Genomic DNA, 115,343 nt, shown 5'->3' on the forward strand with positions numbered 1-115,343 from the left:
CTCGGCGTGCTGGAAGGCGCGCGCGGGCTCGCGTACCAGCTGACGAATTCGCGTACCGCGTATATTGGCGACGCGTTCGATTTCCTGTCGAACCCGATCGCGCTCGGCATTTCGCCGGCGTTCCTGATCGCGGTCGCGGTGATGATCGCCGCGCAGTTCGTGCTGACGCGCACCGTGTTCGGACGCTATCTGGTCGGAATCGGCACGAACGAAGAAGCCGTGCGGCTGGCAGGGGTTAACCCGCGGCCGTATAAAATCCTCGTATTCGCATTGATGGGCGCGCTTGCCGGGCTCGCGTCGCTGTTCCAGATTTCGCGGCTCGAAGCGGCGGACCCGAACGCGGGCGTGGGCCTCGAGCTGCAGGTGATCGCGGCCGTCGTGATCGGCGGCACGAGCCTGATGGGCGGGCGCGGCTCGGTGATCAGCACGTTCTTCGGCGTTTTGATCATCTCCGTGCTGGCGGCGGGGCTTGCGCAGATCGGCGCGAACGAGCCCACCAAACGGATCATCACGGGGGCGGTGATCGTGGTGGCCGTCGTGCTCGACACGTATCGCAGCCGGCGCTCGCGCGCACGGTAGAACAACATGGAACGCAGACCAAAGAGAAACGGGATATGGCGACGATCAAGGATGTAGCGGCCATGGCGGGCGTGTCGTTTACGACCGTCTCGCACGTAGTGAACAATTCGCGGCCGGTGTCCGCGGATGTGCGCGCGAAGGTCGAAGGCGCGATTCGCGAGCTGAACTACGTGCCGTCGGCCGTAGCGCGCTCGCTGAAGGCGCGCGCGACGGCGACCATCGGCCTCGTCGTGCCGAACAGCACGAATCCGTATTTCGCGGAGCTTGCACGCGGCATCGAGGATCAATGCGCGGCGAACGGCTATTGCGTGTTCTTCTGCAACTCGGACGACGACCCGGTGAAGCAGCGCAACTACCTGCGCGTGCTGCAGGAAAAGCGTATCGACGGGCTGATCGTCGCATCGGCCGGCGAGGACGCCGTGCTCGCGCAGACGCTCGCCGATTCGCAAGCGCCGCTCGTCGTCGTCGATCGCAACATCGAGGGGCTGCCGGCCGACCTCGTGCAGATCGACCACGAGCGCGGCGCGTATCTGGCCACGCGGCATCTGCTCGAGCTCGGCCACGCGAAGATCGGCTGCATCACCGGCCCGACCGACACGGCCGTCAGCGCGATGCGCGTGCACGGCTTCATCCGCGCGATGGCCGAGCGCGGCATCGACATCGTGCCGGGCGCGATCGCCGAAAGCGATTTTTCGTGCCTCGGCGGCTATCACGCGGCGGCGCGGCTGTTCGAGACGGTGCAGCCGAGCGCGATTTTCGCCGGCAACGACCTGATGGGCGTCGGCGCGCTGCGCGCGGCGGCCGAGCGCGGCATCCGCGTGCCGGACGAATGCTCGATCATCGGCTTCGACGACATCGAGTTTTCCCGCTACACCTATCCGGCGCTGTCGACGGTCGGGCAGTCGGTGCGGGCGCTCGGCGAAATGGCCGCGCAGACGCTGATCGAGCGGATCGGCGGCGGCTCGACGGCCGCGCCGAGCCGCCGCCGCGTCGTGTCGCCGCGGCTCGTGCTGCGCGAATCGACGTCGGTCTATCGGGAGCCGGCCATGCCCGGTGCGCGCGCATGACGGCGCCCAACGCCGGTGCAGGCCGCGTGACGGTGGTCGGTAGCCTCAACATGGATCTCGTCGTACGTGCGCCGCGGCTGCCGTTGCCGGGCGAAACGCTGGCCGGCCGCGCGTATGCGCAGGCAGCGGGCGGCAAGGGCGGCAACCAGGCCGTCGCCGCCGCGCGCCTGGGCGCGCAGGTCGCGATGATCGGCTGTGTCGGCGCGGACGCGCACGGCGCAGCGCTGCGCGCGGGCCTCGAGGCGGAAGGCATCGATTGCTCGCGGGTCGCGACGAGCGCGTCCGCATCGACGGGCGTCGCGCTGATCGTCGTCGACGATGCGAGCCAGAACACGATCGTGATCGTCGCGGGCGGCAACGGCGAAGTCACGCCGGCAACGGTCGCGCAGCACGAGGCCGCGATCGCCGCGGCCGACGTGCTGATCTGCCAGCTCGAGACGCCGCCGGACGCGGTATTCGCGGCGCTGTCGGCCGGGCGGCGCCTCGGGCGCACGGTGGTGCTGAACCCGGCGCCGGCCGTCGCGCCGCTGCCCGACGGCTGGCTGCCGCTGGTCGACTATCTGATTCCGAACGAGGTCGAGGCCGCCGCGCTGACCGGCCTGCCGGTGCGCGATCCGGCCGACGCGGAAGCTGCCGCGCGCGCGCTGCAGGCGGCCGGCGCACGCAACGTGCTGGTCACGCTCGGCGCGCGCGGCGTGCTGGCGCTCAGCGCCGACGGCGCGGCGCGCCACTATCCGGCGCCCGTCGTGCAGGCGCTCGACACGACCGCCGCCGGCGACACCTTCATCGGCGGCTTCGCGGTCCGGCTCGCGGCCGGCGACGGCGTCGACGCCTCGATCCGTTTTGCGCAGCGCGCCGCGGCCGTCTCGGTCACGCGCGCGGGCGCGCAGCCTTCGATTCCCACCCTCGCCGAACTGGCCTGATAACGCCGGATCGCGCGTCTTCCGCCGCCGGCACGAGCCGGCGGCCGGTCATCCTCCAACACCCGTCGCCGTCGATTGCAGCGCGCGCGCGTCGCGCGACACGCTGCCGTGTTGCGTCCCCTTCATTCATTCATACGTAATGAATGACAGGATTGCTGAGAAAATTGATAGCAATACCATCAAGTTGTGCGTCGAATGGTCGTAAATGTATCGGAGCGAAACAGTGTTTCGAAACGGGCCAGGCCCGTCCATGACGACGCAATACAGGAACAATGATGGTGATCGCAAACCTGACGATACGGGCGCGCATCGGCTTGACGATGGCGTTTCTCGCGGTGCTGCTGGCGGTGATCGGGGTGCTCGGCCTCTACGGGATGAGCACGGCGAACGACTCGATGCGCGAGCTGTTCACGAACCAGATGCCGAGCGCGGTCGACGTGGCCGTCGCGGACACCTACGCGGCGCGCGAGCGGCTGGCGCTCGATCGCGCCGCGCTGCTGGTGGGCACGCCCGATTCGGCCACGGCGGTCGAGCGCAGCCGCGAGATGCGCGCGCAGTCCGACGCGTGGTGGAAGAAGTACCTCGATCTGCCGCGCGGCCCGGAGGAAGACCGCATCGCGCAGGACGTCGCCGCAAAGCGACAGGCGCTGCAGCGCAACTGCGACGCGTTCGGCGCGCTCGTCACGGCCGGCGACCGTGACCGGCTCGGCGAAGGCGCCAAGCAACTCCAGGTGAAGTACAACGACCTCACGACCGCGAGCGAGGCGTTGCGCAATTTTCAGTTCTCCGACGCTCAGCGCGGCTTCGATCACGCGGAATCGGTGTACGAAACGTTGCGCGTAGTGTCCGTCGTCACGCTGCTCGCCGGCTTCGTCGCCGCGGTGCTGTCGTGGCTGACGCTGACCCGCGCGATCGGCCGCCCGCTCGCTGAGGCGCTCGGTCATTTCGACGCGATCGCGGCAGGCGACCTGCGCCGTGCGATCGTCGTGCAGCGGCGTGACGAAATGGGGCAACTGCTGAACGGTCTCGCGAAGATGCAGCGCGGGCTCGTCGACACCGTGCGCACGGTGCGCGGCGGCAGCGAGTCGATCGCGACGGCCGCGCGGGAAATTGCCGCCGGCAACATCGACCTGTCGTCGCGTACGGAGGAGCAGGCGTCCGCGCTGCAGGAAACTGCATCGAGCATGGAGCAGCTGACCGGCACCGTGAAACAGAACGCGGACAATGCACGGCAGGCGAGCGCGCTGGCTGCGAACGCATCGGAGATCGCCAACAAGGGCAATACGGTGGTCGGCCAGGTGGTCGGCACGATGGGCGAAATCAACGACAGCTCGGCGAAGATCGCGGACATCATCGCGATCATCGAAGGCATCGCGTTTCAAACCAACATCCTGGCGCTGAACGCGGCCGTCGAAGCGGCGCGCGCCGGCGAGGAAGGGCGCGGCTTTGCGGTCGTCGCGGGCGAGGTGCGCAGCCTCGCGCAGCGCTCGTCGAGCGCGGCCAAGGAGATCAAGGCGCTGATCGACGCGTCGGTGGGGCGTATCCACACGGGCTCGCAACTGGTCGACGAAGCCGGCCGCACGATGCACGACGTGATCGCCGCGGTGCAGCGCGTGACGGACATCATGGGCGAGATCGCCGCGGCGTCCGAAGAGCAGAGCAGCGGCATCGATCAAGTTGCTCGCGCGGTCGCGCAGATGGACGAAGTCACGCAACAGAACGCGGCGCTCGTCGAGGAAGCGGCGGCCGCCGCGCAATCGCTCGACGAACAGGCGGCGCGCCTGCGCGAAACGGCAGCGGTGTTCCGGCTCGACGACGACGCGGCGCGACCGTCGGTCGCAGCCGGCGCCACGCGTCAGGCGCCGCGCGCGAAGCCTGCGCCCGCTGCGCAGCCGGCCGCGGCAGCCGCACCTTCCGTGCCCGCTGGGCCGACCGCCGCGCCTGCCACGCGCAACGAGCGTGACGCCGCACCGAAGCGCACGGCACCGGCGCGCAAGCCGGCGGCCGCAGCGAGCGCGCCGTCACCGGCTGCGACAACGGCCGGCGCCGACGATTGGGAGACGTTCTGATACGCGCGTGCGCGCGCCTGCCGTCTGCATCAATCCCCATTTGACGAAGTCACACGGACGCCCGCGCATGCGGGCGTCGTCGTTCGTGCGGCCGGTCGAATGTGACACCGTCCGTGAACATTCATGCGTCGACGCGCGATGTGCATCCGCGCTACGGGTATCTCCTGACGATGCGAAAAAAATTTGTAACGGTGGGCGCGACGTGTCGTCGCAAACGTCTGCTCGAACGTCTATGAAGAAGGGGGCGTGAAGGGGAGTGTGAACGGCGCGGCGACGACGGCGAAGCCATCCGACGCACGAGACGTTCCGCTGCTCGGCGAGACGCGGCGGATGCAGTTTATGCGGCTCGGGAGATCGATTGTAAAGCGACGAAATGCATTGTCCAACCGGTGTTGTCGAGAATGACGAACTTCATACGAAGATGTCGTGAAAAAAAATAAGAAAGGGTTTAGGATGAATTCGAACGCGCTTGCTTCTGCGCAGTCATAGGAAGGCAGGCACGTCTTACGACTCACGCGAGGGAGGTAGCATGGATATTTACAGCAGCTTCGCGAACCGCTTCGAAAAAACGCGAGAGGAAGAATTCTCGCTGGAGGAGTACCTCGCGCTCTGCAAGAACGATCCGTCAGCGTACGCCACGGCAGGCGAACGCATGCTGGCTGCAATCGGGGAACCCGAGCAAATCGATACCCGCAACGACCCGCGCCTGTCGCGGATCTTCGCGAACAAGGTTATCAAGGTCTATCCCGCCTTCCGTGAGTTTTACGGAATGGAGGAAGTGATCGAGCAGGTGGTTGCGTACTTCCGCCACGCTGCGCAAGGGCTTGAAGAGAAGAAGCAGATCCTCTACCTGCTCGGGCCGGTCGGCGGCGGCAAGTCGTCGATCGCCGAGCGTCTCAAGCAGCTGATGGAACGCGTGCCGTTCTATTCGCTGAAGGGCTCGCCCGTCAACGAATCGCCGCTCGGGCTGTTCGACTACGACGAAGACGGCCCGATCCTCGAAGAGCAATACGGCATTCCGCGCCGCTATCTGAAGAGCATCCTCAGCCCGTGGGCCGTGAAGCGCCTGCACGAATACAACGGCGACATCCGTCAGTTCCGCGTGGTGCGTCGCTACCCGTCGATCCTGCGGCAGATCGGCATCGCGAAGACGGAGCCCGGTGACGAGAACAATCAGGACATCTCGTCGCTCGTCGGCAAGGTCGACATCCGCAAGCTCGAGCAGTACGCGCAGGACGACGCCGATGCGTACAGCTACTCGGGTGGCCTGTGCCTGGCGAACCAGGGGCTGCTCGAATTCGTCGAAATGTTCAAGGCGCCGATCAAGGTGCTGCACCCGCTGCTCACCGCGACGCAGGAAGGCAACTTCAAGGGCACGGAAGGCTTCGGCGCGATCCCGTTCGACGGCGTGATTCTCGCGCACTCGAACGAGTCGGAGTGGAAGGCGTTCCGCAACAACCGCAACAACGAGGCGCTGCTCGACCGGATCTTCGTCGTGAAGGTGCCGTATTGCCTGCGCGTGTCGGAAGAGATCAAGATCTACGAGAAGCTGATCCGCAATTCGTCGCTCGCCGAAGCGGTGTGCGCGCCCGGCACGCTGAAGATGATGTCGCAGTTCGCGGTGCTGTCGCGGCTGCACGAGCCGGAGAATTCGAGCCTCTTTTCGAAGATGCAGGTGTACGACGGCGAGAACCTGAAGGACACCGATCCCAAGGCGAAGTCGTACCAGGAGTATCGCGACTACGCGGGCGTGGACGAAGGGATGACGGGCGTATCGACGCGCTTCGCGTTCAAGATCCTGTCGCGCGTGTTCAACTTCGACACGAGCGAAGTCGCCGCGAACCCGGTGCATCTGATGTACGTGCTCGAACAGCAGATCGAACGCGAGCAGTTCCCGCCGGAAACGGAGCAGAAGTATCTGTCGTTCGTGAAGGACGTGCTGGCGTCGCGTTATGCGGAGTTCATCGGCAAGGAAATCCAGACGGCGTACCTCGAATCGTATTCGGAATACGGGCAGAACATCTTCGACCGCTACGTCACGTATGCGGATTTCTGGATCCAGGATCAGGAGTTCCGCGATCACGACACGGGCGAGAGCTTCGACCGCGCCGCGCTGAATGCCGAACTGGAGAAGATCGAGAAGCCGGCCGGCATCAGCAACCCGAAGGATTTCCGCAACGAGATCGTGAACTTCGTGTTGCGCGCGCGGGCCGCGAACGCCGGCAAGAATCCGGTGTGGACGAGCTACGAGAAGTTGCGGGTCGTGATCGAGAAGAAGATGTTCTCGAATACCGAGGAACTGTTGCCGGTCATTTCGTTCAACGCGAAGGGCTCGGCCGAGGAGCAACGCAAGCATGAGGACTTTGTGAACCGGATGGTCGCGAAGGGCTATACGCCGAAGCAGGTGAGGCTGCTTTGCGACTGGTACCTGCGCGTGCGCAAGTCGTCATGACGCGCGCGGTACCGTGCCCGTGCGGAGGGTCCGCGCGGGCACCTTCAGAGGCGCCGCCCGCATGACGGCAGACGGCATGTGCGGCGAGCGTCCCGGCATATCGACTTTCGAGCGGGAGACCGGGAGTGCTTCATCAAATCATCGACCGCAGGCTGGCCGGCAAGAACAAGAGCATCGCCAACCGCGAACGCTTTCTGCGTCGCGTCAAGAACTACATTCGTCGTGCCGTGTCGGACGCGGTGCGCGATCGTAGCATCAAGGATATCCAGAGCACGCAAAGCATCACGATTCCGCGCAAGGACATCGCGGAGCCGACCTTCCGGCACGGGCCGGGTGGCCGTCGTGAATACGTGCACCCCGGCAACGAGGACTACGTGCGCGGCGACAAGATTCCGCGCCCGCAGGGCGGCTCGGGCGGCGGCGGCAGTCAGGCGAGCAACGACGGCGAAGGGCAGGACGACTTCGTGTTCGAGTTGTCGCGCGACGAATTCATGCAGTACTTCTTCGACGATCTCGAACTGCCGCGCCTCGTGAAGACGCACCTGCTCACGGTGCCGAGCTGGAAGAACGTGCGCGCGGGCTGGGCGGCGGAAGGCACGCCGAACAACATCGACGTCGTGCGCTCGCTCAGAAGCGCGCTCGGCCGGCGCATCGCGCTCGGTTCGCCGCTCGTGAACGAGCTGCGCGAGCTCGAAGCGCAACTCGAGGAGCTGAAGAACGATCCGGAAGACCGTCGTGCGGAAATCGCGACGCTCGAAGCCGAGATCCATCATCTGAAAGGGCGCATCTGGCGGATTCCGTTCATCGATCCGTTCGATCTGCGCTACGTGAATCGCGTCAAGCAGCCGCAGCCGTCGAGCCAGGCCGTGATGTTCTGCCTGATGGACGTGTCGGGCTCGATGGACGAACAGCGCAAGGATCTCGCGAAGCGCTTCTTCATCCTGTTGTACCTGTTCCTGAAGCGCAACTACGAACGCATCGAGGTCGTGTTCATTCGTCACCACACGCGCGCCGAGGAAGTCGACGAGGACACCTTCTTCCATTCGACGGAAAGCGGCGGCACCGTGGTGTCGAGCGCGCTCGAGCTGATGCGCAAGGTGATGGACGAGCGCTACTCGCCGACCGAGTGGAACATCTACGGCGCACAGGCGTCGGACGGCGACAACTGGACCGACGATTCGCCGAAGTGTCGCAAAATCCTCGAAGAGGATATCCTCACCAAGACGCGTTATTTCGCCTACATCCAGGTCGCGCCGGAAGAGCAGAATCTGTGGCTGGAGTATGCGCAACTGGCGCTGTCGCAACCGCATCTCGCGATGAAGAAAGTCGAATCGGCTGCCGACATCTACCCGGTATTTCGCGAGTTGTTCGAAAAGCAGGTGGAAATGTCATGACAACGCGCCATCTGCACAACGAATCGCGCGGCTATGCGCCGCGCCCTTCCGGCGACGACACGGCCGGCCCCGCCGCATCGCAGCAAAGCGGCCAGGCCGAGCCCGCCGCGCCGGCCGCCGACTTGCCCGCTGCCGGGCAGAAGGAAGCGCGTATGAACGTTGCCGAACGCAAGCCGCTGCCGTGCCCGTCCGACTGGACGTTCGAGCTGCTCGAGGAATACGACACGCACATCGCGCAGGTCGCCGAGCAGTACGAGCTCGACATCTATCCGATCCAGCTCGAACTGATCAGCGCCGAGCAGATGATGGACGCGTATGCGTCGGTCGGGATGCCCGTCAACTACCGACACTGGTCGTTCGGCAAGCACTTCCTCGCCACCGAGAAGAGCTATCGGCGCGGCCAGATGGGCCTCGCCTACGAGATCGTCATCAACTCGAACCCTTGCATCGCGTATCTGATGGAAGAGAACACGATGACGATGCAGGCGCTGGTGATCGCGCATGCGGCCTACGGCCACAACTCGTTCTTCAAGGGCAACTACCTGTTCCGGCTGTGGACCGACGCGCACGCGATCATCGACTATCTCGTGTACGCGAAGAACTACGTCGCCGAATGCGAGGAGCGCTATGGCCTCGATCGCGTCGAGGAGCTGCTCGATTCGTGTCACGCGCTGATGAACTACGGCGTCGACCGCTACAAGCGGCCGCAGAAGCCGTCGCTGTCGAAGGAAGCGGCGCTGCGGCGCGAGCGCGAGGCGTATCTGCAGTCGCAGGTCAACGAGCTGTGGCGCACGCTGCCGGGCAAGAAGCCCGAACTGGCCGAGGAGCAGGAAGGCCGCTATCCGCCGGAGCCGCAGGAGAACCTGCTGTATTTCGCGGAAAAGAACGCGCCGCTGCTCGAGCCGTGGGAGCGTGAGGTGATCCGCATCGTGCGCAAGATCGGCCAGTACTTCTACCCGCAGCGGCAGACGCAGGTGATGAACGAAGGCTGGGCCACGTTCTGGCATTACACGCTGCTGAACACGCTGTACAACCAGGGCAAGCTCGAAGACGGCTTCATGATGGAGTTCCTGCATTCGCACAGCAACGTCGTCTATCAGCCGCCGGTCACGAAGCCGTACTACAGCGGGATCAACCCGTATGCGCTCGGCTTCTCGATGATGAGCGACATCCGCCGCATCTGCGAAGCGCCGACGGAAGAAGACTACAAGTGGTTTCCGGAAATCGCAGGCACGCCGTGGTTGCCGGCGATGCACTACGCGATGCGCAATTTCAAGGACGAGAGCTTCATCGCGCAGTATCTGTCGCCGAACCTGATCCGCGAGATGCGACTGTTCTCGGTGCTCGACGACGACATGCGCGATTCGCTCGAAGTGTCGGCGATCCACGACGAATCCGGCTACCAGTACGTGCGCCAGGCGCTGTCGCGGCAGTACGACATCCATCACCGCGAACCGAACATCCAGGTGTGGGCCGTCAACACGCGCGGCGACCGCAGCCTCACGCTGCGCCACTTCATGACCGACAACCGGCATCTGTCGAACGACAGCGACGAGGTGCTCAAGCACATGGCGCGCCTCTGGCAGTTCGACGTGTACCTGGAAAGCGTCGACGAGGCAGGCACCGTGCGCAAGCGCTACGAATGCCGATACGTGCCGCCTGAGGTGCGTGTTTGACGCGTATCTGACCGGTCGAGCGAATGGTTTGCATCCGACGCCAGCCTTGCGGCTGGCGTTTTCATATGACGAACGCCCGGCAGGAGAAGATTTTTCTACATCGGGATGAACCCGGAGAGACTGCTACTTTACATTTGGCTAAACTCCCGTAGCGCCGTGCGCCGGAACCGGTGCCACGTGCGCCCCCCCACGCGGCGGTTGCGGCCGTCTCGCCCCAGCAAAGCACTAAAAGGAAACAGACCAACCCATGGACGTCCAGAGCGACCAAGCTGCGCTGTCCGCGCAAGACACCCGGCGGCGCGTGTTCGCCATCGTCGGCGCCTCGTCGGGCAACCTCGTCGAGTGGTTCGACTTCTACATCTACTCGTTCTGCGCGCTGTATTTCGCGCCGGCGTTCTTCCCCAGCGGCAACACGACCACGCAGCTGCTGAACACGGCAGGCGTGTTCGCGGCCGGCTTCCTGATGCGTCCGATCGGCGGCTGGCTGTTCGGCCGCATCGCCGACCGTCACGGCCGCCGCGCGGCGATGATGATCTCGGTGCTGATGATGTGCGGCGGCTCGCTGGTGATCGCGGTGCTGCCGACCTACGCGCAGATCGGCGCGCTCGCGCCCGCGCTGCTGCTGGTCGCGCGGCTGTTTCAGGGGTTGTCGGTCGGCGGCGAGTACGGCACGAGCGCGACCTACATGAGCGAGGTCGCGCTGCAAGGGCGGCGCGGTTTCTTCGCGTCGTTCCAGTACGTGACGCTGATCGGCGGCCAGCTGTGCGCGCTGCTGGTGCTCGTGATCCTGCAGCAGGCGCTGTCGGGCGACGAGCTGAAGGCGTGGGGCTGGCGCATTCCGTTCGTGTGCGGCGCGGCGGCGGCGCTGATCTCGCTGTATCTGCGCAAGTCGCTCGACGAGACGTCGACCAGCGCGTCGCGCGACAAGAAGGACGCGGGCACGATTCGCGGCGTGTGGCAGCACAAGGGCGCGTTCTTCACGGTGGTCGGCTTCACGGCCGGCGGCTCGCTGATCTTCTACACGTTCACCACGTACATGCAGAAGTATCTGGTGAACACGGCCGGCATGCACGCGAAGACGGCCAGCAACGTGATGACCGTCGCGCTGCTCGTCTACATGCTGATGCAGCCGGTGTTCGGCGCGCTGTCCGACCGGATCGGCCGGCGCACGTCGATGATCCTGTTCGGCACGCTGTCGGTGCTCGGCACGGTGCCGCTGATGCACGCGCTCAAGACGGTGTCGAGCCCGACGGCCGCGTTCGTGCTGATCACGGTCGCGCTCGCGATCGTCAGCTTCTACACGTCGATCAGCGGCCTGATCAAGGCCGAGATGTTCCCGCCGGAAGTGCGCGCGATGGGCGTCGGCCTGTCGTATGCGGTCGCGAACGCGATCTTCGGCGGCTCGGCCGAATACGTCGCGCTGTGGTTCAAGTCGATCGGCAGCGAGGAGACCTTCTACTGGTACGTGACCGCGCTGTGCGCGATCTCGCTGATCGTGTCGTGGCGCATGCGCGACCCGAGCAAGGAGGGCTATCTGCGTCACGAGCCGTGATCGGTGCAACGGCGCGGCCGCCGGTGCGGCCGGCATGACGCCACGGAACGGCGCGCCGCGATGTACGTGGCGCGCCGTTTTTTGTTCATGGCCGGTTCGCGTCGCTGGTCGCCGCGCGTAAGCGCATCGCGCATCGCGCGATATCGTTATCGAAATCGCTTCGTTGTCCGCGGTCGGCGCCAGCGCTTATGCTGGGCGCGTAGTTCGTGTGACACCTCCTTGACTGGGATTCGCGCCCGCTGCCTGCAGCGGGCGTCTTTTTGTTCCCGCTCCGTCACGCGGCCAGCAGTGTCAGGGACACCAAATATAATGGCGCGCGCGCGGCTCACGCGCGACAACCCATACCAAGATCCCATGAGAGAACAACCAACATCCAGGCCGTGGCTGACGATCGTGCTGGCCGTCGTCAATATCGCGATATTCGTGCTGATGTGGCGCGCCGCATCGTACGGCGACCTGTCGAACCCGCTGCTGCTCGACTGGGGCGCGAACTTCGCGCCGTACACGCTCACCGGGCAGCCGTGGCGGCTGCTGACCAGCGCATTCCTGCACGGCAGCTGGATGCACGTCGCACTCAACATGTACATGCTGATCGTGCTCGGCACGGTGCTCGAACGCGTGGGCGGGACGCTGCGGTTCGGCGTCGCGTATCTGTTGTCCGCGCTCGGCGGCTCGCTGCTCAGCGCGCTGTGGCACGGCTATCACGAAGTCGGCGGCAGCAGTTTCGCCTTCGGCGTCGTGCTGCAGACGAGCGGCATCCAGCCGGTGGTGAGCGTCGGCGCGTCGGGCGCGCTGATGGGGCTGGCGGGCGCCGCCGCGGCGCTGGTGCTGCGACGCCGGCGCGAGGCCGGAGCCGACGCGCAGGTGCCGATCAATCTCGCCGCGGTCGCGCAGGTCATCGTGCTCAACCTCGGGTCGGGCTTCGTGATTTCCGGCATCGACCAGGCCGCGCATCTCGGCGGCGTGATCGTCGGCTTCGTCGCCGGCTGGCTGATGTATGGCGGCACGCGTGCGTCGCGCGTCGCCGTGCCGCTCGTGATCGCGGTGCTCGGCAGCGCCGCGATGGTGTCGGCGGCGCAGCGCGCGGGCAGCGACGAGTTGCAGAGCTGGCGCGTCGCGACCGATCGCGCGCTCGCGCACGACGCCGCGAAGCGGCAGGCGCAACAGCAGGCGGCCGCGATCGCCGCGCAGATCCGCGACGACGAGCAGCATCGGCCCGCGCCCGTGTCGGCCGAGCGCGCCGCAGGCACCGTCGTGCCGGTCGGCAAGTGGCCGTATGCGATGGTGCTGGGCGCGTCGGGCAAGCGGCTGTACGTGACCGACATCGACCGCAACACGCTCGTCGTGGTCGATGCGCAGCGCCAGGCGGTCGTGCGGACGATCGCGGGTGAACCGTTCGCGACCGGGCTCGACGGCTGCCCCGGCAACATGTGCCGCGGCCGCGGCGCGAGCGGCCTCTATGTGAGCCCCGACGAACGCTATGCGTACGTCGCGTCGATGCGCGAGAACGGGCTCGTGCGCATCGACCTGAACAGCGGCGCGATCGTCGACGGCGTGACGCTCGGCCGGTTCCCGCGCGCGATCGTGGCGTCCGCATCGAACGACAGGCTGTACGTGCTGAACAGCGTCGACGACACGATTTCCGTCGTCAGCCTCGCGCACTGGCCGCAGGTCGTGGCGACGCTGCGGCTCGGCGATCACGATGCGTCGGGCGTCGAGTTCGGCCGCGCGCTGTCGATGTGGCTGTCGCCCGACGGCAAGCGGCTGTATGCGTATGCGTTCGAGAAGAGTGCCATCGTCGCGTTCGACACGGCGACGAATGCGCCGGTGCAAACCTATCCGGTCGATGCGGATTTCATCGAAGCGAAGCCGGGCGCGAACGGTGCCGGCGTGTGGTTCTACAACGCGTCGTCGGTGCAATGGCGGGACGCGTCGACGCTTGCCGTACGCAGCGCTTATCCGGTGTGCGACACGTCGATGCACAGCTTCGACGGCAGCGGCGACGGCTCGCTGATCGCCGTCGCCGGCTTCGACGGCAAGCCGCTGCGCGTGATCAAGACGGCGACGCGTCGCACGGTGGGCGAGTTTCCGGTGGCGGGCGGCGCCGGGCAGGTGATCTTCGCGCCTGACCGCCGCACGCTGTTCGCGCTCGGGGCAGCGGGTACGCTGTCGTTCCTCTCCATGGACCGCTCGCTCGATTATCTGCAGGACGGCGGCGACGGCGAGTTCCTGTGCGCGGCGTCGGCCGACGGCAGCGGGGATGGCGGGGATGCCGGCGACGAATGACCGCGCTCGCGCGTCATCACGAAACCCGCAGAGCAAAGCATCATTTGTTGGTTCGAATCCGCCGCATGCGCTGATACGTTAGCGGCTTCGCGACGATACACCGCGTTGCGATGTTCCTCGAACCGGGCCGCCGCGCGATCCGCGGCGGCCCTCATAACAATGCAGGCTGCGCTCATGAAATTCCACACTCTCGCTACCTGGCTCGTCGGAGCTGCGCTCGTTACGGCGGGCACGCTCGCGCATGCAGACCGCCTCGACGACATCAAAAAAGCCGGCGTGCTGCGCGTCGCGACGTTCGACAGCAACCCGCCGTTCGGCTTCGTCGATGCGAAAAGCCACCACATCGTCGGCCTCGACGTCGACTACGCGAAGGCGCTCGCCGACAAGCTCGGCGTGAAGCTGCAACTGCAGCCGACCAATCCGGCCAACCGCATTCCGTTCCTGACCTCGGGCAAGGTCGACCTGGTGCTCGCGAACTTCACGATCACCGACGAGCGCGCGAAGCAGGTCGACTTCAGCATTCCGTACTTCTCGTCGGGCCAGCAGTTTCTCGCGAAGAAGGGCGTGCTGAAATCGGCCGACCAGCTGAACGGCTTGCGCGTCGGCGCGGACAAGGGCACGACCAACGAAATCACGCTGCGCGACAAGTTCCCCGGCGCGACGATCGTCGCGTACGACGACACGCCGTTCGCATTCGCGGCGCTGCGCGCGGGCAACGTGCAGGCGATCACGCAGGACGGCCCGAAGCTGATCGGCCTGCTCGCGAACGTGCCCGACAAGCAGAACTACGAGATCCCCGCGTTCACGATCTCGAACGACTACATGGGCGTCGGTGTGCCGAAGGGCGAAGCGCGCCTGCTCGGTTTCGTGAACGACACGCTGAAGGGGCTCGAGGCGAACGGTCGCGCCGCGCAGATCTACGACGCGTGGTTTGGCCCGACGACCAGGACGCCGCTCACGCGCATCTTCCGCATCGGCGATCGCACCTGAGTCGTTCGCGCCGCGCGTCGAGATCGCCCGCCGCACGTTGCCCGGCGCCCGGCGCCCGTCGCGGTGCGACGGATCGCGGCGTTTCCCGTGTCACTTACCCGATCGCGCCCGCCGCGATCGCACCATCTCATGTTCGGGTTGGCTCCCAAATATCTGTCCTGGCTGTGGCAGGGCTTTCTGGTCACGCTCGGCCTGGCGGCTGCGTCGGCGCTCGCGGCGAGCGTCGGCGGCTTGCTGCTCGCCGTGATGCGTCACGCGCGCGGGGCGGCGCCGCGCATGCTCGCGGCCGGCTATGTCGTGGCGTTGCGCAATACGCCGCTGCTCGTGCAGCTGCTGTTCTGGTATTTCGGCGTCGCGTCGCTGCTGCCCGATACGTGGATCGCGTGGCTGAATGCGCGCCACCGGCTCGACATCGGCCCGCTCACGCTCGCGTGGCCGTCGTTCGAATTCGTCGCGGGCTGGGTCGGGCTGAGCGCCTACACGGCCGCGTTCGTCGCCGAGGAATGCGAAGCCGGCCTGCGCGGCGTGCGGCGTGCGCAGCACGATGCCGCTGCGGCGCTCGGCCTCACGCCGATGCAGTCGCTGCGCTACGTGGTGCTGCCGCAAGCCGTGCGTATTGCGCTGCCGCCGCTGTTCGGCCAGTACATGAATCTCGTCAAGAATTCGTCGCTCGCGATGGCGATCGGGGTCGCCGAGCTGTCCTATGCGTCGCGGCAGGTCGAGACGGAGACGTTCAAAACCTTCGCCGCATTCGGCATCGCGACCGTGCTGTATGTCGCCGCGGTGGCCGCGATCGAGGCCGCCGCGTACGCGGCCACGCAATGGCGCGACCGGCTCGGCGCAGGGCGGTGACGATGGACCTTTCGCTGTTGCTCGACAACCTGCCGTATCTGCTCGTCGGCGCCTTCCCGGACGGCCCGCTCGGCGGCGCCGCGTTGTCGCTCGTGCTGGCGATGGCATCGGCCGTCGCGTCCGCGCTGCTCGGCGTCGCGCTCGGTGTGGGGATGGCGCTCGCGCGCGGGCCGCTGCGCGTCCTGCTGCTCGCGTTCATCGGTTTTTTCCGCGCGATTCCGGTGCTGATGCTGATCTTCTGGACGTACTTCCTGATGCCGATGCTGCTGCACATGGACGTGCCGGGGCTCGCCACCGTCGTCTGCGCGCTCGCGCTGATCGGCGGCGCCTATCTCGCGCACGCGGTGCACGCGGGCATCGTCGCGGCGGGCGAGGGGCAGCGTCAGGCGGGCTTGTCGCTCGGGCTCACGCGCTGGCAGACGGTGCGCCACGTGCTGCTGCCACAGGCGATCCGGATCATGACGCCGTCGTTCGTGAACCAGTGGGTTGCGCTCGTGAAGGACACGTCGCTCGCGTACATCGTCGGCGTGCCGGAACTGTCGTTCGTCGCGACGCAGGTGAACAACCGGTTGATGGTGTATCCGGCGCCGATCTTCCTGTTCGTCGCGGTGCTGTACCTCGTGCTGTGCACGTCGCTCGACGGCGCAGCGCGCTGGCTGCTGTCGCGCCGCGAGCGTGCGCAGCAGATCGCACGCACGACGCCCGACCGGACCGAACCCGCGCGATGACGGGTGTGCCGCGTGCGGTGCGTGATGCGCGCTTGCTTGCGGTATGAGGTTCGATGACGCCACGCGGCGGCGCGCGTCGGTGCTGCGCAGCGCGGGCACCGGCTACGTTCCGCCGCAGCGGATCAACCAAACGCCGGGAGTGGCGCGGCGTCGACCGATATCGCGATCCTGCGGTTACCCACGCACGTCACCGCCCCGGCCACACACCCGACCGAACGTTACGACGCGCCGTAATGCGTATCGAACACCGAACGCAGCGTCGACGGCCCGACCGCGAAGTCGCCCCACAGCGGGCCGTCGCCTTGCGCGAACGCAAACGGCGTCGTGCCGATCGACGCGAGGCGGAACCGCCACTGCGCGGCTTCCTGACGGAACGCGGTGCGTTGCATGTCGGACAGCTCGGTCTGCGCGCTGGCGAGCGTGACGAGCGGATCGACCGGGTCGTTCGCGATGCGCACCTCGAAGTGCAGGTGCGGGCCGGTCGCCGCGCCGGTCATCCCGACCGAGCCGATGCGCTGACCCTGCTTCACCGTCTCGCCGACCTTCAGCCCGCGCGCGTACGCAGACAAATGCGCGTAGTAGGTCGAATAGCCGTCGGCGTGATCGACGATCACGTAATGGCCGTAGCCGCCCGGATCGGTGCCCACGAACGACACGACGCCATCGGCCGCCGCATCGACCGGCGTGCCGGTCGGCGCCGCGAGATCGACGCCGGTGTGGAACGCCATCGCCTGCGACAGCGGATGCACGCGTTCGCCGAAGAACGAACTGATGCGCGTCCACTTGACCGGCATCGTGAACGCGGCGGCTTCGAGCGGCGCGCCGTCGAGCGTGTAGTACGCGCCATGCTCGGCGCCCGGCGCGTGGAACCAGATCGCGCCGAACTTGCGGCCCGCGACGCGCAGCTCGACCGCGGTGAGGTGCGGCGTGCCGTTGTTGGTGTCGTACGCGATCCGGTAGTAGTCGCCGCGCTGCGCACTCGCACGCATCGCCACCTTGCCGGTGACGAGATCGCCGAGCTGGATGCGCACCTCGGGCGGCACGTCGAGCCGATCGAGCGTGTCGGACAGCGTGAGCTCGATGTCGCCCGCGCGCATCCCGTGGCTCCGGTCGGGCTCGGCGTACTGGAACAGGTTCGGATAGCCGAGCATGTCGTTGCGGTGCGCGCTGAGCGACGCGAACAGGCCGGGCTGCGCGCTGCGATCGGCGAACGCGTGGCGCTCGCCGATCGTGTGTGCCAGCTCGCTCGTCACGAAATGCTGGGCGGTGGGAAACGGCGTGTCGGACAGCACGCGCTGCGGCAGCACGGCCGTGCCCGAATCGACGGCGCCGGGCAGTTGCGAAACCGCCGGCAATGCGGCGGCGAGACCGAACGCGGCGAGGGCGCCGAGCACGGCGGCCGGCACCAGCGCGCGCACGAGGCGCTGCGCACGGCCGGGCGCGAAGGCATCAGGGGTTGCAGCAGGCTTGACCAAAGGTGTCCACATCCAGGAAAGCGGTTCAAAGAGGTGTGGGCAGGAGCCGTCGCGCGAAAGGCGCCGCGCAGGCGCGGGGCGGGCGACGGGCGTGCAACAAAACAGGCCCCGCGTGGGGCCCGTGTCGTTGCCGTTCGACCCAACTTGCGGGCGCGCCCGCTTCGAACGGCGGCGTGAACGGCCGGGTCGAACCCGATCATCACGAAGACGCTAAGCAATGATGACCGCGTCAGTCTACCGATGTTCCGCGAAACGTTGAAAATTTTAAAGAGGGTCGGCCCATTCGTTTCGCAGTGCGGAAATTGGGGTTAATTCAGCATTTATTGCGCGGCTTTCCGCGCGGCAGGCAATTTTTGCGTGCGCACGCGCAGCGCCCCGGATGACTCGACGGCGTCGAAACCGGCGTCGAGCATGGCTTCGGCGTCGTTCCAGCGGGTGCCGCGCAGGCGGTCGGTCCAGATCATCGACGCGAACACGCCTTCGAGCAACGACACCAGATAGACGGCCGCCAGATGCACGTCGAGATCGGCGGCCAGCTCGCCGCCCGCGATCGCGCGGCGCAGCAGCGCTTTCGTGATCCGCAGGATCTGCAGCTCGAGCAGCGTGCGCCGGCGCAGCAGCGCGCCGTTTTCTTCGCTCTGTTCGCACTTCGTATAGAGAATCACCAGCACGCGCTGCATCGAGCCCGGCTCGCCGCATTGCCGCAGATAGTGCGACGCGGCGCGCCGCAGCGTCGCGAACGCGGGCAGGCCGTCCGCGGCCTCGAAGCCTTCCGACGTGCGCGCGAACGCGCGGTCGCACAGCGCCAGACAGACTTCCATCTTGTTGCGGTAATGCCCGTATACGGCGCCGCGCGACATCCCGGCCGCTTCGGCGAGGTCGGCCATCGCGGTCTGCGCGACGCCCTGTTCGAGCAGCACGAGCTCGGCGGCGTCGAGAATCCGGTGCTTGATGGCGAGCGATTCTTCCCGGGTCTTGCGGGCCATGGCGTGAATTTCCTTACAGTTCGCTGTCGTTTTATTGAGACAGTAGGCCAATCGTTCGACAACGTGCATATTTAATCAGTCGTGACTGATTATAATCGGCCACCCTGAGCTGCCGCATTTTCTATCGGCGGCGAACGATCCGAGGTCACAGATGAACAACACGGGTTTCGGCACGCGGCGCGGCGCGCTCGCGATGCTCGCGCTTGCGGCCATGCTGGTCGCGGGCGGATGTGGCAAGGGCGGGCCGGATACCGCGCCGCCGGCCGTGCGAAGCGCGACCGTCGTGACGGTGCGCCCGACCGCGGTGCCGATGACGGTCGAATTGCCCGGGCGGCTCGACGCGTATCGGCAGGCGGAAGTGCGCGCGCGGGTCGCGGGGATCGTGACCGCGCGCACGTACGACGAAGGGCAGGAAGTGAAGCAGGGCGCGGTGCTGTTCCGCATCGATTCCGCGCCGCTGATGGCGGCGCGCGATGCCGCGCAGGGCGCGCTCGCGAAGGCGCAGGCCGCCGCGCTCGCCGCCACCGACAAACGCCGCCGCTACGACGACCTGGTGCGCGACCGCGCGGTCAGCGAGCGCGACCTCACCGAGGCCGTCGCCGCCGATACGCAGGCGAGGGCCGAGGTCGTGTCCGCGAAGGCCGAGCTCGCCCGCGCACAGCTTCAGCTCGACTACGCGACGGTCACTGCGCCGATCGCCGGCCGCGCGCGGCGCGCGCTCGTGACCGAAGGCGCGCTCGTCGGCCAGGATCAGGCGACGCCGCTCACGACCGTCGAGCAGCTCGACCCGATCTACGTGAATTTCTCGCAGCCGGCGGCCGACGTCGAGGCGCTGCGCCGCGCGGTGAAGAGCGGGCGGGCGACCGGCATCGCGCAGCACGACGTCACGGTCACGCTGGTGCGCGCCGACGGCAGCGCGTATCCGCTCAAGGGCAGGCTGCTGTTCAGCGATCTCGCGGTCGATCCGACCACCGACACGGTCGCGATGCGCGCGCTGTTTCCGAACCCGGAGCGCGAGCTGCTGCCGGGCGCGTACGTGCGGATCTCGCTCGACGCGGCCGTCGATCAGCGCGCGATCCTGGTGCCGCGCGATGCGTTGCTGCGCACGGCCGAGCGCACGTCGGTGCGCGTGGTCGGGCCGAACGGCAAGGTGCGCGACGTCGAAGTCGTCGCCGACCGGATGAGCGGCCGCGACTGGCGCATCACGCGCGGCCTCGCGGGCGGCGAGCGCGTGATCGTCGACGACGCCGCGCAGTTCGCGCCCGACACCGTCGTGAAGCCCGTCGAGCAGGCACCGCCGGCGAAGGCCGCAGCGGCCGGGCCCGCCCGCCAAACCTGACCGGTTCATACACCATGGCACGTTTCTTCATCGATCGCCCCGTGTTCGCATGGGTGATCGCGCTGTTCATCCTGCTCGGCGGCGGCTTCGCGATTCGTGCGCTGCCGGTCGCGCAGTATCCCGACATCGCGCCGCCCGTCGTCAGCATCTATGCGTCTTACCCGGGCGCGTCCGCGCAGGTCGTCGAGGAATCGGTGACCGCGCTGATCGAGCGCGAGATGAACGGCGCGCCGGGGCTGTTGTACACGTCGGCGAGCAGCAGCGCCGGGAGCGCATCGCTCTATCTGACCTTCAAGCAGGGCGTGAACGCCGATCTCGCGGCCGTCGAAGTGCAGAACCGGCTGAAGACGGTCGACGCGCGGCTGCCCGAACCGGTGCGGCGCGCCGGCATCCAGGTCGAGAAGGCAGCGGACAACATCCAGCTGGTCGTGTCGCTGACGTCGGACGACGGCCGCATGACCGACGTGCAGCTCGGCGAATACGCGTCGGCGAACGTCGTGCAGGCGCTGCGCCGCGTCGACGGCGTCGGCCGCGTGCAGTTCTGGGGCGCCGAATACGCGATGCGGATCTGGCCGGACCCGGACAAGCTGGCCGGACATGGCGTCACCGCGTCGGACATCGCGTCGGCCGTGCGTGCGCACAACGCGCGCGTGACGATCGGCGACATCGGCCGCAGCGCGGTGCCGGACAGCGCGCCGATCGCCGCGACGGTGTTCGCCGACGCGCCGCTGAAGACGCCAGCCGATTTCGGCGCGATCGCGCTGCGCACGCAGCCGGACGGCTCCGCGCTCTATCTGCGCGACGTCGCGCGCGTCGAGTTCGGCGGCAACGACTACAACTATCCGTCGTACGTGAACGGCAAGGTCGCGACCGGCATGGGGATCAAGCTCGCGCCCGGCTCGAACGCGGTCGCGACCGAGCGGCGCGTGCGCGCGGCGATGGACGAGCTGTCCGCGTACTTCCCGCCGGGCGTGAAGTACCAGATCCCGTACGAGACGTCGTCGTTCGTGCGCGTGTCGATGAACAAGGTCGTCACGACGCTGATCGAGGCCGGCGTGCTGGTGTTCCTCGTGATGTTCCTGTTCATGCAGAACCTGCGCGCGACGCTGATCCCGACGCTCGTCGTGCCGGTCGCGCTCGCGGGCACGTTCGGCGTGATGCAGGCGCTCGGCTTCTCGATCAACGTGCTGACGATGTTCGGCATGGTGCTCGCGATCGGCATCCTCGTCGACGATGCGATCGTCGTCGTCGAGAACGTCGAGCGGCTGATGGTCGAGGAGCGGCTCGAGCCGTACGAAGCGACCGTCAAGGCGATGCAGCAGATCAGCGGCGCGATCGTCGGCATCACGGTGGTGCTGACCTCGGTGTTCGTGCCGATGGCGTTCTTCGGCGGCGCGGTGGGCAACATCTACAGGCAGTTCGCGCTCGCGCTCGCGGTGTCGATCGCCTTCTCGGCGTTTCTCGCGCTGTCGCTGACGCCCGCGCTGTGCGCGACGCTGCTCAAGCCGGTGGACGGCGGCCATCACGACAAGCGCGGCTTCTTCGGCGCGTTCAACCGCTTCGTCGCGCGCGCGACGCAGCGCTATGCGACGCGCGTCGGCACGATGCTCGCCAGGCCGCTGCGCTGGCTCGTCGTGTACGGCGCGCTGACCGCGGCCGCGGTGCTGATGCTCACGCAACTGCCGAGCGCGTTCCTGCCCGACGAGGATCAGGGCAACTTCATGGTGATGGTGATCCGGCCGCAGGGCACGCCGCTCGCCGAGACGATGCGCAGCGTGCGCGAGGTCGACGCGTACCTGCGCCGCGAGGAGCCGGCCGCGTACACGTTCGCGCTCGGCGGCTTCAACCTGTACGGCGAAGGGCCGAACGGCGGGATGATCTTCGTCTCGCTGAAGGACTGGCGTGCGCGCAAGGCCGCGCGCGATCACGTGCAGGCGATCGTCGCGCGCATCAACGCGCGCTTCGCGGGCACGCCGAACACGACGGTGTTCGCGATGAACGCGCCGGCCTTGCCCGATCTCGGCTCGACGAGCGGCTTCGACTTCCGGCTGCAGAACCGCGGCGGGCTCGACTACGCGGCGTTCAGCGCCGCGCGCGAACAGTTGCTCGCGGCGGCCGGCCGCGACCCTGCGCTGACCGACGTGATGTTCGCCGGCATGCAGGACGCGCCGCAACTGAAGCTCGACGTCGATCGCGCGAAGGCGTCGGCGCTCGGCGTGTCGATGGACGAGATCAACACGACGCTCGCGGTGATGTTCGGCTCCGACTACATCGGCGACTTCATGCACGGCACGCAGGTGCGCCGCGTGATCGTGCAGGCCGACGGCCAGCATCGCGTCGATCCCGACGACGTGAAGAAGCTGCGCGTGCGCAACGCGCGCGGCGAGATGGTGCCGCTCGCGGCGTTCACGACGCTGCGCTGGACGCTCGGGCCGCCGCAGCTCACGCGCTACAACGGCTTCCCGTCGTTCACGATCAACGGCTCGGCCGCGCCGGGACACAGCAGCGGCGAAGCGATGGCCGCGCTCGAGCGGCTTGCCGCGACGCTGCCGGCGGGAATCGGCCACGCGTGGTCGGGACAGTCGTTCGAGGAGCGGCTGTCGGGCGCGCAGGCGCCGATGCTGTTCGCGCTGTCGGTGCTGGTGGTGTTCCTCGCGCTCGCGGCGCTGTACGAGAGCTGGTCGATTCCGTTCGCGGTGATGCTGGTCGTTCCGCTCGGCGTGATCGGCGCGGTGCTCGGCGTCACGTTGCGCGCGATGCCGAACGACATCTACTTCAAGGTCGGGCTGATCGCGACGATCGGCTTGTCGGCGAAGAACGCGATCCTGATCGTCGAAGTCGCGAAGGATCTGGTCGCGCAGCGCATGCCGCTGATCGACGCCGCGCGCGAGGCCGCCCGCCTGCGGCTGCGGCCGATCGTGATGACGTCGCTCGCGTTCGGCGTCGGCGTGCTGCCGCTCGCGTTCGCGTCGGGCGCGGCGTCCGGCGCGCAAATGGCGATCGGCACCGGCGTGCTCGGCGGCGTGATCACGGCGACGGTGCTCGCGGTGTTTCTCGTGCCGCTGTTTTTCGTGATGGTCGGCCGCGTGTTCGACGTCGGCCCGCGCCGGCGCGGCGCGTCGCAGCCGACGACGATGGAGGGTTCGCATTGATGGTCGCGCTCAATCGCCGCATGGCGGGCCGCGTTCCGCTCGCGCTGGCCGCGGCGCTCGCGCTCGCGGGCTGCTCGCTCGCGCCGCACTACGAACGGCCGGCCGCGCCCGTGCCGGCCAGCTACGCAGCGCCGGACGGCGGGCAGGGCGGGGAGGGTGGCGCGCCCGCTGCATCGGCATCGGCATCGGTCGATGCCGCGCTGCTCGACGACTGGCGCGCGTACTTCACCGACCCCACGCTGCAGGCGTGGATCGACGCCGCGCTCGCGAACAATCGCGACTTGCGGATCGCGGCCGGCCGGCTCGACGAAGCGCGCGCGCTGTACGGTGTGCAGCGCGCGGACCAGCTGCCGTCGCTCGATGCGAACCTCGCCTACGACCGCACCCGCCAGTACGACCCGGTGGTGCGCCAGAGCGCGGTGAGCGGGCTGTATCGGGCGGGCGTCGGCATCAGCGCCTACGAGCTGGACCTGTTCGGCCGCGTGCGCAGCCTGTCGGATGCCGCACTCGCCGACTATTTCGCGACGGCGTATGCGCAGCGCACGGTGCGCATCGGCGTGATCGCCGAAGTCGCCGGCGCGTATGTCGCGCAACGATCGTTGCAGGAGCAACTGGCGCTGGCGCAGCGCACGCTCGACGCGCGCGAACGCATCGCCGCGCTCACGCGGCGCCGCTACGCGGCCGGCACGAGCGATGCGATCGAGCTGCGCTCGGCCGAGATGCTGGTGGCGTCCGCGCGTGCGTCGCAGGCCGCGCTGCAGCGCGAGCATGCGCAAGCGGTGCGCGCGCTGCAGCTGCTCGCCGGCGATTTCGCGCGCGAGGCGCCGGCCGACGGCGCGACGCTCGACGCGCTCACCATCGCGCCGGTCGCGCCCGGCGCGCCGAGCGCGTTGCTCGAGCGGCGGCCCGACGTCCGTCAGGCCGAGTCGCGTCTGCAGGCCGCGAACGCGCAGATCGGCGCGGCCCGCGCGGCGTTCTTCCCGCGCATTGCGCTGACGACCGACTACGGCTCGGTCAGCGACGCGTTCTCGAGCCTGTTCGCGGCGGGCACCAGCGTCTGGTCGTTTGCGCCGCGCATCACGCTGCCGATCTTCGCGGGCGGGCGCAATCGCGCCAATCTCGACGTGGCCGACGCGCGCAAGTACATCGCCGTCGCCGAATACGAGAAGACCGTGCAGACGGCGTTCCGCGAAGTGGCCGACGCGTTCGCCGCACGCGGCTGGATCGATCGCCAGCTCGCGGCGCAGCAGGACGTCTACGCGGCCGACGGCGCCCGGCTGAAACTCGCCGAGCGTCGCTATGCGGCCGGCGTCGCGACCTACCTCGAGCTGCTCGACGCGCAGCGCAGCACCTACGAGTCGGGCCAGGCGCTGATCCGGCTGAAGGAGCTGCGCCTCGCGAACGCGATCGCGCTGTATCGTGCGCTCGGCGGCGGCTGGACGCCCGCCGAAGGCGCCCACGCCGCCGCGTGATCCGCCCGCCGGCCGGCGGCACGACGCAGCACCGGCCGGCCCCCGTCGCACTTTGATCAGACAAATCCCGACAAAATCGAAGGGCTTTCCGTTAATAGGATTGAGAATGATTTGCGTTTACGTTAAATTGCCCCATCTCGAAACTGATGGAGCGGATCGATGGCAATGGCGCAAGTGCTCGAACGGCCGGCGGCGGCAACGGCGAATGCGTTCCTCGGCAGTTGTCCCGATCTTGCACCGCGCGCGGCCGTGCCTGCGGGCCGCGGCGCGCCGCACGCGCACGGCGCGCTGCTCGACGTGCTGGTCGCGCATCGCGCGATGCTGGTGAACGTCGCGCGCGGCTTCGTCGGCTGCGCGAGCCGTGCCGAGGACGTCGTGCACGACGTGTTCGTCAAGCTCGTCGAGTTTCCGAACCAGGACGCGGTGCGCCAGCCGGTCGCGTACGTGACGCGGATGGTGCGCAATGCGTCGATCGATGCGCTGCGCCGGCAGAGTTTCGAGAGCATCCATCACACGGACGAGGATGACGGCTTCGACGTGCCGTCGCCGGAGCCGACGCCCGAGGCCGCGCTGATGACGCGCGACGCGCTGCGCCGCGTGTGCGCCGCGCTCGACGATCTGCCCGCGCGCAGCCGCGCGGCGTTCGAGATGGTGCGGCTGCGCGAGGAGACGCTGCAGACCGCGGCGCGCGCGCTGAACGTGTCGCAGACGCTCGTGCACTTCATGGTGCGCGACGCCGAGCGGCACTGCGCCGAATGTCTCGATGCGTGCCATCGCGGCGTCGAATGCCCGGTGTTTCTCGGCGGCCGCGCGCGGCGCCGGTAAAAAATCGCGCCGGCCAAACGTCTTCAATACAGGAGCGGCTGAATCGACATTCCGCCGCTTCGCATCCCTCAACCGTCTCCCGTTTTTCTCGATCATGACGCAAGCCACGACGCCTTCCGCGGACACCGACGACCTCGTCTACACGGTCGTCATCAACGACGAAGAACAGTATTCGATCTGGCCGACGTTCCGGGCGGTGCCGGCCGGCTGGCGCGAGGTCGGCGTGCGCGGCCCGAAGGCCGACTGCCTCGCGCACATCGACGCCGTGTGGACCGACATGCGCCCGGCGAGCCTGCGCCGCGCGATGGACGGCGAGCCCGCTTCCCGCGCGTCGTGACGCGCCGCGCCGCTGGCGGCGCGCTACCTGAAGAGGACGTTGCATGACCCTGCTTTCGTTGCCGACGCTCGACGATCTGCGTATCGAGCCGGGACTGCCCACCGTCGTGTCGCCGCGCAGCGCCGACGGGATGTCGATCGACGCGCTCGCGCCGCTCGCGCATGCGATCGCGGCCGACACGCTCGAACGGGCGGGCGGTGTGCTGTTCACGGGCTTTCGCGTGCCGTCGATCGACGCGTTCCAGCGCTTCGCGGCATCGTTCGGCGATCCGCTGATCGGTTACGAATATGCGTCGACGCCGCGCAGCCAGGTCGAAGGCGCGGTGTACACGTCGACCGAATACCCGCCGCACCGCGCGATCCCGCTGCACAACGAGCAGTCGTACACGCGCGAGTGGCCGTTGCGGATCTGGTTTCACTGTGCGCTCGCGGCGCAGCAGGGCGGTGCGACGCCGATCGCCGACAGCCGCGCCGTGTATCGCGCGCTCGACCCGGCGCTGGTCGCACGTTTCGAGCAGCGCGAGCTGCTGTACGTGCGCAACTTCGGCCAGGGGCTCGACCTGCCGTGGCAGCAGTCGTTCGGCACCGACGATCCGGCCACGGTCGAGCGCATGTGCGCGGCGCGCGGAATCGAATGCGCCTGGCGCACCGGCGACGACGGCGAACTGCTGCTGCGCACGCGCGAGCGTTGCCAGGCCGTCGCGCGCCATCCGCGCACCGGCGAGCGCGTGTGGTTCAACCAGGCGAACCTGTTTCACCTGTCCGCGCTCGACGACGACATGCAGGACGCGCTCGTCGATGCGGTCGGCCTCGACAACGTGCCGCGCAACGTCTACTACGGCGACGGCGCGCCGCTCGAGGCCGACGCGCTCGCGCAGATCCGCGGCGTGCTCGAGCGCCAGCGCATCGTGTTCCCGTGGCGCACCGGCGACGTGCTGATGCTCGACAACATGCTGAGCGCGCATGCGCGCGACCCGTTCGAGGGGCCGCGCAAGGTGGTGGTCGCGATGGCGCAGAGCTACCGCGCCGCGCCGGCAGCCGCACGGAGGACCGATGACGCGTAGTGCCGCCGCGCTCGCCGCGCGCGGACTGACGGTGGGCTATCGCGACCAGGTCGTGATCGACGGGCTCGACCTGTCGATCGCGGCCGGCCGCGTGACCGCGCTGTGCGGCCCGAACGGCTGCGGCAAGAGCACGCTGCTGCGCACGCTCGCGGGCCTGCAGCCCGCGCGTGCGGGCCACGTCGACGTGAACGGCAGGCCGCTCGCGTCGTTTCGCCGCCGCGCGCTCGCGCGCGAGCTGACGATGCTCGCGCAGTTCAACCAGATCCCGTCGGGGCTGACGGTGCGCGAGCTGGTCGCGTACGGACGCTATGCGTACGGCGGCTTCCTGCGCGGCCTGTCGCGCGCCGATCACGCGGCGATCGACGAGGCGCTCGACACGAGCGGCCTCGCGGGCGACGCCGGGCGCGACGTCGGCGCGTTGTCGGGCGGCGAGCGGCAGCGTGCGTGGATCGCGATGGCGCTCGCGCAACAGGCGCCGATCGTGCTGCTCGACGAGCCGACGACCTATCTCGACATCCATCACCAGCTCGACATCCTCGACGCGCTGCGCGCGCTGAACCGCGCGCGCGGGCTGACGATCGTCTGGGTGCTGCACGACCTGAACCAGGCGGCCGCGTACAGCGACGACATCGTGCTGATGCGCGCCGGCCGCGTCGTCGCGCACGGCTCGCCGGATGCGATGCTGGAGCCCGAGCGGCTGCGCGCGGCATTCGGCGTCGACATGCTGAAGCTCGCGCATCCGCAAACCGGCGCGCCGATGTGCGTGCCGGCGTACGGGCCTTCGGTCTCCGGCGCGACGCACGCGTTCGATCGCGCGGCCGATCCGGACCTCGCCGCATGACCACGCTGGCGATACGCAAGCGGCGCGGTGCGTGCGCGCCTGACGCGGCGTCCGGCGGCCGCGCCGCGGCGCTCGCGCTTGCGCTGCTCGCGCTGATCGGCGCGCTCGCGGTGCTGCGCGTCGCGCCCGACCTGCGCGCATGGTGGAGCGCGGCGCCCGGCAGCGACGACGCGTTGCTCGCGCACGTGTTCCTGTTCGAGCTGAACCTGCCGCGCGTCGCGGCGGCCGTCGTCGCGGGCGGCAGCCTCGGCATCGCCGGCGCGCTGTTCCAGTCGCTCACGCGCAATCCGCTCGCGTCGCCCGATCTGCTCGGCGTGACGGGCGGCGCACAGCTCGGCCTGCTCGCCGCGATGCTGGTGCCGGCGCTGGACGGCGTCGCGTCGGTGCCGCTGCTGTTCGCGTGCGGGCTGCTCGCCGCCGCGTGCGCGATCGCCGCGGCCGGCGGCTGGCGCGCGACGCCGCTGCGGCTGGTGCTCGCGGGCAGCGTCTGCATGCTGCTGTTCGCCGCGCTGTCGACGCTCGTGCTCGCATTCTTCGAGCAGAACATCGCCGGCGCCGCGCTGTGGGCGAACGGCAGCCTGTATCAGCCGGGCGCGAGCGGCCTCGCGTTGGCCGTTCGCTGGCTCGTCGCGCCGCTCGTCGCACTGCCGTTCGTGATCCGGCCGCTGAACCCGCTCGCGCTCGGCGACGACGCCGCGGCCGCGGCCGGCGTGCGCGTCGACGCGACGCGGCTCGCCGCGACGGTCGTCGCCGTCGCGTTCACGAGCGTGGCCGTCAGCATCGCCGGCCCGCTGTCGTACGTCGGGCTCGTCGCGCCGAACCTGCTGCGTCAGGTGCGCGGCGCGCGCGCGGCGCGGCTCGGCGTGCTCGTGCCGCTGTCGGCGCTCGCCGGCGGCGCGCTGGTGCTCGCCACCGACAGCGCGGTGCTCGCCGCCGGGCTCGACGCGACCCTGTCGACTGGCGTCGCGATCGCGCTGGTCGGCACGCCGCTGATGCTCGCGATGATCCGGCGCGGCGCCGCGTGGTCGGGCGTGCTGCATGCGCAGCCCGAGCGCGCGGCCGGCAGCGGCGCGACGCGGCTGGTCGGCCGGCTGGAACGGCTCGAGCGGCTCGGCTGGCCGCTGCGCGGCGCGCTGTTCGCGGCCGCCGCCGCAGTCGTCGTGGCGATCGTGTTCGCCGGCGTGTCGGCCGGCCCCGAATGGGTGACGCCCGCGCGCTGGTGGGCCGCGTTCGCGGGCCACGATCCGGTCGCGCGCATGCTGATCGACCTGCGCATGCCGCGCCTGCTGTGCGCGCTGTTCGCGGGCGCGCTGCTGGCCGCGAGCGGCGTCGCGATGCAGAGCGTCGTGCGCAATCCGCTCGCCGGCCCCGAAGTGCTCGGCGTCACGCAGGGCGCGGGGCTCGTCACGCTGTTCGCGTTGTCGACGTGGCCGCTCGCCGGGCAGCTGACGCTCGCCGCGGCGGCGTTGACGGGCGGGGCGCTGTCGCTCGCGATCACGCTCGCGCTGAATCATCGGCATCGCTATGCACCGCTCGCGGTCGCGCTGACCGGCATCGCGATCGGCGCACTGTGGACCACGCTCGCGCAGTGGCTGATCACGCAGGAAAGCGTGCAGCCCGCGCGCTTCGTCGTGTGGCTGGTCGGCGGCACCTACGGCCGCAGCTGGGGCGAGGTCGCGATGCTGCTGCCGTGGTGTGCGCTCGCGGTGCCGGTGTTCGCGTGGCTCGCGCGGCCGCTCGACATGCTCGCGCTCGGCGACGATCAGGCGGCCGCGCTCGGCCTGCCGGTCGCCGCGCTGCGCCCGCTCGCGCTGACCATCGCGACGCTCGCCGCGTGCGCGGCCGTCGCGGCGGTGGGGCCGGTCGGCTTCGTCGGCCTGATGGCGCCGCACGTCGCGACGATGCTCGGCGCGCGCCGGCATCGCACGCGGCTGTACGTCGCGGCCGCCTGCGGCGCCGTGCTGCTCGGCGCGGCCGATCTCGCGGCGCGCACGCTCGTCGCGCCGCGCGAAGTGCCGGCCGGCGTGCTGACCGCCCTGATCGGCGCGCCGTATCTGCTCGGGCTGCTGATCGTCGAGGGGCGCCGCGCGCGGCGCGCGGCGCGATGACGGCGGCGCCCGGCTGCACCGCCGACACCGGCGCCACGCGGTTTTCCGCGTTCGCGCCCGAAGCGCTCGGCGCGCATCTCGACGTCGTGTGGCTCGGCCGCCCGCACGAGACGCACGCACCGGGCCGGATCGTCGTGCCGGTCGAGGCGCTGGCCGATCATCGCGACGCGCTGCTCGACGCGATGGTCCGTCACTACGGCGGCGACCCCGCGCGGCATGCGCGTGCGCTGATCTCGCAATGGAGCAAGTACTACTTCGGGCGCGCGGCGCCCGCGGCCGTGGCCGCCGCGCTGACGCTCGGCCGGCCGCTCGACATGGCGCCGCGCCGCACCTTCGTCGCGCTCGACGACGGGATGCCGGGCGCGCTGTACTTCGCGCCCGATGCGCTCGGCGCGCCGTGCGACGCGCCCGCGCCGCGTTACGCCGGGCTGCGCGCGCATCTGCACGCGGTGATCGAGCTGCTCGCCGAGATCGGGCGCGTCACGCCGCGCGTGCTGTGGAGCAACGCGGGCAACCTGCTCGATCATCTGTTCGGCATGTACCGGACGCTGCCGTGCGTCGCCGATCCCGTGCGCGATGCGTGCTGGCTGTTCGGCGCGTCGTGCGTGGACGGCGAACCGAATCCGCTGCGCATGCCCGTGCGCGACGCCGTGCCGCGCTCGGCGCTGCTGCCGACGCCGTTTCGCGCGCGCCGCGTGTGCTGTCTGCGCTATGAAATTCCTGGAGAGACCCGACTGTGTGCAAGCTGCCCGCTGCTCTTGACGATGGACGATGCGGCGCTGGCCGAGCAGGACTCGAGCCGCTGATGCACGCCGGCCGCCGCCGTTCGCTCGGGATGTTGGCCGCGCTCGCCGCCGCGTGCGCGGCGCCGCGCGATGCGCTCGCGAGCGATGCACGCGCGGCCGGGCGTGGCGCGGGTATGGCTACGGCCACGGCCTTGCAGGCCGGCCGCTCGCTCGCCGGCAACCCGGTCGTGTCGCAGGCGAGCGCGACGATGCCGCTGCGCGCGCAGCGCGTGGTCGCGCTCGACTTCATGTTCGCGGAAAGCGCGATCGCGCTGGACATCGTGCCGGTCGGCATGGCTGATACGGCGTTCTATCCGGGCTGGCTCGGCTACGCCAGCGACCGGCTCGCCCACGTGACCGACGTCGGCTCGCGGCAGGAGCCCGGGCTCGAAGCGATCGCCGCCGTGCAGCCCGATCTGATCCTCGGCGTCGGCTTTCGGCATGCGCCGATCTTCGACGCGCTCGACCGGATCGCGCCGACGATCCTGTTCCAGTTCAGCCCGAACGTGCCGGAGCGTGGCGCGCCACGCAGTTTACCGATCACGCAGCTCGACTGGATGCGCGAGATCTTCCGCACGATCGGCGCGGTCACGGGCCGCGGCGCGCGCGCGCAAGCGGTCGAAGCGCAGCTCGACGCGGGCATCGCGCGCAATGCGGCGCGGGTTGCCGCGGCCGGGCGCGGTGGCGAGCGCATCGCGCTGCTGCAGGATCTCGGGCTGCCGGACCGTTACTGGGCCTATACGGGCAACAGCACGTCGGCGGGCCTCGCGCGCGCGATGGGGCTTGCGCCGTGGCCGAACACGCCGACGCGCGAGGGCACGCTGTACGTGACGTCCGCCGATCTGCTGAAACAACGCGATCTCGCCGTGCTGTTCGTCACCGCGAGCGGGCCGGACGTGCCGCTTGCGGCGAAGCTAGATTCGCCGGTGTGGTGCTTCGTGCCCGCGCTGCGCGAGCACCGGATCGCGCTCGTCGAACGCAACATATGGGGCTTCGGCGGCCCGATGTCGGCGCTCAAGCTCGCCGACGTGATGACCGACACGATGCTGAAACTGCCGGCCGTGCGCTGACGCGTGCGGCGGGAATTCACGTCGGACAGCCGGGTAGCGCGGTTCAGAAGGGCATGGTGTGCGAGGGTTCGTTGTGCGTTCGTCCCGGCGCGATCACGTGAGTGGGTCGGTAAGCGGGCCGCACGTTTCGCGTTTCGGGGACGGGCGGCACCGGGTCGTCCGTGATGCACGCTACCACCTACGCGCGCTCGTAACAGCGGGGCGAACCCGCGCTGGTTCGGTTGCCGAGCGACACAGCGCCTTCCGCCATGTACGGCATAGCCTGCGCAACGTCTCCGTGCAACGCATGCGCCCAACAGCGAATCGAACCCAACGCCAGTACACAGCAAGCGCGACGCGCATCCGGCGATGTCATGCCCGCGGCAGCAGCCGGCCGCCGCGATCGCGCTGCACAGGCAAGCCCATCGCCGCAATCGCTGCGCGCCTGCCACCGATCATCGAGACCGCCGGCGCGACCAACACGACGATGCAGGCCGGCGTGCCCCGACGATCACGCACTCAGCGCGTTCGCGCCGTCGCACGCCCGCGCGGGCGCCGTATCGCTGACGATCTGCCCGTTGTCGAGCTTCAGCAGCCGGTCGGCGAGATCGAAATAGCGGTCGTCGTGCGTGATGACGATCACGGCCTTGCCGCGCGCGCGCAGCTCGGGCAGCAATTGCTCGTAGAACACGGCCTTGAACGACGGGTCCTGGTCGGCCGCCCATTCGTCGAACAGGTAGAACGGCCGGTCTTCCAGATACGCGACGACGAGCGCGAGCCGCTTGCGCTGCCCGGTCGACAGCGCGCGATTCGAGAACGCGCCGTCGACGACCTTCACCTTGTGATCGAGCGCGAGCTTCGCGATCAGCGCGTTCGCGCGCGCATCGGCCTGCGCGCGCGCCGGGTCGTCCGGATCGACGATGCCGAGCAGCGCGTCGAACAGATGGAAGTCGTTGAACACCGCGCTGAAGCGCTGCCGGTACGCGGCGCGCTCGCGCCAGCCGATCGGCCGGCCGTCGACCTCGATCGTGCCTTCCTCGGGTTCGTAGAGCCCGGTCAGCACCTTCGCGAGCGTGGTCTTGCCGCTGCCGTTGCCGCCGACGATGAACACCAGCTCGCCGGGCCGGATCGTCAGGTCGATCGGGCCGATCCGGAACATCCGCTCGTCGCGTTCGTGGAAATACGCGTGCGTGACGCCGCGCAGCGTGACGGCGCCGGCCGGCGGCACGTCGGGCGCGTCGCTGGCGGGCGGCACCGTGCGCAGCGCGCCGAATTCGGCCATCACGGCTTCGATGCGCGCGAGCGACACGCGCGCGGCATTGACGGTCGGCAGGTTGTTCAACAGCCCGTCGAGCGGCACCAGCATGAACAGGAACACGACGACGTAGCCGGCGGCCGTGGACGCGTCGGCGTGCACGCCGAGTTGCGGCCAGAACGCGGCGGCGCCGAGGAACACGTAGAACAGGAAGATGATCCAGCCGACGCCGACCGCATACGCGCTGAACGCGCGACGGCGATGGTCGCGCACCTCGCCGATCGCCGTGCCGAGCTGGCCGTCGACGAACTGGCGCGCGCGCGCATCGTGCAGCTTCAGCTCCTTCGCGCCGGAGAACAGCGAGCCGAGATGGCCGAACAGCCGGTCCTGCGCGCGGCCGGCCGCCTCGAGCGACGCGATCGCGCGGCGATCGCCGGTGTGATAGCCGAGCGAGCCGGCGACGATCGCGGCGAGCGCGAGCACGCACACGGGCCACGACAGCCACGCCAGATAGCCGAGGCAGCCGAACACGATCGAACCGTGCATCACCAGGTTCGGCAACGCGAAGAACAGCATCGACACGTTGGTCGCGTCGTCGGTGAGCACCGACTGCACGGGCGCCGCGCCGATCCGCTCGATGTCGCGCAGCTCGGCCGCGCCGACGCGCCGCGCGAGATGCACGCGCAGCCGCGCCATCGTGTCCTGCGACAGCCGGGCGAACAGCGTGCCCGACACGATCCGCGTGACGAGCGCGATCACCGCGCACAGCGCGAAGCGCCACGCGAGCGCCGCATCGGCCGCGCCCGGCTGCGCGAGCGCGCGGTTCAATGTCGCGACGAGCAGCACGCTCGCGACGCCGTTGAGCACGCAGGCGGCGAGCGCGAGCGCGAGCGAGGCGCGGCTTTCGCGCAGCAGCGCGAGGATCAGGCGCGCGGCGGGGCGGCCGGGGGAGGCGTCGAGGGACGGCGGGGAAGAGGGCTCGTGGGCGGCTGTCATCGGCAACGTCGGTTAATGAAGGGCAGGCGAGAAAGGCTGGTGAAACGCGCGCAACCGGCAGAGCCGGCGCGAACGGCAGCGCTGCGGCAACCGCGCGGTCGCGGCGTCTCTCCCTGATAGACGAACGGGCGCCGCAAATATTTAGCAGCGCAGGCATTTAGCAGCGCGTGCGAACTCGCCATGCGCGGCCTGCGCGCGGCCGTCATGCGCAAAACGGTAAAAAATCGGCCGCGCCGTTCGTCACACCAGTGAAGCCGCCCGAAGCGGCCCCGAGACTTGGCCGAAGCGGCCGGACCGAAGGACTTCACGCACATGACGAGTTTCCCGACTGCGCTGCACCACCGAATCCGCGACCTGGCGCGCCTCGCGCCCGACGCACCCGCGCTCGCCGCGCCTTTCCAGAACGAGCTGCGCCTGTCGCGGCGCGCGCTCGACGCTCAGGCGTCGCTGCTTGCGCGCCGGCTGCGCGCGGCCGGGGTCGGCGCGGAGGTGCGCGTCGGCGTCTGCGTCGAGCGCTCGTGCGAGCTGTTCGTCGCGCTGCTGGCCGTGCTGAAGGCGGGCGGCGTGTTCGTGCCGCTCGATCCGCGCCATCCGGCCGCGCGGCTGGACTGGATCGTGCGCGATGCGCAACTGCGTCACGGCGTCGTCGATGCGGCCGGGCGCGCGGCGCTCGGCGCGCCGTTCGAACACACGTTCGACGTCGCATCGGCGGCAGGCTCAGCCGCCGACGCATCCGCGTTCGACGAGGAAGATGCGCCCGTGCATCCGCGCGCGGCCGCCTACATGATCTACACGTCGGGCTCGACCGGCACGCCGAAGGCGGTCGTCGTCGAGCACGGGCCGCTCGCCGCGCATTGCGACGCGCTGGCCGGCGCGCTGCCGATCGAAGCCGACGACCGGCTGCTGCATTTCGCGTCGGTGAATTTCGATGCGGCGCACGAATGCTGGCTCGCGCCGCTCGCGGTCGGCGCCAGCGTGACGATCGCACCGGCACAGCCGTTCGCGCCGGACGCCGCGCATGCGCTGATGGTGCGCGAATCGGTCAGCGTGGCCGCGTTTCCGCCCGCGTACCTGCGCGAGTTCGCGAGCGTCGCCGCGCGCGACGGCGTGCCGCCGGCGTTGCGCGTGCTCGCGTTCGGCGGCGAAGCGCTGCCGCAGCAGGCGTTCGACACCGTGCGCCGCACGTTCCCGTCCGTGCGCCTCGTCAACGGCTACGGCCCGACCGAGGCCGTGATCTCGCCGATGCTGTGGCCGGTCGAGCCCGGTGAAACGCCCGCGCTGGACGCCGACGATGCCTACGCGGCGCTGCCGATCGGACGTGCGATCGGCCCGCGCGTCGCGCGCATCGACGACGACGCGGATGGCGACGCCGATGCCTACGCTAATGGCGAGCCCGGCCGCGCCGGCGAGCTGCTGCTCGGCGGCGCATGCATCGCGCGCGGCTATCACGGCCGCGCGGCGCTGACGGCCGAGCGCTTCGTGCCCGACGCGCACGGCGCGCCGGGCGCGCGCGTCTATCGCACCGGCGACCTCGCGCGCCGGCGCGCCGACGGCGCGTTCGACTATCTCGGCCGCGTCGACGATCAGGTGCAGGTGCGCGGCGTGCGCGTGGAGCCGGCGGAGATCGCCGCGTGTCTGCGCACGCACGCGGCAGTCGCCGATGCAGCCGTGATCGCCGAAGCCGTCAACGGGTCGACGCGGCTGATCGCATGCGTCGCGTTGCGCGCTGCCGCGGACGATGCGGACGATGCCGCATTGAAAGCGCACGTCGGCGCCCAGCTGCCGGCCGCGTGGCAGCCGCATCGGTTCGTGCGCTGCGACGCGCTGCCGTACACGCTGAACGGCAAGCTCGATCGCGCCGCGCTGCGCGAACGGATCGCCGCCGCGCAGCGCGCGGACCAGCCCGCCGGCGAGCCGGCGCGCACGGCCACCGAGGCGCATCTCGCCGCGTGCTGGCAGACGCTGCTCGGCCTCGATGCGCCGCCGTCGCGCGACGCGCGCTTTTTCGCGCTCGGCGCGGATTCGCTCGCCGCGATGCAGCTGCAGGCCGCGATCCGCACGCAATGGCGCGTGAACCTGCGGCTCGACGCGCTGTTCGCCGATCCGCTGCTGGCCGAGCTTGCCGCACAGGTCGATCGCGCGGAACGCGAAACCGGCGCGCCGCTCGCCGCGATTCCCGTGCGCGGCGCGCGCGCCGATGCCGATGCCGATGCAGATTCATCGGCTGCGCCGTACGTCGATCGCGCGGCGTCGCTCGCGCAGCAGCGCTTCTGGGTGCTCGCACAGACGCGCGACGCGGGCGCCGCCTATCACATCGCCGCACACTGGACCATCGACGGCGCGCTCGACCGTGAGGCGCTGCAACGCGCGCTCGATCATGTGATCGGCCGGCACGACGCATGGCGCACCACGCTCGTCGACGACGGCGACGGCATCGTGATGCAGCGCATCCACGCCGCGCTGCCGGTGCGGATCGCGACGGTGGACCTGCGCGAGCTGCCGCCCGCCGCCCGCGATGCGCAGGCCGCGCGCGTGGCCGAACGCGATGCGGGCGCGCCGTTCGATCTGTCGCGCGGGCCGCTGCTGCGCGCGACGCTGGTCGTGCTCGACGACGCGCGTCACCGCCTGTTGCTGACCGCGCATCACGCGATCACCGACGGCTGGAGCTCGCGCTGCGCGTTCGACGAGCTGGCGGCCGCGTATTGCGCGTACGCGCAGCGCCGCGAGCCGTCGTTGCCGGCGCTGCCGATCCAGTATGCGGACTACGCGGACTGGCAGCGCGACATGCTGGCCGGCGGCGAAGGCGAGCGCCAGCTCGCGTACTGGCGCGCGGCGCTGCGCGACGTGCCGGGCCCGCTCGCGTTGCCGACCGACCGCCAGCCGCCCGCGACGCGCACGCAGCACGGCGCGCGCGTGTCCGTGCGCCTGCCTGACGCGGTCGCGGCCGACCTGCGCCGGCTCGCGCGCGATGCGCAGGCCACCGTGTTCACCGTGCTGCTGGCCGCGTTCGACGCATGGCTCGCGCGCCTGACGGGCGAGACCGACGTGGTCGTCGCGGTGCCGGTCGCGCATCGTCAGCGCGAGGAAACGCGCCGCTTGCTCGGCCTGTTCCTGAACACCGTCGCGCTGCGCGTGCGGGTCGCGCCGACGCAGCCGTTCCGCGCGCTCGTCGAGGCGACGCGCGCGGCCGCGCTCGACGCGGTCGCGCACCAGGACGTGCCGTTCGAGCGCGTCGTCGATGCGGTGAAGCCGCCGGTGCGGCGCGGCGACGAATGGCTGCGCGTGAAGTTCGCCCAGCAGTTCGACGCGCGGCACGACAGCGTATTGCCGGGCGCGACCGCCGTCGCGACGCCGGGGCCGGATCTCGCCGCGCGCTTCGACTTCGCGCTCGACTTCACCGACGACGCGAGCGGCATCGCGCTCGTCGCCGCCTATGCGACCGACTGCATCGACGCCGACACCGCGCGCGCGTGGCTCGACAGCTATGCCGCGCTCGTCGCGTGCGCCGCGCACGACCCGCAGACCGTCACGGCGGAGCTGCCGTGCGATGCGTCGCCCGCGTCGCGCCAGCCGCGCGACGGCCGTGCGCTGCGCGTCGAGCATGCCGATGTGGTCGCCGCGTTCGCGCGGCAGGCGGCCGCGTATCCGCATCGCGTCGCGCTCGCCGATGCATCGGCGTCGCTGACCTTCGCCGAACTCGACGACGCGTCGAACCGCATCGCCCATGCGCTCGCGCTGCGCGGCGTGCGCGCCGAAGCGCCGGTGATCGTCTGCATCGAACGCTCGGCTCGCTTCGTCGCGGCGCTGCTCGGCGCGCTGAAGGCCGGCGCGCTGGCCGTGCTGCTCGATCCGGCGCAGCCGGCCGCGCGCATCGTCGCCGCGGCCGCCGACTGCGGCGCGCGCTGGGCGCTCGTCGCCGATGCCGCTACTGCCGCGGCCGCCGCCGCATGGCCGCACGACACGGCCGCGCAGCCGCTCGACGTCGATGCGCTCGCCCAGGATGTGCAGCTCGCGCACGCGGGCGGCGTGCGTGTCGCGCCGCACCCGGAACAGGGCGCTTACCTGATCTATACGTCGGGCTCGACCGGCACGCCGAAGGGCGTCGTCGTGTCGCACGGCGCGCTCGCCGACTACGTGCAGGGCATGCTCGACGAGTTCGCATTCGCACCGGACGCGTCGTTCGCGATGGTCTCGACCGTCGCCGCCGACCTCGGCCACACGACGCTGTTCGGCGCGCTGTGCGCGGGCCGCACGCTGCATCTGCTGCCGGCCGCGTGCGCGTTCGACCCGGACCTGTTCGCGCAGGAAATGCGCGGCCGCGACGTCGGCGTGCTGAAGATCGTGCCGAGCCATCTGCAGGCGCTGCTCGATGCGCGCGTGCCGGCCGACGTGCTGCCGCGCCACGCGCTCGTGACCGGCGGCGAAACGCTCACGTGGGCGCTGGTCGCGCGCGTGGCCGCGCTCGCGCCGGCCTGCCGCGTGATCAATCATTACGGGCCGACCGAGGCGACCGTCGGCGCGATCGCGTGCGACACCGTGTCGATCGCCGCCGACGCGCGCGACGCGGCGAGCGGCGTGCCGCTCGGCACACCGCTGCCGAATGCGCGCGCGCTGGTGCTCGATGCGTTCGGCGCATGCGTGCCGCCCGGTGCGACCGGCGAGCTGTATCTGGGTGGCCCCGGCGTCGCGCGCGGCTATCTGAACCGGCCGGCGCAGACGGCCGAGCGCTTCGTGCCCGATCCGTTCACGCCCGGTGCGCGCCTGTATCGCACCGGCGACCGCGTGCGTCTGCGCGCGGACGGCCGGCTCGCGTTCGTCGGCCGGATCGACGATCAGGTGAAGATTCGCGGCTATCGCGTCGAACCGGGCGAGGTGAGCGCCGCGCTGCGCGCGGCCGGCCCGATCGCGCAGGCGGAAACGCTGGCGATCGAGCACGACGGCCGCATGCGACTCGCGAGCTTCGTCGTGCTGCGCGACGGCGCCGCGTTCGACGAGGCCGCGGTGCGCGCGACGCTCGGCGCGACGCTGCCCGATTACATGGTGCCCGCGCAGATCGTCGCGCTCGCGCGTCTGCCCGTCACCGCGAACGGCAAGATCGATCGCGTGGCGCTGCGCGCGCTCGCCGCGGCGCCGGTGGCCGCGGCCGGTGGCGACGCGCCGCAGGGGCCGGTCGAAACGGCGCTCGCGCAGGTGTGGCAAGCGGTGCTGAAGGCGCCGCAGGTCGCGCGCGACGACAACTTCTTCGAACTCGGCGGCGACTCGATCCTCGTGCTGCAGGTCATCGCCCGCGCGCGCAAGCTCGGCGTGCGCTTCACGCCGAAGCAGCTGTTCGATGCGCCGACCATCGCCGGGCTCGCGCGCGTCGCGAAGACCGAGGCGGTCGGCGTCACGCCGGCCGCAACGCCGGTGCCGGTCCAGGCCGCCGCGTCCGCGTCGGCCCCCGGGCTGCTGACGCCCGCGCAGCAACGCTTCTTCGCGCTCGACGTGCCGCATCCGGGCCACTGGAACCAGTCGGTCGCGTTCGACGTGCGCGGCCCATTCGACGCCGATGCGTTCGCGCGCGCGTTTGCCGCGGTGCTCGCCCATCACGCTGCGTTCCGCCAGCGCTTCACGCGCGGCGCCGACGGCAGCTGGCGCGCGCACGACGCCGCGCAGCCGTACGACGCGTTGCCGTTCGCCGAGGTCGCCGCGCGCGACGAAGCCGATGCGCTCGCGCGCTTCGACGCATTGCAGCGCCGGCTCGACCTCGGCCGCGGCCCGCTCGCCTGCGCGTGCGCGGCGCGGCTGCCGGACGGCGCGACGCGGCTGTATCTGGCGATTCACCACGCGATCGTCGACGGCGTGTCGTGGCGCATCCTGATCGACGATCTGGACGCCGCCTATCGCGCCGCCTGCGAACGCATGCCGGCGCGGCTGTCGCCGCCGGGGCTGCGCGCCGATGCATGGGCCGCGCGGCTCGCGCGTGCCGCGCTCGGGCCGGATGCGCCGTTCGCCGCCGAAGTCGCGTACTGGGCCGGCATGGCGCACGGCGACGCGTTCGTGCCCGATCGTCCCGATGCGCCGGCGACCAACGCCGATGCGGCCGTCGTCGTGCAGACGATCGACGCCGCGCTGACGCGCGCCGCGCTCACCGATGCGCACGCGGCCTATCGCACGCAGACGATCGAGCTGCTGGCGGCGGCGCTCACCCGCGCGCTGACCGGCGCGGGCCGCGCCGCGGCGTGCCGCATCGAGCTCGAAGGGCACGGCCGCGAGGCGCTGTTCGACGACGCCGACGCGAGCCGCACGATCGGCTGGCTGACGAGCCACTATCCGGTCACGCTGCCGGTCGAGGCCGACGCGTGCGCGACGCTGTGCGCGGTCAAGGACACGCTGCGCGCGGTGCCGCACAAGGGGCTCGGCTTCGGCGTGCTCGCGCACTACGGCGACGCGGCGACGCGCGCGGCGCTGGCGGCGGTGCCGCGCCCGCGCGTCACGTTCAACTATCTCGGCCAGTTCGACGCGCCGCGCGACGCGCTGCTGGTGCCGCGCTTCGGCGGCGCCGGCATCGAGCGCGACCCGCACGGGCCGCTCGGCAATACGCTGGCGATTCACGCGTACCTCGACACCGACCGCGACGGCGCGCGCACGCTGAAGCTGCACTGGGTGTACGGCGCGCCGCAGTTCGAGCGCGCGACCGTCGATGCGCTCGCCGAACGCTTTGCGCGCGCGCTGCGCGAACTCGTCGACGCGTGCGCGTCGCGGGTCGCGCGGCGCGGCGGCGGTGCGACGCCGGGCGACTTCCCGCTCGCGCAGGCGGCCGGCCTCACGCAGGCCGCGATCGAGCGCGCCGCGCTCGACTGGCGCACGATCGACGACGTGTATCCGCTGTCGCCGATGCAGCAGGGCATGCTGTTCCATGCGCTGTACGCGCCCGGTCATGCGAGCTACGTGAACCAGCTCGTCGCGCGCGCGACCGCGCTCGACGCCGAGCGCTTCGCGGCCGCGTTCGATGCGGCGCTCGCGCGCCACGACATCCTGCGCACCAGCGTGATACCCGACGAGGCCGCGCCGCTGCAATGCGTGCATCGCGATGCGCGGATGCCGGTCGAGCAGCTCGACTGGCGCGCGCGCGGCGCGACGCTCGACGCGGATTTCGACGCATGGCTGGCCGCCGACCGCGCGCGCGGCTTCGACTGGCGCCAGCCGCCGCTGATGCGCGTCACGCTGATCCGCGTGACGGACGACGCGTGGCGCGTGGTGTGGACGCGTCATCACGTGCTGCTCGACGGCTGGAGCACCGCGCGCCTGCTTGCCGAGGTACTGCGCGACTACCGCGATCCCGACGCGGTGTCGCCGTTCGAGGGCCGCCCGGCGCTGCGCTATCGCGACTTCATCGCGTGGCTCGGCACCCGCGAGCGCGGCGCGGACGAGCGCTTCTGGACCGGGCGGCTCGCGCGCCTCGATGCACCGACGCTGATCGCCGCGCGCACGGCCGACCGCGCGGCGGCACGGATGACGACGCGGCGCGCGACGATCGCCGCCGACGCGACGGCGCGCGTCACGCAAGCGGCGCGTGCGCTGCAGCTGACTGTCAACACGCTGGTGCAGGGCGCGTGGGCGCTCGCGCTGCAGCGCATGACGCATCAGCCGGCCGTCGCGTTCGGCGCGACCGTCGCCGGCCGCCCCGATGCGCTGCCGGACGTCGACGCCGTGCTCGGCCTGTTCATCAACACGCTGCCGGTGATCACCGCGCCCGCGCCGCAGCAGCGCGCGGCGGACTGGCTGCGCGCATTGCAGCGCGACAACGCGGCAGCGGCCGGGCATGCACATACGCCGCTCGCGGACATCCAGCGCTGGGCGCGCGGCGCCGGCGGCGCACTGTTCGACACCCTCGTCGTGTTCGAGAACTATCCGGTCGACGCTGCGGCCGACGACGCCGACCCGCGCGCGCTGCGCTTGAGCGACGTGCGCAGCATCGAAGCGACCGATTTCGCGTTGACGCTCGTGATCGAAAGCGGCGCCGAGCTGACGATCGACTACGGCTATGACGCCGCACGCCTCGACGCCGCCGACGTCGACGCCTGGCACCGCGCGTTCGCGTGCGCGCTCGACGCGCTGGCCCGCACGCCGGATGCGCTGCTCGGCACGCTGTCGATCGCCGACGACGCGGCATCCACCGCGCTCGCGCGCGCGCAGCAGACCGCGCGCAGCTGGCCCGACGCACAGCGGCAGCCGCTGCATCTGCAGTTCTCGGCGGCCGCGCGCGCGACGCCCGATGCGATCGCGCTCGAATACGCGCATCCGGTCGACGGCGTGCAGCGCATGAGCTACCGCGAGCTGGACCTGCGCACGTCGCGCGTGGCCGCCGCGCTGCGCCGGCGCGGCGTGCGGCGCGATACGGCGGTCGCGCTGTGCGTCGAGCGCTCGTTCGACATGGTCATGGCGCTGGTCGGCGTGCTGAAGGCCGGCGCCGCCTACCTGCCGGTCGACCCCGACTATCCGGCCGAGCGCATCGCATACCTGCTGCGCGACGCGCGGCCCGCGGTCGTCATCACGCAGCCGCAGCTGCGCGCCCGGGTCGAAGCGGCGCTCGGCAACGGTGCGGCGGCCCAACTGCTCACGGTCGCCGAGCTGCTCGCCGACGGAATGGACGATGCGCACGATGCCGACGCGCCCGCCGTCGTCGACGACGCGCAGCTCGCCTACCTGATCTACACGTCCGGCTCGACCGGCAAGCCGAAGGGCGCCGGCAACACGCACGGCGCGCTGGCGAACCGCATCGCGTGGATGCAGGACGCGTACCGGCTCACGCGCGACGACGTCGTGCTGCACAAGACGCCGTTCGGTTTCGACGTCTCGGTGTGGGAGTTCGTGTGGCCGCTCGCGACCGGCGCGACGCTCGCGATCGCGGCGCCGGGCGAGCACCGCGATCCGGCGCGGCTCGCGGCCGCGATCCACGCGCACGGCGTGACGGTGCTGCATTTCGTGCCGTCGATGCTGGCCGCGTTCGCCGCGTATCTCGACGATTTCGGCGCCGCCGCGCAATGCGACAGCGTGCGCCTGATCGTCGCGAGCGGCGAGGCGCTTGCACCGGAGCTGGTCGCGAAGGTCGCGCGGCTGCTGCCGGACGCGACGCTCGTGAACCTGTACGGGCCGACGGAAGCCGCGATCGACGTGTCGCACTGGACCTGCAGCGCCGACGACGCGCGCGCGCCCGCGGTGCCGATCGGCCATCCGATCGCGAACCTGCAGCTGCACGTGCTCGATGCGGCGTGGCAGCCGCTGCCGGCCGGCGCGACCGGCGAGCTGTATCTGGCCGGCGCGGGCCTCGCGCGCGGCTATCTCGGCCGCCCGGGCCTGACCGCGGAGCGCTTCGTCCCCGATCCGTTCGTGCCGGGCGCGCGCATGTACCGCACCGGCGACCTCGCGCGCCGGCGCCCGGACGGCGCGCTCGATTACCTCGGCCGCGTCGATACGCAGGTGAAGCTGCGTGGCCAGCGCATCGAGCCCGGCGAAATCGAGGTGCTGCTGCGCGCGGCGCCCGGCGTGCACGACGCGGTCGTGATCGTGCGCGACGAGCAGCTGATCGGCTACGTCGCGCGCGGCGACGCGGGGCCGCTCGACTGCGCCGCGCTGCTCGACGCGCTGCGCGCGCAATTGCCGGCGTACATGGTGCCGTCGCAGCTGATCGAGCTCGACGCGCTGCCGGTCACGCCGAACGGCAAGTGCGACCGTCATGCGTTGCCGGCGCCGCAGCGCGAGGCGGCGGTGGCCGTCGCGCTCGCGACCGATACCGAGCGCGCGCTCGCGGCGATCTGGCAGCGCGTGCTGCGCGTCGACGCGATCGGCCGCGACGACGATTTCTTCCAGCTCGGCGGCCATTCGCTGCTCGCGACGCAGGCGCATGCGCAGGCCAACTTGCACTGGGGCCTCGCGCTGCCGCTGCGCACGCTGTTCGACGCACGCACGCTGGCGCGCTGCGCGGCGGCGATCGACGCGGCCTGCGCGGCCCATCGCGACACCGATGCCGCGAGCGCGATCGACGCGCTGCTCGGCGAACTGGAAACCCGCTAAGGACGACGGATGACGAACGCTCAACCCGACTGGCTCGCACTCGCTGCGCGCTTCGCGCAATTGCCCGACGCGCAGCGCGCGGTGTTCATCGACAAGCTCGGCGCCGCGGGGATCGATTTCCGCAGGCTGCCGATCCCGCCGCGCACGCCGCGCGACGATCGCGTCCCGGCATCGTTCGCGCAGACGCGGCTGTGGCTGCACGCGCGGCTGATCGATGCGCCGCACGCGTATCACATCACCGAGCGGCTCGCGCTCGACGGGCCGCTGGATGCGCATGCGCTGCGGCTCGCCTGCGATGCGCTGATCGCGCGCCACGAAGCGCTGCGCACCACCTTCGACGAAACCCGGGACGGCGTCGCGCAGACGATCCACGCGCCGCTGCGCTGCCCGTGGCGCGACACCGATCTCGAGGCGCTGCCGGCCGCGCAGCGGCGCGCGCAGGCCGAGCGCATCGCGACGGCCGACGAAGCCGAGCCGTTCGACCTCGGCACGCCGCCGCTCGTGCGCGTGCATCTGATCCGCTTCGATGCGACGCATCACTGGCTCGCGTTGACGGTTCACCACATCGTGTCCGACGGCTGGTCGTCGGACGTGCTGCTGTTCGAGCTGGCGGCGTTCTACTGTGCCTACGCGTCGGGCGACGCGGTGTCGCTCGCGCCGCTGCCGATCCAGTACGCGGACTATGCGCTGTGGCAGCGCCGCTGGCTCGATGCCGGCGAGCGCGAGCGCCAGCTCGCGTTCTGGCGCGCGCGGCTCGATCCGCAACGCGGCGTGCTCACGCTGCCCGGTGCGGCCGCGCGGCAGGCGCGCCGCAGCGCGCGCGGCGCACGTCACGGGTTCTCGCTCGATGCGCGCCTCGGTGCGCGGCTGCGGGCGTTCGCGGCCGACGCGGGCGCGACGCCGTTCGCGGTGCTGCTCGCGGCGCTCGACGCGCTGCTCGCGCGGGCGACCGGCGACGCGCGGATCTGCGTCGGCGTGCCGGCCGCGAACCGCGAACGCGCGGAGACGGCCGGCCTGATCGGCTTCTTCGTCAACACGCTCGCGATCGACGTCGACGTGCCGGCGCACGGCGATTTCGCGTCGCTGGTCGCGCGCACGCAGCGCGCGCTCGTCGATGCGCAGATGCATCAGGACGTGCCGTTCGAGCAGGTCGTCGACGCGCTCGGCGTGCCGCGCAGCGCGAGCCATCATCCGCTGTTCCAGGTGATGGCCGCCTACGGCGAGCGCCGCGCGCCGCCCGCGCTCGGCGCGGCGTCGGCCGCATGGCTGCCGTCCGGCACGCCGTCCGCGAAATTCGACCTGACGCTCGCCGTCGAAGCGACGCCCGACGGCGCCTTCGACACCGCGTTCATCTATGCGCTGGACCTGTTCGACGCCGCCGCGATCGCGCGGCTCGCCGCGCGCTTCGTCACGCTGCTCGACGCCGCGCTCGCGCAGCCTGCCGCGCCGATCGGCGAGCTCGACTGGCTGCCGGCCGACGAGCTCGCGCAACTGTTCGCATGGAACGCGCGGGCCGGCGCGGCCGACGCCGAGCCGTTCGTGCCGGTGCACGCGCGCATCGCCGCGCATGCGCGCAAGCGGCCCGACGCACGCGGCGTCGCCGATATCGAGCGCGCGCTGACGCGCGGCGAGGTCGACGCGCGTGCCGCGCGCATCGCACGCAACCTGGTCGCGGCCGGTGTGCGGCCCGAGATGCGCGTAGGCGTCGCGCTACAGCGCTCGGTCGATCTGCTGGTCGCGCTGATCGCGGTGCTGAAGTCGGGCGCGGCGTTCGTGCCGCTCGATCCCGCGCACCCGCGCGAACGGCTCGCGCAGATCGTCGGCGACGCGGGCATCGCGCACGTGCTGACCGACCGCGCGAGCGCCGCGTCGCTGCCCGCGCTGTCCGGGTTGCGCATCTGGCATGCGGATGAAGTCGATGCGCTCGACGAAGCCCAGCACGTCGAACTGCCCGACGTGCTGCCCGGTCATGCGGCCTACGTGATCTATACGTCGGGCTCGACCGGCACGCCGAAGGGCGTGATCGTCGATCACGCGGCGTTCGCGCGCCATTGCGTCGCGATCGCCGAACGCTACGGCGTGCGCGAAAGCGACGTGTTCCTGCTGTTCCAGTCGGTCAACTTCGACGGCGCGCACGAAGGCTGGTTTTCGCAATACCTGTCGGGCGCCGCGGTGTCGATCACCGCCGACGTGCTGTGGCCGCCCGCGCAGACCTGCGCGATGATGGCGCGCGACGGCGTGACGATGACCTACGTGCCGCCGGGCTGCGCCGCGCAGCTCGCCGAATGGACGCTCGCGCACGGCGCGCCGCCGACGCTGCGCTCGTTGACCGTCGGCGGCGAGGCGACGTCGCGCGAAGCGTTCGCGATGCTGCGCCGCGCGATGCCGAACGTGCGCGTGGTGAACGGCTACGGCCCGACCGAAACCGTGATCACGCCGACGCTGTGGATGTTCGCGCCCGGCGACGATCTCGCGAAGCTCGGCGATGCGGCCTATCTGCCGATCGGCACGCTGGTCGGCGCGCGCACCGCGCACGTGCTCGACGCGCGGTTGCGGCCGCTGCCGGTCGGCGTGATCGGCGAGCTGTATCTGGGCGGCGAGGGGATCGGCGTCGCGCGCGGCTATCTCGATCGTCCGGCGTTGACGGCCGAGCGCTTCGTGCCCGATCCGTACGGCGCGCCCGGCGCGCGGCTGTATCGCACCGGCGATCTGGTGCGGCGTCGCGCGGACGGCGTGTTCGACTTCATCGGCCGCGTCGATCATCAGGTGAAGCTGCGCGGGCTGCGCATCGAGCTCGGCGAAATCGAGGCGCAACTGGCCGCGCACGATGCGGTGCGCGAAGCGTGCGCGGTCGTGCACGGGCAGGGCGCGCATGCGCAGCTCGTCGCCTACGTCGAGCTGAGCGCCGATGCACGGGCGGATACACAGCCCGTCGACGCGGCGACGCTCGATGCGCATCTGCGCCGCATGCTGCCCGACTACATGGTGCCCGCGCAACTGATCGTGCTGGACGCGCTGCCGCGCAACGCGAACAGCAAGGTCGATCGCGCGCGGTTGCCCGCGCCGGTGCGCGTCGAGCGCGCATACGAGGCGCCGCATGATGGCGACGAAGCCGCGCTCGCGGCGATCTGGCGCGACGTGCTGAACGTCGAGCGCGTCGGCCGCGGCGACCACTTCTTCGAGCTTGGCGGCCATTCGCTCGCCGCGGTGCGCGTGGCGACGCGCGTGGCCGAACGGCTCGGCCGCGACGTGCCGGTGCGCGCGCTGTTCGAGGCGCCGGTGCTCGCGCAATATGCGGCGCAGCTCGCCGATGCGCCGCGTGCGGCGCACGCCCGCAGCGCGTCGCACGCCGCCGCCGCGGTGAAGCCCGACGCCGACGGCGTGTGGCCGCTGTCGCCCGCGCAGCTCGCACTGTGGTTCCTGTGGCGCGCGCAGCCGGACAACGCCGCCTACAACATTCCGCTCGCGCTGCGCGTGCGCGGGCCGCTCGACGTCGACGCGTTGCGCGCGGCGTTTGCGGCGGCTGCCGCCGCGCATCCCGCACTGCGCACGCGGCTCGTTGCGCGCGCCGGCATGCTGCCGGGCCAGCGCGTCGCACCGGTTACGCCGGTCACGTTACCGCTCGTCGACGTCGCTACGCAGCCCGACGCGCTCGAGCGCGCGGCGCAGCTGACGGCCGCCGACGCGCTCACGCCGTTCGACCTCGAAGCCGATGCGCCGCTGTGGCGCGCGCGCGTCGTGCGGCTCGGCACGCACGATCATGTGCTGTCGGTGGTGATCCATCACATCGTGTCGGATGGCGAATCGATCGAGTTGTGGCTCGACGCCGTGCGGGCGCGCTATGTCGAACACGTGCGCGGCGCAACCGCATCGGCATCGGCACCCGCCACGACGCCGCTGCCGCGCACGTCGCTCGTGCTCCCGCCGCCGTGCGCGGCAGCGCGCGTCGCGTACTGGCGCGACGCGCTCGCCGATCTGCCGCCGCGCGTGCTGCCGCAGCGTGCGGATGCGCCGGCCGTTCCGCAATGGCGGGCCGCGCGCATCGCGATCGAATTCGACCCGACGACGATCCGGGCGGCGCGCGACGCCGCAACGGCCGCGCGTGCGACGTTGCCGATGCTGCTGCACGCGGCGCTCAACACCGCGCTGTTCCGCGTGACGGGCGCGGCCGACCAGCCGGTCGGCGTGCTCGCGTCGACGCGCGAGCTGGCGGGCGACGCGGCGCACGATGCGCTCGGCCTGTTCATCAACGCGGTGGTCGTGCGCACGCGGCTCGACGCCACGGCGAGCCGCGCCGACGTGCTCGCGCAGCTGCGCGACACCGCGCTCGCCGCGTATGCGCATGCGGACGTGCCGTTCGCCGACGTCGTCGCCGCGCTGCACGCGCCGCGCGCCGCCGAGGCCAATCCGCTGTTCCAGGTGATGTTCAACTACCTGCGGCCGAGCGGCGCCGCGACGCGCGACTGGGCCGGCCTGACGCTCTCCGAATTCGACGACGTGCGCCACCGCGTGGTGTTCACGCTCGAGCTGGACGTCGTCGAGCATCCGGACGGCCGCGTGAGCGCCGCGTTTTCGTACGCGGACGAACTGCTCGACGCTGCGTTCGTCGCTGCGCTCGTCGACGTCTATCACGACGAGCTCGCGCGTTTCGCGGTCGCGCCCGAAGCGCGGCTCGGCAGGCCGGACGCGCGGTTCGCGGCGTCGACGGCCGTGCGTGCGCGCGTGGCCGACACGGCGCCGCAAGCGCGCCACGCCATCGCCGCACTGGCCGCGCTGTGGTCCGATACGTGTGCGTGCGCTGCGCCGCCGCCCGATGCCGATCTGTTCGCCGCCGGCGCGACCTCGTTCGACGTCGTGCGTTTCGTCGATGCGGCGTGCCGCGCCGGTCACGCACTGACGGTCGCCGACGTGTTCGCCGCGCCGACGCTCGCCGCGCTCGGCGCGCGGCTCGACTCGCCGGCCGAAACGGCGCAGGAGGCGCGCGATGCCGGCTGAAGTGCGTGCGAACCGCTTCGCGCGATTCGATACCCGTCGCGTCGCGTTTCCGCCCGGCCGCCGCGCCGTGCGCGAGACGCGCCGACATCCGCGTCGTGCAGCCGCCGTGCCTGCGCGCGCGGCGCAACACGTTGTTCGCCGGCCGTCATCGTCGACGGGCCGGTTCTACCGACAAGGGAGCTGAGAGACATGCAGAGAGAAACCGTATTCGACCTGATCGGCGTCGGCTTCGGGCCGTCTAACCTCGCGCTGGCGGTGCGTATCGCGGAACGCGGCGACGGCGCGCGCCCGCTCGCGCAGTGCTTCGTCGAGCGCCAGCCCGCGTTCGGCTGGCACCGCGGCATGCTGCTCGACGACTGCCGGATGCAGATCTCGTTTCTGAAGGATCTCGTCACGATGCGCGATCCGACGAGCCGCTACACGTTCATCAACTACCTGTTCGAACGCGGCCGGCTCAACGAATTCGTGAACCTGAAGAACTTCTATCCGACCCGCGTCGAATTCCACGACTACCTGAGCTGGGTCGCCGACGCGTTCGGCCGACACGTGCATTACGGCGAGACCGTCACCGCGATCGAGCCCGTGCACGGCGACGGCGCGCGCATCGACGCGCTGCGCGTGCTGTCGTGCGACGCGGCCGGCCGCGAGCGCCAGCGCGTCACGCGCGCGCTGTCGGTCGGCGTCGGCGGCACGCCGGCGGTGCCCGAGGCGTTCGCCGCGCTCGGCCGCGATCGCGTGATCCATTCGTCGTCGTATCTCGCCGACATCGAGCGCCTCGTCGCGGCGCCGGACGGCGCGCGCCGCCGCGTCGCGGTGATCGGCGCGGGGCAGAGCGCGGCCGAGGTGTTCGTCGATCTCGCGCGCCGTTTCCCGCACGTCGACGCGAGCCTCGTGATGCGCGCGGGCGCATTGAAGCCGGCCGACGACAGCCCGTTCGTCAACGAGATCTTCAGCCCCGAGTTCACCGACGTCGTCTACGCGCAGCCGCACGACGCGCGACGCGCGCTGCTCGAACGCTATCGCGACACCAACTACGCGGTGGTCGACCGGCCGCTGATCGAGCAGATCTACGAAATGCTGTACCTGCAGCGCATCGACGGCACGCCGCGCCATGCGCTGCTGGCGAACCGCGCGATCGAGGGCGTGCAGCGCGGCGCCGACGGCCGCATCGAGCTGACGCTGCGCGACCGGATGAACGGCAGCACGCGCGTCGAGCGCTTCGACGCGCTCGTGCTCGCGACCGGCTACCGGCGCGATACGCATACGACGTTGCTCGACGGGCTCGCGCCGTATCTCGGCGAGGCGCTCGCGCGCGGCGAGGTCGCGCGCGACTACCGGCTCGCGACGCCCGAGCACTTCACGCCGCGCATCTACCTGCAAGGCTGCTGCGAGGACAGCCACGGGCTGTCGGACACGCTGCTGTCGGTGCTGGCGCGCCGCGCGGACGAGATCTGCAGGTCGCTCGAGGAGGCGGCGTCGCTCGCCCGCGACGACGACGCGGGCCTGCCGCGACACGAACAACGACATCAAGACGGGGCGAGCGCGGGCCGGATGGCTTGCGCTCTTTGACAAAGGTGCGGTCGATGACCGCATGAATAAACGGGAGCAGAGCAACATGGAGTGGGCAACAGGCACGCGTTTGCGTGCGATCGCAGCGGCAGCGAGCGTCGCGTTCGGGATGGCGGCGGGGCACGCGTTCGCGCAGACGCCAGCCGCTGCAGGCGCGCAGAACGGCGTGCAGGACGGTGGATCGGCCGCTACGCCGGCCGCTGCGCCGAAGGGCACGGCGGCAGGCACCGCGGTAGGCACCGCGGCCGGAAGCGCCGCCGGCACGCTGCCGGCGATCACCGTCAAAGCGAGCGCGGCCGGCGACGGCACGGTCGGGCTCGTCGCGAAGCGCAGCCGCACCGGCACCAAGACCGACACGGCGCTCGACGAGATCCCGCAGACGATCAACGTCGTCACCGCGCAGCAGATCGAGATGACCGGCGCGACCGACGTGAACGCCGCGCTGCGCTACGTGCCGGGCTTCTCGTCGTACGGCTCGGACAACCGCTCCGACTGGTACGCGGCGCTGCGCGGCTTCACGCCGACCGCGTTCGTGAACGGGCTGCAGGTGCCGAACACGCTGAACCTGTCGAGCTGGCGCGTCGATCCGTACATGATCGACAGCATCACCGTGCTGCGCGGGCCGACGTCGGTGCTGTACGGCGCGGGCGACCCCGGCGCGATCATCGACGTGCAGACCAAGACGGCCGACGGCGAGCGCGTGCGCGAAGCCGGCGTGCAGTTCGGCAACTATGCGCGCAAGCAGTTCATGATCGACGTCGGCGACAAGCTCGATGCGGACGGCAAGTATGCGTACCGCTTCGTCGGCGTCGCGCGCGACGGCAACGCGTTGACGGGGCCGAACAACGACCAGCGCGTCGCGCTCGCGCCGTCGTTCCGCTGGCGCCCGGACGCCGACACGTCGCTGACGCTGTCGGCCACCTACCTGCAGGACTGGGGCGACATCTCGTCGAACTTCCTGCCCGCGCAGGGCACCGTGTTGCCGAACCCGAACGGGCAGCTCGACAAGGACGTCTACGGCGGCGACCCGAACTTCAATTACTACCGCAAGAAGCAGTGGTCGCTCGGCTATCAGTTCGAGCGCAACCTGAATTCGATGTGGACGTTCCGCCAGAACGTGCGCTGGATGCACCTGTCGCTCGACAACGGCTCGGTGTTCGGCGCGGGCTTCGCGGACGGCAGCCTCACCGACATCAACCGCTGGGCCGGCGTGTTCCAGACCAACTACAGCCGCTTCGACATCGACAACAACCTGCAGGGCCGCTTCGGCACCGGGCCGTTCGAGCACACGCTGCTGCTCGGCTTCCAGTACAACCGGCAGACCGCGACCGACAGCGAATGGCTGGCCGCCGCGCCGACGCTGAACCTCTACAATCCGGTCTACACGCCGGTCACGCTGTCGGTGTTTTCGCCGCCGAACACGACGTACCGCACCAACACGTACACGACGATGAACACGTTCGGTCTGTACGCGCAGGACCAGATCAAGTGGAACCGCTGGACGCTGACGCTCGGCGGCCGCGAGGACTGGGTCAATCAGCGGATGGACGACCGCGCGGGCGGCACGCAGTCGAAGGCCGACGTCACCGCATTCACCGGCCGCGTGGGCCTCACGTACCAGGGCGACTACGGGTTGTCGCCGTACGTCAGCTACGCGACCTCGTTCAACCCGCTGATCGGCGTGAACCTGTACGGCGGCGGCCTGCCGCAGCCGACCCGCGGCAAGCAGATCGAGGCCGGGCTGCGCTGGCAGCCGCCCGGCAAGAACCTGATGCTGAGCGCGGCGATCTACCAGATCAACCAGACCAACGTGTTGACGCCGACGCCGACCAACCTCGACCCGGCCGGCACGACGTCGATCCAGACCGGCGAAGTGCGCTCGCGCGGCATCGAGCTGAACGCGACCGGCAAGCTCACGCGCAACCTGTCGCTGATCGCGTCGTACGTCTATCAGGACGTGAAGAACGTGCAGGCCAACGACGCGTCGCTGAACAACTGGCCGGTCGACATCCCGCGGCCGCGCCAGATGGCGTCGCTGTGGGCCGACTGGACCTGGCACACGGGGCCGCTCGCGGGCTTCGGCCTGGGCGGCGGCGTGCGTTACCAGAGCGCGGCGGCCGGCGCGGCCGACAACTCGCTGACCGTCGCGAGCTACACGCTGTACGACGCGGGCGTGCATTACGACACGCGCAACTGGCGCTTCGCCGTGAACGGCACGAACCTGTTCAACCGCCACTACATCAGCGGTTGCCAGTCGACCAGCGTCTGCATCTTCGGCACCGATCGCACCGTGATCGCCACCGCGAAATACAACTGGTGACGGCGCGCGCCGCGGCGTGCAGCCCGGCCTTCGAGCCGGCGCGTGCGCCGCGGCGCCGTCGTCCGCTTTTTCCCGACGCCTCCATGCGAAAGAAGAATCTCGTCTACATCCAGTCGCTGCGCAACGGCGCGGCCGATCGCGCCGGCCAGCCGGTCGCGTACCGCGGCGGCACGCGCTACATGAAGGCGCCGCTCGAATTCCTCGTCGAGCGGCTCAACGCTTCGCCGCTCGGCGAGCGCTATACGCTGCAGGCCGTGATCGTCGACGACGACGCAGGCTCGCCGGCCGACCAAGCGAAGCTCGCCGACTACGGCTTCGCGCGCACGCCGGGCCGCCCGTGGATCCTGCCGGAAGGGCTCACCGTGCAGGGTCGGCCGGTCGACGAACTGTTCTGCACGATCGCGTCGACGTACCGGCGGCTGCCGCGCGATGCGCGCGAACGCGCGGCGGGCAAGCAGGCGTTCGAGCGCCGCCTGCTCGAGCGCCTGCTCGAACTCGACGCCGACGTCGTCGTGCTCGACGGGCTGCTCGTGATACTCGACGAGCTCGTACGTCCCGGCGCGCGCTTTCACCGGCGCATCGCGAACATCCATCCGGGCATCACGGCCGACGGGTCGCCGTACCAGCGGCGCGGCGCGTGGGCGACGCTCGACGCGCTGCACGGCGCGCGCGGCGAGCGGGTCGACTGGGCGAGCGGCGCGACCTCGCGCGTCACGCCCGTGACGATGACGGGCGCGTCGTTCCACTACGTCGACAACGGCATCGATTCCGGCGAGGTGATCTGCGACGTGCTCGACACGCCGATCGCGCCGGACGACACGATCCTCGAACTGCGCTGGAACAACTTCCAGCGCAGCCTGTTTCCGGCACTCGAGCGCGGGCTGCACATCGTCGCCGATCGCCACGACGCGGGAGCACTGTGATGGCACACACGCTGACGAAACCGGCCGACCCGCGCGATAGCGTCGAAGGCGACGTGGCCGCCGCGCTCGACGGCGCGCCGCACGCGACGCCCGTCGCCGAACGCATGCTGCACGCGTGGCGCCCCGACGATGCGCCGGCCGCGCTGCTCGCGGAATTCGTCGCGCTGTTCAACACCGACACGCGGCACGACGCGGCCACCGTCTCGGTGCCGCTCGGCGCGGCTGACCCGGCCGCCGTCGCCGCGTACGTCGCGCGCGCGGTGCGCGAAGGCGTGATCGACGACGCGCAGCGCGCGGGCGAGCGGCTGCGGCTCACCGCGTCGCGCGCGACGTTCTGGCAGAACCCCCAGCCGTGGCTGAAGGCGCCGGCGTCGGGCGGGATGCCGCTGCGCTACGCGATCACCAACGGCCACCGGCATCCGGTGCGGCCGCCGTCGCCGGCCGGCGAGATTTACGCGCGCTACATGCCGCAGGTCGGCATGACGTTCAGCCTGCGCACCGTCGACGTCGCGACGCACGCGCGCCTGTTCAGCGACTGGATGAACCTTGATCGCGTCGCGCATTTCTGGGACCAGCGCGGCACGCTCGACGAGCACGCGGCCTATCTCGCGGAACGGCTCGCCGATCCGCACATGCACCCGATGATCGGCTATTTCGACGACACGCCGTTCGGCTATTTCGAGTTCTACTGGGCGAAGGAGGACCGCCTTGCGCCGTTCTACGACGCGCACGACTACGATCGCGGGCTGCATCTGCTGATCGGCGACTCGCGCTTCCAGAGCGCGGGCAAGCTGCATGCGTGGTGGAGCGGCGTGCTGCACTACATGTTCGTCGACGAGCCGCGCACGCAACGGCTCGTCGGCGAGCCGCGCGTCGATCACGTGCGGCATATCGCATACATGCACCGGCTCGGGTTCCGGACGCTGAAGGAGTTCGACTTTCCGCACAAGCGCGCGGCGTTGACCGTGATGGAGCGCGATACGTTCTTCGATACGTTCCGGTTGCCGTGATCGGGGCGGCGCGACAGCGGCGCGAGCGCACGGGTGTCGCGAGGTTGCCGGCGAATGCGGAGGCTCGCGCGGACATCGCCGGAATAGGGCGTCTGTGCGCACGCGCGTCGGCATGCCGGCAATTCGTTCGATGCCGACTGCGGTGATTCCCGTGTTTCGCCGGAATGCGAAAGTTCTATCTGGAAAATCGCTGATTCAGCCAGCTATGGTTTTGCGAACAAACAATATGAGAAACGCGAAATAATTAATCGCATCTCCATTTTAGATGCCGCGATTTGTATAAATTCGGTCAATGGGACGAGTTCGAATTTACGAATTCGTCGCCTCGATCCAACGGCCTGCCCAGTTATAACCGAACCTTTTCTCTCATCGCGATACGCTCTGGTCGGCGATATGGCTGGCGCCCGGCCGCAACCTGTCGCGATCGAAGCAATATGGATAAATCTGCATTTTCCGGGCAATAAATCCATCGGAGAGAAAACGTGAAAAAGATAATCGTGAGCGCAGGCCTGGCGGCATTGGTGGCGTCTTCGGCGGCGCACGCTTTGCGGATCGACGAAGCGACCTTCAAGTATTACGGCGGCGATAGCGCAGACCTGGCGAACAGCATCAAGACGCACAACGACCAACTGCGCGCGTTCAGTTATGAGACGCCGTGGCTCGCGGTCGGAGAGGTCGGTGGCTGCACCGCGACATGGCTTGGCGACAACGGGGGATGGACCTACGTGCTGACTGCCGCGCATTGCGCCGGCTATCAAGGCACCGAGACAGCCGTAACCAAGCGCTTCACGACGCTCGATCGCCGCGTAGTCGCATCGGGCCGGGGCACGGCGTACGTGCCGCCGCAGCGGATCAACAAGCCGGCGGGAATGGGCGGCGCATCGACCGATATCGCGATCCTGAAGCTGCCCACGCTCCACCCGATAGCGGACGTGCTCGGCAAGCCGGTCGAGCGGCCGATCCTGAACGACGATCCTCACGAGAAAGACCGCGACGTCATTTTCGTCGGCTATGGAAGCTGGGGTGTCGGCGCGAAGGGCAGCGGTTCGTACTGGCCGGCGAACGGCGAGCGACGGCTGTACGGGCGCAGCCGGATCGACAGCATCTTCGAGCTCGGCTACGGAATCGGCGCGAGCTATCGCTCTGCCGGGCCGTCCCCGTTCTGGACGCGCACTGCGTCGGGCGATAGCGGGTCGGCCTGGTGGCAGATTCGCGATGGCAAGCCGGTCATCATCGCGACGACCAATGGCGGCGGCGACAACTATTCGACCGGCGCGCGCGTATCGAAGTACGTGGACTGGATCAAGTCGGTCTATCCGGAAGCGCGCTTCCTGTCGGCCGAGCAGCCGGCGGGCTGCATCGTCAGCCTGCAGACCGCCGCGAGATATTGCCTGCCGGTGGGGCAGCGCTCCGGTTATGCATTGCCGTCGTGGATCTATGCGCACGACGTGTTCGTCGATGCCGCACTGGGCACCGCGGTGATGCTGTCGGATTGGGACAACCTGTCCTACAACCGGATCGCGACGTTCGTCGGCACGGTCGAGAACGGCGGTCTCAAGCAGGTGAAGGCCGTCAACGGACAGGTGCTCGATTTTTCAAGGCCGCATTCGATGCGCGTCGTGCGCGATACGACGCCGCTCGGCTGTATCGTCAGCCTGACGTCGGGCGCGAAGTATTGCCTGCCGGCGGGGCAGCGGTCGGGGCGTGCGCTGCCGTCCTGGATTTATGCAAACGAAGTCCAGGTTGAAGCGGCCGCGGGGATCGCGGTGATGCTGTCGGATACGGACGACCTCGCGTTCAACCGCGTCGCGACCTTCACCGGCTTGACGCAGAACTGGGAGTTGAAGAAGGCGAAAGCCTGGAACGGCGAAGACCTCGATTTTTCGCGACCGAAGTCGATGCGCGTCGTTCAGCAATGATGTCGGGGCGTTGAGGTGCTGCGCGGCATGGGCGCGGAGCCCGTGCCGCGTGTCATGCCGGCGGCGTCGCCGGTTCCGCGAGAAACGCGCCGCGGAAGGCGTCGAGATGTCCATCGGCGTCGCCGCCGAATTCGCCGGGTAGCAGCGTAACCACGCCGGGTCGTGCGTTCACTTGAACCCTGGCGTACACAAAAGATGTACGGCGGTTGAAAAGTGAACAAATGCCCCGGAAGTCCTTGATATCGATAGATATCGAAGCGACGCCCAACCGTGTTCGCCGAGCCGGCACATGCCGGAGACCGACACACAGCCGCAGGCACCGCGCCTCCCGCTCCCGCGCGCCGGTACGGCCTCGCAAGCGCGCTGCCGCCATGCTCGGCACCCCAACTCAACCGGCAACTCCAGGTTGCCGCCGCGACCACTTACTCGCTATTCGGTTGCCGTGAGCCGGACTATCCTTGACTGACCCTTCCGAACCCGACCCAGGAGCCGCCCCCATGACCCACAGCGTGATCCCCGCAGGCCTCGCCGACGAAATGATCGACATTCGACACCGCATCCATGCGCATCCTGAACTCGGCTTCGAGGAATTCGCGACCAGCGATCTCGTCGCCGAGCAGCTGCAAGGGTGGGGCTATACGGTCCGGCGCGGGCTCGGCGGCACGGGCGTCGTCGCGCAGCTGAAGGTGGGCGACGGCACGCAGCGCCTCGGCCTGCGCGCCGACATGGACGCGCTGCCGATCCACGAGTCGACCGGCCTGCCGTATCGGAGCACGATCCCCGGCAAGATGCACGCATGCGGCCACGACGGTCACACGGCGATGCTGCTCGCCGCCGCGAAGCATCTGGCGCGCGAGCGGCGGTTTTCCGGCACGCTGAACCTGATCTTCCAGCCGGCCGAGGAAGGGCTCGGCGGCGCGAAGAAAATGCTCGACGACGGGCTGTTCGAGCAATTCCCGTGCGATGCGATCTTCGCGATGCACAACATGCCGGGCTTCCCGACCGGCAAGCTCGGCTTCCTGGCCGGGCCGTTCATGGCGTCGTCGGACACCGTGATCGTCGACGTCCACGGCCGCGGCGGCCACGGCGCGGTGCCGCACAAGGCGATCGACCCGGTCGTCGTGTGCGCGCAGATCGTGATCGCGCTGCAGACCATCGTGTCACGCAACGTGTCGCCACTCGACATGGCGATCGTCACGGTCGGCGCGATCCACGCGGGCGAGGCGCCGAACGTGATTCCCGAGCATGCGCAGATGCGCCTGTCCGTGCGCGCGCTGAAGCCCGACGTGCGCGATCTGCTGGAGACGCGCATCAAGGAAGTCGTTCATGCGCAGGCGGCCGTGTTCGGCGCGACCGCGACGATCGATTACCAGCGCCGCTACCCGGTGCTCGTCAACGATGCGCGGATGACGGCGTTCGCACGCGACGTCGCGCATGCATGGGCCGGCGCAGCGAACCTGATCGACGGGATGGTGCCGCTCACCGGCAGCGAGGATTTCGCATTCCTGCTCGAGCAGCGGCCGGGCTGCTACCTGATCATCGGCAACGGCGACGGGGAAGGCGGCTGCATGGTGCACAACCCCGGATACGACTTCAACGACGCGGCGCTGCCGATCGGCGCGTCGTACTGGGTCAAGCTGGCCGAGGCGTTTCTGGTGTGACGGGACGCTGGCGGGGAAGGCGAGGTCTCGCGCCGCAGCCCGCTATTCCGGCACGACTTCCGGCGTCTCTCCGCTCGCTCGATCGGCCTGCTCAACCTGATCGAACGCCTCGCCGCGAAACAACGCCGCGGCCGCATCCGGGTTCGACGGCCAGTACATGTGCATGTAGGTCGCGACGACCGGCCCCGCGCGATACACGGCTTCGCCGCTGCCGCTCGCGCCGTCGCAGCGTGCCGCCGTCGCTGCCGCCGCGAGCGGCGTATCGAGCCGCGAGTAATGGAACGTATGGCCGCGCATCGGGCCCCAGCGCGTCGCGAGCGTCTGCATGCCGAGCGCGGCGAAGCGGCGCTGCATCGTCGCATGGCCCGGCAGCAGCCCGACCATCGGCGTCGTCGCGCCCTGCGCGTCGGTCAGCGACTCGCACAGGTACAGCATCCCGCCGCATTCCGCGACGATCGGCCGCCCGGCCGCCGCGTGCGCGCGGATCGTGCGCGCGCTCACCGCATTCGCGGCGAGCGTCGCCGCGTGCAGCTCCGGATAGCCGCCCGGCAGGAACAGCGCGTCGCACGCGTCGGGCACCGGTTCGTCGGCCAGCGGCGAAAAGAACCGCACCTGCGCGCCGAGCGCGTCGAGCAGCGCGAGATTGGCCGGGTAGATGAACGAGAACGCCGCGTCGCGCGCGACCGCGATCCGCGTGCCGGCCAGCGAGCGCGGCAGCGCGGCTGCTTCGGGTGCCACTTCGGGCGCTGCGAACGCGACGGCCGGCGGCAATTCGGCGAGCGCGGTCTGCGCGAGCGCGTCGGCGGCGCGCTCGAGCCGCGCGTCGAGATCGTCGATGTCGGCCGGCTGGTGCAGGCCGAGATGCCGTTCGGGCAACGCGATCGCCGCGTCGGCCGGCACGTGCCCGAGCCAGCGCAGGTCGTCCGGTAGCGCCTGCCGCAGCAGTTGCGCATGCCGCGGCGAGCCGACGCGATTCGCCAGCACGCCGTAAAACGGCACGCCCGGCCGGAACCGCGCGAGCCCGAACGCGATCGCGGCGAACGTCTGCGCCATCGCCTTCGCCGAAATCACCGCGACGACCGGCACGCCGAACGCAGCGGCCAGGTCCGCGCTGCTCGGCGTGCCGTCGAACAGGCCCATCACGCCTTCGATCAGGATCAGGTCCGCGTCGCGCGCCGCGTCGGCGAGCAGCGCGCGACAGCCGGCCTCGCCGACCATCCCGAGATCGAGTGCGTACACGGGCGCGCCGCTCGCACGTTCGAGCAGCATCGGATCGAGAAAATCCGGCCCGGTCTTGAACACGCGCACGCGCCGGCCGAGCCGCCGGTGCAGCCGCGCGAGGCCGGCCGTCACCGACGTCTTGCCCTGGCCGGACGCCGGTGCGCTGACGAACAGCGCGGGACACGCACGCATCGGTCAGAACTCCACGCCGGGCTGCGCCTTCACGCCTTGCTCCTTGTACGGATGCTTGACGAGCCGCATTTCGGTGACGAGGTCGGCCGCGTCGATCAGCGCGTCGGGCGCGTGCCGCCCGGTCACGACGACGTGCACGGCTTCCGGCCGGCCGGTGAGCGTCGCGAGCACTTCGTCGAGCGGCAGGTACTCGTACTTGAGCACGGTGTTCAGCTCGTCGAGGATCACCATCCGGTACTCGCCGCTTTCGATCATCCGGCGCGCCGCGTCCCAGCCCTTGCGTGCGGTCGCGATGTCGGCGTCGCGGTTCTGCGTGTTCCACGTATAGCCGTCGCCCATCGTCACGAAGTCGCACTGCGCGACCGCGCCGAGGAAATCGCGCTCGGACGTATGCAGCGCGCCCTTGATGAACTGCACGACGCCGAGCCGCATGCCATGGCCGAGCACGCGCACGGCCATGCCGAACGCGGCCGTGCTCTTGCCCTTGCCGTTGCCGGTGTTGACGATCAGCAGACCCTTTTCGCGGGTGGCCGCGGCCTGCTTCTTCTCGTGGCCGGCGCGGCGGCGGTCGGTCATCCGCTGATGGGATTCGGCATCGGTCTTCATCGGGAGTCGTCCTGTGGAAAGCGAAACAAACGCTTCAGAGCGGGCCGGCGAGCGCGACCGTCACGCCGTCCCGGATCAATTTGGGGCCGAGCAGCCGGCCGTCGGGCGCGGCGAGGCGCGCGCACGGCTCGGCGACGCCCGCCACGCCGAAGCGCGCGAGCGCGGCGGGCGACGGGGCGCTCAACGGCGGCGCCGTGCAACTCTTGAGCGCGGCCGCGTCGAACCCGACGAGCGGCCAGCCGCGTTGCGCGCACAGCGTGCGCAGCGGCCGCGCGCGCGCCTTGTCGGCGAGCGTCGCGACGACGGCCGGCTCCGCGCCCGGATGGCGCGCGAGCGCCGCGCGGATCGCCGCGTCGAGCTGCGCGGCCGTCACGTGCGCGCGAAAGCCGACGCCGAGCGCGACGCGCATCATGCGCCGCTGCCGAGTGCGGCGCGCACCGCCGGATCGGCGGCGAGCGCGGCCACGCGCCCGATCACGACGATCGCCGGCGAGCCGATGCCGGCCGCGTTCACGCGTTCGACGACCGTCTCGAGCGTCGCGAGCACGTGCCGCTGCGCGTCGCGCGTCGCGTTCTCGATGGCCGCGCACGGCGTGTCGCCGGGCAGCCCGCCCGCGCCAAGCGCGGCGACGATCGCGGCGAGCCGGCGAATCCCCATGTAGATGACGAGCGTCATCCGCGTCGCGGCCAGCGCGCGCCAGTCGGGTTCGTCGGCGCCCGCGCCGTGACCGGTGACGAAGATCACGCCCTGCGCGTCGCCGCGATGCGTGACCGGAATCCCGAGCGCGGCCGGCGCCGCGATGCCGGCCGTGATGCCGTTCACGACCTCGACCGGGAAGCCGGCCGCGCCGAGCGCGAGCAGCTCCTCGCCGCCGCGGCCGAACACGAACGGATCGCCGCCCTTGAGGCGCGCGACGCTGCGGCCCGCGCGCAGATGCGCGAGCATCGCCGCGACGATCTCGTGCTGCGGCGTCGACGCATGGCCGCCGCGCTTGCCGACGTGCTCGATGCGGGCATCCGCGCGCGCATGGCGCAGGACGTCCGGGTTCACGAGATCGTCGACGAGCAGCACGTCGGCCGCGGCGATCGCACGCACGGCCTTCAGCGTCAGCAGATCGGCGTCACCGGGGCCCGCGCCGACGAGCCACGCGCGGCTCATCGGGCGCGCCACGGCACGCACCGCGGCATGGCAGGGGAAACGAAACGGCGAGCGGCACGGGGGCCGGCAGACAGGCAGTGCATGGGCGGATCGGGCGAAGCGCGTGGGCGCGGGCAGACGGCGCTCCGGTCCGTCCCTCGCGGACCGGGCGTTCGGCGAGCAGCGCGCTCGCCCCTTGCGTCGGCCGGTATCCGGGCTGGCCGCTTGCCGGGCCGCAGCCTTCCCGCCCGCTGGGGCAGTGGCATCGAGGGCGGCCTGGGCGCGCGCGGAGCAACCGCGGCGCGCGGGCGGCGTACCGTTGCGGGGACAGCACAGGCCAGGCGAAGCTCCGCCTCCTGTTTCCCGTTTAACTGCATGCGCGCAATGCGCACGCGAGCACCGAACGCGGCGCATACGATAGCACAGCGCCCGGCCCGCGCGAACCGGCCATGCCTGCCCCCGCGGCCGCGCGCGGCGGGCCGCCGTGTGCGGTCGCGGCGCCCGGCGGCGGCCCCGCGATGGCCGGTTTTGCCTTGACGCTGCCGGCACCGCCCCCTACACTCGCACGCGTTTTGGTGCTCGCGCGCGCTGCTCCGGCGCGCGCAGTTAAACGGGAAACAGGGAGCCTGCCTGCACCGCAGACGAGCCAACCTGTGCTGCCCCCGCAACGGTAAGCGAACGCACGCGCCCAGCGCGTTGCAGCGCCGCTTCGCCGCATGCCCAGCGCATGCGGACGACCGCCACTGGATGCCGCGCATCCGGGAAGGCGAAGCGGCGTGTTCGTCAGCCCGGATACCGGCCAGAACGTGGGGTTCAGCGCCGCGGGGAGGCGGCGCATCGTCCACGGCCGCAGCACGCCCGACGCCCGAGCGTTTTCCACTTCCGTCATCGATCGGAGCGTCGCACGCGTGCGCGCGGCCGGGCGCGGCGAGCGGCGGGCCGCGCGGGCAGGGCAGGCGGCAGCCGTGTTGGCATTCATCATGTCGACCGTTCGCAAGGGAGCATCATGCTCGACTCGTTCTTCCGCCTGTTCAACGACAGCCCGTCCGGGTTGCGCGGCAAAATCGCCGCGATCTATTCGCTTCTCGTCGCGTTCAACGTCGGCGCGTGGATCTGGGCGTTCGTCGCGTTTCGCGACCAGCCCGTGCTGCTCGGCACCGCGCTGCTCGCGTACGTATTCGGGCTGCGCCACGCAGTCGACGCCGACCATATCGCCGCGATCGACAACGTCACGCGCAAGCTGATGCAGGAAGGCCGCAGCCCGCTCGGCGCGGGCCTGTTCTTCTCGCTCGGCCATTCGACGGTGGTGATCGTGATGTCGGTGGCCGTCGCGCTCACGGCCGCGTCGCTCGCGCGCTTCGAGAGCATGAAGACCTGGGGCGGCGTGATCAGCACCAGCGTGTCGGCGTTCTTCCTGCTGGTGCTCGCGGCCGCGAACCTGCTGATCCTGATTTCGGTGTACCGGACCTTTCGCGCGGCGCGCCGCGGCGACGCGATCGTCGATGCCGATCTCGACCTGCTGATGAACCAGCGCGGCGTGCTGGCCCGGCTGTTCCGGCCGTTGTTCCGGCTCGTGTCGCGCAGCTGGCATCTGTATCCGGTCGGCTTCCTGTTCGGCTTCGGCTTCGATACGGCGACCGAGATCGCGCTGTTCGGCATTTCGGCCACGCAGGTGCAGGGCGGCCTGTCGTTCTGGTCGGTGATGGCGCTGCCGGTGCTGTTCACCGCCGGCATGACGCTCGTCGACACCACCGACGGCATCCTGATGATGGGCGCGTACCGCTGGGCCTACGTGCGGCCGATCCGCAAGATCTACTACAACATGACGATCACGTTCGTGTCGGTGCTGGTCGCCGCGCTGATCGGCGGCATCGAGGTGCTCGCGCTGCTCGCCGACAAGCTCGCGCTGCAAGGCCCGGTGTGGGACTTCGCGACGCTCGTCGCCTCGCACTTCGGGATGCTCGGCTACGTCGTGATCGGCCTGTTCGTCGCGTGCTGGGTCGTGTCGGCCGCAATCTACCGCCTCAAACGCTACGACGAAATCGACGTGACGCTGTCCGCCTGACTCTCTTTCCGATACAGGACTCACCATGACCCTACGCAAGCTGCCCGTCACGATCGTCACGGGCTTTCTCGGCAGCGGCAAGACCACGCTGATGCGCCACATCCTGCAGCACGCCGCGGGCCGCCGCATCGCGGTGATCGTCAACGAGTTCGGCGAGCTCGGCATCGACGGCGAAATCCTCAAGGGCTGCGGCATCGGCTGCGACGACCCAGCCGGCACGCCCGGCGAAGCGGCCGGCCAGCTGTACGAGCTCGCGAACGGCTGCCTGTGCTGCACCGTGCAGGAGGAGTTCTATCCGGTGATGGAGGCGCTCGTCGAGCGCCGCGCCGACATCGACCACGTGCTGATCGAGACGTCCGGGCTCGCGCTGCCGAAGCCGCTCGTGCAGGCGTTCAACTGGCCGACCATCCGCAACAGCTTCACGGTCGACGCGGTGGTGACCGTCGTCGACGGGCCGGCAGCCGCCGCCGGCCAGTTTGCCGAGAATCCGCAGGCCGTCGACGCGCAGCGCCGCGCCGATCCGAACCTCGACCACGAATCGCCGCTGCACGAGCTGTTCGCCGACCAGCTGTCGTCGGCCGATCTGGTGATCGTGAACAAGGCCGACCTCGTCGCCGACGCGCAGTTCGCCGACATCGAGGCCGCGATCCGCGACGAGATCCCGCCGCAGGTGAAGATCGTGCGCGCGACGCGCGGCGAGCTCGATCTGTCGCTGCTGGTCGGGCTCGAAGCGGCGTCGGAGGACACCATCCATCTGCGCCACGACCATCACGGCTCGGCCGACGACGGCGATCACGATCACCATCACGACGATTTCGATTCGGTGGTGGTGGCGGGCGACGCCGGCACGCGCGAAGCGACGATCGCCGCGCTCCAGCGCGTGGTCGAGGCCCATACGATCTACCGCGCGAAAGGCTTCGCGGCGCTGCCGGACGCGCCGATGCGGCTCGTGATCCAGGGCGTCGGGCGCCGCTTCGACAGCTATTTCGACCGGCGCTGGCAGGACGGCGAGCCGCGCGCGAGCCGCTTCGTGCTGATCGGCGAGTCGCTGGACGCGGCCGCGCTGCAGCGCGCGTTCGATGCCGCCTGCGCGGCCGAACTGCAGCAGGCGTAACGCGATGCATCTGCTGCGCACCACGCCGGGCGGCTTCGTCGACGATACGCAGGGCGTCGTCCGGATCGACCAGCAGCCGGCCGACATCGTGATCCTCAGCTCGGCCGACACGACGTTGTCGCTGCTGGCCGGCGTCGTGCCGACGCTGCCGGCCGGTTTCCCAAGCGTGCGGCTCGCGAACGTCACGTTCCTGCGCCAGCCGGCGTCGGTCGATTTCTACGTCGACGACGTGCTGCGTCATGCGAAAACGGTCGTGATCGATCATCTGGGCGGCGAGGCGTACTGGCCGTACGGGATCGAACAGGCCGTGTCGCTCGCGTCGAAGCGCGGGCAGCAGCTCGCGATGTTATCGGGCGACCTGCAGGAAGATCCGAACCTCGTCGCGAAGAGCACGGTCGCGCCGGTGCTGTGCCGGCTGTGGTGGCGCTATCTGCGCGAAGGCGGCTTGCACAACGCCGACGCGCTGCTGCGCAGCATCGCGTTCCATACGCTCGGCTTCGGTGCGGAGCCGGCGCCGCCGCGTCCGCTGCCGGCCGCCGCGCTGTACCACCCGGCGCGCGACCCAGCGAGCGTCGACGACTGGCGCGCGCGCTGGACGCCCGGCGCGCCGGTGGTCGCGATCCTGTTCTATCGCGCGCACTGGCAGGCCGCGAACACGGCGGTGTTCGACGCGCTGGCCGACGCACTGGTGCGCGAAGGCCTCAACCCGCTGCCGATCGCCGTGACGTCGCTGAAGGACGCGCTGAGCCGCGAGGTCATCACGCGCCTGTGCGACGCGCATCGCGTCGCGCTCGTGCTGAACACCACCGCGTTCGCGGCCGGCGCGATCGACGCGCCCGAGCCCGACGTGCTGGCCGGCGACGCGCCGGTGCTGCAGGTGATCCTGTCGGGCGGCAACCGCGATGCGTGGCTCGCCGACAACCAGGGGCTGCATGCGCGCGACATCGCGATGCACATCGCGCTGCCGGAAGTGGACGGGCGCATCGTCACGCGCGCGGTCAGCTTCAAGGGGCTCGCGTATCGCTGCCCGCACACCCAGGTCGACGTCGTGCGCTACCAGCCGGACGCGGAGCGGATCGCGTTCGTCGCGGCGCTCGCGCGCGGCTGGTGCCGGCTGCGCACGCTCGACAACGCCGACAAGCGCATCGCGCTGATCCTCGCGAACTATCCGCAAAGCGAAGGCCGCATCGGCAACGGCGTCGGGCTCGATACGCCGGCGTCCGCGCTGCGCGTGCTCGCGGCGCTGCGCGACGCCGGCTACACGGTGGCCGACCTGCCGGCCGACGGCGATGCGCTGATCGCGCGGCTCACCGCGGGCGTGACCAACGAGCCGGCCGTGCACGCGCTGCGCCCGGCGTTCCAGAGCTTCGCGCTGGCCGACTACCGGGCGCAGTTCGCGCGGCTGCCGGCGGCGGTGCGCGACGCGCTGAACGCGCGCTGGGGCGAGCCGGAAGCGGACCCGACGCTGCGCCACGGGCGCTTCACGATCGCCGGCTGGCGCGCGGGCAACGTGTTCGTCGGCATCCAGCCGTCGCGCTCGCGCGACGACAACGACTATGCGAGCTACCACGATGCGGAGCTCGTGCCGCCGCATGCGTACCTCGCGTTCTACTTCTGGCTGCGCGATGCGTTCCGCATCGACGCGGTCATCCATCTCGGCAAGCACGGCAACCTCGAATGGCTGCCGGGCAAGAGCGTCGCGCTGTCCGACGCATGCTGGCCCGACCTGACGCTCGGGCCGCTGCCGCACCTGTATCCGTTCATCGTCAACGATCCGGGCGAGGGCAGTCAGGCGAAGCGCCGCGCGCAGGCCGTGATCGTCGATCACCTGATGCCGCCGCTCACGCGCGCGGAAAACTACGGGCCGCTGCAGGACCTCGAACGGCAGGTCGACGAATACTACGAAGCGCTGATGGTCGACGCGCGGCGCGCGAAGCTGCTGCGCAAGACGATCCTCGCGACGATCGCCGAGCATCGGCTGCACGACGAGTTGAGCGTGTCGCCGCCGCGCGATGCGGGCGACGAGGATGCGCTGCTCACGCGCGTCGACGCGTGGCTGTGCGAATTGAAGGAAGCGCAGATCCGCGACGGGCTGCACGTGTTCGGCGTGTCGCCGGCCGCTCGCCAGCGGCGCGACACCTTGCTCGCGCTCGCGCGCTTTCCGGTCGGCGACGGCCGCGGCGAACGCGCCGGGCTGATCGGCGCGCTCGCGCGCGATCTGTCGCTCGGCGACGCTTTCGATCCGCTCGCGGCCGACTGGGCCGCGCCGTGGACCGGCCCGCGCCCGGCCGTGCTGCAGGCGCTCGACGCGGCGCCGTGGCGCCACGCGGGCGATACGCGCGAGCGGCTGGAACGGCTCGCGCAGCAGTGGCTCGACGACGTGTGCGCGGGCGAAGGCGCTGCGCCGGCCGACGGCGGCACAGCGCCGCCCGGCGACTGGCCGCACGCGCGCGCGGTGCTCGAACGCGTGCGCGCGACGCTGCTACCCGCGCTCGACGCGTGCGGCGGCGAGGAGCTGCGCCAGCTGCTGCGCGGGCTCGACGGCCGCTTCGTGCCGCCGGGGCCGAGCGGTTCGCCGTCGCGCGGCCGTCCCGACGTGCTGCCCACCGGCCGCAACTTCTATTCGGTCGACACGCGCGCGGTGCCGACGCAGGCCGCCTGGTCGCTCGGCCTGAAATCCGCGCAGCAGCTGATCGAGCGTCATCTGCAGGATCACGGCGACTATCCGCGCGCGGTCGGGCTGTCGGTATGGGGCACCGCGACGATGCGCACCGGCGGCGACGACATCGCGCAGGCGTTCGCGCTGCTCGGCGTACGGCCGAAGTGGGCGCATGGCAGCCATCGCGTGACCGATTTCGAGATCCTGCCGATCGAGATCTTCGACCGGCCGCGCATCGACGTGACGCTGCGCGTGTCGGGCTTCTTCCGCGACGCGTTCCCGAACCTGATGCATCTGTTCGATGCGGCCGTGCAGGCGGTGGCCGCGCTCGACGAGCCGGAAGCGCTGAACCCCGTGCGGGCGCGCATCGAGCGCGAGCGGGCGAGCTGGATCGCGCGCGGCGTCGCGCCGGACGAAGCGCGGCGCCGCGCCGGCTGGCGCGTGTTCGGCGCGCGGCCGGGCAGCTACGGCGCCGGGCTGCAGGACCTGATCGACCGGCGCGGCTGGCAGAGCGACGCCGATCTCGCCGACGCGTATCGCCGCTGGGGCGGCCATGCGTACGCGCAGAACAGCGCGGGGGACGCCGCGTCCGACGTGTTTGGCGAGCGTCTCGCGACGATCGACGCGGTCGTGCAGAACCAGGACAGCCGCGAGCACGACATCCTCGATTCGAACGACTACTACCAGTTCCAGGGCGGGATGACGGCGGCCGTGCGGCACCTGTCCGGGCAGCAGCCGAGCGTCTACCACGGCGACCACGCGAACCCGGCCGCGCCGAAGATGCGCACGTTGCGCGAGGAAATCGCGCGCGTGATCCGCTCGCGCGTGGTCAATCCGAAGTGGCTCGACGGCGTGAAGCGCCACGGCTACAAGGGCGCGGCCGAGATGGCCGCGACCGTCGACTATCTGTACGGCTATGACGCGACCGCGCGCGTGCTGTCGGACCACCAGTACGCGCTCGTCGCCGACGCGTACCTGTTCGACGACGACACCCGCGCGTTCCTCCAGCGGCACAACCCGCACGCGCTGCACGGGATCTGCGAACGCTTCGTCGAAGCGATGCAGCGCGGGCTGTGGCAGCAGCCGGGCGATTATCGCGAGCGGATCGAAGCGGTCTGGCTCGACAGCGAACAACTTCAGGAAGGCAGGCAACCATGACCGATCCGACCATGCAGCGCACGCGCGCGGTGTTCCCGTTCGCGGCGCTGGTCGCGCAAGAGCCGCTGCAGCAGGCGCTGCTGCTCGCGGCGATCGACCCGGCGCTCGGCGGCGTGCTCGTCAGCGGGCCGCGCGGCACCGCGAAGTCGACCGCCGCACGCGCGCTCGCGGAATTGCTGCCGGAAGGCGAATTCGTCACGCTGCCGCTGTCGGCCAGCGACGAGCAGGTGACCGGCACGCTCGATCTCGCGCACGCGCTCGCCGAGAACGGCGTGCGCTTTCGGCCCGGCCTGCTCGCGCGCGCGCATCGCGGCGTGCTGTACGTCGACGAGGTCAACCTGCTGGCCGACGGGCTCGTCGATACGCTGCTCGACGTCGCCGCGAGCGGCGTGAACGTGGTCGAGCGCGATGGCGTGTCGCACGCGCACGACGCGCGCTTCGTGCTGGTCGGCACGATGAATCCCGAGGAAGGCGAGCTGCGCCCGCAGCTGCTCGATCGCTTCGGGCTGATGGTCGAGCTCGAGAACTGTTTCGACGCCGCGCAGCGCGCGCAGATCGTGAAGGCGCGGCTCGCGTTCGACGGCGACCCCGACGCGTTCCGGGCGCGTCACGCGGATGCGCAGCGCGCGCTCGCCGAGCGCATTCGCGCGGCGCGGCAACGGCTCGCCGCGCTGGATTTCGACGACGCGGTGCACGCGCGCGTGAGCGCGCTGTGCATCGACGCGGCCGTCGACGGGCTGCGCGCGGACCTCGTGATGCTGCGCGCCGCGCGCGCACTCGCGGCGCTCGAACAGGCCGCCGCGGTGACGGTGTCGCACGTCGAACGCGTGGCCGACGCGGTGCTGCGCCACCGGCGTCATGCGGATGCGCCGCGCGCGCCGGATGCATCGCCGTCGCGCGACGACGGCGCACGCGACGGCCGTGCGCCGCCGGACCCGCATTCGCGGCGCGACGAGCGCGGGGGCGCGCACGCGGCGGGCGGCGCTGCGCCGTCGCCCGATGGCGACTGGGGCTATCTGCCGCCCGAGCCGGCCGGATTGCACGACGTGAAGGGCGTGGTGCCGCTGCCGCTAAAAAAACGCTGAGCCATCGAGACGCCGCCGCCGCGAACGTCGTTCGCGGTCCTCGATGGCAGCCGGGCGCCGCCGCGCGCGTGCCCGGCGCGGCCCCTGCCGGCACGGCGCTCGCCTGGCCGGCGACGCTCGCCGCGAAGCGCGGCGAGCCGCTGCACGCCGCGCATCTGCGGTTCCGCAAACGGGCGGGCACACCGCTTGCGCTGCATTGCTTCGTGCTCGACTGCTCGGCGTCGATGCTGTCGCACGAGCGCCTCGCGCTCGCGAAAGGGCTGATCGTCGCGTACTTCGACGACGCGGCGCGCCGCCGCATGGAAACCGCGCTGATCTGCTTCGGCGGCAACGGCGTCGCGCGGCGCTTCGGGCCGGCCGTGCCGCGGTGGTGGAATGCGCGCTGGCTCGACCCAGTGGACGGCGGCGGCGGCACGCCGCTCGCGGACGGCATCGCGGCCGCGTCGCAACTGCTGGCCCGCGACGCGCGCCGCGCCCCCGGCAAGCAACGCTGGCTGTGGGTGCTGTCCGACGGGCGCACGCGCGAAACGCCGCCGCGACCGGCTGCCGCCGATCATGTCGTGTTCGTCGACTTCGATCGCGCGGCGGTCGCGATCGGGCAGGGCAGACGGCTCGCCGACGCGTGGGGCGCGCAGTGGCTGGCCGCGGCGACGCTGCATGGACAGGCGACCGGCTGAGCGCGCCTGCGGTGAGTGCTGCCGAGCGGTGCCGAGCGGCGGCGCTGCGCTATGATCGCCGTTTCAGCTCACCGGAACGCCAGCCATGCAAATCTTCGTCGACGCCGACGCGTGTCCCGCCGTCATCAAGGACATGCTGTTTCGCGTCGCGCGCCGCACCGGGATCTGCGTGACGCTGGTCGCGAACCAGTTCCTGCGCACGCCGCCGTCGCCGCACATCAAGGCGCTGCAGGTGCCGGCCGGTTTCGACGAGGCCGACGCGCGCATCGTCGAGCTCGCGCAGCCGGGCGATCTGGTCGTGACGGCCGACATTCCGCTCGCCGCCGCCTTGCTCGACAAGGGCGCGCATCCGCTCGACCCGCGCGGCAACTGGTTCAGCCGCGACAACATCGACGAGCGCCTGTCGACGCGCGCGATGATGGAACAGCTGCGCAGCGCGGGCATCGATACGGGCGGCCCCGCGCCGTTCAGCGCGCGCGATGCGAACGCCTTCGCGTCGCAGCTCGACCGCTTCGTCGCGCGCCACGGCAAGCCGTGACGTCGCGCGTGCCGAAGCGGCGGCCGCAGCAGGCGACCGATTCGCCGCGACGCCGAGGTCGCGGCATGAACGACCGATAGGAGGACCTGGATGTCACTGACCCAACTGCTCGTTCCCACCTTCACCCAGATGCTGCGCGCGCAATCCGCGTGGCTCGACAAGGCGCTCGCGCAGCGGCAGGCCGCGGGCGACGCGGGCGATGCGCTGCTGACGCTGAAGCTCGCGCCCGACATGTATCCGCTCGCCGCGCAGGTGCGCTTCTCGTGCTTTCAGGCGATGGAGCCGGTGTACCGGCTGCGCGGCGAAGCGCTGCCCGACGCGCTGCTCGCGTTGCGCGAAGCCGGCTGGCAGGCGGACGCGCAACCGGGCACGCTGAGCGATGCGCAGGGCATCGTCGCCGGCACGATCGCGTTTCTCGGCGAGCTCGCGCCCGACGCGCTCGATGGCGGCGCGACACGGCCGATCTCGCTGCAACTGCCGAACGGCACCGCGTTCGACATGACGGGCGAGCAGTACGCGCGCGACTGGGCGCTGCCGCAGTTCTACTTTCATGCAGTTGCGGCGTACGCGATCCTGCGCCATCACGGCGTCGATCTCGGCAAGGCCGACTACGTGCCGCACATGCTCGCGTACGTGCGCCCGGACTCGATTCCGCAGGGCTGAGCGCGCGGGCCGGGGGCCCGCGATGCGCGGCGGGCGCAGCAGTAGCTGCGATCGCCGCAACCTACACCGCGCTCAGCGATACCAGCGCGGCGTATACACCCACTCGCGTCCGTCGCCGATCGCGAATCGCCGGGTCGTCGACGAGCCGACGATCACCATCGTGCGCATGTCCACCTGATCGCTGCGCAGCGCGCCGAGCGTCGTCGTCACGAGCGTCGCGCCGGGCCGGCCGATGTCGCGCCCGAGCACGACGACCGTATCGGCGGCGCGATGCGCGCGCACCGCGTCGAGCGCGCGATCGAGCTGCCACGGCCGCGCACGCGAGATCGGGTTGTAGAACGCCATCACCAGATCGGCTTGCGCCGCGTGCCGCAGGCGCGTCTCGATCACCTCCCACGGCTTCAGGTTGTCCGACAGCGAGATCGCGCAGAAGTCGTGGCCGAGCGGCGCGCCGGCCTGCGCGGCGGTCGCGAGCGACGCCGACACGCCGGGTTCGATGCGCAGCTCGACGGCCGCCCATTGCGGGTCGCGCGCTTCGTCGAGCGCTTCGAGCACGGCCGCGGCCATCGCGAACACGCCGGGGTCGCCCGACGACACGACCGCGACGCGCCGGCCCTCGGCCGCCAGTTCGAACGCATGGCGCGCGCGCTGCATTTCCTCGCGATTGTCGGTGCCGTGCACGCGCTGATCCGCCCGGAACGGCCCGGCCATCGTCACGTAGGTCGTGTAGCCGAGGATGTCGGTGGCGTCCGCCAGCGCCGCGCGCGCGGCCGGCGTGAGCCAGGCGGCGTCGCCCGGCCCGAGCCCGAGCACCGTCAGCCGGCCGCGCGCGCGACCGAGCGTGGCGGAATCGACCGGCTGCGCCGCCACGGCGCACGCGAGGCCGCCGGACGCGCCGCGCAGCGTGTGAGCGACGCGCAAGGTGCGGCCGAGCAGCGCGGCGGCATCGGAGCCGGCATCCACATCGGCGAAACGCAGCGGCACGCCGAGCGTGTGCGCTGCCGCGTCGAGCCGTGTATCGCCGAGCAACGTCGCGGGCGCGACGAGTGCCGCCAGCGCCTGCCGCGCGAGACCGTGCGTATCGAGCAAGGCGCCGATGCGCTGCGCGAGCAACGGATCGGCTTGCTCGCCGAGCGACGCCGCAGCGTCGGCCCGCACGCCCTGTGCGTCGACGCCGACCACCACGCTGCGCGGATGAATCACCAGTTCGTCGCGCGCGCCGCGCCACGCATCCGGCGTCACGCGGATCGCATGCGCGGCGGCGGCGTCGCGCGGCAGCGCGACGTCGTCGAGCCACGGCGCCGCGCCGTCGATGCGCGTGGCGGCCCCGGCGAGCAGGTCGGACACGAAGCGCTTGCCTTGCTGCAGATCGGCGAGCGCGTAGCCGTCGGGCGGATTGAGCACGCACGCGCCGAAGCGCAACTCGCCGCTCGTCGTGATCGCCGGCGCGACGCCGAGCGCGTCCGCGATTTCGCGTGCGATCGCGTTGACGCCGGTCAGCCCGCCGAGCAACGGCACGACGGCCGAACCGTCTTCCGCGACCGCGAGCACCGGCGGCTCGACGCCCTTGTCGGCGAGCGCGGGCGCGATGCAGCGGATCACGATGCCGGCCGCGCACAGCGCGACGATCGGCGCGCCGCGCGCATAGAGTTCGCGCAACTGCGCGCCGAGCTCGTCGAACGGCACGTCGGCGTCGACGCGCGACGCGAGCCCGTGCACGCGCGCGCCCGGATAACGCGCCTGGATGCGCCGCGCGGTGTCGAGCGCGCCCGCGCCGAGGATCACGATCGCGGGCGGAGTCGTCATCCTTGCCATTTTTTCCCCGGCACGACGAGCAGCGAGAAATACGGCGACGCCATCGGATCGACGTCGTCGAGCGGCACGATCCGCTGCGTGGCCATCGTCGCGCGCTCGACGTACAGCGCGCGTTTCGCGAGGCCGAGTTCGTCGAGCACGCGCCGCACCTTGTCGAAGTTGCGGCCGAGCTTCATCACGACGGCCGCGTCGGCCTGCGCGAGCCGCGTGCGCAGTTCGTGCTCGGGCAGCACGCCGGACAGCACCGACAGGCTCTGATTGCGATACACGAGCGGCTGGCCGAGCACGGCCGTGCCGCCGAGCATCGCGCACACGCCGGGAATCACTTCGGTGTCGTAGCGCGGCGCGAGGCGATCGTGCAGGTACATGTACGACCCGTAGAAGAACGGATCGCCTTCGCAGATCACCGCGACGTCGCGCCCTGCATCGAGATGCGACGCGACGATCGCGGCGGCCGTGTCGTAGAAATCGGCGATCACGGTCTCGTAGCAGAGCGGCGGCGGCAACGCCTCGGTCGTCACCGGATAGACGAGGGGCAGCTGCGTCTGCGTGTCGAGCAGGTGGGCTTCGACGATCCCGTACGCGTTGCCTTTCTTGCCCTTCGCGACGAAATACGCGACCACCGGCGCGGCCTGCAGCACCCGCAACGCCTTGATGGTCATCAGTTCCGGGTCGCCGGGGCCGACGCCGACGCCGAACAGCCGTCCGCGCGCGGCCGTCATTCGGCCTCCGTGGCCAGCGCGTTGACCGCGGCCGCGGCCATCGCGCTGCCGCCGCGCCGGCCGAGCAGCGCGACGTACGGCACGCCGCGGCTGTCGGCGTCGAGCAGCGCCTTCGATTCGGCCGCGCCGATGAAGCCGACCGGAAAGCCGAGGATCAGCGCCGGGCGCGGCGCGCCGGCGTCGAGCATGTCGAGCAGATGAAACAGCGCGGTCGGCGCGTTGCCGATCACGACCACGCTGCCGGCCAGATGCGGGCGCCACAGTTCGAGCGCCGCGGCCGAGCGCGTGTTGCCGAGCTCGCGTGCGAGCGCGGGCACTTCCGGCTCGCCGAGCGTGCAGATCACGCGATTGCCGGCCGGCAGCCGCGCGCGCGTGATGCCTTCGGCGACCATTTTCGCGTCGCACAGGATCGGCGCGCCGGCCGCGAGCGCGCTGCGGCCCGCGTGGCCCGCGCCCGCGGAAAAACGCAGGTCGTACACGATGTCGATCATCCCGCACGCGTGGATCACGCGTACCGCGAGTTTCTCGAGATCGGGCGGAATCCGCGTCAGATCGGCCTCGGCGCGGATCGTCGCGAACGACTGGCGGTAGATCTCCTGCCCGTCGCGAATGTAGTCAAGCATCGGTGGTGTCCTGGCTGTGCCGCGCGCCCGTCAGTCGGGCTGCGGCCTGGTCAATCGTCAGATGGCGCGCGAGCGGGGCGCCGGGGCCCACGGTCGTATCGCGCCGGTAAAGGTCGTAGCGTGCGGGCGCCACCGCGATCAGCGTGTAGGCCGCGGGATGCGGCAGCGCGCAATGGCGCTCGCAGCCGCTCAGATGCACGTCGAGCGGCCGGCCGACGCGCGCGGCGAGCGCGAGCGCATCGCCTTTGGTATCCGCGCGCGCCTTCGCGCAGCCCGCGCTGCCGGTGCACGCGACCAGCGTCGCGAGCGGGTCGAGCGGCGTGCAGACGAGGCCCAGCGACGCGAGCGCGGCCAGCACGGCCGGCGCGCGCGCGACGCGCACGCCGTGCACGAAGACGCCTTGCCACGGCGTCATCGACAGCGTGCCGTCGCCGTCGGCGTCGGCCAGTGCGGCGAGCCGCTCCAGCAGCGCGGCATCGAGCCGGCCGAGCACGAACTGCGCGCCGACGCTGCAGCGATCGGCGTCGCGCGTCGGCCGTGCGCCGAAGCGCAGCGCGGCGTCGGCCGGCGGACGCCGCCAGCCGGCGAGCGCCGGATCGGCCCGGCCGGCGGACGCCGCCAGCCGGCGAGCGCCGGATCGGCCGCGAGCGGGAACGGCGCGTAGTGCTGCGCGCGCGCGACGAGCGCGCGTTCACCGCCGTCGGCGAGCAGCGCCCGCATGCGCGTGACGCCGGCCGGTGCCAGATCGAGGAACGCGAGCAGCAACGCGCGCACCAGTTCGACGGCCTGGTGCGGCGCGACGTCGAACGATGCGGGCCGGTCGCCGGGCGCGACCGGCGGACAGCCGGCGAGGCCCGCGGCGATGCGCGGCGCGCCGTCGTCGCGCCGCCATGCGGCGAGCCAGATGTCGTGCGGATGATCGAGCGCCGCGACCGCTTCGCCGCCGTCCAGCTGGATCGAGAATTTCGGCGACAGCTCACCGCGGCGCGGCTCGTGCGTCAGCATGTCGAGCAGCGGGCGCGCGAGCGCGCGGCTGTCGACGAGCGCGGCGCGATCGAGCCCGGCGAGCGGGCTCAGCAGCAGGTTGCGCACGTCGTCGCTCGCGGCGAGCGCGGCGCGGGCGTCGTCGGCGTCGCTTGCACCGACCGCATCCGCGCCGCAGCACGCACCGGAGTACGCGGCCGAGTTGGGGCCGAGGCCCGCGTCGAGCAGGGCGCCGGCGAGCGGCGCGGCCGCGCCGTCGCGAATGCCGCGCAGTTGCAGGTTCGCGCGGTTGGTCGCGTCGATCAGGCCGGAGCCGTACCGGCGCGCGGCGTCGGCGATCGCGCGTGCCTGCGCGGCGGCGAGCCGGCCGCCGGGCAGCTTGATCCGGCACAGGCCGCCGTCTGCGGCCGCGACGACGCGCATGAGCCCCGGGCACGCCGACGGGCGCACGACGGGCAACGCAGGATTCGAATCGGGGGCGGAACTCAACGGGATAGCGGGCAGTGTGGCGCCGCGGCCAACGCATCGGTACACCCCGCCCGACGCCGACTGGCACGCACGCACTTTCTGGCCGGCAGGTCTCCTGGCTGACAGGTCGGCGCCGGCTCCCGGCCTTCCCGGTGAAACCAGTGGCATGTGGCGGAGCGCGGCTCGCTGTCTACAGTTGCGGGGGCAGCCACAGCGGCGCGGCGCGCCCTGTGTTCCCTCTTCGGCCCCGAAGGGCACCGGCGAACGAACGGCCGTAGGATACCCGATTTCACCGCCGCTTCGCGACCGCCGAACGGCGGTGTGAGCCGACGCGAAAACGCTGCGCGGCGCCGCGGCCGGCGGATGGAAACGCGCGGTGGAACACGCTACCATGCCGTCTTTCGCAATGCGGATCGCCGCACCGGCGCGCGCGTGTGCGCCGCGCGCGGCGACTCGATGGAACCGGACGATGGGGAAGGATGGATGACGGCGTGGCTGACGGTAGTGGGCATCGGCGACGACGGCTACGCGGGGCTCGGGCGCAGCGCGCGGCGCGCGCTGCTCGACGCGACGCGGATCGTCGGCGCGCGGCGGCACCTCGACATGCTGCCGGCGCGGCTGACGGCCGCCCGCGAAGCGTGGCCGTCGCCGTTCGATCTGTCGGGCCTGCTCGCGACGCGCGGCGCGCCCGTCTGCGTGCTCGCGAGCGGCGACCCGATGCTGTTCGGCGTCGGCGCGACGCTCGCGCGTGAGCTGGGCGCCGACGAATGGCGCGTGCTGCCCGCGCCGTCGTCGCTGTCGCTTGCGGCCGCGCGCCTCGGCTGGGCGTTGCAGGACGTCGGCGCCGTGTCGCTCGTCGGCCGGCCGCTCGCGACACTCGCGCGCCACCTGCTGCCGGGCCGGCGCCTGTTCGTGTTGAGCGCGGACGGCCGCACACCGGCCACGGTCGCCGCCGAACTGACGGCGCGCGGCTTCGGGCCGACCCGCATCAGCGTGTTCGAGCACCTCGGCGGCCCGCTGGAGCGGCGCATCGACGGCCTCGCGCACGACTGGCGGATCGACGAAACCGCGGCGCTCAATCTCGTCGCGCTCGACTGCGTGGCCGGCGCCGATGCGCCGCGCCGCGCGCTCACACCGGGCCTGCCCGACGACGCATACCGGCACGACGGCCAGCTCACCAAGCGCGACATGCGCGCGCTGACGCTCGGGCGTCTCGCGCCCGCGCCGGGCGAGCTGCTGTGGGACGTGGGCGCGGGCAGCGGCTCGATCGGCATCGAATGGATGCGGGCGCATCCGTCGTGTCACGCCATCGCGATCGAGTCGCACGCGGAACGGCAGCGTTACATCGAACACAACCGCGACGCGCTCGGCGTGCCGGGCCTGCAACTCGTCGCCGGGCGCGCGCCCGCTGCGCTCATGGGGCTGGCGCCGCCCGACGCGATCTTCATCGGCGGCGGCGCGACCGGGGCCGGCGTGCTCGACGCGTGCTGGGCCGCGCTGAAGCCGGGCGGGCGGCTCGTCGCGAACGCGGTCACGCTGCAGGGCGAGCTCGCGCTCGCCGCGTGGCGCGACGCACACGGCGGCACGCTCACGCGCGTGTCGCTCGCGCATGCCGAGCCGCTCGGCCGCTTCGACACGTGGCGGCAGCCGCTGCCGGTCACGCTGTACGACGTGCGCAAGCCCGACGCGGGCGCTGCATGATGCGCGACGAAACGCCCGAACAGCCGGCGCCGCTGCGGTTCGGCTACACGACCGGCAGCTGCGCCACCGCGACGTCGCTCGCGGCCGCGCGCCTGCTGCTCGGCGGCCGTGCCGACGATGCGGTCGAGATCGTGTTGCCGAAGGGCCAGCGCGTGATGATGCGGCTCGAATTCTGCCGGACCACGGCGGCCGGCGCCGAAGCCGGCACGATCAAGGACGCCGGCGACGATCCCGACGTCACGCACGGCGCGCTGGTGTTTGCGCGCGTCGCGCTGTCGGCCGCGCCGGGTGTGCGCTTCCATGCGGGGCCGGGCGTCGGCACGGTGACGCGCGCGGGGCTCACGCTGCCGATCGGCGAGCCGGCGATCAACCCGGTGCCGCGCCAGATGATGACGACGCACCTCGACGCGCTCGCGGCCGAGCACGGCTATACGGGCGGATTCGACGTGACGATCGGCGTCGAGGGCGGCGAGGCGCTCGCACTGAAGACGATGAACCCGCGGCTCGGCATCGTCGGCGGCCTGTCGATCCTCGGCACGACCGGCATCGTGCGGCCGTTCTCCTGTGCGGCGTACATCGCATCGATCCATCAGGGCATCGACGTCGCGCGCGCGAACGGCATCGCGCACATCGCCGCGTGCACCGGCAACGCGAGCGAGGACGCGATGCGCGCGCACTACGGGCTGCCCGACATCGCGCTGATCGAGATGGGCGATTTCGCGGGCGCGGTGCTCAAGCATCTGCGCCGGGCGCCGCTCGCGCGCGTGTCGATGTGCGGCGGCTTCGGCAAGCTCAGCAAGCTCGCGGCCGGCCATCTCGACCTGCACAGCCGCCATTCGAGCATCGACCTGCCGCTGCTCGCGCAGTGGGCGGCCGACGCCGGCGCGAGCGACGCGCTGCAGGCCGCGATGCGCGCGGCCAACACGAGCCAGGAAGCGCTGAAGCTCGCGCTCGCCGACGGCGTGCCGCTCGGCGACATCGTCTGCGCACATGCGCTGCGCGTCGCGCGCGACATCGTGCCGGCCTCGGTCGCGGTCGAAATGTTCGCGATCGACCGGCAAGGGCGCTTCGTCGGGAGTGCGCGATGAGTGCGCGCATCCTGCTGCTCGGCGGCACCGGCGACGCGCTGAAAATCGTGCGCGCCCTCGGCCCGCGACACGTGTACAGCCTCGCGGGCCTCGGCAAGGTGCCCGACGATCTGCGCTGCGCGGTGCGGGTCGGCGGCTTCGGCGGCGCGGCCGGGCTCGCCGCGTATCTGCGCGATGCCGGCATCGGCCTCGTGATCGACGCGACGCATCCGTATGCCGCGCAAATCAGCGCGAACGCGGCCGCCGCCGCGCGCGACGCGCACGTGCCGCTGTGGGCGCTGCGCCGCGCGCCGTGGACGCCCCAGCCGGGCGACGACTGGCGCATGGTCGGCGACTGGGCCGGCATCGAGGCGGCGCTCGCGCCGTTTCGGCGGCCGCTGTTCACGCTCGGCCGCGAGCCGCTCGCGCACCTCGACGCGATCCCGCCGCACCAGTTCTGGCTGGTGCGCTGTCTCGATCCGCATCCGGGCAATGCGCGCGCGCAGATCGTCGCCGCGCGCGGGCCGTACTCGCTCGAAGGTGAACGCTCGCTGTTCGCGCTCGCCGGGATCGACGTCGTCGTCAGCAAGAACAGCGGCGGCGCCGCGACCGAGGCGAAGCTCGACGTCGCCCGCGAGCGCCGGCTGCCCGTCGTGATGCTCGAACGTCCGCCGCTGCCCGCCGCCGATCGCACCTTCGACTCGGCCGCCGCGCTGCTCGACGCACTCGATCCGGCCGCGCGCGGCCACTCAATGAATTGACGGAGAATTTTCGATGACGGTGTATTTCATCGGCGCGGGCCCCGGCGACCCGGAGCTGATCACGGTGAAGGGCCAGCGCCTCGTGCGCACGTGCCCGGTGATCCTGTACGCAGGCTCGCTCGTGCCGCCCGCCGTGCTCGACGGCCATCGCGCGGAGCAGGTCGTCAATACCGCCGACCTCGATCTCGACGCGATCGTCGCATTGCTCGCCGACGCGCATGCGAAAGGGCAGGACGTCGCGCGCGTGCATTCGGGCGATCCGTCGTTGTACGGCGCGATCGGCGAGCAGATCCGCCGGCTCGACGCGCTCGGGATCCCGTATCAAATCGTGCCGGGCGTGACGGCCACGGCCGCGTGCGCGGCGACGCTCGGCGTCGAGCTGACGCTGCCCGGCGTCGCGCAGACGGTGATCCTCACGCGCTTCGCGGGCAAGACGACGATGCCGGAAGGCGAAGCGCTCGGCGCGCTCGCCGCGCATCGCGCGACGCTCGCGATCCATCTGGGCGTGCGTCACCTCGCGCGCATCGTCGACGAAGTGCTGCCGCACTACGGGCCCGATTGCCCGGTCGCGGTGATCTATCGCGCGAGCTGGCCCGACGAGGAGCGCGTGACCGGCACGCTGGCCGACATCGTCGCGAAGGTCGACCGCACGGCCATCGAGCGCACCGCGCTGATCCTGATCGGCCGCGTGCTCGACGCGCACGGATTCGCCGACTCGACGCTCTATGCGAGCACGCGGTGAGCCGCCGCGCGGCAACGCGCGGGGCGGGCGTCGCGACCGGCCGGCCACGGGACAACCTGACATGAGCATCCGAATCCGGCCGCGCGTCGTACGTTTTGCGACCGAGCTTGCAGCCGCGCTCGTCACCGTAATCGCCGCCGCGCCCGTGCTTGCCGCTGCGCCGTCGGACGAAGCCCGTGCGGTGCCGTTCGTCGAAGTCGCGAAAACCGCGGCGCCCGATCGTGACTGGCAGCGCAACCTATGCGCGCTCGTTTCGGCGAAGTGCGACGCCGATGCCGATGCGAAGCCGTCGCTGTATCGCATCAAAGGCGACGTGCCGGCCGACTACTACGCGATCCTGCCGGGCCCGCAATTGCTGAAGCTCGGCTACGCGGCAGGCTGGAAGGTGCTGCAGCGCTGGGATTTCTCCGATTACGCGCCGGCCGAGCGCGAACTCGGCGACGGCACCGCGCCGCCGCTCGATATCTATCCGGCGCTGTATCCGCTCGGCGGCGATCGCGTCGCGGTCGCGGTGCTCGCCGGTTGGTCCGAGATGTATTCGGGCGGCGGCGGTAGCTGGCAAGACGCGGACTTCGTCGAGTTGCTGCCGAACGGCGCGCATGCGAGCCGGCCACGGATCGCGACGCTGCCGTTCAGCTGCAGTAAGACGATTCGTGCGTGTTTCTCGGAGCGCGAGTACAAGCATGCGCCGCATTGCAGCGAGGACTTCGACGGGACGCTGCGGCTGCGCTTCGTGCCCGGTGCGCGGCGCGGCGAGCTCGACTGGATCGCGACCTGGAAGGAGACGCATTGGCCAGGGCTCAAGCCGCGGAGTGCGACCGAGCGCACGTCGGTGTCGGTCACGTTGCCGGCCGGGCAGGACCCGGTGGTCGCCGGCCGCGAATTGCGCGATCGGGTGTCGTTTTGCGAACCGCTCAATTGAGCTTCGCACGCCGCGCTGCATCACAGTGGCGCCGCCGCGGTGCAGGAACGGCGCGGCAAGCGAGCGCCTGACGCGCATCACGCACGCGCGACGCGCCGCGCGACCTGCGGCGCAAAACCGGCCGCGAGCGCGAACAGCACGACGCAAAGGCACGCCATCGCGACCCACGCGGGCGACAGATCGGCCAGATGCTCGCGCACGACGCCGGCCGCGAACGGAAACAGCGCGGCAATCAGATAGCCGATCCCCTGCACGAAGCCGGTCAGCGCTGCCGCGTCGGCCGGCGTCGGCGCATGGTCGACGGTCACGATCAGCGACAGCGGAAACAGCGCGCCGATGCCCGCGCCGAGCAGCAGCGCGGCCGGCAGCGCCAGCGTGAGCGGCGCGGCGAGCATCACGAGCAGCCCCGCGAGCAGCGCCGCGATCGCCGCGTACAGCGCCGGACGCCGATCGGGCAGCCGATCGATCGTCGCCGACACCGCGAGCCCCGCGACGACTTCCGCAAGCGTCACGCCGCCGAGCAGACTGCCGGCCGCCGTCGGCGACCAGCCGAGCCGCATGTAGTACGGCGGCAGCCACGCGAGCACGAGCGTATACGCGCCCGTCGCGATCCCGAAGAACAGCGCGAGCCGCCACGCGCGCGGCGAGCGCGACGGCTGCAGCTGCGCGGCGTGCGGCAAACCCGTGGCGGCGCCGCGAACGTCGCCGCCACGGCTGGCGAGCGGCCAAACGAGCGCGGCAACCGCGGCCGGCAGCGCCCAGCCCGCGAGCGCCATCGGCCAATCCCAGCGCGCGGCGGCGAGCGGCGCCACCACGCTCGCCAGCACCGCGCCTCCCATGATCGACGTCGAATAGATGCCCATCGCGCCGCCGATCCGGGTCGGGAAATGCGTCTTCACGAACGCGGGCAGCAAGGCCTGCACCATCGCGATGCCGAGCCCCGCGCAGCCCGCGCTCGCCAGCAGCAGCCACGCGTGCTGCGCGCCGATGCGCGACGCGCATGCGAGCGCGATCAGCACGACGCCGAGCCACACGCCGGCCGCGCAGCCCACGGCACGCTGCAACGGCCGCGCGCCGAGCGCGCCCGCGCCCATCAGCAGGATCGGGATCGTGGTCAACAGGCTCGCCGCGCCGTCGGCGATGCCGGTCGCCCGCTGGATCATGTCGAGCAGCGGGCCGATCGCGGCCAGCGCCGGGCGCAGGTTCAGCCCGACCAGGACGATGGCGGCCAGCCGCCATCCGGGGGAAGTGAAACGATTCATCGAACGGCCCTCGAGCGTGGTGCACTGCGCAGGCGTCGGCGCGCGGTGCGTTTTCAGGTAAAGTGTCTCGACATCAAGATAAATGGCAATTTATCTCGACGTCAAGATAACTGCCGAGCCGAGGAGGGTTAATGGATCGAGCCGCGCATGCGCTCGCGCAATGGCGCGCCGAGCGTCCGGATCTGGATGCAACGTCGATGCTGGTGATGGGGCGGCTGCAGGAAGCCGCGCTCGTGATCGCGCGCGACGGGCTGAATCCGCTGTTTGCACGCTACGGCCTTCAGCCGGGCGAATTCGACGTGCTGGCGACGCTGCGCCGCAGCGGCGCGCCGTTCGCGCTGACGCCGACGGCGCTGTACGACGCGCTGATGATGTCGTCGGGCGGCATGACCGCGCGCATCGATCGCCTGCAGAAGGCCGGCTGGGTCGAACGCCGGCCGAATCCGGCCGACGGCCGCGGCACGCTCGTCGCGCTGACCGACGCCGGCCGTGCGCTGATCGACGAAGCGGTGGGCGCGCACGTCGACAACCAGCGCGCGATGCTCGCCGCGTTGTCGGACGCGGAGCAGGCGCAGCTGGCGGCGTTGCTGGAAAAGCTGCTGGCGGGACTCGGGGAGGGAAATTCGGGGTCCGACGGGCAATAGCGGTCGGAAAGCGGGGGCCGAATACGACGCGGCGGCAGGTGCTCGGATGCGCAGGTATGCAGGTGTATGACCGACCGCGACCCATGCACGAACCGCCACGCAAACACCCGCCGCACGCGGCAGCAGGCGCAATAGCCGGCAGCCAGCGGTTCCCGCCGGCGCCGGCCCGTGCCGCGCGTCAGTCGCGTGCCGGGATATTGAGCCCGCGCGCGACGGCCGGCCGCGCGACGAATGCGTCGAGCGCGCGCGCGACGTGGCGGAATTCGCCGAAGCCGACCAGGTCGCCCGCCTCGTAGAAACCGACCAGGTTCCGCACCCACGGGAAGATCGCGATGTCGGCGATCGTGTACGTATCGCCCATCATCCACGTGCGGTTCGCGAGATGCGCGTCGAGTACGCCGAGCAGGCGCTTGGACTCGGCGACGTAACGGTCGCGCGGACGCTTGTCGTCGTAGTCGCGGCCGGCGAATTTGTGGAAGAAGCCGACCTGGCCGAACATCGGCCCGATGCCGCCCATCTGGAACATCACCCACTGGATCGTCTCGTAGCGGCCCGCTGCGTCCTTCGGGATCAGCTGGCCGGTCTTGTCGGCGAGATAGAGCAGGATCGCGCCGGACTCGAACAGCGCCAGCGGCCGGCCGTCGGGGCCGTTCGGATCGATGATCGCCGGAATCTTGTTGTTCGGGTTCAGCGACAGGAACTCGGGCGACAACTGGTCGTTCGTGTCGAAGCGCACGAGATGCGGCTCGTACGGCAGGTCGGTTTCCTCGAGCATGATCGACACCTTGACGCCGTTCGGCGTGGGCAGCGAGTACAGCTGGAGGCGGTCCGGGTGCCGGGCCGGCCATTTTTTCGTGATCGGGAAGGCGGACAGATCGGGCATGGCGTTTCGCTCGTCAACGTTGAGAATCGCGCTCCGGCCGGCCGCCGCGCATCCTTGCCGCGGCGACATGGACGCGACGAACGCATCGAGAGGCGGGCGGGGCGCGCCGAAAAGAGGCCCACTGTAGCCGATCGCCGCGATCCGTGCAGACCGTGCCCGCGGCGCGCGCGTTCGTGCGCCCGGGCCCCGAGTCAGAAGTTGTGCCGCAGGCCGACCATCGCGGCCGTCGTGCCAACGCCGGGCGCGACCGCCGTTGTCGTCGACGCCAGTCGGCATCCCGACCGGCGCAATTGGTTACAAATCGACACCGTGCCCGATGCGCGGACGTTGCAGACTACGCGGCGTACCGGCTCGGCGATGCGCTCACGCGCGGCGCCGCATGCCCCCGACGGACCTCGACTCACGGACCCCGATGAAGTTTCCCACGCTCCTGATGCTCGGCTGCGGCGCCACGCTGCTGGCCGCCTGCCACCTGCTCCGCGATGGCCCGAGCGCCGCCGACGTCGACGCCGCGGTGCGCCGCGCGCTCGAAGCGGAAAACCACGGCGGCCTCAATGCGCTGTTCGGCCAGCCGCTGCCGATGTCGGCCGACGTGATCTCGGCGAAGCCCGACGGCGACTGCAGAAAGGCCGGCGAACGCACGTACGCCTGCGACGTCGTGGTCACGTGGCGCAATACCGATTACGCGCCGTCGCGCGCGAACCTGACGTTCGTGCAGGCCGCCGACGGTTCGTGGCAAACCTCGGGCGTCGACGCGGCGATCGCGACGGGCGCCGCCAAGTCGCTGATCGACCGGATCGGCAAGGCGTGGCCGGGGAGTTCCGCGAGCGCGGCGACCGCGCAATGACGGGACGAAGGGCGCAACGGGCACGCGTCCCTTCGTCGCACCCATCATCCGTATTCGGGTCTGGATATAGGGAAAACCCTTAATTCGAGATATAATCGGCGGCCAGAAGAAAGGTCGAACCATGCCCGAACGTTTCCATTCCCTCGAAAAATTCGTGTTCTCGCTCGTCGTGCTGTCCGCAGTCGTCTGCTCGGCATTCCTCGCGTACGAGCGTCATCCTGAAATCAAGATCGCACTGCACGAAGGCGAAGCGCTGATGCGCGAAAGCGCGAAGTATTCGGTCGTCTGCTCGCCGTCGAAGTACGATCCTTGCGCCGAGATGTCGGCTTACTGATCGAAGTTATGGGGTAGATCGCGGAAAATCGAGCGGTCGCCCGCCATCGCGGCCCGGGCCGTCGCTCAGATTTCCCCCGGCGATTCGGCAGCACGCCGCCCGAACCACCGGGCGCGGCGACACCCTGAACAACGTGAACAACGGCCCCGCATCGAGCCATCGAGCGGGGCCGTCGTCATTGCGACGCGCACGAATCGTCGTCGACGGCCGCCGCCGATGCACCGGCAGCGGCTTCGGCCCGTGCCTGCCGCACCGTATCCGACGCCACTGCCTGTAGCCGTTGCGCGAGCTGCGGTGTAATGCCGAGCTGCGCAGCCGCTTGCTCGCGCGCGCCGAGCGTGCGCACATCGACGCCGGCGATCTGCTGGAACAGCACGAGCGCGCTCAGATAGGCGCCGGTCACGCCCGGATGCAGATAGTCGGGCCGCGAGATCGGCGGGTCGTTGTCCGCGCAGATTCCGTACCACAGCAGCGGCGCGCCGGAGCGCGCATACGGGTCGGGATCGGCGACGCCGGTGGCCCAGGCACGCTGCCATGCGCGGCCGACCGGCGCAACCGCGACGATTGCCGGGTCGCTCCGGCGCGCACGCGCGAATGCGTCGCGATATGCGGCGACGAGCTCGGTCAGCCGGGCGAGGTAGCGCCCATGAAAACCAGCGCTGCCCGGCTCGCCGGCTAGCGCTCGCGCGAGCTCGGCACGCGGCCAGGTTTCATATAGATAGACGCGCGCGTGCGGCGCGACCGCCCGGATGCCGCGCGCGAGCTGCGCGACGCTCGCGCAGAACCCGGCCGGATCGCTCGCGGCCGCGTGCGTGAGCGCAAACGGCAACGGCTTCGCGCTCAGCTCCTGCAGCACGACCGCGTCCCAGGTCGGGCGGTCGATCACGTCCGATGCGACACGGTCGTGCTTCGCGAGACTCGTCGCAGACATCGCCTCGAGGTGAACGTCGTAGTCGAGCCCGGCTTCGGCGGCAAAGCGCGCGAAGATGCCCGGAATGCCGCCCCACGGACCGCGCTCGCGTTCCGCTCGCGCGCCGGTCTGCCCGAAGTTCTCGTCGACGACGCGCGCGGTGCCGCCGACTTCCCGGCCGCCCGCGTCCATTGCACCGTACGAACGCACCGGTTCGTAGCGGCCGTGCGTGAGGCTGTCGCCGACGAACAAAATATGCAGCGGCGCTCGCTCGGCCGGCACGGCTGGCGTGCGGGGCGCGTCGCCGCCCGACGCAGCGGCGGCAGGACCGGCGATCAGCCACAGCGCGACGCACGTCAGCGCGCGATGCGCGACGCGGCGACAGGAGCACGGCATGGCGGATCGTTCGGTCATTGCGGCGTTCCGGAAAGACGCGTCGCCGCAGTATTTCACGAAGCGGCGCGACCGCACAGGCCGCGCCGCGCGTGCGGTAGACTGCCCGCTGGCTATCGCACGCACGGCGCCGCCCATCACGCATCCATCACCCACCGCCTCGGCCCACATGGACCGCATCGATGCGATGAAAGCGTTCGTCGTCACGCCGGCGCGGGCCGTCGCCTCCGACGTTCGCCGGCCGCGGATGCGGATAGCCGCGCGACCGTTTCTCGAGGCGCACAGGAGCACCGCGCTGCCGCACCGGACCACGCGGACGATCCGGCCGAGCGCGACCCCGCCGCAGCACTCCGATCCCGGACATCGCAGGAGACAAGGACATGATTCGACCGACCGACAACCGGACGCTGTTGCGCACGCTCGGCGTGCGTATCCCGATCATCCAGGCGCCGATGGCCGGCGTCGGCACGCCGGCGCTGGCGGCCGCCGTGTCGAATGCGGGCGGGCTCGGCTCGCTCGGCGTCGGCGCGACGAACGCCGAAGGCGCGCGCAAGATGATCCGCGACACGCGCGCGCTCACCGAGCGGCCGTTCAACGTCAACCTGTTCTGCCACCAGCCGGCCCGCGCCGATGCCGCCGTCGAACGCGCGTGGCTCGACTGGCTCGCGCCGGCGTTCCGCGAGCAGCGCGCGGCGCCGCCCGCATCGCTCGCCGAAATCTACACGAGCTTCGTCGCCGACGATGCGATGCTCGAGATGCTGCTCGACGAAAAGCCGGCCGTCGTCAGCTTTCATTTCGGCTTGCCGTCCGATGAAGCCATCGCCGTGCTCAAGCGCGCGGGCATCACGCTGTTCGCCACCGCGACCCATCCCGACGAAGCCGCGCAGATCGCCGCGGCCGGCATCGACGCGATCGTCGCGCAGGGCATCGAGGCCGGCGGGCACCGCGGCGTATTCGACTCGACCGAACGCGATGACGGGCTCGGCACGTTCGCGCTCACGCGCCTGCTCGTGCGCGAATGCGCGGTGCCGGTGATCGCGGCGGGCGGCATCATGGACGGCGAAGGCATCGCCGCGGTGCTCGCGCTCGGCGCGCAGGCCGCCCAGCTCGGCACCGCGTTCGTCGCGTGTCCGGAGACGTCGATCGACGACGGCTATCGCCGCGCGATCGTCGGCGACGCGGCGCGCCGCACGACCTTCACGACGGCGATTTCGGGGCGCGTCGCGCGCGGCATCGCGAACCGGCTGACCGCCCTCGGCGACGATCCGCACGCACCGCCGACGCCTGCCTATCCGATCGCGTACGACGCGGGCAAGGCGCTGCATGCGGCCGCGAAGGCCAACGGCGAATTCGGCTACGGCGCGCAGTGGGCCGGGCAGGCCGCGCCGCTGATCCGGCCGTTGCCGGCGGCGGAACTCGTCGCGGTGCTCGAGCGCGAGACGCGCGACGCCGTCGCACGGTTGCAGCACGCGCTGGACTGATCACACCGGCCGCTCGGCGCGGCGCGTGCCATGGGGCACCCGCACCGGGCGCCGAATTGCAACGTCATGTATCGGCGCGCCGCGCGGATACAGTGAGATACAACGCGTCGGCCGCCGCACGCTATAACGCACACGTGATCGAACGAGGAGTGCGACATGAGTGTCACGTGGTTCAACGGATCGTGCCATTGCGGCGCGGTGAAATTCGCGGTGCGGACCGCGCTCGAGCCGGCCGCTCGCTGCAACTGCAGCCTGTGCCGCCGCCGCGGCGCGCTGATGAGCCCGATGTTCGCCGCGGCCGACCTGAAGATCGTCGAAGGCGAGGACGTGCTGACGCTCTACCGCTTCAACACGCACACGGCGCGCCATTATTTCTGCAGCCGTTGCGGCGTCTATCCGTTCCATCAAACGCGCCGGGATCCGGCATGCTGGCGCGTCAATCTCGGTTGCCTCGACGGCGTCGATCCGTATGCGCTGCCCGCGACCGTCGCCAACGGCGCGAGCCTTTCCGTCGTGGAGGACGCATGAAGCGCTGGCTGATGATCCTGTTGTTCGCCGCAGGCGGCGTCGCGACCGAAGTTGCGCATCCGGTGCAATGCTCGCTGCTGCCGGTCAGCCGGCAGCGTAGCGGCAATCGGCGCGTTCGCGGCGACGGCAGTAGCGTGTGAGCGTATCGACCGGTGATGGGTTCTCGACTTCAGCGCCGACCGGATCGATGGATCCGATGAATCGATGGACGCCACTCTAGGCGCGTCGAGCCGGCGTTCGAACACCCACCGTGGACGAACAGTCTTGCGTCGAAGGGCGGAGAAGGGCGGCGGCGCGGTCATGGCAACACTTCGGCGCATGCACCGATTCCATCGACGAGCCGCGCGACGGCCAGCATCGAACCGGCCGCCGGAGAAGGAAAGCGCACGCAACATCGCGCCACCACGAACCTCAACCGCGCTCGCCCGTGCGCTCGCGGTCGTAGAACGTCGCGAACAGCTCGGATTGCGATCCGACGCCGAGCTTCGCGTAGATATGCTTCTTGTGCGCCCGCACGGTCTCGAACGAAATCGACAGCTTCTCCGCGATTGCACGCGACGAAAATCCACTCAACGACAGCATCGCGACTTCGATCTCGCGCGTGGTCAGCGCGCCGCGCCCGTTTTTTCCGGTGAGCATCCCGAAGCGCGCATGCGGATCGGGCGCCGCGTGCGGTGCCGCCCGAGGCGCGGCGGTCGCGACGAACGTTTCGAAGCGCACGCGCTGCTGCATCAGCGACAGCACCCACGGCGTGTACAGCGTCAGCAGCGCGGTCTCGCGCTCGTCGTACCTGCTCGTCTTGCCGAGCGAGAATCCCAGCGTGTGGTCGCGATCGATCACGACGTTGAAATGCACTTCGTCGCCCACGATGTTCTTCTTGAAGTAGCGCTGGTAGTACTCGGTCGTACGGAAGTTGTCAGGCGCGACGTCGGCGAGCGTGTAGAAGCCCGACGCATGCGTTTCGAAGGCGGCCAGATAGAACGGATCGAGCTGATAGAGCGCGGCGAGATAGTCCTGGAACATCAGGTCGATCTTGCCGTCGGGCAGCGCCTGTTCGGCGAGCACCAGCGGCGCCGCATCGCGCGCGAACAGCAGCGCGACCCAGTTGTCGAAAGCGACGTGCCGCTCAAGGACACGCGTGAGGCGCGCCCAGAAATGCGGGCCATCGAGCGCCTCGATGGCCGAGCCGATCTCCCGATGAAAGGCGAGATCTCGCCATTCGAAGTCCATCGTGTGCTCCGGTGGGGGTAACCCTGGCGGGGAATTTGAGGTCAAAAATAATACCCCGATAATCGCTTCCGGTTCGTTGTGCCGCAGCGCATGCGGCCCGTGCGGCGCACCAGACGCGCCAACGAAAGCCAATTGGAAGGAGAAGGTTTGATGCAGGTAGAACTCGCGCAATTGACGCTCGTCGACGCCGACGTCGCGCACAACACGCGCAAGGTGCTCGACACGATCGAGCGCGCCGATACGGCGGCGGGCACCCGGCTGATCGTGTTCCCCGAAACGACGCTGTCGGGTTTCCCGACGCGCGAGAACGTCGCCGACGTCGCTCAGACGCTCGACGGCCCCGCGTTGTCGGCGGTGCGCGACGCGGCGCGGCGCAAGGGCGTTGCGGTCGCGGTCGGCCTTGCCGAGCGTGACGGCGAGCGCTTCTACAACACGACGGTGCTCGTCGACGAGCACGGCGACATCGTGCTGCACTATCGCAAGACGCACCTGTGGGCGTCCGACGTCGGCGTGTTCACACCGGGCGAGCGCTTCGCGACCTGCGTGTGGAACGGGCTGACCGTGGGGCTGCTGATCTGCTACGACATCGAGTTTCCGGAAACGGCACGCGCGATCGGCACGCTCGACGCCGATCTGCTGATCGTGACGAACGGCAACATGGACCCGTTCGGCCCCGTGCATCGCCGCGCGATCGTCGCGCGCGCGATGGAGAACCAGATGTTCGCGCTGATGGTGAACCGCTGCGGCAGCGGCGACGACGACCTCACGTTCGCCGGCCTTTCCGCGCTCGTCGATCCGTTCGGCGACACCGTGCTGGAGCTCGGCCGCGACGAAGCGATCGTGCAGGCGCGCATCGATCCGACGCGCCTCGAAGCGAGCCGCGAGCACTACAACTATCTGCACGACGCGCGCGTGGCGCTCGGCCTGACACGCATCGAACAGGTCGACGGACAACGCACGCGCACCATCGAGCCGCCGCGCCGGCGCGGCGAGTAACCGAAAGCACCGAAAGCCGCAGTTCATTCATCGCATGGGGCAGGGCGCGACGCCCGGCCCATGCGCGCTCGTTCCATTGCGTTGCCGGCCGGACGGCAGACAGATTCGTATTGGCCGCGAAGGCCCGGGAGATAACATGCAAGCCTCGTCAACCCATGAACCGCTGCAGCTGAAGCGCACGCTCGGCCTGCCGTCCGTGCTGCTGTTCGGGCTCGCCTATATGGCGCCGTTGATCGTGTACGGCACGTACGGCGTGCTGGCCAAGGCCAGCGGCGACACGGCCGCGCTCGCCTATCTGCTGGCGCTGGTCGCGATCGCGTTCACCGCGCTCAGCTACGGCAAGCTCGCGCGGCTCTATCCGACCGCCGGCTCGGCCTATACGTACACGCGCAAGACGTTCAATCCGCATCTCGGCTTCATGATCGGATGGGCAACGCTGCTCGATTACTTCTTCCTGCCGATGGTGATCTGGCTGATCGGCGCCGCGTACCTGAATGCGGCATTTCCACACGTGCCGACCTGGATCTGGATCGTCGCGTTCATCGTGTTGACGAGCGGCCTGAACATCGTCGGCATCGAGCTGGCCGCGCGCTTCAACATCGTGCTGATGGTCGTGCAGCTCGCGATCGTCGCGATGTTCGTCGTGCTGTGCTGGCACTATGCGTCGGCAGCGGCGGGCGCGGGCGGCATCGCGATGGCGGAGCCGTTCTTCAAGCCGCACGTACCGTTCGGCGCAACGATGGCCGGCGCGGCGATCGCCGCGTATTCGTATCTCGGCTTCGATGCGGTGTCGACGCTCACCGAAGAAACGATCGATCCGAAACGCAACATGCCGCGCGCGATCCTGCTGATTGCGCTGATCGGCGGCGCAATCTTCGTGATCGCGGCATATGCGATGCAGCTCGCGCATCCGGGCGTGGAATTCAAGGACACGGATTCGGCGGCCTTCGAAGTGGCGAAGATGATCGGCGGCGATCTGTTCGTGACGGTGTTCCTCGCCGGGCTGATCCTCGCGCAGTTCGCGTCCGGCATCTCGGCGCAAGCGAGCGTCGGCCGGTTGCTGTATGCAATGGGCCGCGACGAGATCCTGCCGAAGCGCATCTTCGGGGTCATTCATCCGCGGTTCAAGACGCCGGCCGTGAATATCGCGCTGGCCGGCATCGTCGGGCTGATCGCGTTGAAGCTCGATGTCGCCACCTCGACGTCGTTCATCAACTTCGGCGCGTTCCTTGCATTCACGGCCGTCAATCTGTGCGTGATTCGCCTGTACCTGTCGGGCCGTCATGGCGAGCGCCGGATCGGCGTGTTCGGCGGGCTCGTGTTCCCGGCGATCGGCGCGGTGGCCGACCTCTGGCTGCTGGCGAGCCTCGAGAAAACCGCAATCGTGCTGGGCCTCGTGTGGTTCGGGCTCGGGCTCGTGTATCTGTGCTGGATTACGCGGCTGTTTCGGCAGGCGCCGCCTGAAGTGGCGATTTGAGTTGGGTCGGCGACGCTTGCCGGCGTTGGGCGGCGTCGCGCATGTCAATCATCGCGCCGCCCTGTGGTCGGGCGGTGTCGTCAATGCGGGCGTCAGCGGTTGCGCCGGGCACCACGGCTCGAGTTTGCGATCGGTACGTCGTGGGCCGGGCTAACTGACGATGCTAGTGTCGAGCGCAGCCTTCCCGGCTGACGCGAAGATCGAAGCGCTCGACGTATCGAGTGGCGCACTGCCGGCAGTGCGCCGCTAACCTTTCGGTGGGCATCGTTCCGAGCCCGCCAAACCCACACTGCATTCGGTTCGGCGAAACGAGCAGTCGGCGCGTCGCGGTTCGAGTTGCGTGATGTTGCGGCTCGCCATCCACTGCGGCATATCGAGCGCCCCCGCGGCCATGCTGCTGACTACCCGCGACCAACACCCGCACGAACACGACCGAGCCCGCAGCGACGATCTAGCCGTCGCCAAGACGTGCGCGGTCCATCGCCGCGACGGCCTCTTTCAGCAGCGCGCGCAGCCACATGAGGCCCTGGTCCGACGTGCGATGCTTGTGCCATTGAACGGACTGCTCCATCGTGGGCACGGTGAGCGGCACGTCGCGCAACACGAGCGGCAGGTCGCGCGCAGCCGCTTCGGCGAGCCGCCGGTGCATCGTGGCAATCCGATTCGTGCCGACGAGCAGATGCGCGGGCGAGAGGAAACTGTACGTGCTCGCCTCCACGCGCCTCACGACGCCGAGCCGCTGCATGAACCAGGCTTCGAGCGCGGTCTGCCCTTCGCCGACCTGCACGACGATGTGCCCGGCGCCCATGTAGCGCTCTTTGGTCAGCTCGCCCTTTGCGAGCGGACTGTGCGCCCATAAAACGCAGCAGAACGTTTCCTCCAGCAGCACCTCGGCCGGATGCTCGGTCGAGCAATATTCCTTGGGGATGATGAGCAGGTCCGCTTCGCCGCGCTCCAGCACCCGGTGCGGATAGGCGACCTGCGGGCGCAGATCGAAACCGATGCCGGGCGCCTGCGCGTAGGCGAGCCTGAACAGGTGCGGAATCAGCGTCGTCATCGTGTAGTCGGACACGAACAGCCGGAACAGGCGACACGCCTGCGCGGGCACGAATTCGGGCTGGGCCGTCACCGTGGCATCCACACGGACGAGGATGTCTCGCACGGCGTCCTTCAGAGCCTCGGCACGCGGCGTGGGCTCCATCTTGCGACCAACCTGCACGAGCAGTTCGTCGTCGAAGTATTCGCGTAGCCGCGCAAGCGCGTTGCTCGTCGCTGACTGGCTCAGGTGGATTTTCTCGGCGGCGCGGCTGATGTTCTGTTCGCTCAAGAGCGCGTCGAGCGCGACGAGCAGATTGAGGTCGAGCTTGTTGAACCGCATGCGGGGCGTCTCCGTGCTTCTCATTCTTGTCGCGGTGTGAGCGCGGCATACAGGGTTACACCTGAGTGTATTCACACCATCGATAGCGCGTATGGATTGAATCCATTTCTGCAATACGTCGGCCTATCTTAACCTATGTCACATCCCGCTGCGATCACGCATGCATCGCGTCGGGAGGCCAGCGTCAGCGCACTTTCAGCGTGCACGTACGACTCGTGCGTGCGCCGCGCACGCCACGCTTTCCACTACTAAAGAGACGCCGCGCGGCACGAACGCCGTCCAGGTTGAGGAGACAGCATGTTGAAAAAATCGGCCGCAATGGCCATCGGCTGCGCAGTATCGGTAGCCGTTTCGATGAACCCGGCACAGGCATTCGAAGGCGGGGTTTCGCCGTATCCCGCGGGCGCGGTGGGCACGAATTTCGCCAATCTTCCGCCGATTCCGGGCCTGTTCGCGCTGCAGCAGTTCAACTACAGCTTTTCGAACGGCCTCTATGGCAACGACGGCAAGAAGCTGCCCATCCCGTTTCATTCGTCGGTGTTCTCCGAGACGACGCGTCTGCTGCTGGCCTATCCGTTTCATCTGCTGGGCGCGAACGTCTATACGCAGCTCGTCATTCCGGTGGTGTCGCTGCATACGAGCGTAGCGGGGCAGTCGGGCACGCAGAACGGCCTTGCCAACATCACGCTGACACCCGTGTTGCTGCAATGGCGCCTGTCGCAGAACCTTGCGATCGCGTCGGGCATCGACGTCGCGTTCGAGAACGGTTCCTACAGCCCCGTGAAGGCGAGCGTCGCGGTGGGCTACACGTCGGTGCAGCCGGTGTTCTCGATTCGCTACAACGCGCCCAACGGCCTCGACGTCGGCATCGCCAACCGCCTGCTGCTCAACGCGAAGAACGGCACGACGAACTATCGCTCGGGCAATGGCTATGTCGGCGAGTTCGAGGCCGGCTGGAACTTCGGCCCCTGGAAGCTCGGCGTGGTGGGCGAGTATCTGAACCAGTTCAGCGACGACAAGGCCAACGGCGCGAACGTGGGCAATCGCATGCGGACCTTCGGCATCGGCCCGTCGCTCGTCTACGACGCGAGAAGCTGGAACATCAACCTCAACTATCAGCAGGGCGTGTATGCCGCGAATACATCGAAGAGCAACAACGTGTGGCTGAACATCGCCATTCCGCTGTGGCCCGGCTTCGGGCGCAAGGGCTAGCGCTTACGCGCGCATCGCAAGCAATACGTCATTTCAACGAAGGCAATCAGTATGTTTCGCTACTTTCCTACCAACTACGTCTGGAACCTGTCCGTCGATCTCGCCATTGAAATGGGCGCGCGCATGGGCGAAATCGAGGACATGTGCGCGCCGCTAATGGAGGCGTCGCGCCAGCCCGATGCGGAAGGCACCCGTGCGTTTCGCGAAGCCTGGGTCAAGACGGCCGACCGCCTGTGCGACCTCGCAGGCGAAGATGAAGCGCAAGGACGGCTGCTCTCCGCGGGCGAGAAACACCGGCGTGCCGCCATGTATCTCATCACGGCCGAACGCATGCTTGCGCACGATGCGCCCGGGCGCATCGATCTATACCGCCGTTCGCTCGATACGTTCGACCGGGCCATCGCGCTGACCGGCGAAAACTGCGAGCGCGTGACCATTCCCTACGGCGATGAGCACTTGTCCGGCCTGCTCGTGAAGGCGCAGCAGACCGGCGGCGCGCGCAGCCCGCTGCTCGTGCAGGTGAACGGGCTCGATTCGACCAAGGAAATGAAGTACTTCGTCGGCTTGCCGGCATGGCTCGCACAGCGCGGCGTGTCGTCGCTGATCGTCGATCAGCCCGGCACCGGCGAAGCGCTGCGGCTGCATGGCATGCACGCGGTCTACAACACCGAGGTCTGGGCGAGCCGTATCGTGGACTGGCTCGAAACGCGCGACGACGTGGACGCAAAGCGGATCGGCATGGAGGGCGTCTCGCTCGGCGGCTACTACTGTCCGCGCGCGGTCGCCTTCGAGCCGCGTTTCGCGTGCGGCGTCGTATGGGGCGCGAATCACGACTGGCGCGACGTGCAGAAAAAGCGCCTGCAGCGCGAGGGCAACTTCCCGGTGCCGCATTACTGGAAGCACGTCTGCTGGGTCTGGGGCGCCAAAGACATCGACGACTTCATGCGCATCGCGGAAGACGTGCATCTCGACGGCGTGGTCGAGCGCATCAAGGTGCCGTTCCTCGTCACGCACGGCTCGAAGGACTCGCAGATTCCCGTGGCCTGGGCGCATCGCACCTACGAGCAGCTCGTGAACAGCCCGAAGCGCGAACTGAAGATTTTCACCGAACGCGAAGGCGGCGTGCAGCACTCGAGCTTCGACAACTCCATCAACGCGGGGCACTTCATCGCCGACTGGGTCGCCGAAACCCTCGGCGGACGCACCGCACGCTGATCCACCTTTTCTTGGAACGCAATCTTATGAACATCATCGGACTCGATACGCTGGCCTTCGGCGTGGACGACGTCGCCGCGTGCGGCCAGTATCTGATCGACTATGGCCTGGTGCCGGTGCGCCGCGACGACACCGGCGGGCGCTTCGAAGCGCTCGACGGCACGGGCATCGAAATCGCGCATCGCGACGACGCGCGCCTCGCACCTTCGCTCGGCACGGCGAGCATGCTGCGCAAGACCGTCTACGGCGTGGCCGACGCCGCGGCGCTCGATGCGATTGCCGGCGAACTGCATCGCGACCGCGAAGTGCGCACGCTCGCCGACGGGTCGATCGAATCGGTGGACGACATGGGCTTTGCCATCGGCTTTCAGATCACGAAGCGCCGGCCGCTTTCGCTGCCCGCCGAGCCGGTGAACGCGCCCGGCGCGCCAGCGCAACGCGCACCGAACGTGGTCGGCGCACGAGACGATGCCGCGCTCACGCCGCGCACGCTTTCGCACGTCGTCTACTTCGTGCCGGACGCCGCGCGCGCCGAGGCGTTCTACGTGGAGCGGCTCGGCTTTCGCTGCACGGACCGCTTCACGGGCGTCGGCCCGTTCCTGCAGCCGGCCGGCACGCTCGACCATCACACGCTGTTCATGATCGAGACGCCACCGTTCATGAAGGGCTGCGAACACTTCACGTTCCATATGGGCGGTCCGAGCGAGGTGCTTCAGGCAGGCACGCGGTTCGTCGCGAAGGGCTACCAGTCGTTCTGGGGGCCGGGGCGTCACCGCTTCGGCTCCAACTGGTTCTGGTACTTCAACAGCCCGTTCGGCTGCCACGTGGAGTACGACGCCGACATGGACCTGCACGATACGGACTGGACCGCACGCGAAGCCGCGCTGGGCGCGGACACATCGCAGCTGTTCCTGTTCCAGCATCGCGAGAACTGGGCGCCGGGCGCGGCGCCGCCGGCCGGCGTCAAGGCGGACTGACCGCGCACGACCATGTCCGAGCCATTGCTTCGAGTACGCCTGGCAAGCGTCGCGGATCTGCCCGATCCCGGCGCGCGCGGCTTCGATCCCGACGGAGCGGGGCGCGACACGCTCTTCGTCGTGCGGCGCGGCGAGCAGCTTCATGCCTGGCGCGACGCCTGCCCGCATTTCGGCGACACGCCGATGGCCTGGCGCAAGGACGCCTATCTGAACGGCGACGCCACGCGCATCGTCTGTCACGCGCACGGCGCGCAGTTCGACATGGCGAGCGGCGTGTGCCTGCTCGGGCCGTGCCTCGGCCAGCGGCTGATCGCGGTTCCCATCGAAGTGACGGAAGACGGCTACGTCGTGCTGGTCCGGCACGACACACGATCGATCACATAAAGCACCAGGAGACACCCCTATGACATCCTCCCTTCAGCGCATCCTCGTCATCGGCGGAGGGTTCGCCGGCATGACGACCGCGATCCAGTGCGCGAAGCTCGGCCTGAGCGTCGATCTCGTGGAAATCGACACGGGCTGGCGTTCGTATGGCGCGGGCATCAGCATCGGCGGCCCGACGCTGCGCGCCCTGCGCACCGTGGGCGTGCTCGACGCCTTCTTCGAACACGGCCACGGCGGCGACGGCGTGAACCTCTTCACCGCCGCGGGCCATCCGATCGGCACGTTGCCGACGCCGCGCGTAGCGGGCGACGACGTGCCCGGCGGCGGAGCCATCATGCGCCCCGCGCTGGCCGGAATTCTGGCGGATGCGACGCGTGCGGCCGGCGTGCACGTGCGGCTCGGCTGCACGTTCTCGCAGATCGCGCAGCGCGACGACGGCGTGGACGTGACGTTCACGGACGGCACGCACGGCCGCTACGATCTCGTGGTGGGCGCCGACGGCCTGTACTCGAAAGTGCGCGATGCCGTGTTCCCGGATGCGCCCAAGCCGCGCTACACCGGTCAGGGCGTGTGGCGTGCGGTCGTGCCGCGGCCGGCGGAGATCGCCTGCGCCACGATGTGGTTGGGGCAGAAGGTGAAGGTCGGCGTCAATCCTGTTTCGCAGGAAGAAATGTACGTCTTCGTCACGGAAGACCGGCCGACGAACGAGCGCGTCGATCCCGCGCACTGGCCGCGCATGCTCGCGGATCTGCTGGCGCCGTTCGGCGCGCCGCTGGTGCAATCCATTCGCGCGCAGGTGGGACCGCAGTCGCACTGCATCTATCGTCCGCTGGAAAGCCTGCTGCTGCCGCAGCCCTGGTTCAGCGCGCGCGTGGCGCTGGTGGGCGACGCCGTGCACGCCACCACGCCGCATATGGCCGCGGGCGCGGGCATCGGCATAGAAGACGGCATCGTGCTGGCCGAGGAGCTGGGACGCGGCGCGACGGTGCAGGCGGCGTTGCAGGCTTTCCAGGCGCGGCGCTGGGAGCGCTGCCGCATGGTGGTGGAAAACTCCGGGCGCCTCGGCGAGATCGAGATCAGCGGCGGCGACAAGGCTGAACACACCCGCATCATGCACGAGACGCACCAGCGGCTCGCGCAGCAGATCTGACGACCGGAGCCACGATGGAAACGAACCTTTCTGCGGCACACGCGGCGCATGCCGCGCACGTCGACCTGCCGGGCGGCGCCGATGCGGACGCGGATGCGGGCACCCGCCTGCGCGCATCCGGCATCGCGGTCCTGCTGATCTCGCACTGTGCCGGCATGGTCGATCTGGTCGCCTTGCCGGTATGGGTGGGCACCCTGATCGGCGCATACCGGCTCGACCCACAGCAGGCCGGCCTGCTCGCCACGCTGTTTCTGGCGGGCGCCGTCGTCGGCAGCCTGTTCTTCTCGCCGCGCCTGAACCGTCTGCCGGCACGCGTCATGGCGACGCTCGGTTTCGGCACGGCGACGCTCGCGTTCGTCGGCATCGCGTCGATTGACGGCTATGCGGCGATGGCGGTGCTGCATGCGTTGGCCGGTATCGCCGTGGGCTGCGGGCTGAGCTTCGCACACGGCACGATCGGACGCAGCCGCCATCCGCATCGCCTGTTCGCCGGCGCGGGGCTCGCGCTCGGCATCTTCGCAATCGCGTTTCTGGGCGGCACGCCTGCGTTGATCGCGCAACACGGCGGCGCCATGCTGTTTCGCGTGTTCGCGGGGATCATGGCTACGGCGGCGATTGCCTGCGCCCTGGCATTCCCGTCGATTCGCGCGCAACGCAGCAAGGCGTCGGTCGCCGAGCCGCGCTTCGCGCGCGCGGTCTGGTTCGGCATGGCAGGCGTGGGATGCATGGGGCTCACGCAGTCGATGCTCTTCAGCTTCGTGCAGCGCATCGGGCTCGACCACGGTTTCGGCTTCGGCGCCGTGACGGGCACGCTGATCGCGCTCGGCTTCGTCAACCTGTTTCCCGCACCGGTGGCGGGGCTGCTCGAACGGCGCATCGCGGGGCGCAGGGTGGTGCAGGGCGGTCCCATCTTACAGGCGGCGCTTGCGTTGATCATCACGCACAGCGCGACCGTCGGGCCGTATGCCGCGGCCACCGCCGTCTTTGCCGCCGTGATGATCTTCACCCATACCTTCGCGTTCGGCATGCTCGCCCGCATCGACCGTACCGGACGCGCTGTTGCCGCGACGCCCGCCATGCTGATGACGGGCGCCGCAATCGGGCCGCTCCTCGGCGGCACGCTCGTCAAGCATTCGGGCTACGGCAGCCTGGGCATTGCGGCGGCCATGATCGCGGTGGCGGCGGTGTTCTGCTTTTCGCGGCTCGAGGGCCGTCCTGATACGCAAGGAGTCAACGCATGAAGCCCGTTCGCCGGTTTGTCGATCTCTCCATTTATCTGGAGAACGACGTGCTGTCCGATCCGCCGCCGCTCGCGCCGAAGATCACCTACCAGAAGCACGCAGACACGTTGCCCGAATTCATGGCCATGCTGCCGGGCACGAAAGCCGACGATTATCCCGACGGCGAGGCTGCCGCCGCGGAATGGGTCACGCTCACGACGCACAGCGGCACGCATCTGGACGCGCCCTGGCATTTCCATTCGACCATGGACGCACGGCTCGGCGAGGCGCGGCCGTCCATCACGATCGACGAGGTGCCGCTGGAGTGGTGTTTCCAGCCCGGCGTGAAGCTCGATTTCCGCCATTTCCCCGATGGCTACGTCGCGAGCGCCGCCGATGTCGAGGCCGAACTGGCGCGTATCGGCCACGCGTTGCAGCCGCTCGACATCGTCGTCGTGAACACGCGGGCCGGCTCGCGCTATGGGCACGGCGATTACGTGAACGCGGGCTGCGGCATGGGCTACGAGGCCACCATGTATCTGCTGGAGCGCGGCGTGCGCCTGACGGGCACCGACGCCTGGAGTTGGGACGCGCCGTTCTCCTACACCGCGACGAAGATTGCGCAGACGGGCGATACGTCGCTGATCTGGGAAGGGCACAAGGCCGGCCGCGACATCGGCTACTGCCATCTGGAGAAACTGCACAACCTCGAAGCGTTGCCGCCCGCCGGCTTCACGATCAGTTGCTTCCCGCACAAGATCCGCGGCGCTTCCGCCGGCTGGACGCGCGCCGTCGCGATTCTCGAACAACCCGATGCGGAGCGCGCAGCATGAGCTTTTCCACCATTCGTCGCGTCGTGACCGGCCATGACGCCAACGGCCGGGCGATCGTCATGTCCGATGGTCCGTTGTCCACCGTCGCGGAAATTGCCGCGATTCCCGGCACGGTATTCCACGAAGTCTGGAGCACGTCGGAAAACCCCGCGGTGGTGAACAACGGCTCCGATCCCACCATCGGCGAGCTCATGTTGCCGCCGCCGAGATACGGCACGCGCGTGCGCTTCGTCGACATTCCGCCCGACACGCCGGAGTTTCTCGCGCACGGCGCCGCGGCCATGCATGCGGCGTTCAGCCAGATCGGCGACGCCGATGCATCGACCGTCCAGGCCGACTCGCCGCATCCGCTCATGCATCGCACGGAGTCGATCGACTATGGCGTCGTGATCGAAGGCGAGATGACGTTGATACTCGACGACGCCGAGGTCGTGCTGAAGCAGGGCAACGTGGTGATTCAACGGGGGACCAACCATGCGTGGGCGAATCGCTCGGGACGCATGTGCCGGATGCTGTTCGTGTTGATCGACGGCGTCTACGACCCGGCGATTGCCGCCGCGCTCGCGAGCCGGACGGAGAGGGAGGCACGATGAAATTCAGTTCGTTGCCGGACGGCGCCGATGGCCGCCTGCTGCTCGTGTCGCGCGACCTTCGTTATGCCGTGGACGCCGCACCGATCGCGCCGACGTTGCTCGATGCGCTGCAACGTTGGGACGCGGTCGCGCCGCTACTCGCGGCACGTTACGACGCGCTGAATGCGGGCGCGTTGCCCGACGCACGCCCGTTCGATCCGCAGGCTTGCGCTGCGCCGTTGCCACGCAGTCCGCAGTGGTGCGACGGCTCGGCGTTCCTGAATCACGGTCGCCTCATGGAACAGGCGTTCAATACGCCGCCCATCTCCGAGTTCGACACGGTGCCTGTGATGTACCAGGGCGCAAGCGATGATTTTCTCGGGCCGCACCACGACGTGCCCTTGCCGGACGAACACGACGGCATCGACTTCGAAGGCGAGTTCGGCGTGGTGGTGGCAAACGTGCCGATGGGCGTGTCGCCCGACGATGCGGTTCGGCGCGTGCGCCTCATCGTGCAGCTCAACGACTGGAGCCTGCGCGCGTTCGGGCCGCGCGAGATGAAGACCGGCTTCGGGTTTCTGCAGGCCAAGCCCTCCACGAGCTTTGCGCCCGTCGCGGTCACGCCGGACGAACTGGGCGAGCATTGGCGCGACGGTCGCGTGCATCTGCGTTTGCACGTGGACTGGAATGAGCGCTGGTTCGGGCATCCGCACGGCGGGGAAATGAGCTTCGGGTTCGGCGAGCTCATCGCACATGCGGCGCGTACGCGCAGGCTGTCGGCGGGGACGATCGTCGGTTCCGGCACGGTGTCGAACGTGGACCGCGGCGCCGGGTCCGCGTGCATTGCCGAGCGGCGCGTGATCGAGATGATCGATGAAGGAAAGGCACACACACCGTTCATGCAGTTTGGCGACCGCGTTCGCATGACGGCTCGCGACGACGCGGGCGGCACGCCGTTCGGGTCGATCGACCAGCAGGTCGTGCGCGCGTCTCGCGACGCAGAGCAGGTCAGGGATGAGATCACAAGCGAGGTCACAAGCGAGGCGCTGCGATCATGAGAGTGCTCGTCACAGGAGCGGGAGGATTCGTTGGGAGGGCGCTTGTCGAGCGCTTGCTGCACGATGGCATCACGCAGTCCGGCGATGTGTCGGAACTCGTGCTAATCGATCGACGAGTGGAGCGCGCGCCAGGTGACACGCGCGTCACGGCGGTGGCCGGCGATTTCGGCCGCCCCGAGATTCTCGAGCCGCTACTCGCGAGACCAGTGGACGTCGTCTTTCATCTGGCAAGCATGCCCGGCGCGCAAGCGGAAGCCGAGCCGGCTGCCGGCGACAGCGTCAATCTGTGGGGCATGCTCACGCTGTTCGAACTTCTCGCGAAGCAGGCCGTGCTGCACGACGGGTACGCGGCACGCGTGGTCTACGCGAGCAGCGTTGCGGTGTTGGGCGAACCGTTGCCGAACTTTGTCGATGAGCACACGGCGCCGCACCCGGCCACGAGCTACGGTACGCACAAGCTGGTCGGCGAACTGATCCTTGCGAACTGGACGCGTCGCGGCGAGCTGGACGGCCGCGCGCTGCGGCTGCCCGGCATCGTGGCGCGGCCGGAGTTGTCGTCGGGACATGGGTCGGCGTTCATGAGCCAGATCTTTCGCATGGCACAGCGCGGCGAGGCTTATACGTGCCCCGTGTCGCCCGACGCTACCGCATGGTGGATGTCGCGAAGATGCTGCGTGGACAACCTGCTGCACGCCGCGCGCATGCCGGCGGCGTCGTTGCATACGGGCCGCGTGTGGACGCCGCCCGTCTTGCATCTTTCCGTGGGAGAGATCGTCGATGCGTTGCGCCGGCGCTTCGGCGCGTTCACGATCGACTACGCGCCCGTGGATCAGATCGAGCAACGTTTTGGACGGCAACCGCCGCTCGTGGATAGGCGAGCGCTCGAGGCCGGGTTTCGGCACGATGACACTATTGAAAGGCTGGTGGAGGCGGCGCTCGAGGGCGGCACGGACGCGTGACGTGAAACGCAGGTTGTCTCGATGCGGCAAGTGCGTGATGGCAATCTGCGCTTGAGACGTTTCCTTGCGTCAATCTGGTTCGTGGGATGTCAGGTGTCCGCAGCACGGACGCAAACATCGCAGAAGCAATCCGTGCTCGAGTCGGTCGTGGCCGAGCGGCGAATCTGCCGCGTCGTCAATTCCAGCCGGTTGGCCGTTTGAGCCGACACCCGGCTACAGCCTCGATTATTTAGCGGAAACGCGACATTACTACTTTGCTCTTACAATCGCTTGTCAAAGCCAGATTCAAATGTCCGGGTTCCGGCTAGATAGAAATGTCCGGTTTTGACGTCGTTTTTGCCTTGGTTCTATTTGTGTTTTGTTTGTGTTTTGGGGGTGGGGCGGCGCAGCCGCCCCCCCGTTCCCTCACTTCTTTTGCGCTGATATCGAGAACGGCCTGGTTCAGGTCGGCGACCTCGATGGCACGCTGCTTCTTCAGCCCGACGAGCGCCTTCTTCGCACGGACCGCTTCACCGATATGCGTGCGGGAAGGCGAGCCCGCCGCGCGCCGGTCATCACGTATCGCCTGAACCTGCCGCACCACTTCCAGCGCGCTCGCGAGCCGCTTGTTGTCGATTTCCGCGCCCTGGTCGATCTTCGTGATGCGGTCATATTCGGTGTGCGGCAACACCGTGCGGTCGGCCTGCACCTCGATCACGCCATCGGGATACTCGACGACCTCCACGTACTCATGGATCAGGCGGCGATTGACCGCCGTGTCTTCCAGCAGGTACATCACACGGTCGTACTGCACCGTGAGTGAATTCGTTACCTTGCGCGGCACGCGATAGGCCAGGATCTGCCGCAGGTCCTCGTCATCGCGCAGTGGCCGGTGCGCGTTGTAATCGCTCGCCGGCGGCTTCGCGAAACGCCGGTTGAAGTCCACGATGAAGGAGGGCGCGTACGCATTGGCGGCTTCCCGCGTGCTGATGCCGCGCAGCCGAAGCTCCTTCACGAGCCGGTCCTGCAGCGTACCGTTGGCGCGCTCGACGCGCCCCTTCGCCTGGCTCGAGTTCGCACAGAACGTCTCGATGTTGAGCTCGTACAGCGCCCGCCCGAACTGCGTGACGCCTTTGCCCGCAGTCTCCGAGCGCTTCTTCACGTAAAAAACGCTGGCCTTGTCGCTGTAGAACGCCACCGGCTTGCCGTGCGAATCCAGATACTTGGACAGCGCCTCAAAATAGCTGAAGGTCGATTCGGTGGCCGTGAAGTGCAGCGCCATCAGCCGGCTGGTCGCGTCGTCGACGAACACCAGTAGCGTGCACGCTGGCGCCCGCTTCTCGAACCAGTGATGGTCACTGCCATCGATCTGGATCAGCTCCCCGTAAGCACGCGCGACGGTTGCGCGGCTGGTACACCTTCGGCGGACGCTGCGCGCGCGGCACCCAGAGCCCGGCATCGTACATCCATTGCCGCAACGCTCCTTGGCCAGCAGGATGCCGTGACACTCGTGAAGCTTCTCGCGCGCCAGCGTCGGCCCGAAATCGGCATAGCGCTCGCGGATGATGGCGATCACGCGAGCCCGCACGTCCACTGGCAGTTGTCTGTTGCTCGGCCTGCCACGTTTGGCCGAAACCAGACCCGCAGCCCCCAACGCCTCGAAGCGGCGTCTCAGGCGCGAAACCTGACGCTCGCTCAGTCCCAACTGATCGGCAGCACGCACGCCGCTGAGCCGTCCTTCGAGAACCGCCTCGATGATCTTGACACGCTGCAGTTCGTTCATGCTGATCGTCATCAGTCCGGGTTCGTTCATCACAGGCTCTGTCGTGTGCGCGCGCCACAGCATGCGCCTCGCGGAGTCCCAAACCGGACATTTCTAACTGGCTCAAACCGGACATTACTAAATGGCCGTTACATCGTTCCGACTGATAATAATGATTATGTCAAATCAAGGATTCCACCAACGACCAACAGACCCCGGCCCCGCAGTTCGCCCCGAACGGTAGCCGTCTATCGCCCCCCAGTGGACCGCGTCCAAACTCGCGACCGCAGCCCGCACGGCGCCGTTCCCGATCTTCCCGGCGAGCCACGAACTGCGAATCGCAAGCACCACACACCCGTCAGGACACCCACATCCCGAGCATCTTGTGCGAAAAATGCGCGCGTTCGGCGGTTTCCATCAGCGCGAGAAATTCGTCTTGCGTCATATGGATCAGCGCTTCGTGATCGCCGGCCTCGAAATAAACTTCCGGCTGCTGCGCGAGTTGCTCCTCGAGGAACGTCTTCATCCCATACGCCATGCATATCGGCGGCAACGCGCCCATCTCGCAATCCTTGAACAGTTGGCGCAGTTCGATTTCCTTGGCAAGAACGAGATGGCGGCCGGTCTTGATCCACAGGTCGGAGAACCGGATCGCATGCGACGTCGGCAGCACCACGGCGACGTAGCCCTGATCGTCCTCGAGCAGAACTGTCTTGGCGAGCCGTTCGCCGGGGATATGCGCGGCTGCGGCCGTCTCCATGCTGGTATGGCTATACGGGTGGTACACGACTTCGTACCGGGATGACTTCTCGCGCAGGCAGTCCTGCAGCGTCGCGGAAACAGGCATCGCACACCTCGTCTGGACGAATCGAGCGAACGAAGTTCGCTCCGGATTCGTTCAGCATAGGTCGCATTCCGGTCAATGAAAACGGCCTCGAATCGTCTCGAGACCAGCGGCGATCGTCGCTTTCGGCCCCCTTTCCCGATATGCCGTTCGACCATGTTGACGGCATGAAAAACGAATCTGGAATATGCGAAAAACGAGCGGTGAACCACCGCGCTGAAGACGGTTTTGGAGAAGCACATTCAGGCGCAGCAACGCGCGTCAATAGGATGGAAGCCGGGAAAAAGACCGTTAGTTGCAAATAATGGGGAGACACAATGCCGCTCGATCATATCGTCCGCATCGGCCCGAATCACCCACGCAGCCCGAGCCGCAAACCAGCGCGCCGACCCACGAACCGCACCCTATACTGAGCCAAGACAACCCGCCGACCGTGAGGCAACCGACTTCCCCGGAGCGACCATGCACTACCAGCTGATCTACGAACTCGTCGACGATTACCTGTCCCGGCGCGAGCAATACCGTGCCGAGCATCTCGCGCTGGCGCGCGCGGCCACGGAACGCGGCGAACTCGTGCTCGCCGGCGCATTGCAGGATCCGGCCGATCAGGCCGTGCTCGTGTTCGAAAGCGATTCGCCGGCCGTCGCTGAATCGTTCGCGCGCGCCGATCCGTACGTGCAGAACGGGCTCGTCAAGTCGTGGCGCGTGCGGCCGTGGCGGGTCGTCGTCGGCCGGCACGCACCGGGCTAGGCTACGGCCTACAACCACCCCGCCCGCTTGAAGCGCCACCACAGCGCGAGGTCGGCCACGGCCATCGCGGCGATACAGCCGTAGAAGCCATATTTCAGGTGCAGTTCGGGCATGTTGGCGAAGTTCATCCCGTAGATGCCCGCGATCATTGTCGGGATCGCGAACAGCGCGGCGAACGACCCGAGCCGCTTGGTCACCTCGTTTTCGGCCAGCGAGATCATCCCGAGGTTCACCTGGATCGCGGTCACGACCATTTCGCGCCGCCCTTCGATCGTCTTCACGATGCGTTGCAGGTGGTCGTACACGTCGCGAAAGTAATGTTGCATCCCGCTGCAGACCTGCGGGATACGCCCGCCCGTGAGCTTCGCGAGCGGCTCCATCAGCGGCGCCGTGTGCTGATACAAGGTCACGAGCCGGCGCTTGAGCGAATAGAGATCCTCGATGATCGCGCGCGACGCGGCAGGCGTCGCCTTCGCGAAGATCCGGTCTTCCAGCTCCTCGAGCTCGGCGCCGAGCGTTTCCAGAATCGGAAAATAGCGGTCGACGACCTGATCCATCAGCGCATAGAACACGAACGCCGAACCTTCGCGCAGCAGATGCGGCTCGCGCTCGCAGCGCTTGCGCACGTCGCGAAAGTCCTGTTCGGTATGGTTGCGGATCGACAGCACGTAGTTCGGGCCAACGAACACATTCAGTTCGCCGACCTTGAATTCGCCGTCGTCGTCCAGCTCGACGGTATGCAGCACGGCGAACAACGAGTCGCCGTACTCCTCGATCTTCGGCCGCTGGTGCCCCTTGCGGGCATCCTCGAGCGCAAGCTCGTGCAGCCCGAATTCCTCGCCCATCAGGTCGATTTCGTCGGGCGTCGGCTCCTTCAGCGCGACCCAGACGAAACATTCGGGCTTCGATACGTAGTCGCTGATGGCCTCGATATCGATGTCGGCCAGCTTGCGGCCGTCCTGGTATGCAGCACAGTTGATCAGCATGGTGTCCGTGGCGTTGCAGTTTTCGCACCAGTTTACCGGTTTGACTCGCAATCGGCCCGGCTTGCGCCGCTCGCCGATATTGGTCATGATCGGGCTGCATGCGCCGTTGGCGCATGCGTCGGCATCGCTTCGACACACGCGCGGCAGCCCCGCGCGGCCCAACCTTCAAGGAGACGAACCCATGTGGTATTTCTCGTGGATACTCGGCATCGGCGTGGCGCTCGGTTTCGGCGTCATCAACGCGATGTGGCTCGAGGCCGAAGTGTTTTCGCGCGGCAACAAGGGCTCCGACGCGTCGCCTGCCGATTCGGGGAGCCGGTATTCGTGACGCATCTGGTGTTCTTCTGCGGTCATGCCGGCACCGGCAAGACCACGCTCGCAAAGCGGCTGATCGGGCCGCTGATGCGAGCCACCGGCGAAGCCTTCTGCCTGCTCGACAAGGACACGCTGTACGGCCGCTACAGCTCGGCCGCGATGGGCGCCCTCACCGCCGACCCGAACGATCGCGACAGCCCGCTCTACCTGAAACATCTGCGTGACCCCGAATACCAGGGCCTGCTCGACACGGCCCGCGAGAATCTCGCGCTCGGCATCGGCGTGCTGGTGGTCGCCCCGCTGTCGCGCGAAGTGCGTGACGGGCGCATTCTCGACCGCGACTGGCTCGGCATCGGGCCTGACATCTCGCTGACGGTCGTCTGGGTCCACACCGCCGAAGACGTCGCGCACCAGCGGATCGTCGCGCGCGGCAATCCGAACGATGCGTACAAGCTCGCCCACTGGGACGAATACCGGCAGCGCCGCTTCGTGCCGACCGGTGACGAATGCGACGGCATCGTGATGTTCGACAACACCGCACCGTCCGACGCGGACATCGACGCGCTGCTGCACCGCCTCGCGCAGCCGCACGAGCAACCGGCCGCCGGCGCGTCGCGGTCGGCCTGAACGCTCCCCTGCCCGCCTGACGCCGCGCGACGCGGCGCCTGCGTCGAAACGACAACGCCGGAAGCGCTGTTGCGCTCCCGGCGTCGCCTTTACCCTCGTACCAAAGACGCGTGCGTCACGCCAGTGCGTGCACGCGCTCCATCGTTCCGCCTTCGTACAGCTTGCCGAAGCGGTTCGCGAGGAACGCCTTCAGCGAGACCTTCTCCTGCGGGATGAAACCGCTCTGCGGCAGCTTCTTTTCGCGGAACAGATCCAGCACCGCGCACATCGCGCCAGCCGTCGTGATCTGGATCGCGCTCATGTGCATCCCGCATACGTCCTTCGCGAAAATCTTGCGCGTGAATACGTCCTGCACGAGCTGGCCGTCCTTCACGCCCGTCACCGTGACGAACACGAGCACGACGTCCTGCTTCGTCGACGGCACCGCGCGGCGCATGATCGCCTTCAGCGTGTCGCGGTCGCTCGACAGGCGCAGGTCCTCGAGCAGGAACTGCACCAGCGCGCGGTGGCCCGGATAGCGGACGGACTTGTAGTCCAGCGACTCGACCTTGCCCGACAGCGTTTCGCACAGCGTGCCGAGGCCGCCCGACGTGTTGAACGCCTCGTATTCGGTGCCGTCGAGCGAGAAGTGCTCGAGGCCTTCGAGCGGCTGCACCCACTGCTTGCGGCCGTCGCGGATCGCTTCGCACGGCTGGCAGTATTCGTTGATCAGCCCGTCGACGCTCCAGGTCAGGTTGTACTTCAGCGCGTTCGTCGGATACTCGGGCAGCGCGCCGACGCGCATCTTCACGTCGCGCACTTCGCTGAAACCGTTCACGAGCTCGTGTGCGGCGATGCCGATGAAGCCCGGCGCCAGCCCGCATTGCGGCATGAACGCGTGGTCGGAGCCGTCGGCGAGTTCGCGGATCGCGTGGGTTGCGCGCACGTCCTCGGTCAGGTCGAAATAGTGCACGCCGGCCGCCTTCGCCGCCGCGGCGACGTTCACCGCGAGGTAGTACGGCAGCGCATTGACGAGCGCATCGAAGCCCTTCACGGCTTCGCGAATCGCATTGGCGTCGGCCGAATCGACCCGCTGCGTCGCGATGCCTTCACGTGAGAGCTTGGCAAGCGCATCGGCGTCGCGGTCGAATGCCACGACCTCGTAGTCGCCCGTTTCACGCAGCATGTGAGCAATGGTGTGACCGATCAGACCTGCGCCGACAATGGCGATTTTCATGCGCTTATCTCCTGATGATGGGTTTGGTGTTCGTGTACGGCGTCGAGCCATGAACACAGTTTAGGGACGCGCAAAATCAGTTCCAAGACGAAGAATGACGCGAAACGACCGATAAATTCGACTAATTGACGAATGGTTTCGTCGTTTCGACGAGATCGTATAAAAATCGCAGATATGTCGCCGGGCAAGCGGCTGGCGCGGGCGTATGAAGCGAATGGGGGCGTGCTGAAGCCGCAATGCGGGACAGAGGCGAGACATCATGACGCGCGCCGACACGCGTTCGCCGCACCGATGCATGCGCGAAGAGGCCTGACATGACGCGACGCAATGCGCTCGTTGCGCGGGCGTCACGGAGAGAAACCGAGGAATAGCCGACGCAGCTCGACGTGACGCGTCCGTCCTGGCGTCGGCAGAGAGAATGAAGAAACATCGGGCACGGCCCGACATCACGCGCCGCAGCCGGCGTTACCGGCGAGAAACGAAGATACGGCCAGCACGACGGCGTACCGCGCCGCAGCCAGCGTCACCGGACCAAAGCGAAGAAATAGCCGGCACGAGCCGACGTAACACGCCGCAACCGACGCCGCCGGCGAGAAACGAAGAAACAGCGAGCGCGACCCGACGTTACGCGCCGCGACAGACGCCATCCGAGACAAGCGAAGAAACGGCCAACGCGCCCCGACCTCCCCCCGCCGCGGCCCGCGTCACCAGAGGGAAACGAAGAAACACCCGGCGCAACGACCCACATCGCGCCACGGCGTCACGCATGAAGCACGCATGCGCCTCATCATCCACCGATGGTGCCGCGATCGATCTTGCGCGACAGAATGATCGACGTCGTCGTGCGCTCGACACCTTCGAGCGAGCCGATCTGGTCAAGCAGGTCGTTGAGCCGCTCCGGCGAATCGGCGCGCAGCCACGCGACATAGTCGTATTCGCCGCTCACCGCGCACAGCAGTTGCACTTCGGGCATCCGGTCCAGCTTGCGCAGCACGTCCTTGCCGAACTTCGGCGTGAGGATGATGCCGACGTACGCGTAGATGCTCGCGTCCAGCACGTCCTGCCCGAGCCGCACGCTGTAACCGGCGATCACGTTGGTGCGCTCGAGCCGCGCGATGCGCGCGACGACGGTCGTGCGGGCGACGTCGAGCTGTCGCGCGAGATCGGCGACGCTCGCGCGCGCATCGGCTTGCAGCAGCGCGACGAGTTGCCGGTCGAGATCGTCGAGTTGGTCGAGGCGAGGTGGACGCATGAGGCTGGGCCGGCGTGCAGCGCGCCGGCGAAATGGAACGTGACGCGATGATAGCGCCGAACCCGCGACCCGCCCACACGGCATGGCGCGGGAGCGGCTTCCCGATGTCGCACGCCGGCATGACGCGGCCGGCCCATCGCAGGTGTCGCAGGCAGCGCGATATGGCACGACGCCCCAACCGAACGCCCCCCGCCCCACCGTGCGCCCCACCAACATCGATTTCGACAAGTATCCGATGTAAGCAAGTGTCGCTTTCACTGCCGGGTTGCAGCCGACGTGCTACTAATATCGGGCGATGCGAGATGCGCGCCCGCGCCCGCTCGCACGACACCACCCCGGAGAGCCCATCATGAAGAAAATCTCGCTCACCCTTGCGATGCTCGCCGCGGCCGCCGGCGCCTTCGCGCAAAGCCAGCCGCAACCGGCCTCGATGCCCGCCGCGTCGGCGCCCAGCGCCGAACAGCGCGCCGCGCGCCACGAAGCGCGCGTCGAGCAACGCATCAAGTACCTGCACGACCAGCTGAAGATCACCTCGGCGCAGGAGCCGCAATGGAAAACCTTCGCCGACACGATGCGCGAGAACGGCGACACGATGGGTCGCCTGTATCGCGAACGGATGGAAAGCCGCGACGTATCGGCGGTCGACGACATGAAGCAGTACGCGGCGCTCGCGCAAGCGAACGCGGACGGCGCGAAAAAGCTCGCCGACGCCTTCGCGCCGCTCTACGAGTCGTTCCCGGCCGACCAGAAGGCGCTGGCCGACACCACGTTCCGCAGTTGGCTGCACCACGGCGGCGCGCATCGCGGCAAGGGCAAGGCCGCGCCCCGGGAAGGCAAGGCAGCCGCCGCGCCGGCCGCCAGCGCGCCCGCGCAGCCTTGACACCCATCGCCGCCGCTGCCGCCGGAACCGGCGCGTCACACGGCGCGCCGAATTCGGGATAAGCTCCCGGCTTTTCCCGCACTTCCCCCGCCATGCTCGAACTCAAGCACATCGATCTGCGTACCGACCCGCAGGCCCGTCGCGTCGTCAAGGACGAAACCGTCACGGTCGCATTCGCGCAGGCCGACGGCGAACTGATGAGCCTCGAAGGTCCGAACCGCTATGTCGCGGGCGACGCGCTGGTCATCGGCTCGACCGGCGACCGCTGGGTCGTGTCGCGCGAACGCTTCGACGTGAAGTATCTGCCCGCCGATCCGGCGCTCGCGCACGGCGCGCCCGGTGCATACCGCAACCGCCCGGCCGTCGTGCTGGCCCGCCGCATGGACGAGCCGTTCACGATCGCGCGCTCCGAAAACGGCGACACGCTGCGCGGCACCGCCGGCGACTGGGTCATGCAATACGCGCCCGGCGACTACGGCGTCGTGCAGGCACAGCGCTTCGCCCAGGTCTACCGCGACGCGTAACGCGTAACGCCCGACGCCGCACACCGGCTCCGCGCCGGCACACCCGCGGCGTCCACCTTCACGCGAAGTCTTCGTCGAGTTCGAGTTCCGCGTTGCGCTCGATCGCCTCGCCCGCCGCATGGCGTTCCTCGAGCGAACCGAGCATCGCTTCCGTGTACGCATGCAGCACCGCGTGGCTGCGCGCGCGCTGCATCGGCCTGAGCGCCAGATAGCGCGCCAGCGCGGCCGGCACGATGCGGATGTCGAGCGTCATGCGTTTCGGCGTCGAACCGAAGCGCATCGCGAGCCACTGCACGGACAAAAAGCGCCCGCGCTCGTCGCTGCTTTCGGTAAAGCGCGTCTGCTCGGGAAAAAGCTCGCAGATCACGCGCGCGAGCGCATCGAATTCGGCGCTCTGGCATTCGATCAGATAGTCGTCCATTCGCTCTCCCCCGTCAGGCCGCCGCACGCGGCGGCCGGCACGTTTTCATCAGCACGGTGACCAGCATCGCGGCCAGCACGAAATACACGGCCTCGAGCCAGCCGGCCGGCAGCGCCCGCACCTGGTACAGCAGCGCCAGCGCATGCAGCACGATCGCGAGCGGCAGCACCGTCGCGCGGCCGGCGCGCACGCCGCGCCACACCAGCACCGACAGCGCCAGCTGCACGACGAACGCCGCGCAGCGCTCGAGCAGCAACAGCAGGATCGACTGGGCCGACAGCGTCGCGAGCATCACGTGCAGCCGCACGACGGTATCGCCCGGCAGGTCCGCGAGCTGCGTTTCGAGCTGTCCGCGGCTCGCCAGCCACGCGAGATACGACCACTGGCCCCACACGAGCACGCCGACGAACCACGCTTCGGCGCCGGCATGGCCGAGCCCGTAGCCGATGCCGCGTCCGTCGCCGGCCGACGCCCCATAGCGGCGGCTCAGGAAGCGCATCCCGACGTAGCGGCCGACCTCCTCGAACACGGCGCTCGAGAGCGCACCGTACGCGACGAACGCAAGCGGCTGCGTGAGCCAGCCGCCGTCGGGCGTGCGGCTCAGCACGAGGCCGTGGAAGGCGCGTTCGACGATCATCGCGAACAGCGTGAAGACGGCGACGCCGACGATCGTGTCGCGGCGGTCGAGCGCAAGCGGCTTGCGCAGCATACGAAACAGCACGAACGGCAGCAGCGCGATGATCAGCGTGGCGGCGATCAGTACCGCCAGCGTGACGGGGGCGACAGTCATGTATTTCCTTGTTCGGAGCGGCGCACCCGCTGCGCCGCGTGCCCGAATGATACTCAGCTTGCGGTCGACGCGCGCACGACCAGCTCGCCGCGCAGCAGCGCGACACGCGGGTCGCCGCCCGCGCCGTCGATGCGCTCGTGCACGAATTCGACGGCCTTGTAGCCGATCTCGTAGGTCGGCTGGCGAATCGTCGTGATGCCGATCAGCTCGGCCCACTCCGGGTCGTCGATCGACAGGAGCGCGGCCTTCTCCTGCCATGCCGGGCCGAAGCGGGCGCGCAGATGGCGCGCGATCGCGAGCGCGACCGGGCCGTTCGCCGCGAACAGCGCCGCGCGCGCACCGTGCCGCAATGCGTCGTCGACGCGCGCGTCGAGGTCGGCGAGCGCCGCCGCCGCGGTCGCGGGCTCGTTGAGGTCGAGCACGATCGTCGGCGGCACCGGCAGCCCGCGCGCGTCGAGCGCCGCGCGGAACGCGGCCTCGCGCAGGCGCCGCGAGCTGACGCGCTCGAACGGCTGCACGATGAAATGGATCGCCTCGAAGCCGCGCGCGATCAGGTGCGCGAGCGCCGTCTCGATCGCGTCGGTGTTGTCGAGGCCGATCAGGTCGGCCTCGAAGCCCTCGACCGTCCGGTCGACCAGCACGGCCGGGATGCCGCCGCCGCGCAGCGGGCGCAGCGCGTCTTCCTCGGCGCCCAGCGCGTTGACGATCAGCCCTTCGACGCGGTAGGTCGTGAGCAGCTGCAGGAAGCGCCGCTCCATCTCGACTTCATTCGCGGCGTGGCAGATCAGCGGCATGTAGCCGAGCGCGTGGCACGCGGCCTCGACGCCCTGCAGCACTTCGACGGTATACGGATTGGTGAGGTCGGCCGCGAGCATGCCGAGCAGCCGGTTGCGGCCGCGTTTCAGCCCGCGCGCCATCTGGTTCGGCCGGTAGTTCAGGCGGGCGATCGCCGCCTCGATCCGCTGGCGCAGATCGGCGGACAGCACGTGCGTCTCGCCGTTCAGATAGCGCGAAACGCTGGTCTTGCCCGTGCCGGCCTCGCGGGCGACGTCGCTGATCGTCGCCGGACGCTGCGTGGAAGGTTGCGAATCGCTCAAGTCGTGCCTCGCGACGTACGATCCGCGCCGCTTCGTCTGCGGACGGACCTTTGTTGTTGGATACGAAAGCCGCCCGGCCCGCGTCGCCGCGATCGTGCTGCGCGCTCGCCCGCTGCGGCCACCTGAACCGGATGGCGCCGGCCGCACCGGACCCGGCACGGATGCCCGTCGCACCACGCCGCCGGCCGCGCGGCCGGTTCGTCGATGCGACGAGCGGGCGATCATAACGCAGCCTGCCCTCCCGCACCAAGACCGCCGCCTCTATCCGCCCCCGCCGCCCCCGCCGGTCACGCGCCGGCGCTCACGCATGCGCGAGCGCGTCCGGATTGACGA

General features: G+C 69.7%; 89 protein-coding genes, 1 pseudogene and 3 riboswitches (2 of these 93 cut by a window edge). Of the genes and pseudogenes, 65 read left to right on the plus strand and 25 right to left on the minus strand.

The window, feature by feature from the left end:
• The 12 genes from MYA_RS06990 to MYA_RS07045 form a co-directional block, all read left to right on the plus strand.
• On the plus strand, positions 1 to 579 hold the 3' portion of the coding sequence (locus tag MYA_RS06990) for an ABC transporter permease (protein ID WP_014722992.1). Its footprint begins 441 nt before the window's first position; the window shows 579 of its 1,020 coding nt (coding positions 442-1,020); its start codon lies beyond the left edge, outside the window; the stop codon is at positions 577 to 579.
• Between the two features lie 35 nt (positions 580 to 614).
• Positions 615 to 1,646 (plus strand): LacI family DNA-binding transcriptional regulator, encoded by a 1,032-nt coding sequence (locus MYA_RS06995; RefSeq protein WP_011884753.1) that lies wholly within the window; start codon positions 615 to 617, stop codon positions 1,644 to 1,646.
• Positions 1,643 to 2,569 (plus strand): ribokinase, encoded by a 927-nt coding sequence (gene rbsK / locus MYA_RS07000; RefSeq protein WP_014722994.1) that lies wholly within the window; start codon positions 1,643 to 1,645, stop codon positions 2,567 to 2,569. The genes MYA_RS06995 and rbsK overlap by 4 nt, the downstream gene beginning before the upstream one ends.
• Positions 2,570 to 2,844: 275 nt before the next feature.
• Entirely contained in the window at positions 2,845 to 4,638 is a 1,794-nt protein-coding gene (locus MYA_RS07005; protein ID WP_014722995.1) for a methyl-accepting chemotaxis protein, read from the plus strand.
• A gap of 529 nt (positions 4,639 to 5,167) precedes the next feature.
• Entirely contained in the window at positions 5,168 to 7,090 is a 1,923-nt protein-coding gene (locus MYA_RS07010; RefSeq protein ID WP_011884759.1) for a PrkA family serine protein kinase, read from the plus strand.
• A gap of 125 nt (positions 7,091 to 7,215) precedes the next feature.
• Positions 7,216 to 8,484 carry a YeaH/YhbH family protein gene (locus tag MYA_RS07015; protein ID WP_014722997.1) on the plus strand — a complete coding sequence of 423 codons (1,269 nt, stop codon included), beginning with the start codon at positions 7,216 to 7,218 and terminating at the stop codon, positions 8,482 to 8,484.
• A complete protein-coding gene (locus MYA_RS07020; RefSeq protein ID WP_014722998.1) occupies positions 8,481 to 10,160 on the plus strand; it encodes a SpoVR family protein in 1,680 nt (559 codons plus the stop codon). Before MYA_RS07015 ends, MYA_RS07020 begins: the two co-directional genes overlap by 4 nt.
• Before the next feature lie 247 nt (positions 10,161 to 10,407).
• Positions 10,408 to 11,712, plus strand: a complete 1,305-nt coding sequence (locus MYA_RS07025; protein WP_011884766.1) for an MFS family transporter — start codon at positions 10,408 to 10,410, stop codon at positions 11,710 to 11,712.
• A 354-nt stretch (positions 11,713 to 12,066) separates the two neighbouring features.
• Entirely contained in the window at positions 12,067 to 13,998 is a 1,932-nt protein-coding gene (locus MYA_RS07030) for a rhomboid family intramembrane serine protease (protein ID WP_041493824.1), read from the plus strand.
• Between the two features lie 174 nt (positions 13,999 to 14,172).
• Entirely contained in the window at positions 14,173 to 14,988 is an 816-nt protein-coding gene (locus MYA_RS07035) for an ABC transporter substrate-binding protein (RefSeq protein ID WP_034193107.1), read from the plus strand.
• A gap of 129 nt (positions 14,989 to 15,117) precedes the next feature.
• Positions 15,118 to 15,840 carry an amino acid ABC transporter permease gene (locus MYA_RS07040; protein ID WP_014723001.1) on the plus strand — a complete coding sequence of 241 codons (723 nt, stop codon included), beginning with the start codon at positions 15,118 to 15,120 and terminating at the stop codon, positions 15,838 to 15,840.
• Between the two features lie 2 nt (positions 15,841 to 15,842).
• On the plus strand, positions 15,843 to 16,568 hold the full coding sequence (locus MYA_RS07045) for an amino acid ABC transporter permease (protein WP_011884774.1): 726 nt from the start codon (positions 15,843 to 15,845) through the stop codon (positions 16,566 to 16,568).
• A 218-nt stretch (positions 16,569 to 16,786) separates the two neighbouring features.
• On the opposite strand, the gene MYA_RS07050 is transcribed toward MYA_RS07045, so the two are convergent.
• Both MYA_RS07050 and MYA_RS07055 read right to left on the minus strand, forming a co-directional pair.
• Positions 16,787 to 18,055 (minus strand): M23 family metallopeptidase, encoded by a 1,269-nt coding sequence (locus tag MYA_RS07050; RefSeq protein WP_041493825.1) that lies wholly within the window; start codon positions 18,053 to 18,055, stop codon positions 16,787 to 16,789.
• A gap of 308 nt (positions 18,056 to 18,363) precedes the next feature.
• Positions 18,364 to 19,029 carry a TetR family transcriptional regulator gene (locus MYA_RS07055; protein WP_011884784.1) on the minus strand — a complete coding sequence of 222 codons (666 nt, stop codon included), beginning with the start codon at positions 19,027 to 19,029 and terminating at the stop codon, positions 18,364 to 18,366.
• Between the two features lie 151 nt (positions 19,030 to 19,180).
• Between MYA_RS07055 and MYA_RS07060 the strand changes: the two genes are divergently transcribed.
• From MYA_RS07060 to MYA_RS07105, 10 genes are all read left to right on the plus strand, one after another.
• The gene (locus MYA_RS07060; RefSeq protein ID WP_014723004.1) at positions 19,181 to 20,368 is read left to right on the plus strand and encodes a MexX/AxyX family multidrug efflux RND transporter periplasmic adaptor subunit; all 1,188 of its coding nucleotides are present in this window, start codon (positions 19,181 to 19,183) and stop codon (positions 20,366 to 20,368) included.
• Positions 20,369 to 20,382: 14 nt separating this feature from the next.
• Positions 20,383 to 23,520, plus strand: a complete 3,138-nt coding sequence (locus tag MYA_RS07065; protein WP_014723005.1) for a multidrug efflux RND transporter permease subunit — start codon at positions 20,383 to 20,385, stop codon at positions 23,518 to 23,520.
• A complete protein-coding gene (locus MYA_RS07070) occupies positions 23,520 to 24,992 on the plus strand; it encodes an efflux transporter outer membrane subunit (RefSeq protein WP_014723006.1) in 1,473 nt (490 codons plus the stop codon). The genes MYA_RS07065 and MYA_RS07070 overlap by 1 nt, the downstream gene beginning before the upstream one ends.
• 159 nt (positions 24,993 to 25,151) lie before the next feature.
• Complete coding sequence (locus MYA_RS07075) at positions 25,152 to 25,817, plus strand: RNA polymerase factor sigma-70 (RefSeq protein ID WP_014723007.1); 666 nt, start codon at positions 25,152 to 25,154, stop codon at positions 25,815 to 25,817.
• A 94-nt stretch (positions 25,818 to 25,911) separates the two neighbouring features.
• Positions 25,912 to 26,154, plus strand: coding sequence for an MbtH family protein (locus MYA_RS07080; protein ID WP_011884790.1), 243 nt, complete (start codon positions 25,912 to 25,914; stop codon positions 26,152 to 26,154).
• A 43-nt stretch (positions 26,155 to 26,197) separates the two neighbouring features.
• Entirely contained in the window at positions 26,198 to 27,217 is a 1,020-nt protein-coding gene (locus MYA_RS07085; RefSeq protein ID WP_041493826.1) for a TauD/TfdA family dioxygenase, read from the plus strand.
• A complete protein-coding gene (locus tag MYA_RS07090; RefSeq protein ID WP_014723008.1) occupies positions 27,207 to 28,058 on the plus strand; it encodes an ABC transporter ATP-binding protein in 852 nt (283 codons plus the stop codon). Before MYA_RS07085 ends, MYA_RS07090 begins: the two co-directional genes overlap by 11 nt.
• The gene (fhuB, locus tag MYA_RS07095) at positions 28,055 to 30,166 is read left to right on the plus strand and encodes a Fe(3+)-hydroxamate ABC transporter permease FhuB (RefSeq protein ID WP_014723009.1); all 2,112 of its coding nucleotides are present in this window, start codon (positions 28,055 to 28,057) and stop codon (positions 30,164 to 30,166) included. Before MYA_RS07090 ends, fhuB begins: the two co-directional genes overlap by 4 nt.
• Positions 30,163 to 30,972: a siderophore-iron reductase FhuF gene (fhuF, locus tag MYA_RS07100; RefSeq protein WP_011884798.1), complete on the plus strand. Its 810-nt coding sequence runs from the start codon at positions 30,163 to 30,165 to the stop codon at positions 30,970 to 30,972. Before fhuB ends, fhuF begins: the two co-directional genes overlap by 4 nt.
• The gene (locus MYA_RS07105) at positions 30,972 to 32,021 is read left to right on the plus strand and encodes an ABC transporter substrate-binding protein (RefSeq protein WP_014723010.1); all 1,050 of its coding nucleotides are present in this window, start codon (positions 30,972 to 30,974) and stop codon (positions 32,019 to 32,021) included. Before fhuF ends, MYA_RS07105 begins: the two co-directional genes overlap by 1 nt.
• 490 nt (positions 32,022 to 32,511) lie before the next feature.
• Here the strand turns inward: MYA_RS07105 and MYA_RS07110 are convergent, their stop codons facing one another.
• Positions 32,512 to 34,251: a cyclic peptide export ABC transporter gene (locus tag MYA_RS07110; RefSeq protein WP_014723011.1), complete on the minus strand. Its 1,740-nt coding sequence runs from the start codon at positions 34,249 to 34,251 to the stop codon at positions 32,512 to 32,514.
• 312 nt (positions 34,252 to 34,563) lie between these two features.
• On the opposite strand from MYA_RS07110, the gene MYA_RS07115 reads away from it, so the two are divergent.
• The 8 genes from MYA_RS07115 (at position 34,564) to MYA_RS07150 (ending at position 58,704) form a co-directional block, all read left to right on the plus strand.
• On the plus strand, positions 34,564 to 44,307 hold the full coding sequence (locus MYA_RS07115) for a non-ribosomal peptide synthetase (protein ID WP_041493827.1): 9,744 nt from the start codon (positions 34,564 to 34,566) through the stop codon (positions 44,305 to 44,307).
• A 9-nt stretch (positions 44,308 to 44,316) separates the two neighbouring features.
• Entirely contained in the window at positions 44,317 to 49,302 is a 4,986-nt protein-coding gene (locus tag MYA_RS07120) for a non-ribosomal peptide synthetase (protein WP_014723014.1), read from the plus strand.
• Positions 49,303 to 49,491: 189 nt separating this feature from the next.
• A complete protein-coding gene (locus MYA_RS07125) occupies positions 49,492 to 50,871 on the plus strand; it encodes a lysine N(6)-hydroxylase/L-ornithine N(5)-oxygenase family protein (protein WP_041493828.1) in 1,380 nt (459 codons plus the stop codon).
• Positions 50,872 to 50,917: 46 nt separating this feature from the next.
• A complete protein-coding gene (locus MYA_RS07130; RefSeq protein ID WP_014723016.1) occupies positions 50,918 to 53,191 on the plus strand; it encodes a TonB-dependent siderophore receptor in 2,274 nt (757 codons plus the stop codon).
• An 83-nt stretch (positions 53,192 to 53,274) separates the two neighbouring features.
• Positions 53,275 to 54,114, plus strand: a complete 840-nt coding sequence (locus MYA_RS07135) for a formyltransferase family protein (protein ID WP_014723017.1) — start codon at positions 53,275 to 53,277, stop codon at positions 54,112 to 54,114.
• A complete protein-coding gene (locus tag MYA_RS07140) occupies positions 54,114 to 55,124 on the plus strand; it encodes a GNAT family N-acetyltransferase (RefSeq protein ID WP_014723018.1) in 1,011 nt (336 codons plus the stop codon). The genes MYA_RS07135 and MYA_RS07140 overlap by 1 nt, the downstream gene beginning before the upstream one ends.
• A gap of 482 nt (positions 55,125 to 55,606) precedes the next feature.
• Positions 55,607 to 57,043, plus strand: coding sequence for a trypsin-like serine protease (locus MYA_RS32395; protein ID WP_014723019.1), 1,437 nt, complete (start codon positions 55,607 to 55,609; stop codon positions 57,041 to 57,043).
• A gap of 497 nt (positions 57,044 to 57,540) precedes the next feature.
• The gene (locus MYA_RS07150; RefSeq protein ID WP_014723021.1) at positions 57,541 to 58,704 is read left to right on the plus strand and encodes a M20 aminoacylase family protein; all 1,164 of its coding nucleotides are present in this window, start codon (positions 57,541 to 57,543) and stop codon (positions 58,702 to 58,704) included.
• A gap of 42 nt (positions 58,705 to 58,746) precedes the next feature.
• Here the strand turns inward: MYA_RS07150 and MYA_RS07155 are convergent, their stop codons facing one another.
• The 4 genes from MYA_RS07155 to cobA are packed head-to-tail and all read right to left on the minus strand — an operon-like array spanning position 58,747 to position 61,881.
• On the minus strand, positions 58,747 to 60,117 hold the full coding sequence (locus tag MYA_RS07155) for a cobyrinate a,c-diamide synthase (protein WP_014723022.1): 1,371 nt from the start codon (positions 60,115 to 60,117) through the stop codon (positions 58,747 to 58,749).
• A 3-nt stretch (positions 60,118 to 60,120) separates the two neighbouring features.
• Positions 60,121 to 60,723: a cob(I)yrinic acid a,c-diamide adenosyltransferase gene (gene cobO / locus MYA_RS07160; RefSeq protein ID WP_014723023.1), complete on the minus strand. Its 603-nt coding sequence runs from the start codon at positions 60,721 to 60,723 to the stop codon at positions 60,121 to 60,123.
• Between the two features lie 34 nt (positions 60,724 to 60,757).
• Entirely contained in the window at positions 60,758 to 61,135 is a 378-nt protein-coding gene (locus MYA_RS07165) for a cobalamin biosynthesis protein (protein WP_041493829.1), read from the minus strand.
• The gene (cobA, locus tag MYA_RS07170) at positions 61,132 to 61,881 is read right to left on the minus strand and encodes a uroporphyrinogen-III C-methyltransferase (protein ID WP_011884825.1); all 750 of its coding nucleotides are present in this window, start codon (positions 61,879 to 61,881) and stop codon (positions 61,132 to 61,134) included. The genes MYA_RS07165 and cobA overlap by 4 nt, the downstream gene beginning before the upstream one ends.
• Before the next feature lie 165 nt (positions 61,882 to 62,046).
• Positions 62,047 to 62,280: riboswitch (cobalamin riboswitch) on the minus strand.
• Between the two features lie 136 nt (positions 62,281 to 62,416).
• A riboswitch (cobalamin riboswitch) is annotated at positions 62,417 to 62,678 on the plus strand.
• Between the two features lie 188 nt (positions 62,679 to 62,866).
• On the opposite strand from cobA, the gene MYA_RS07180 reads away from it, so the two are divergent.
• The 7 genes from MYA_RS07180 to MYA_RS07210 all read left to right on the plus strand — a co-directional run bounded on the left by MYA_RS07180 (position 62,867) and on the right by MYA_RS07210 (position 71,819).
• Positions 62,867 to 63,925, plus strand: a complete 1,059-nt coding sequence (locus tag MYA_RS07180) for a HoxN/HupN/NixA family nickel/cobalt transporter (RefSeq protein ID WP_011884826.1) — start codon at positions 62,867 to 62,869, stop codon at positions 63,923 to 63,925.
• A gap of 25 nt (positions 63,926 to 63,950) precedes the next feature.
• On the plus strand, positions 63,951 to 65,039 hold the full coding sequence (gene cobW / locus MYA_RS07185; protein WP_014723026.1) for a cobalamin biosynthesis protein CobW: 1,089 nt from the start codon (positions 63,951 to 63,953) through the stop codon (positions 65,037 to 65,039).
• 4 nt (positions 65,040 to 65,043) lie between these two features.
• Positions 65,044 to 68,856: a cobaltochelatase subunit CobN gene (cobN, locus tag MYA_RS07190; RefSeq protein WP_014723027.1), complete on the plus strand. Its 3,813-nt coding sequence runs from the start codon at positions 65,044 to 65,046 to the stop codon at positions 68,854 to 68,856.
• The gene (locus MYA_RS07195) at positions 68,853 to 69,941 is read left to right on the plus strand and encodes an ATP-binding protein (RefSeq protein ID WP_014723028.1); all 1,089 of its coding nucleotides are present in this window, start codon (positions 68,853 to 68,855) and stop codon (positions 69,939 to 69,941) included. Before cobN ends, MYA_RS07195 begins: the two co-directional genes overlap by 4 nt.
• A 68-nt stretch (positions 69,942 to 70,009) precedes the next feature.
• A complete protein-coding gene (locus MYA_RS07200; protein ID WP_014723029.1) occupies positions 70,010 to 70,618 on the plus strand; it encodes a vWA domain-containing protein in 609 nt (202 codons plus the stop codon).
• Positions 70,619 to 70,703: 85 nt separating this feature from the next.
• Positions 70,704 to 71,156: a YaiI/YqxD family protein gene (locus MYA_RS07205; RefSeq protein ID WP_014723030.1), complete on the plus strand. Its 453-nt coding sequence runs from the start codon at positions 70,704 to 70,706 to the stop codon at positions 71,154 to 71,156.
• Between the two features lie 90 nt (positions 71,157 to 71,246).
• Positions 71,247 to 71,819: a DUF1993 domain-containing protein gene (locus MYA_RS07210; RefSeq protein ID WP_014723031.1), complete on the plus strand. Its 573-nt coding sequence runs from the start codon at positions 71,247 to 71,249 to the stop codon at positions 71,817 to 71,819.
• A 72-nt stretch (positions 71,820 to 71,891) separates the two neighbouring features.
• Here the strand turns inward: MYA_RS07210 and cobJ are convergent, their stop codons facing one another.
• The 4 genes and pseudogenes from cobJ to cobG all read right to left on the minus strand — a co-directional run bounded on the left by cobJ (position 71,892) and on the right by cobG (position 76,386).
• Positions 71,892 to 73,625 (minus strand): precorrin-3B C(17)-methyltransferase, encoded by a 1,734-nt coding sequence (cobJ, locus tag MYA_RS07215; protein ID WP_014723032.1) that lies wholly within the window; start codon positions 73,623 to 73,625, stop codon positions 71,892 to 71,894.
• Positions 73,622 to 74,356, minus strand: a complete 735-nt coding sequence (locus MYA_RS07220) for a precorrin-2 C(20)-methyltransferase (protein WP_014723033.1) — start codon at positions 74,354 to 74,356, stop codon at positions 73,622 to 73,624. Before MYA_RS07220 ends, cobJ begins: the two co-directional genes overlap by 4 nt.
• Positions 74,353 to 74,979 carry a precorrin-8X methylmutase gene (locus MYA_RS07225; protein WP_014723034.1) on the minus strand — a complete coding sequence of 209 codons (627 nt, stop codon included), beginning with the start codon at positions 74,977 to 74,979 and terminating at the stop codon, positions 74,353 to 74,355. The genes MYA_RS07220 and MYA_RS07225 overlap by 4 nt, the downstream gene beginning before the upstream one ends.
• Positions 74,972 to 76,386 (minus strand): annotated as a pseudogene (gene cobG / locus MYA_RS07235) (precorrin-3B synthase). The gene MYA_RS07225 and the pseudogene cobG overlap by 8 nt, the downstream one beginning before the upstream one ends.
• A gap of 133 nt (positions 76,387 to 76,519) precedes the next feature.
• Positions 76,520 to 76,708: riboswitch (cobalamin riboswitch) on the minus strand.
• A 206-nt stretch (positions 76,709 to 76,914) separates the two neighbouring features.
• Here cobG and MYA_RS07240 point away from each other — a divergent pair.
• The 5 genes from MYA_RS07240 (at position 76,915) to MYA_RS07260 (ending at position 81,624) form a co-directional block, all read left to right on the plus strand.
• Positions 76,915 to 78,132, plus strand: a complete 1,218-nt coding sequence (locus MYA_RS07240; RefSeq protein ID WP_011884847.1) for a bifunctional cobalt-precorrin-7 (C(5))-methyltransferase/cobalt-precorrin-6B (C(15))-methyltransferase — start codon at positions 76,915 to 76,917, stop codon at positions 78,130 to 78,132.
• Positions 78,132 to 79,220, plus strand: coding sequence for a cobalt-precorrin-5B (C(1))-methyltransferase (locus MYA_RS07245; protein ID WP_011884849.1), 1,089 nt, complete (start codon positions 78,132 to 78,134; stop codon positions 79,218 to 79,220). The genes MYA_RS07240 and MYA_RS07245 overlap by 1 nt, the downstream gene beginning before the upstream one ends.
• Entirely contained in the window at positions 79,217 to 79,960 is a 744-nt protein-coding gene (locus tag MYA_RS07250; protein ID WP_014723037.1) for a cobalt-precorrin-6A reductase, read from the plus strand. Before MYA_RS07245 ends, MYA_RS07250 begins: the two co-directional genes overlap by 4 nt.
• 13 nt (positions 79,961 to 79,973) lie before the next feature.
• Positions 79,974 to 80,702, plus strand: coding sequence for a precorrin-4 C(11)-methyltransferase (gene cobM, locus MYA_RS07255; RefSeq protein WP_011884853.1), 729 nt, complete (start codon positions 79,974 to 79,976; stop codon positions 80,700 to 80,702).
• A gap of 61 nt (positions 80,703 to 80,763) precedes the next feature.
• Positions 80,764 to 81,624, plus strand: coding sequence for a hypothetical protein (locus MYA_RS07260; protein ID WP_014723038.1), 861 nt, complete (start codon positions 80,764 to 80,766; stop codon positions 81,622 to 81,624).
• Between the two features lie 77 nt (positions 81,625 to 81,701).
• Here MYA_RS07260 and MYA_RS07265 read toward each other — a convergent pair whose 3' ends face one another.
• Positions 81,702 to 82,886, minus strand: coding sequence for an MFS transporter (locus MYA_RS07265; RefSeq protein ID WP_014723039.1), 1,185 nt, complete (start codon positions 82,884 to 82,886; stop codon positions 81,702 to 81,704).
• 131 nt (positions 82,887 to 83,017) lie between these two features.
• On the opposite strand from MYA_RS07265, the gene MYA_RS07270 reads away from it, so the two are divergent.
• A complete protein-coding gene (locus tag MYA_RS07270) occupies positions 83,018 to 83,530 on the plus strand; it encodes a MarR family winged helix-turn-helix transcriptional regulator (RefSeq protein WP_011884863.1) in 513 nt (170 codons plus the stop codon).
• 178 nt (positions 83,531 to 83,708) lie between these two features.
• On the opposite strand, the gene MYA_RS07275 is transcribed toward MYA_RS07270, so the two are convergent.
• Positions 83,709 to 84,413 carry a glutathione S-transferase N-terminal domain-containing protein gene (locus MYA_RS07275; RefSeq protein ID WP_014723040.1) on the minus strand — a complete coding sequence of 235 codons (705 nt, stop codon included), beginning with the start codon at positions 84,411 to 84,413 and terminating at the stop codon, positions 83,709 to 83,711.
• A 412-nt stretch (positions 84,414 to 84,825) separates the two neighbouring features.
• Here MYA_RS07275 and MYA_RS07280 point away from each other — a divergent pair, with 412 nt between their 5' ends.
• Positions 84,826 to 85,260: a hypothetical protein gene (locus tag MYA_RS07280; protein WP_014723041.1), complete on the plus strand. Its 435-nt coding sequence runs from the start codon at positions 84,826 to 84,828 to the stop codon at positions 85,258 to 85,260.
• Between the two features lie 121 nt (positions 85,261 to 85,381).
• Positions 85,382 to 85,594 (plus strand): hypothetical protein, encoded by a 213-nt coding sequence (locus MYA_RS07285; RefSeq protein ID WP_011884867.1) that lies wholly within the window; start codon positions 85,382 to 85,384, stop codon positions 85,592 to 85,594.
• Between the two features lie 175 nt (positions 85,595 to 85,769).
• Here the strand turns inward: MYA_RS07285 and MYA_RS07290 are convergent, their stop codons facing one another.
• Positions 85,770 to 86,918: a hypothetical protein gene (locus MYA_RS07290; protein ID WP_041493832.1), complete on the minus strand. Its 1,149-nt coding sequence runs from the start codon at positions 86,916 to 86,918 to the stop codon at positions 85,770 to 85,772.
• 359 nt (positions 86,919 to 87,277) lie between these two features.
• On the opposite strand from MYA_RS07290, the gene MYA_RS07295 reads away from it, so the two are divergent.
• The 3 genes from MYA_RS07295 (at position 87,278) to MYA_RS31915 (ending at position 89,046) form a co-directional block, all read left to right on the plus strand.
• Positions 87,278 to 88,378, plus strand: coding sequence for an NAD(P)H-dependent flavin oxidoreductase (locus MYA_RS07295; protein WP_014723045.1), 1,101 nt, complete (start codon positions 87,278 to 87,280; stop codon positions 88,376 to 88,378).
• Between the two features lie 156 nt (positions 88,379 to 88,534).
• Complete coding sequence (locus MYA_RS07300) at positions 88,535 to 88,906, plus strand: GFA family protein (RefSeq protein ID WP_014723046.1); 372 nt, start codon at positions 88,535 to 88,537, stop codon at positions 88,904 to 88,906.
• Positions 88,903 to 89,046, plus strand: coding sequence for a hypothetical protein (locus MYA_RS31915; RefSeq protein WP_014723047.1), 144 nt, complete (start codon positions 88,903 to 88,905; stop codon positions 89,044 to 89,046). The genes MYA_RS07300 and MYA_RS31915 overlap by 4 nt, the downstream gene beginning before the upstream one ends.
• 271 nt (positions 89,047 to 89,317) lie before the next feature.
• Here the strand turns inward: MYA_RS31915 and MYA_RS07305 are convergent, their stop codons facing one another.
• The gene (locus MYA_RS07305; RefSeq protein WP_011884874.1) at positions 89,318 to 90,136 is read right to left on the minus strand and encodes a response regulator transcription factor; all 819 of its coding nucleotides are present in this window, start codon (positions 90,134 to 90,136) and stop codon (positions 89,318 to 89,320) included.
• A gap of 150 nt (positions 90,137 to 90,286) precedes the next feature.
• Here MYA_RS07305 and MYA_RS07310 point away from each other — a divergent pair, with 150 nt between their 5' ends.
• Together MYA_RS07310 and MYA_RS07315 are read left to right on the plus strand one after the other, a co-directional pair.
• Positions 90,287 to 91,132 carry a carbon-nitrogen hydrolase family protein gene (locus MYA_RS07310; RefSeq protein ID WP_014723049.1) on the plus strand — a complete coding sequence of 282 codons (846 nt, stop codon included), beginning with the start codon at positions 90,287 to 90,289 and terminating at the stop codon, positions 91,130 to 91,132.
• Positions 91,133 to 91,268: 136 nt separating this feature from the next.
• The gene (locus MYA_RS07315; RefSeq protein ID WP_011884877.1) at positions 91,269 to 92,609 is read left to right on the plus strand and encodes an APC family permease; all 1,341 of its coding nucleotides are present in this window, start codon (positions 91,269 to 91,271) and stop codon (positions 92,607 to 92,609) included.
• Positions 92,610 to 93,060: 451 nt separating this feature from the next.
• Here MYA_RS07315 and MYA_RS07320 read toward each other — a convergent pair whose 3' ends face one another.
• Positions 93,061 to 93,987: a LysR family transcriptional regulator gene (locus MYA_RS07320; RefSeq protein ID WP_014723050.1), complete on the minus strand. Its 927-nt coding sequence runs from the start codon at positions 93,985 to 93,987 to the stop codon at positions 93,061 to 93,063.
• A 297-nt stretch (positions 93,988 to 94,284) separates the two neighbouring features.
• Between MYA_RS07320 and MYA_RS07325 the strand changes: the two genes are divergently transcribed.
• The 10 genes from MYA_RS07325 to MYA_RS07370 are packed head-to-tail and all read left to right on the plus strand — an operon-like array spanning position 94,285 to position 103,567.
• Positions 94,285 to 95,199, plus strand: coding sequence for a SphA family protein (locus tag MYA_RS07325; protein ID WP_011884882.1), 915 nt, complete (start codon positions 94,285 to 94,287; stop codon positions 95,197 to 95,199).
• A 51-nt stretch (positions 95,200 to 95,250) separates the two neighbouring features.
• A complete protein-coding gene (locus MYA_RS07330; RefSeq protein WP_014723051.1) occupies positions 95,251 to 96,414 on the plus strand; it encodes an alpha/beta hydrolase family protein in 1,164 nt (387 codons plus the stop codon).
• 26 nt (positions 96,415 to 96,440) lie between these two features.
• On the plus strand, positions 96,441 to 97,391 hold the full coding sequence (locus tag MYA_RS07335) for a VOC family protein (RefSeq protein ID WP_014723052.1): 951 nt from the start codon (positions 96,441 to 96,443) through the stop codon (positions 97,389 to 97,391).
• A gap of 12 nt (positions 97,392 to 97,403) precedes the next feature.
• The gene (locus MYA_RS07340) at positions 97,404 to 97,775 is read left to right on the plus strand and encodes a Rieske (2Fe-2S) protein (RefSeq protein ID WP_014723053.1); all 372 of its coding nucleotides are present in this window, start codon (positions 97,404 to 97,406) and stop codon (positions 97,773 to 97,775) included.
• Between the two features lie 19 nt (positions 97,776 to 97,794).
• The gene (locus MYA_RS07345) at positions 97,795 to 98,925 is read left to right on the plus strand and encodes an FAD-dependent oxidoreductase (protein ID WP_014723054.1); all 1,131 of its coding nucleotides are present in this window, start codon (positions 97,795 to 97,797) and stop codon (positions 98,923 to 98,925) included.
• A gap of 14 nt (positions 98,926 to 98,939) precedes the next feature.
• On the plus strand, positions 98,940 to 100,166 hold the full coding sequence (locus MYA_RS07350; protein ID WP_014723055.1) for an MFS transporter: 1,227 nt from the start codon (positions 98,940 to 98,942) through the stop codon (positions 100,164 to 100,166).
• Complete coding sequence (locus MYA_RS07355) at positions 100,163 to 100,978, plus strand: cyclase family protein (RefSeq protein ID WP_011884890.1); 816 nt, start codon at positions 100,163 to 100,165, stop codon at positions 100,976 to 100,978. Before MYA_RS07350 ends, MYA_RS07355 begins: the two co-directional genes overlap by 4 nt.
• Positions 100,975 to 101,571, plus strand: a complete 597-nt coding sequence (locus MYA_RS07360; RefSeq protein ID WP_014723056.1) for a cupin domain-containing protein — start codon at positions 100,975 to 100,977, stop codon at positions 101,569 to 101,571. The genes MYA_RS07355 and MYA_RS07360 overlap by 4 nt, the downstream gene beginning before the upstream one ends.
• A complete protein-coding gene (locus tag MYA_RS07365) occupies positions 101,568 to 102,608 on the plus strand; it encodes a fumarylacetoacetate hydrolase family protein (protein ID WP_014723057.1) in 1,041 nt (346 codons plus the stop codon). The genes MYA_RS07360 and MYA_RS07365 overlap by 4 nt, the downstream gene beginning before the upstream one ends.
• Positions 102,605 to 103,567 (plus strand): NAD-dependent epimerase/dehydratase family protein, encoded by a 963-nt coding sequence (locus MYA_RS07370; protein WP_041493833.1) that lies wholly within the window; start codon positions 102,605 to 102,607, stop codon positions 103,565 to 103,567. Before MYA_RS07365 ends, MYA_RS07370 begins: the two co-directional genes overlap by 4 nt.
• Before the next feature lie 304 nt (positions 103,568 to 103,871).
• Here MYA_RS07370 and MYA_RS07375 read toward each other — a convergent pair whose 3' ends face one another.
• Both MYA_RS07375 and MYA_RS07380 read right to left on the minus strand, forming a co-directional pair.
• Complete coding sequence (locus MYA_RS07375) at positions 103,872 to 105,359, minus strand: ISNCY family transposase (RefSeq protein ID WP_238539575.1); 1,488 nt, start codon at positions 105,357 to 105,359, stop codon at positions 103,872 to 103,874.
• Between the two features lie 307 nt (positions 105,360 to 105,666).
• Positions 105,667 to 106,155 carry an aminoacyl-tRNA deacylase gene (locus MYA_RS07380; protein ID WP_011884894.1) on the minus strand — a complete coding sequence of 163 codons (489 nt, stop codon included), beginning with the start codon at positions 106,153 to 106,155 and terminating at the stop codon, positions 105,667 to 105,669.
• Between the two features lie 459 nt (positions 106,156 to 106,614).
• On the opposite strand from MYA_RS07380, the gene MYA_RS07385 reads away from it, so the two are divergent.
• A complete protein-coding gene (locus MYA_RS07385) occupies positions 106,615 to 106,902 on the plus strand; it encodes a YciI-like protein (protein WP_011884895.1) in 288 nt (95 codons plus the stop codon).
• A gap of 8 nt (positions 106,903 to 106,910) precedes the next feature.
• Here MYA_RS07385 and corA read toward each other — a convergent pair whose 3' ends face one another.
• Complete coding sequence (gene corA / locus MYA_RS07390) at positions 106,911 to 107,888, minus strand: magnesium/cobalt transporter CorA (protein ID WP_011884896.1); 978 nt, start codon at positions 107,886 to 107,888, stop codon at positions 106,911 to 106,913.
• A gap of 181 nt (positions 107,889 to 108,069) precedes the next feature.
• On the opposite strand from corA, the gene cydX reads away from it, so the two are divergent.
• On the plus strand, positions 108,070 to 108,216 hold the full coding sequence (cydX, locus tag MYA_RS29425) for a cytochrome bd-I oxidase subunit CydX (protein WP_014723062.1): 147 nt from the start codon (positions 108,070 to 108,072) through the stop codon (positions 108,214 to 108,216).
• Entirely contained in the window at positions 108,213 to 108,830 is a 618-nt protein-coding gene (locus MYA_RS07400) for an AAA family ATPase (protein WP_011884897.1), read from the plus strand. Before cydX ends, MYA_RS07400 begins: the two co-directional genes overlap by 4 nt.
• A gap of 115 nt (positions 108,831 to 108,945) precedes the next feature.
• On the opposite strand, the gene MYA_RS07405 is transcribed toward MYA_RS07400, so the two are convergent.
• Both MYA_RS07405 and MYA_RS07410 read right to left on the minus strand, forming a co-directional pair.
• Entirely contained in the window at positions 108,946 to 110,046 is a 1,101-nt protein-coding gene (locus MYA_RS07405) for a saccharopine dehydrogenase family protein (RefSeq protein WP_011884898.1), read from the minus strand.
• 787 nt (positions 110,047 to 110,833) lie between these two features.
• The gene (locus tag MYA_RS07410) at positions 110,834 to 111,298 is read right to left on the minus strand and encodes an Lrp/AsnC family transcriptional regulator (RefSeq protein ID WP_011884899.1); all 465 of its coding nucleotides are present in this window, start codon (positions 111,296 to 111,298) and stop codon (positions 110,834 to 110,836) included.
• A gap of 349 nt (positions 111,299 to 111,647) precedes the next feature.
• Here MYA_RS07410 and MYA_RS07415 point away from each other — a divergent pair, with 349 nt between their 5' ends.
• The gene (locus MYA_RS07415; protein ID WP_011884900.1) at positions 111,648 to 112,178 is read left to right on the plus strand and encodes a Spy/CpxP family protein refolding chaperone; all 531 of its coding nucleotides are present in this window, start codon (positions 111,648 to 111,650) and stop codon (positions 112,176 to 112,178) included.
• A gap of 92 nt (positions 112,179 to 112,270) precedes the next feature.
• Positions 112,271 to 112,702 carry a PGDYG domain-containing protein gene (locus tag MYA_RS07420; protein ID WP_014723065.1) on the plus strand — a complete coding sequence of 144 codons (432 nt, stop codon included), beginning with the start codon at positions 112,271 to 112,273 and terminating at the stop codon, positions 112,700 to 112,702.
• Positions 112,703 to 112,760: 58 nt separating this feature from the next.
• Here the strand turns inward: MYA_RS07420 and MYA_RS07425 are convergent, their stop codons facing one another.
• The 4 genes from MYA_RS07425 to MYA_RS07440 form a co-directional block, all read right to left on the minus strand.
• Positions 112,761 to 113,123 carry a DUF3022 domain-containing protein gene (locus MYA_RS07425; protein ID WP_011884902.1) on the minus strand — a complete coding sequence of 121 codons (363 nt, stop codon included), beginning with the start codon at positions 113,121 to 113,123 and terminating at the stop codon, positions 112,761 to 112,763.
• Between the two features lie 13 nt (positions 113,124 to 113,136).
• On the minus strand, positions 113,137 to 113,913 hold the full coding sequence (locus tag MYA_RS07430; protein WP_014723066.1) for a YhfC family intramembrane metalloprotease: 777 nt from the start codon (positions 113,911 to 113,913) through the stop codon (positions 113,137 to 113,139).
• 53 nt (positions 113,914 to 113,966) lie between these two features.
• Positions 113,967 to 115,010: a LacI family DNA-binding transcriptional regulator gene (locus tag MYA_RS07435; RefSeq protein ID WP_041493834.1), complete on the minus strand. Its 1,044-nt coding sequence runs from the start codon at positions 115,008 to 115,010 to the stop codon at positions 113,967 to 113,969.
• A 301-nt stretch (positions 115,011 to 115,311) separates the two neighbouring features.
• Positions 115,312 to 115,343: the 3' portion of a bifunctional glyoxylate/hydroxypyruvate reductase B gene (locus MYA_RS07440; RefSeq protein ID WP_014723068.1), read on the minus strand. It continues 934 nt past the right edge of the window; only the last 32 of its 966 coding nucleotides appear in the window; the start codon falls outside the window, past its right edge; the stop codon is at positions 115,312 to 115,314.

This window comes from Burkholderia sp. KJ006, assembly GCF_000262695.1.
Lineage (GTDB): Bacteria > Pseudomonadota > Gammaproteobacteria > Burkholderiales > Burkholderiaceae > Burkholderia > Burkholderia vietnamiensis.

Bases quoted from the DNA above. Each gene is read 5' to 3' on its own strand.
- MYA_RS06995 (WP_011884753.1), top strand. From the start codon at position 615: ATGGCGACGATCAAGGATGTAGCGGCCATGGCGGGCGTGTCGTTTACG.
- rbsK (WP_014722994.1), top strand. From the start codon at position 1,643: ATGACGGCGCCCAACGCCGGTGCAGGCCGCGTGACGGTGGTCGGTAGC.
- MYA_RS07005 (WP_014722995.1), top strand. From the start codon at position 2,845: ATGGTGATCGCAAACCTGACGATACGGGCGCGCATCGGCTTGACGATG.
- MYA_RS07010 (WP_011884759.1), top strand. From the start codon at position 5,168: ATGGATATTTACAGCAGCTTCGCGAACCGCTTCGAAAAAACGCGAGAG.
- MYA_RS07020 (WP_014722998.1), top strand. From the start codon at position 8,481: ATGACAACGCGCCATCTGCACAACGAATCGCGCGGCTATGCGCCGCGC.
- MYA_RS07025 (WP_011884766.1), top strand. From the start codon at position 10,408: ATGGACGTCCAGAGCGACCAAGCTGCGCTGTCCGCGCAAGACACCCGG.
- MYA_RS07030 (WP_041493824.1), top strand. From the start codon at position 12,067: ATGAGAGAACAACCAACATCCAGGCCGTGGCTGACGATCGTGCTGGCC.
- MYA_RS07035 (WP_034193107.1), top strand. From the start codon at position 14,173: ATGAAATTCCACACTCTCGCTACCTGGCTCGTCGGAGCTGCGCTCGTT.
- MYA_RS07040 (WP_014723001.1), top strand. From the start codon at position 15,118: ATGTTCGGGTTGGCTCCCAAATATCTGTCCTGGCTGTGGCAGGGCTTT.
- MYA_RS07045 (WP_011884774.1), top strand. From the start codon at position 15,843: ATGGACCTTTCGCTGTTGCTCGACAACCTGCCGTATCTGCTCGTCGGC.
- MYA_RS07050 (WP_041493825.1), bottom strand. From the start codon at position 18,055: ATGTGGACACCTTTGGTCAAGCCTGCTGCAACCCCTGATGCCTTCGCG.
- MYA_RS07055 (WP_011884784.1), bottom strand. From the start codon at position 19,029: ATGGCCCGCAAGACCCGGGAAGAATCGCTCGCCATCAAGCACCGGATT.
- MYA_RS07060 (WP_014723004.1), top strand. From the start codon at position 19,181: ATGAACAACACGGGTTTCGGCACGCGGCGCGGCGCGCTCGCGATGCTC.
- MYA_RS07065 (WP_014723005.1), top strand. From the start codon at position 20,383: ATGGCACGTTTCTTCATCGATCGCCCCGTGTTCGCATGGGTGATCGCG.
- MYA_RS07070 (WP_014723006.1), top strand. From the start codon at position 23,520: ATGGTCGCGCTCAATCGCCGCATGGCGGGCCGCGTTCCGCTCGCGCTG.
- MYA_RS07075 (WP_014723007.1), top strand. From the start codon at position 25,152: ATGGCAATGGCGCAAGTGCTCGAACGGCCGGCGGCGGCAACGGCGAAT.
- MYA_RS07080 (WP_011884790.1), top strand. From the start codon at position 25,912: ATGACGCAAGCCACGACGCCTTCCGCGGACACCGACGACCTCGTCTAC.
- MYA_RS07085 (WP_041493826.1), top strand. From the start codon at position 26,198: ATGACCCTGCTTTCGTTGCCGACGCTCGACGATCTGCGTATCGAGCCG.
- MYA_RS07090 (WP_014723008.1), top strand. From the start codon at position 27,207: ATGACGCGTAGTGCCGCCGCGCTCGCCGCGCGCGGACTGACGGTGGGC.
- fhuB (WP_014723009.1), top strand. From the start codon at position 28,055: ATGACCACGCTGGCGATACGCAAGCGGCGCGGTGCGTGCGCGCCTGAC.
- fhuF (WP_011884798.1), top strand. From the start codon at position 30,163: ATGACGGCGGCGCCCGGCTGCACCGCCGACACCGGCGCCACGCGGTTT.
- MYA_RS07105 (WP_014723010.1), top strand. From the start codon at position 30,972: ATGCACGCCGGCCGCCGCCGTTCGCTCGGGATGTTGGCCGCGCTCGCC.
- MYA_RS07110 (WP_014723011.1), bottom strand. From the start codon at position 34,251: ATGACAGCCGCCCACGAGCCCTCTTCCCCGCCGTCCCTCGACGCCTCC.
- MYA_RS07115 (WP_041493827.1), top strand. From the start codon at position 34,564: ATGACGAGTTTCCCGACTGCGCTGCACCACCGAATCCGCGACCTGGCG.
- MYA_RS07120 (WP_014723014.1), top strand. From the start codon at position 44,317: ATGACGAACGCTCAACCCGACTGGCTCGCACTCGCTGCGCGCTTCGCG.
- MYA_RS07125 (WP_041493828.1), top strand. From the start codon at position 49,492: ATGCAGAGAGAAACCGTATTCGACCTGATCGGCGTCGGCTTCGGGCCG.
- MYA_RS07130 (WP_014723016.1), top strand. From the start codon at position 50,918: ATGGAGTGGGCAACAGGCACGCGTTTGCGTGCGATCGCAGCGGCAGCG.
- MYA_RS07135 (WP_014723017.1), top strand. From the start codon at position 53,275: ATGCGAAAGAAGAATCTCGTCTACATCCAGTCGCTGCGCAACGGCGCG.
- MYA_RS07140 (WP_014723018.1), top strand. From the start codon at position 54,114: ATGGCACACACGCTGACGAAACCGGCCGACCCGCGCGATAGCGTCGAA.
- MYA_RS07150 (WP_014723021.1), top strand. From the start codon at position 57,541: ATGACCCACAGCGTGATCCCCGCAGGCCTCGCCGACGAAATGATCGAC.
- MYA_RS07155 (WP_014723022.1), bottom strand. From the start codon at position 60,117: ATGCGTGCGTGTCCCGCGCTGTTCGTCAGCGCACCGGCGTCCGGCCAG.
- cobO (WP_014723023.1), bottom strand. From the start codon at position 60,723: ATGAAGACCGATGCCGAATCCCATCAGCGGATGACCGACCGCCGCCGC.
- MYA_RS07165 (WP_041493829.1), bottom strand. From the start codon at position 61,135: ATGATGCGCGTCGCGCTCGGCGTCGGCTTTCGCGCGCACGTGACGGCC.
- cobA (WP_011884825.1), bottom strand. From the start codon at position 61,881: ATGAGCCGCGCGTGGCTCGTCGGCGCGGGCCCCGGTGACGCCGATCTG.
- MYA_RS07180 (WP_011884826.1), top strand. From the start codon at position 62,867: ATGCTCGACTCGTTCTTCCGCCTGTTCAACGACAGCCCGTCCGGGTTG.
- cobW (WP_014723026.1), top strand. From the start codon at position 63,951: ATGACCCTACGCAAGCTGCCCGTCACGATCGTCACGGGCTTTCTCGGC.
- cobN (WP_014723027.1), top strand. From the start codon at position 65,044: ATGCATCTGCTGCGCACCACGCCGGGCGGCTTCGTCGACGATACGCAG.
- MYA_RS07195 (WP_014723028.1), top strand. From the start codon at position 68,853: ATGACCGATCCGACCATGCAGCGCACGCGCGCGGTGTTCCCGTTCGCG.
- MYA_RS07205 (WP_014723030.1), top strand. From the start codon at position 70,704: ATGCAAATCTTCGTCGACGCCGACGCGTGTCCCGCCGTCATCAAGGAC.
- MYA_RS07210 (WP_014723031.1), top strand. From the start codon at position 71,247: ATGTCACTGACCCAACTGCTCGTTCCCACCTTCACCCAGATGCTGCGC.
- cobJ (WP_014723032.1), bottom strand. From the start codon at position 73,625: ATGACGACTCCGCCCGCGATCGTGATCCTCGGCGCGGGCGCGCTCGAC.
- MYA_RS07220 (WP_014723033.1), bottom strand. From the start codon at position 74,356: ATGACGGCCGCGCGCGGACGGCTGTTCGGCGTCGGCGTCGGCCCCGGC.
- MYA_RS07225 (WP_014723034.1), bottom strand. From the start codon at position 74,979: ATGCTTGACTACATTCGCGACGGGCAGGAGATCTACCGCCAGTCGTTC.
- MYA_RS07240 (WP_011884847.1), top strand. From the start codon at position 76,915: ATGACGGCGTGGCTGACGGTAGTGGGCATCGGCGACGACGGCTACGCG.
- MYA_RS07245 (WP_011884849.1), top strand. From the start codon at position 78,132: ATGCGCGACGAAACGCCCGAACAGCCGGCGCCGCTGCGGTTCGGCTAC.
- MYA_RS07250 (WP_014723037.1), top strand. From the start codon at position 79,217: ATGAGTGCGCGCATCCTGCTGCTCGGCGGCACCGGCGACGCGCTGAAA.
- cobM (WP_011884853.1), top strand. From the start codon at position 79,974: ATGACGGTGTATTTCATCGGCGCGGGCCCCGGCGACCCGGAGCTGATC.
- MYA_RS07260 (WP_014723038.1), top strand. From the start codon at position 80,764: ATGAGCATCCGAATCCGGCCGCGCGTCGTACGTTTTGCGACCGAGCTT.
- MYA_RS07265 (WP_014723039.1), bottom strand. From the start codon at position 82,886: ATGAATCGTTTCACTTCCCCCGGATGGCGGCTGGCCGCCATCGTCCTG.
- MYA_RS07270 (WP_011884863.1), top strand. From the start codon at position 83,018: ATGGATCGAGCCGCGCATGCGCTCGCGCAATGGCGCGCCGAGCGTCCG.
- MYA_RS07275 (WP_014723040.1), bottom strand. From the start codon at position 84,413: ATGCCCGATCTGTCCGCCTTCCCGATCACGAAAAAATGGCCGGCCCGG.
- MYA_RS07280 (WP_014723041.1), top strand. From the start codon at position 84,826: ATGAAGTTTCCCACGCTCCTGATGCTCGGCTGCGGCGCCACGCTGCTG.
- MYA_RS07285 (WP_011884867.1), top strand. From the start codon at position 85,382: ATGCCCGAACGTTTCCATTCCCTCGAAAAATTCGTGTTCTCGCTCGTC.
- MYA_RS07290 (WP_041493832.1), bottom strand. From the start codon at position 86,918: ATGACCGAACGATCCGCCATGCCGTGCTCCTGTCGCCGCGTCGCGCAT.
- MYA_RS07295 (WP_014723045.1), top strand. From the start codon at position 87,278: ATGATTCGACCGACCGACAACCGGACGCTGTTGCGCACGCTCGGCGTG.
- MYA_RS07300 (WP_014723046.1), top strand. From the start codon at position 88,535: ATGAGTGTCACGTGGTTCAACGGATCGTGCCATTGCGGCGCGGTGAAA.
- MYA_RS31915 (WP_014723047.1), top strand. From the start codon at position 88,903: ATGAAGCGCTGGCTGATGATCCTGTTGTTCGCCGCAGGCGGCGTCGCG.
- MYA_RS07305 (WP_011884874.1), bottom strand. From the start codon at position 90,136: ATGGACTTCGAATGGCGAGATCTCGCCTTTCATCGGGAGATCGGCTCG.
- MYA_RS07310 (WP_014723049.1), top strand. From the start codon at position 90,287: ATGCAGGTAGAACTCGCGCAATTGACGCTCGTCGACGCCGACGTCGCG.
- MYA_RS07315 (WP_011884877.1), top strand. From the start codon at position 91,269: ATGCAAGCCTCGTCAACCCATGAACCGCTGCAGCTGAAGCGCACGCTC.
- MYA_RS07320 (WP_014723050.1), bottom strand. From the start codon at position 93,987: ATGCGGTTCAACAAGCTCGACCTCAATCTGCTCGTCGCGCTCGACGCG.
- MYA_RS07325 (WP_011884882.1), top strand. From the start codon at position 94,285: ATGTTGAAAAAATCGGCCGCAATGGCCATCGGCTGCGCAGTATCGGTA.
- MYA_RS07330 (WP_014723051.1), top strand. From the start codon at position 95,251: ATGTTTCGCTACTTTCCTACCAACTACGTCTGGAACCTGTCCGTCGAT.
- MYA_RS07335 (WP_014723052.1), top strand. From the start codon at position 96,441: ATGAACATCATCGGACTCGATACGCTGGCCTTCGGCGTGGACGACGTC.
- MYA_RS07340 (WP_014723053.1), top strand. From the start codon at position 97,404: ATGTCCGAGCCATTGCTTCGAGTACGCCTGGCAAGCGTCGCGGATCTG.
- MYA_RS07345 (WP_014723054.1), top strand. From the start codon at position 97,795: ATGACATCCTCCCTTCAGCGCATCCTCGTCATCGGCGGAGGGTTCGCC.
- MYA_RS07350 (WP_014723055.1), top strand. From the start codon at position 98,940: ATGGAAACGAACCTTTCTGCGGCACACGCGGCGCATGCCGCGCACGTC.
- MYA_RS07355 (WP_011884890.1), top strand. From the start codon at position 100,163: ATGAAGCCCGTTCGCCGGTTTGTCGATCTCTCCATTTATCTGGAGAAC.
- MYA_RS07360 (WP_014723056.1), top strand. From the start codon at position 100,975: ATGAGCTTTTCCACCATTCGTCGCGTCGTGACCGGCCATGACGCCAAC.
- MYA_RS07365 (WP_014723057.1), top strand. From the start codon at position 101,568: ATGAAATTCAGTTCGTTGCCGGACGGCGCCGATGGCCGCCTGCTGCTC.
- MYA_RS07370 (WP_041493833.1), top strand. From the start codon at position 102,605: ATGAGAGTGCTCGTCACAGGAGCGGGAGGATTCGTTGGGAGGGCGCTT.
- MYA_RS07375 (WP_238539575.1), bottom strand. From the start codon at position 105,359: ATGAACGAACCCGGACTGATGACGATCAGCATGAACGAACTGCAGCGT.
- MYA_RS07380 (WP_011884894.1), bottom strand. From the start codon at position 106,155: ATGCCTGTTTCCGCGACGCTGCAGGACTGCCTGCGCGAGAAGTCATCC.
- MYA_RS07385 (WP_011884895.1), top strand. From the start codon at position 106,615: ATGCACTACCAGCTGATCTACGAACTCGTCGACGATTACCTGTCCCGG.
- corA (WP_011884896.1), bottom strand. From the start codon at position 107,888: ATGCTGATCAACTGTGCTGCATACCAGGACGGCCGCAAGCTGGCCGAC.
- cydX (WP_014723062.1), top strand. From the start codon at position 108,070: ATGTGGTATTTCTCGTGGATACTCGGCATCGGCGTGGCGCTCGGTTTC.
- MYA_RS07405 (WP_011884898.1), bottom strand. From the start codon at position 110,046: ATGAAAATCGCCATTGTCGGCGCAGGTCTGATCGGTCACACCATTGCT.
- MYA_RS07410 (WP_011884899.1), bottom strand. From the start codon at position 111,298: ATGCGTCCACCTCGCCTCGACCAACTCGACGATCTCGACCGGCAACTC.
- MYA_RS07415 (WP_011884900.1), top strand. From the start codon at position 111,648: ATGAAGAAAATCTCGCTCACCCTTGCGATGCTCGCCGCGGCCGCCGGC.
- MYA_RS07420 (WP_014723065.1), top strand. From the start codon at position 112,271: ATGCTCGAACTCAAGCACATCGATCTGCGTACCGACCCGCAGGCCCGT.
- MYA_RS07425 (WP_011884902.1), bottom strand. From the start codon at position 113,123: ATGGACGACTATCTGATCGAATGCCAGAGCGCCGAATTCGATGCGCTC.
- MYA_RS07430 (WP_014723066.1), bottom strand. From the start codon at position 113,913: ATGACTGTCGCCCCCGTCACGCTGGCGGTACTGATCGCCGCCACGCTG.